Below are 115343 nucleotides of genomic sequence, written 5' to 3'. Positions count from 1 at the left end.
CCACTCGAAATTATTTAATTACTAGAATCGTTCCATCATCTTTGATTTTATAATAGTATTGTTTCTCTTTTTTTCGATCAAGTATTTCAATTTGTTCAACTTCACCTTTTTTTCCAGTATCATCTTTGATCAAATCTCCTTCTTTAACATCATCAAGCACTTTCGATGACGTTTTTTTATTTACATTTTTCATGATAGGAATATTTTTTCTGTTATATAGTATTAAACATTTCTTAACGATTATAAGTTTTTTTAGGTGCCAAAGCTTTGCTCGCTTTAAGTAATCAACTTTTAATCATTTAAAATCTATTATTTGCAATTGCATGTCTACTACATCGCATTCATTAATTCTAATTTAATAGTTTTACACAAACGCTCAATTAACTAAACTATGAACGGTGTAATTACAGCTTACAATAAGCAAAGAGGTTTTGGATTAATTTCCCAGGAATTAGTAATAAAAAGTATCTATTTTGATATCGTAGATTGTAAAGCAAAAGGTCTCTTCATTGGTAGCGCAGTAGAATTCGACCTTGCTATAACTAAAAAAGGAACAGTCGCCAAAAACATTATGGGCGTCTCCAAAGAGGTTGGAGTATAAACGACTTATTGGTCCTTAGAAGATCGCTAAACCTTTCTTTAATCAACGATTGTGTGAAAACCAAAACTATAGGTTGTATTTCGCATAAATCATTTGAATGTCATCGAAAATATTGTAGATTACATGAATGGACGACAAATTGAACTTTATCTTAGGGCTTGTATTTATTTTGAGCGGAATTTCTGTTTTCTGGGTAATTTTTGCAAGTAAGAAAATATAACTAAGCCAGCCATAAGTATCGCAAAATTAAAAGATTGCAATTATCATAAGTCTTCATGATTTTAGTTTTATCCAACTAAATTCTGGTTTAGCAGGTTCCTCTGTTTCAATTTCCTTTCCAATCCATTAAGTTTTTCAAACTTTATCTATTTTGATATGTTTATTAATCTAAAATGTTCAAAATAAATGCAAGGCACAGTTAAATTTTACAATGAATCAAAAGGTTTTGGTTTCATTAAAGCTGAAAACGGAGAAGAAATCTTCGTTCACATTACGGGATTGGTTGATAAAATCAACCAAGATGATCAGGTAGAGTTTGAGGTTACCCAAGGAAAAAAAGGATTAAATGCTGTGAACGTTAAATTGGTTTAAGTGATGCGGTTAGGAACAGTAAAATTTTATGATGATGAAAAGGGATTCGGCTTAATAACGCCTTCAAACGGTGGGAAAGATTTGGTTGTTTCCGCTCAAGGATTGGTAGATAAAATTAAAACAAAAAATATTGTGGTTTTTGATTTGAATTTTTCTAATAGCAACGTGGAGGTGATTAAAGTATCGGTATTAAAATCTTAAGTCATCATCTATTAATAATATGTAAAAAGCGAACTAAGATTAGTTTGCTTTTTTTTTGAGTCAAATTTGGCGTTCGGATGCATTTACATGCTATAATTCTGGTCTCAAAATGAATGACCATTTGGTAAAAAGGCAGCGCTAACTCTTCTATGGATTGTGGTTCAAAAGATATCTTCTTAAAATTTACTGCATTGCGAAGACTATAAAATTATAAAAACTTAATATATTGTAACCTAATATCTAAATCACTGTCTCATATATAATGCGAACGAAATCCTTAAAAAAAGCTTAATACCTCTATGATACAGCTGGAGGTTATCACTGGACATTACAAAAGTGAAATGGCGTTGCCGGCCAATTTCCCAATGAGAATATTGGTTGTAAAAGAGGCTCGCGGATATTTGCGCATGAATTCTGGAGATTACGATCTGTTAAATGGAAGAATATTTTTCATCCCTGAGGAAGGTTTAGTTCGGTTGGATGGAGAAGTAATAATAGGCTATTGGTTAACTTTTAGTAGTGTTTTATATGCCGAATTCCTCCTTCAACACCTCGATCCGTTGGCAAAAAATCTTTTTCTCAAACTCTCATACCAAGATTTAGATGAGAACGGGTCGAAAAAGACTTTTAGTTTGCTCAAACAACTGCAAAAAGAGATTGATGCGCAAAAAGATGCTGCCTACCTCTCACAATATTTGTCGTTATTTTTAGGTTACACCGCAAATTTAGATGGCTATCTGGCTGCACTAAGCCTAGATGAACTTCAACAAGTTTTACGCTTTAGGGCAATCTTAGAGCAGTTTTATAAGCAAGAACGTTCTATTAAATTTTATGCCGAAGGCATGGGGATAAGTCCAAGGAAACTCAATTTATTTTTGGACCATGTTTTAGGCAAAAGTCTATCAGCACTAATTAAGGATAGAATAATGAGAGAGGCAGAAGAACTTCTGTTACATTCTGATTATTCGGTACATGAAATTGCAGCTATTTTGGGTTTTGAAAGAACTTCTAACTTTACAACAAACTTTAGAAGATACAAGGGTATTTCGGTAAATCAATTTACGCTTCAAGAATTAAAAATTAATGCTGCTGTTAAGAAATAGATCTGATTAGATTTAATTTCTTGCAAGAAACAGGTTTTATTACCTCACCACATATCTTGCCTCGGCGCCATACGCGTAAAGTAGTCTGGCTGTTTCTATTCAGCCGCATTAATTTCAAGCTAAATTAAAAATTCTATTTTAAAAACAAGATATTAATCTAAATTAAATGTCAATAATGAGCCAAAGTTGATGATATGTACTAGTCCTCAAACAAATAGCCACTATAGGCTAGTCCTTTCGCCACGCTTTTAAAGTTATCACCAGAATTTAGCGGAATATGGGGAAATTTAGTTCTAAATAAATTTTGTACTGCAGAAACCATCGATGTTCCTCCAGTTAAAAATAAACAATCGATCTCATTGGCGTTTATTTTATAAGTTTCCATAAATTGATTGAGGTAAACTTCTATCTTATTTACATCCTTTTCGATAATGTCATTGTATTGATTTAATGAAATATTCTCGTCGATTTCAATATCCATGTTAGAATACTTAAAGCCGGAAGCAGGAAGGTCAGACAACTCTATTTTTGTTTTTTCTATCGATCTGAATAAAGAGTAGCCGAGGTTATTTTCTATCAGTGTAATTAAATTTTTAAACTTCGGATCATTTCCTGAATAATAATAATACTCCTCAATCTCTTTTTGAATCTTTAAACCATTAAAGAAATTCATTTTATCCCAAGTACAAATGTTGGCAAATAGCGATTTAGGAACATTTAATATTTTGCCTGGTGTAGCTTCATAGGTAGTATTTTTTCCAAAGTATGGTGTTCCTCTATCCCACATAAATGCAGAGTCCAAACTATCGCCACCAATGTAAATGCCTCCCGACGCGATCATATCATTCTTCCTGTCTTTGCTGCCAACTTTTTGAGGATCTAGAATTAAATAGGTGAAATCTGTTGTTCCTCCCCCTAAGTCGGCTACCAACACCCTTTCTTTCTTAGTAATCGTTTTTTCATAGGCAAACGCGGCGCCGATCGGTTCAAATTGGAAACGGACATCTGTAAAGCCCGCATTTTCTGCGGCTTTCTTTAATCGGCTCTGCGCCAGACTATCTTTTTGGGTGTTATCATCATCAAAAAACACCGGACGTCCGATTACTGCCTTTTTGCATTCCCCGCCAGTAATTTTATCGGCTTTTGCTTTTAAATCTTGCAAAATCAACGTTACCAAATCGGCTGCGGTGTATCTTTTGTTGTGGATTCTGGTTTCGGTAAAGGTTGTTCTTGATAGAATTTGCTTAATAGATTTGATAAATCTTCCTTTCATTCCATCATTCAAATAGGCTTCGATTGCCTTTTCGCCAACAATATGACTTTCGCCATTTACAAAGCTTTTCGCTTCTGTAAAATAAATTAAAGATGGTATGGAGATGGTTTCCACAATCACTTTTTTTTCTTCATCATATATAGATAGCGCCGAATTGGTTGTCCCAAAGTCGATACCGTACAGAAACTTACTCATGGTTAACGAATTTTTGTATGTATTTAAGAAATCCTTATTTTAAGCAGGATCTATATTCAGCTACGCTGAAATGATATGATAAAACTAATTAAGCAAAACCTAAGAACTGCTTTCGCGTAATAATTTAAGGCGCAAATGTTGCAAAAAATTGCTAAATAAATAACAATATTGAAATTTATTTTAAAGCGATAAAATAAGCGCCTGAAAACCAAAGTATATCATATTACGTTCATATCTTTACACGTCATCCAATTGAGGATGTCATCTTGATGAACTCGGAGTATCGCCCCTGTACAGCGGGTAGGTAAAACGAGAAAAATGAAAATCATCACCAAATTTCCTTCAGCAGGTTGTAACAGTTTTTATTCAGAAGTTAGGCAAAGGGTAAATCAGGGTTTTATAAATCGCGGTTTAACAATTAATGCTGATGGATTTATGTGGCTGAAAACAATTATATTTCTAAGCATTTTCTGCGTCCTGTATTTTACTATTTTATTTTCGGATGTAAAGTTTATTTATTTGACGCTGCTCACTTTGAGCCTGGGCGTTACCTGTGCATTTATAGGTTTTAATGTTTGCCATGATGCCATTCATGGTTCATTTTCTGCAAATAAAAAAGTAAATAAAGCGTTAGGGATGATCTTCCACTTGCTTGGTGCCAGTCCGTATGTTTGGAATATTACACACAATGTGGTTCACCATACTTACACTAATATTCCTGGTCATGATGAAGATATTGAAATTGCGCCAGGACTCATTCGAATTTGTAAGGAAGATGAACTAAAGCCGCATCAACGTTTTCAGCAGTGGTACGCTTTTCCATTATACGGCTTAGCCTCGATCTCGTGGGCATTGCGAAAAGATTATAAAAAATTCTTTCAGAAGCGGGTTGGTGCTAGGGAAAATGTTCATCCCAAAATCGAATATTTTAATCTGTTTTTTTATAAGTTTCTATATTATTTTTTATTTATTGCGGTTCCAATTTTGGTGATGGATGCTGCCTGGTGGCAGGTGTTAATTGGTTTTGTGATCTTGCATATTGCGCAAGGGGTAACAATGGGGTTAGTTTTTCAATTGGCACACGTAGTTGAGGGAACGGCCTTTCCAGTTCCGGATGCCGTTGGAAATATGGAAGAAGTTTGGGCGGAACATCAAATGCATACCACAGCAAATTTCGCTACAAACAGTCCTGCTGCTGCTTTTTTTCTTGGCGGATTAAACAGGCAAATTGAACATCACCTTTTTCCGAAAATATGCCATGTTCATTATGGCTGGATATCAGGAATAGTAAAAGCAACAGCATCCGAATTCGGGTTGCCTTATCATGAAAACCCTACTTTCTTAAAAGCCTTGGCTTCCCATTATCGCATGCTTAAAAAAATGGGTACTAGCGAAGTTTAATTTCTATAATAGTCGGTCTACCATTTATTGACTTTTAAAAATGATCATTTAGGAAGATCAAACTTGTACTATTTGTTATAAATTGGCATTTCTTAAAATTTATTTATGGCAAAATTAGAAGTTTGGCAGAGAGGACTATTACAGGACCTCGAACCTCTGTTGCAGCCTGTTGGTCATGCGATTTTACAGGCGCAAGAAGAGTTACATGAATATTTGCACGATTTTCCTGCTGCTCTTTTGTGGCAAAAGCCTGCCGGTATGGCATCTGTAGGCTTTCATCTGCAGCATCTTTCAGGCGTGTTGGACCGTGTTTTTACTTACGCCAGAAATGAAAGTTTAACACCATTTCAGTTTAAGCAACTGGAAGAAGAGGGGTTTGACAGTGAAAATGGATACACTGTTCAATCATTGATGGAGAGGTTTGATGGGCAAATTATTATCGCCATGAAGCAACTTAGAGAAACTGACGTAAATACCCTGACTGAATTTAGAGGGATTGGGAGAGCGGGTTTACCTTCTACCGTAATGGGTTTACTTTTTCATGGAGCCGAGCATACCATGAGGCATTTAGGGCAATTAATGGTTACAGCGGCTGTAGTAAAGCAAAACCATACAAATCAATAGTTCATATTTAAAGCAATTACATCTTCGGCTATAATGCCATGCTTGGTTTCTATTTGTCTTTTGGCTTTGTCAAGCTGATTTACCTCATCAGAAATTTGTTTTAAAAACAGATCTGCTTGCTTATAGGCCAAATAATTTCCTATTTTTTGAATGATGGTATCAGCGAAAAATATTTGGATAGCTAGAAAGGAAACTAAAAATATATAATGAGAAAAAATAATTTGTTTTGTCCCATTTAAGCCTAATCGATAAGCCAAATAATCTAAAATAATTGGAATAATTAGTATGGGAAGAAACGAATAAAGCTTGGATTGAAGCTGTATCTTTTTTTCAGTTTCTTCAACCTGTAATAGTTGTCTTTCTAATTTCGCTTTTAAAGGCAAATCTCGATTGGATCTTGATTGGTCGATTTCCGCTAATTGTTTCCCAAACGCAACGTCTATTTGGCTCATGCTTTCCAGCAGTGAAAGCTCATCATCATTAAGTTTTTCCTGATCGGCAACAATCGCTTCCTGCTCGGTGATTAGACGCTCCATTTCATCCAGATCTTCAGGAATCCCTAAATAGAGTTTCTGTTCAACAACTAAAATCCTATCGTCTATTGTTTGTCTGATATCTTTAAGTTTTTGGTGCTGCTTCCTTAATGCTTCTTTTTGTAAATCATAATTGCCTTGAACCTGCAATAAGTTTACTGCAAATTCCAATTTTTCCAATTCGGTTTCATTAACAGATACACGTTTGTAAATTTCTCTGATTAATTCAAATTTATCTTTGGTGGAGGATAATTGTACAAGCTGCTTATCGTAGTTTGAAAGGTCTTTTGGCGAAAGAGAAAGGATTGGCATTAATGATTAATGTTAGGCAGTAAAATTATAAAATTTATTTAACGACACGTGTTTAAATAACGCCATATTTCATGATATGGTTTTTTTAGTTTCAGCTGTTTAGATGAAAAAAAGATTGCTCAAATTTTTTGGAATACCGAACGATGAGTTTTAATAAAACTCCATTTCTGCTCCTTTGATGGATATTTTCCAAAGCAGAAGCTACATTTGTTATAGATTTAGAAACAATTTTTATACCGCTTTATAGCGCAAAGCATTAACATTGCTATTGTTAAATCTCTTTTCGATTTGACAAACTAACCGATATAAACTTATTTCTAAATGATGAAAAAAAGCCGAACATCTTTGCTTAAAATCTGTCGTATAACAGACGGATATCTACGTCTCTCAACAAAACAAAACCAAATGTAAACATTATGAAAAAAAGAAATTTACTCAATTTATTTCATGTTCATCAGGTTGGTAACTTCAAGCGCTTAGTTGCTTTGCCCTTGGTAATGGCAGCGATTATTACGCCGGGTTATGCCTCATCAACAAATAAAAATGCTCTAGAGATTAAAGCTTTTAAAGCCGACATTCAAATTTCAGGAACGGTAAAAGATGCCAGCGGTGAAACGCTGCCTGGAGTTTCTGTTAGCGTTAAAGGCGGTGGCAAAACAGTTGTTACTGATGCAATGGGAAAGTACATCATTACTGTACCGGAAAATGCTACACTAGTTTTTAATTATATCGGCTTCAGCGCAAAAGAAGTTGTTGTCGGTTCAAATCCTGTAATTAATGTAACCTTAGAATCGTCTAATACTGCTTTAGATGATGTTGTGGTCATCGGTTACCAAACCATCAGAAGAAAAGATTTAACCGGCGCAACGGGTTCTGTTAATACAGGAAATACTGAAAAATTAGTCTCCCGTTCACTTCCTGAGGCACTTCAGGGTCAAACTCCTGGTGTTTCTGTTCGGAATGGTGGAGCACCAGGACAAGAGGCTGTAGTTAATATTCGTGGTTTAGCCACGTTTGGTAATGCAAGTCCGCTTTATGTTATTGATGGAATGATTGCAGACCCGAATACTACCGTTAATCCAAATGATGTAGAAGATATTCAAATTTTGAAAGATGCGTCTGCAGCTGCCATTTATGGTTCTAGGGCAGGTAATGGAGTTATCTTAATCACTACGAAAAAAGGTAAAGAAGGACCGGCCAAAATCAGCATTTCAACCAGATATAGTGTTTCTCAGGTTCCTAAAACTTATGATATGATGGATGCTGCAGAATATGCGGCGACAAACACCCGTGCTTATCAGGCATCAGGAATGGCTATTCAACCTGGTGTGGCAAACTACAATGGTAGAATTAATACTGATTGGGTGGATGAAACATTAAGAACAGGTTCTGTTCAGGATTACAATGCCAGTATCTCTGGTGGTGGTAATGGTTCAAAATACCTTATTTCTGGTGGTTATTTCAAAGATAAAGGCGTATTAATTGCCCGTGAATTCGAACGTGCATCCTTCCGTGTCAATACCGAAACAACTAAAGGTCGCTTCAAATTTGGCGAAAACCTTGCTTTCTCTTCTTCTACCTCCAAAGCGCCGTTTCAAGGTGGCGCCTTTGCTGGCAACCCATGGTACGATATGTTTTCAAGTGTTCCATTAATTCCGGTTCAGGACAATGCTTTAATCAGTACTGCAAATCCAGGAGGGTGGGGTTATGGTTCAAATGCGAACATCAACACTTTTTCGCGTAATCAGGTTGCCATTGCCAATATTACTTCTGTTAGATCTAATTTTGCAAAGTTAATCGGTAACGCTTACGTCGATTTCAAAATTATCGAAGGCTTAAATTATAAGTTTAATGCCGGTATAGAAACCAGTTTCGATAAAAGTAAATCGGTTAGGAAAGATGGTTCGTGGTATCAAAATCAGTCGCCTGAACTTAGTCAACTAGGCGAACGTCGCTCTCAGTTTTTAAGTTATTTGTTAGAGCACACGTTAAACTACAATTACAATATCGGTAAACACAGCATTAATGGTGTTGTTGGTTACACGCAGCAAACTACACAAACCGACTTTATTTCGGGTAATGCTAACAATCTTACTCAACTTAATGGCGAATATTTTACTACACTAGTTTCTAGTCCAACGGCCAGCAGAACATCTTCTGGTGACTTGTATAAAAGTTTATTGGATTCTTATTTAGGCAGACTAAACTATACTTATGATGAAAAATACTTAGCCACTTTTACCTTTAGAGCGGATAAGGATTCTCGTTTCTCTCCTCAATTTAGAACAGGTTATTTCCCATCTGGTGCTTTAGGATGGAGAATTTCCAAGGAAGATTTCTTTAAAGTTGATTGGGTTTCTGATTTGAAATTACGTGGCTCTTATGGTGTGCTGGGCGTAAATACATTGAGTCCGTTTCAATTTATCGGTTTCTTAAACCAGGCGCCAGATGTAGTATTAGGGCCAAACCAAGTAACTACCGCAGGTGCGATACAAGCAAAACTTGCTTCTGGAGATTTAAGATGGGAAAAGAAAAAAACAACCAATTTAGGTTTTGATGCTTCTCTTTTCAAAGATCAGTTTACTATCAACTTCGATGTGTTTAGATCAGTTTCTGAAGATGTATTGCTAAGCCAGCCGTTACCAAGATATTTAGGCAATTTACAGGGAGATCCTATTGTTAATATTGGTTCCATTCAAAATAAAGGGGTAGAACTTAATTTAGGTTATCGCCCAAAATCAGATGGTGCATTTAAATGGGATATTGCTGGTAACATTAGTATCGTAAGAAACAAAGTATTATCGTTAGGTAATTTAGGTATCGATACAGAAACAGGTTTACCGAAAGACTACATCCAGTCTGGCAATACCAGAACGCAGGTTGGTCGCTCAATTGGAGAGTACTTCGTTTTAAAAACTGATGGCATTTTCCAGAATCAGGCAGAGATTAATGCCCACCGGGCACAAAGTGCTTATGCAAAACCTGGTGATATTCGCTATCAAAATACTGTGGATGGTGGAACAAATGATGATATAAATGATAAAGACCGCGTTTATGCAGGATCAGCATTTCCGAAATTTACAAGCGGTTTGCAATTTAATTCCAGATATAAAGATTTCACCCTTTCTATCCAGTTATATGGCGCTTTCGGACAGAAATTATATAACGATGTATTGAGAGATTTAGACAGCTACGGTAACTCAAATTACAGAAGAGATATTAATCCATGGACACCGAATAATACTGATACGACTTTCCCTAGATTGGGTTATCAGTTTGCTGCAAACGATAGAGGGATTAATGAAAACGCAAGAGGAAATAGCGATAGATGGGTTGAAAATGGTTCGTTCTTAAGATTACGTAATGTAGAATTGGGTTATAGTTTCCCGCAGAAATTAATCTCTAAAGCAAACATCAGCAGCGCAAGATTGTACGTGAGCGGACAAAATTTGTTCACCATTACAAAATACAGTGGTTTAGATCCTGATGTGGTAGGCGCAAATCCAAACCTTGAGCCAGGAGTAGATAACGGAAATTATCCATCCTCAAGAATCATTTCATTTGGTTTAAGTGTAGGTTTTTAATTTTAATAAATAAAATCATGAAAAAATATATAGTCATATTAACTGTTGCGATTATTGCTTTAGCAGGCTGTAAGAGAGATTTTGATGCAGTTAACCCAAATGCACCAACAATTGCGAGTTTCTGGAAAAACGAAACCGATGCAACAAAAGGAATTAATGCAGTTTATGGTACTTTTTACCGTACCGCAAGTTTATATTCCCGATGGATTTATTACCATGGAATTTTGAAATCTGATGAAGGTTTCGGATCTGGTGGAGATGGTGGATTGAATAATCTAATGCGTTTTAATCAAACCAATTACAATGATGGGCTTACAGCCGATACCTGGCAAACACTCTATGTTGGTGTTTTCAGAGCTAACCAAGTAATTGCAAATGTGCCTAACATTACAATGAATGAAACGACCAAGAAAAGAATAATTGCTGAGGCTAAATTTTTAAGAGCACTATTCTATTTCAATTTGACGCTTTATTATGGTCGGCCGCCGTTAATGTTGGCGCCTTCGCAACCGAAAGATGTTCCGAGAAATGCCACTACAACGGAAGCTTATGCTCAGGTAGCAAAAGATTTAACTGAAGCCATTGTTGATTTACCGGTAAGTTATCCGGCAGTTGATTTAGGCAGGGCTACAAGAGGTGCGGCTTATGCACTTTTAGGTAAAACTTATCTTCAGCAAAGGATGTACCAGCAAGCAGCCGATGCCTTTGCGTACTTGGTTACTGGTGCAGGTGCTTCAACTTATACTTTAACAGCCGATTATCGCGACAATTTTATCATCACGAAAGAAAACAACAGCGAATCTATTTTTGAGATTCAGTTTAACGAAAATGTAAACGAGAATACGGATGATGATGTAAACGAAGGTGCGATTAACAATACCGGAACATCAATTGCACAATTTTTTGCGCCTCCAGGGGTAGGTTTCTCTGATGGTGGTGCCCGCAGATGGGTAGTTGACGAGTTTTTGCAGGAAAGAACCGTAGCCAATGCGCAAGATCCACGTTTAGCAGCATCGTTCATTTTTAATAATGCAAATCCAGCTGGCCCAACTGCAACAATCGTTTATGGCCAAACCTTTCAAAGTCGTTATGGGAATGGACCTGATGCGAACGGCGTTTGGTTTCGTAAATTGTTAAATGATCACTGGAAAAATCAGGAAGGTTTCCGCTCGCCAAATAATTACCGTTTAATTCGATATGCAGATGTTTTGCTGATGTATGCAGAAGCATTAAATGGCTTAAACAGAACTGCCGAGGCTTATCCTTATGTAGATAGAGTCCGCCAGAGAGCTGGATTAGCCACCTTAACAGCAGCAAAACCAGGTTTAAACCAGGCTCAATTTTTAACACAATTGAAACATGAGCGTGTAACGGAATTGGCTGGAGAAGGCTGGCGCTGGGCAGATTTGCAACGTTGGGGCGATTTAAGTCCGGCGTTAGCAAGCAGAGATGCTGATTTTACCGGGTTTATTGTTGGCAAACACGAAGTTTATCCAATACCACAAGGTGATATTGATTTGAATTCTAATTTGACGCAAAATCCTAAATATTAATTATACTAAGGTTAGCGGTATAGCTGCTAACCTTTTTAACATCACCTATATGAATATTTCAATATCAAAAGGATTAAATTTTTACCTGCTTTGGTTGGGGATTGCGGTCTCACTGGGCCTATCCTGCGGAAAAACGAATAATCCAACACCTATCGATCCTGAACCACCGGTAGCGGTTAGTACATTCTCCAATCCTTTAATGAACGGTGCCGATCCCTCGGTATTTCAAAAGGATGGTGTGTATTATTATCTGCAAACTAATGGCGTTTCTATTAATTTATGGAGCACCACAGCCATGTCTAAACTAAGTTCAGCTGTACCAAAAACCGTATTTACGCCAGTTGCTGGTGCTGCAAACTCCAGAAATGTATGGGCACCAGAATTGTTTTTCTTTGATGGCAAATGGTACATTTATTACACTGCAGGAAACGGTGCAGACCTGAGTCAACGGACATGGGTATTGGAAAACAGTAGTCCAGATCCAACAACGGGAACCTGGGTAGATAAAGGCAAAATTTTCAGTCCAAGTGCTGACTTTTGGGCCATTGACGGCTCTGTTCTTGAAGTGAATGGCAACAGGTATTTCGTTTGGTGCGGGCGTCCTGATGTAACGAATGTGAATTTGACACAAAATATTTACATCGCTAGAATGACCAATCCGTTTACCTTAGAGGGTACGGCAACAAAGTTAACCGAGCCAGAATTTGCCTGGGAAAAAAATGGATTTGGGGTTAATGAAGGGCCGCAGGCACTTCTAGGGCCAGATAGCAAAGCCTTTATCATTTATTCTGCCAGCTATTGCGGAACGGACGATTATGCGTTGGGTCAGCTCAGTTTAAAAGCGGGAGGAAATCCTTTGGTAAAAGCCGACTGGACAAAATCTACCACTCCGGTTTTTAGTAAACAACCCGGCAGCAATGCATTTGGCCCAGGGCATAATTCGTTTTTTAAATCTCCGGATGGGAAGGAAAACTGGCTCATTTATCATGCTAACTCTGCAACCAACCAGGGCTGTGCCGATTTAAGAAATGTGAGGATGCAAAAATTTACGTTTAAAGCAGATGGAAGTCCGGATTTTGGTACTCCTGTAGCAACAGGATTACAAATTGCCAGACCATCAGGAGAAAAGTAATATGAATAAAAAATTTAGAATATATAAAGTTGCCCTTACGGTTTGTATCCTTCTCGTTGCAAAACTAGGTTTGGCGCAAACCTTCACTAATCCTTTGCTTCCTTCTGGTGCCGATCCGTGGAGCATTTACAAAGATGGCTATTACTATTATACCCATTCCATGCAGAACAAGCTGGTCATTTGGAAAACCAAAAATCTGGCTGACTTAAAAACGGCTGAAAAGAAAACCATCTTTATTCCACCGCCAAATACGGCATATTCTAAAGAACTTTGGGCACCAGAAATTCATTTTATTGTGGGCAAATGGTACGTGTATTTTGCTGCTGATGATGGGAACAACAATAACCACCGGATGTATGTGCTTGAAAACTCATCAAAAGATCCGCTAAAAGGAGAATGGATTTTTAAAGGAAAAGTGGGCGATGCAACCAATAAGTGGGCTATCGATGGTTCTGTTTTTACCTACAAAAAACAGTTGTATATGGTTTGGGCTGGCTGGGAGGGAGACATCAACCAGAAACAAGAAATATATATTGCAAAAATGAAAAACCCCTGGACAATTGATGGCGCAAGACATAAAATTTCTACACCACAGTTTGAATGGGAAAAACATGGCGATTTAAACGATCCTGGCAATCCGCCACATGTTGATGTAAATGAAGGACCACAAATTTTGTTCAACAAAGACAAGGTTTTCTTAATTTATTCGGCGAGTGGCTGTTGGACTGATTTTTATGCTTTGGGGATGCTCACATTGAAAGGAAAAGATCTTTTGGATGTTTCATCCTGGGAAAAAAGCAAGCAACCAGTGTTCAAGCAATCACCAGAAAATGGCGTTTACGCTCCGGGGCATAATTCGTTTTTTAAATCTCCTGATGGAAAAGAAGACTGGATTTTATATCATGCAAACTCGGCACCCGGACAAGGCTGCGGCGGACAACGATCGCCAAGGGCACAAAAGTTTACCTGGAATGTCGATGGTTCGCCAAATTTCGGGGTTCCTGTAAAAAGCGGCCAGGAATTGCAAATTCCATCACAAACTAAATAATCAATAGGGCTTAAAAGTCCTGCTAAAATTTACATCATGAAAAAATATTTCAGTTACTTATTAATAGCTTTTTTGGGTATCAGCACTTTGGCTAATGCTCAGGAAACTACACCAGTTGTTGGAAAGGTATGGTCGATAGAAAAGGCAAATGCCTGGTACAAACAATATAAATGGATTAACGGAGCAGATTTTTTGCCAAGCACAGCCATCAATCAGTTGGAAATGTGGCAGGCAGATACTTTCGATGCGGCAACCATTGATAAGGAATTGGGATGGGCAGAAAGCATCGGGTTTAATACCATGAGGGTATATTTACACAGCCTGGCCTGGAAACAGGATAAAGAAGGCTTCAAAAAGCGAATGGATCAATATCTCAGCATTGCTGATAAGCACAAGATCAAAACCATTTTTGTGTTTTTTGATGATTGCTGGAACAAGCAGGCGAAAATCGGCAAGCAACCTGCCCCAAAACCGGGTATTCACAATTCGGGATGGGTTCAGGATCCAGGCGACCCAGATTCAAAAAATGAGGCAAACTTTCCGGCTTTAGAGAAATATGTAAAAGATGTTATGACCCGTTTTAAAACTGATAAACGCATTTTGCTGTGGGATTTGTACAACGAGCCAGGAAACTCAGGTAAGCTGACCACCTCATATCCCTTACTAAAGGCGGTGTTTACATGGGCACGAGCAGTAAATCCGGAGCAGCCAATTAGTGCCGGACTTTGGGCCTGGGATTACAGAGAGCTGAACGCCTTCCAGGCCTTAAACTCTGATGTAATTACTTACCACGACTATGAAGAACCACAATGGCATCAACGCGTTATCGACATGTTAAAATCTCATGGCAGGCCGATGATTTGTACCGAATACATGGCTCGTACAAGAGGTAGTCGCTTTGAAACGGTGATGCCAATGTTGAAAAAGGAAAATATCGGCGCCATTAACTGGGGTTTGGTGGATGGTAAATCAAATACCAAATATGCCTGGGATACGCCACTACCAAATGGCGAAGAACCTAAAGAATGGTTTCATGAAGTTTTTAGAAAAGACGGAACACCTTACAAAAAGGAAGAGGTTGAGGTAATCAAAAAACTTAATGATATAAAATAGTGCTTCTGCACAGCAAAGATCGCTATATTGTGTGCTCTATCTAGCCATTATATGAAATTCAAAAAACTAAGCAGGGCGATAGCCCTGCTACTTTTTTTTAGTTTTTTTCTGACCGAAAATGGATTTGCCCAAAAGATTTTTTTTCGGCATTATACCGTTAGTGATGGACTGTGTGCCAATACCATTTGGGATATTGAGCAAGATGATCAGGGTTATATGTGGTTTGGAACCAAATATGGTTTAAGCAGGTTCGATGGCTACGATTTCAAGTCTTTTCAATACCAAAAAGGGATTCCGGGCACGATAGGAAATAACTTCATCAGAAAAATTTTCAAATACGATTCAAAAATATTTTGGATTGGAACAGATGAAGGTATTTATGTTTTCAATTTAGAAACTGAGAAATTTACGCTCTTTAAACCACTCAAAAATTTTTTCATAAACGATATCATGCGCTCCAAAGATGGAAAAATTTGGATTGCGACCAAGGAGAATGGCATCTACTGTTACACGCCGAAAACACGGGGATTACTCAATTTCTCCACTTCCTCAGCTGTTAAAATTTCATCGAACGAAGTGCCAAAAATTTTGCAGGACAATACCGGCGACATCTGGCTGGGGACCTATGGAAAGGGGATCGATGTTTTAAACCCCAAAACACTCCAAGTTCGCCATTACACCACTTCTTCAACATCAAAGTTATCCAGCAACGTAATTCTTGATTTGTATAAAGATGCCAACGGCGATATCTGGATCGGTACGATGGCAGGCGGTCTAAACCTATGGAATCATCAAACCAATCAGTTTACCATTTATCAAAAATCTGCCGGAAACTCGATTAGCGACAATATTGTTCGCACGATTTATGAACCCAAGCCTGGCTACATTTGTCTGGGCACCGAAAAAGGCCTAAACATCTTCGACCGAAAAAATAATCGCTTTACGGTTTATCAAAACAAAAATAACGATCCATTCAGTATCAACGACGACGCCGTTTACAACGTTTTTAAAGATAAAGAAGGTGGTATTTGGGTAGGAACCTATTTCGGCGGATTAAATTATTACCACGAGGGAAGCTCAGGTTTTGAATTCTATTATCCATCGGGAGTTAGAAATTCGCTATCTGGAAATGCGGTAAGTGCATTTTTAGAAACTAAGCCCGGCCAGATGTGGATCGGAACTGAAGATGGTGGCTTGAACTTTTTTAATAGTGCTGATAAAACTTTCAAGAAATTCCCGTTTTCGGCAGGGCAAGACAGTCTATCATACCACAACATTCATGCACTTTACAAAAGCAAATCTGGAAATATCTGGATTGGGATGTACACGGGCGGTTTAAATATCTTAAATCCAGCAACGGGGAAGATAAAAAGATACAAAAGCGATCCGAATAATGCTAACACCTTAAGTGATAACAGTGTTTATTCGATAGAAGAAGATCGGCAAGGTAGAATCTGGGTGTCCACCATTTCAGGTTTGAATCTTTATGATGAAAAAAATGACAGATTCATCAGAATAAAAGGAAAGAACCTGGAAAAGAGCTGTATTTATCAGGTTTATCAGGATACAGACAATATTATATGGATTGCCACTTACGATAATGGATTGATTCGAATGGATCCGAATAATCAACTTACGCAGTATGCTTACTCGAAAAATCCAGGCGCTATAAGTTCTAACAAGGTAATTTGTATCCTGGATGATGGAGAAGGTAATCTTTGGTTGGGAACTGATGGAAGCGGCCTTAATGTACTGAACAAGAAAACGGGTAAGTTTAAATCGTACGATGATGAAAACTGGATAAAAAGTGCTGTAATTTATGGCATCGTAAAGGACAATTTCGGTAAAATGTGGTTTTCTACCAACAATGGGGTGTTTGAATTTGATCCTAAAACGAAGGCAAAAAAGAGCTTTGGTAAATGGGATAATCTTCAAAGTCAGCAATATAATTACAAGGCGTATTACAAAGATTCATCGGGCAAATTATACTTTGGCGGTATAAATGGTTTTAATGCTTTTTATCCCAACCAGGTTCAAAGTAGTACTGCTACGCCGAAAGTTTCATTTACTAACTTTCAATTATTTAACAAAGATTTGGATTTAAATGATGAAAACAGTCCGCTAAAACGTTCCATTAATTATACGGATGAGGTGGTGTTAAACCACAATCAATCGGTTTTGAGTATCGAATATGCCTCTTTGAGTTTCATAGCGCCTAACAAATTGCAATACGCATTTAAAATGGAGGGTTTTGATAAGGGTTGGAATAACGTTGGCAGTCAGCGTAAGGCAACTTATACCAATCTTCCAGCGGGTGAATATAGTTTTCAGGTGAAAGTAATTGATGATTTAGGCGCAGATACGGGAAAGATTTCCAGTATTAAAATTACCATTCTGCCACCATTTTATAAAACCATACCGGCTTACATCTTTTATTTTCTGATCCTTATTTCGGGTGCTTTTTGGCTGCGAAGATATGTTTATGCGAAAGCACGTAAGCGCAATGAAATTAAACTTGAGCGACTTAAAAATAAAAATGAGCAGGATTTTTATAAACAAAAAATCGAGTTTTTCACGGCTATGGCCCATGAAATCCGTACGCCATTATCGTTAATTATCGCTCCGCTAGAAAGGCTTTTATCCCGAAAGGAAAAAGACGCTGAAAGCTTGAGCCAGTTACAGGTGATGGAAGAAAATTCAGACCGGTTGCTCACGTTAGTTAATCAACTATTGGATTTCAGGCGGATTGAAAGTGATATTTTCGAAATCCACCCAGAACCCATTGAAATCATTTATTTGATAAACAGCATTCGCGATCGCTTTGCGCCAATTGCTACCAAACGCGAATTAGCGTTTTCTGTACAAAGCCATTTCAAAACATTAGAAGTAAACGCCGACCCTGAAGCTTTGATGAAGATATTGAGCAATTTATTAATCAATGCGTTTAAATTTGCAAGAGAGAAACTGGAAATAAAAGTTAACGATTTGTACACGAGTGAAAAGGGCGTACAAATGATTTCCATTAGTGTGGAGGATGATGGAATTGGGATTCCGAGAGCCCAATTGGACTCAATTTTCAAGAAATTTTTCAAGGTTTCTACAGCAGAACATCAATATACAAACTTAGGCGGAACAGGGATTGGCCTTGCTTTAGCAAAATCATTAACGGAAAAGCATGGCGGCAGGTTGGAAGTGCAAAGCTCGGAAGGTGTAAAAACAACTTTCACCGTTTTGATCCCGTTTATTCAAAACAAAATAAGCATCACTGATGACTTGGACACTTTAAATGACGACCGGGAGGGCAAACAAACAGTGTTGGTAGTGGAAGATGATCCATCATTGTTAGATTTTCTGGTAAAAAGTTTTATTGCTGAAGGTTATCATACTTTAAAAGCGAAAAATGGCAAAGAGGGGCTAAAACAACTGGATAATCATCAGGTCGATTTAGTTATTTCTGACGTGATGATGCCGGTGATGGACGGGATTGAGCTCTGTAAAATAATAAAAAATGATATTGATTACAGCCATTTGCCCGTAGTGCTGCTAACGGCTAAAACCAATACTGATGCAGAAATACAGGGATTGGAAAGTGGGGCAGATGCTTATATCTCAAAACCATTCAAGTGGAAACAGCTTTCTTTAGTCATCAAGAATCTGTTGGAGCTGCAATCGAATTTGAGACAACGCTTTGCTCAAAGCCCCTTGGAAGGAACTGAAATTTTAATCAGTGGCAATAGGGATAAAAAATTCCTTGAGAAAATTACGCAGATAATAGAAGCCAGGATTTCCGACCCACAATTATCAGTAGAAGATTTAGGTAGGGAAGTGGGTTTAAGCCGATCGAGCTTATACAAGAAAATTAAAGCTAAAACTGGCCACGTACCGAATGAGTTCGTCAGGTTGATAAGGCTAAAAACAGCTGCAAAGTTATTGGTAGAGCAAGAATATACGATCTCAGAAATTGGTTACATGGTAGGGTTCAACTCCCATTCGTATTTTAGTAAATGCTTTTTTACACAATTTGAACTCACGCCAACAGAGTTTGCTGAAAAATATAAACGGGATATACCTGTAGATTAACTATTGGAATATCCCGAAATAAACCTGGTTGTTTTAATTTTGTAGCTGTCTTGTACCTGCTTTGTAGTAAAGCTCGGCTATCGTTTTTTGGTAACTCGAAATCATACTTTCTTGTTTAATTTTCATGTCGATTAACTTTGTTTCTCTACTGTTAATTAAAAACAAGTTACTTTCCCCGAGTGTAAATTTTTGGTTTTCGCCGCTAACCAAAATTTGCTGATTCTCTATACTTTTTTGTTGAAGAGCCAATTGAGCGGAGTAGGCAGCAACGTCATTGTATGATGCTACGATGTTATTTCTAATTTCCCTTCCAAATTGCTGTACTTCAAAATTTAGCTCTTGCTGTTTTATTTTTACTTCTCTAAGCTTACCACGTTCAGATCGTAAAAATAACGGGAAAGCAAATTCGATCCCTAACTTATAATTGCTCCAGTTAAAATCATAGTAACCCGGAATATTACTGTTAAAACTGGTTCTGTTTGAAATTAAATTACCAATAACATTTAGTTTAGGTTTCAGCAATTCCTGGCGGTAACTTCGTTCAATGGCTAATTGAGCACCTTTTGTGCGCAACTTTACCAATTCTGGATGTTGGTTTGCTGATTGACCCAATAGCGAATCCAAAATTAATGGGTTTAGTTTAGCAGGGATTTCGGTTGCATTTTGCGGAATAGCGTCCGCAGGTAATTCCAATGGATTTCCATCTTCATTCCAAAGGTGATTTGATAAAACCAATCGGGCGTTTTGCAGCTCTATTGCTGATTTGGCCCGCTGGATCATCCTTTCCTGCACGGTGATATAAGCTTCTACTGAATCAATAGCAGGTTTATCTCCCAATATGGTTTGCGTACCTAATGCCTTAAACCGTCGGTCGGCTAAATCAAGTCCTTCCTCAATCAACTCATATTGCTTATAAGCATAATACCAGTTCCAATAATCTTTGGCCACGGCATACCAAACACTATTTATTTGTTTCAGTTGATCAGCTTCTGCATATTCCACCATAATTTTCGATTGGCGCAAGGTATTTCGACGGGCATCAATAATTAAACCTTGTCCTAGTGGAATGCTGATGCCAATTGCCGATAAACCCTGTGAATTGGTTTGACTCTCCGGATTAACGTAAGTTCCAACGTTGCGGTCGTAACCAACTTTTAAATCCGCACCGGCCAACCATAAAGGAATTTTAAGCTCGCTATCCCATTTATTATAATACTCAGTGTTTCCAAACAACTTTCTGGCGAAGCCTGCTTTTAGTGTAGGGTCAAAATAGCCCAGCGACTGCAAAACATTAGCCCGTGCAGCCTCACTTAATAATGCCGCTTGTTTAATAATTGGATGGTATTTAAATACCAGCATTTGTAAATCTTCCAAAGAGAAAACACGGGCGGTATCGTAACTTTTTTTAACAACCACATTCGGCTTTAGCTGTGCAACACTAATTTGGCTTATTAACAAAAACCATATTAAGCAGACAGAAAAGCTTTTCAATTTTATGTTCATCTTACTGCTTCTTTATTTTGTATCTGTCAAACTTTTTGGAGGTTCTCTTTCTAAACTTGGAGGGAAACCATTAAGTTGCCGCCAGATTTCATACCATAATGGAACAGATCGAAGAATGATGCGACCGAAAACACCAGATCCCTGTCGTAATTGCGGTGGCCAGGGCTCATCATTTATAGGTACAGGATTGGTTTGGCTAATTAAAACACGATATTTTCCGTCAGGACTGCTCACTTTATCAATGGAGAATATTTGGCCAGCGAAGGTACCCACAGCAACAGATGGCCAGCCCGAAAATTGAACAGATGGCCAACCTTCAAATTGCAAACGCACATTGCTGGTATCTAGAATAAGTGGAACATCCATGGCGCTCACGTATAATTCTGCTGCTACCATAGGCGATTTTGGTTGCAAGGTGGCTACTGATTCTCCTTCTTTTATATTTTCGCCAATACCCGCCTTAAGTGTTTTTACTACATATCCGTTTTGTGGTGCACGAACAACGTATAAACTTCTCCTTACATTAATGTTGGAAATATCGTTTCTCAATTTGGCAATTTCACCCTGCGCACTTGCCCTGCTAGAAATGGCCGAACTCATATCTGACTGTGCTTTTGCTAATGATTCTTGATACTTCGCCCTGATATTATCCAGTTCGATTATCGAATTCAATAGATTTTGGCGGGAGTTACCCAACTTATTTTGCTGGCTGATGACTTTTGCATTGTCTTCTTGTAATTTTAATCTACGGGTTTCGATATCTGTTAAAGAGAACAGCCCATTTTTGTAACCTGCTTCATATCGTTCTAAACGAGCTTTTGCAGTTTCATAAAATTTTTGAACAGCTAAAAGATCTGCACTATCTATGCTTAAGTAGTTCCTGGCCTGAAGAACCTTGTTTTCTGCAGCTTTCATTTGAAAACGCAAGCCATCGCTCAATGCATCAATTTGAGATCTGGTGGCGTCCATTTTTTGTGCCGCTGCTGTTTCGCTTCCGCGTTTTGCATCTAATTGCTCATTTAAGCGGGTGGGTAATTCTGGGTCGAAGTACGACTGGCTCGTTTCCGAGATCACTAAAATGGTATCTCCTTTTTTTACTTCCTGGCCTTCTCTCACTGCCCAATGTTCAATTCTTCCTCCAATCTGATTCTGTACGGTTTGAGGTCTGTCTTCAGGCCGCAAAGCGGTAACTGTACCTCGTCCAGGTATCGTTTGCCGGTATGGAAGAAATAGAAGGATGATGAAGAAAACAAGTACAAACAGTGCAACTTTCCCTAAGCGTTTCGAGCCTTTGGCATCAATAATTCTGCTATTTGCATGCGTTGAAAGCTCTTCCCAATTTTTAATCTGAGCCAAATTGTTGCTAATTTTACCCATGGTTCAAGTCTCCTTCCTCTAATTCTAAATCGGTTACTACGGCTAATTTTTCACTTCCGGTAACCATATCAAATACCGTATTTAAATTGGTCATTAACTTCTCAATTGCATAACTAATTTGTACGATAATCACTTCTGCGGCCACAAACTGGCCAAAAGTGATTTGTCGTTCTACTACAAAATAAGATCCCATTAGTAGTAGTGCTCCCATTAAAACGGTACGCAATGCCACTGCGCTCATAAAAAAGTTTCTTAAAACGGTGAAATGATCGTTACGGGCTTGGATATAATTTGCGGTAATTTCATCAGTGCGATCTATAATTTCCTTTCTTTTCGAACTGCTTTGGCGATAAGTGTCTAAATCTCCGGCAATCTCTTCCAAATAAGCTACCACCTCATATTTATAGCTCGATTCTTCCATGCTGGTTTGTACACCACGACGATAATATAGCACCAACACCAAAACAATTACAAACAATACAAATGTCCCGAAGGCCATAAAAACAGGATGATAGAACGATAACAAAATTACGCTAAAGAATATCTGGACTCCAGCCGCAATAATGTCCACCAGTAATTTTGTTAAGCCTTTTTGAATGGTTAAAATATCGAAGAAACGATTAATTAATTCGGAGGGGTTCTCACCTTCCAGCGCTTTCTTTTTTATCCTAGGTAAACGAAATGCAAATTCTAATGCCGCCTTCGTAAAAATCTTTTGCTCTAAAAATTCTACCAACGTAAGTTGACCAATTAATAAAATTCCACCGATTACAATGCCCACCAGGATTACTGCGATAAGAATATAGGTTGAACTGTAAACAGCTCCATTAGATAGTAAGTTAAAAACTGCACTCGTTCCCAGAGGTAGAGATAATCCAATTAAGCCTATCAGTAACGCATATACATAGATGTAATTGATGGTTTTTCGCTCCAAATGGAGCATGCGTACTAGGCGTTGCCAGGGCGTTGGTGCACCGGCAATATGTTGATTTTTCATTTATATTAACGATTAAAAATAGTTTAAATGCTTTGCAGAAAACTGAGGGAGATAGCAGGATGTAATATGAAACTTAATCAGGTTCATTAGTCATCCTTAAAATAGATCAAATGGATTATATCAAAAAGTCGGGAGGCGGTGTTGGAACATTTCGGGGCGGAAAAATATGCAGCTTCATTTTTTGTATTTGAGCGGGAAGTAAAATTCGATTAATGTAATGCAAATTTTCCTTATGAGTTGCTGAAGATTCGTAAAGCTGAAGTTTCTTTTTTGCTTTCTCAAAAGACTCTTCATCTTTATCTTGATTATCTTCTGTGCCTTTTTCGGTGGAATATGAGTTATTTGATGATGCGAATGTAGAAATAGAATAAGAAAAGAATTTTAACATCAGCATGCTCAGCAGCAAAAAGCTAAAGGTGCTTTTGGTAAAATTATTTCTCAGGTGCTTCATCATCATCGCTTATATACAAAGATAGGGGCGAAAATGTTTGTATCGGATGTTAAGCTTCATGCAAAAGTCAATTTCATAAAGTTTGATGGTTTGATAACTTAAATGTTATACTAGTATTAAAACAGGATTAGAAAAAGGAGTGAGTGGAAATTATAGACTAACTAGAGTCGCTCAATGTTAACGAATTTGCCCTGAAAATCAGCGAATAATAATTGGAGGAGATTTTAATATACGAGGTTGTTATTTTTAACGACAGAAATTGTAACCTTATACATTATATTAAATGATATGGCAGAGCATACAGCAGCACCATCTAAAAAACTAAGCACCGGCGGTATTTTAGTTCTCTTATTCGTTGTTCTGGCTTTCGTTGGCTACGGCTATTACGAGTTAGTTTGGAAAGCGAAAATAAACGGTTCTACTTTAATTGATAATCCTACGAACAAAGCTCTAGTGGTTACCATCGACGATCAGCAATACGAAGTTCCAGCAAATACATTTTTAAAAGTCGATTTAGAAATTGGTCATCATAAAATTGACTGTAAGGATTATAACATAGCTGGCGAGGATTTATATCTAGATCCGACAGAATACGGTGTAATAAATCCAACAAAATCAAAGTATGTAATTTATAATATCATCTACACCAAAAAAGATTTAAAAAGTCAGTTTAAAGCTTATGCAGTAGAAGGCCGGGAAATTTATTCGCTTTTAGGTAAACCTGAAGTGACCACCAATTTATTTATTCCTGACAGAACAATGGGCAAAGGTAATATTGACGATGAAGAGCCGGATTTTGAAAATTATAATCGCATTAATCAAGATTATTCTTACCTCACAAAAATTTTTAGATTGAACGACTTTTTCAAGTTTTATGATAAAAACAATTAATAGAATTCTCTTTATTCTTTAGCTAACTGAAAAACATCTTGAGGCACCCGCTGTTAGCAATATATAAATTACTTGTTATCGATGATGCTTTTTTAATGCCAGTTTACATCCTTACACTCAGAATAGATCAAAAAAGCCAAGTTTTTTTTGATCAGCAACGCAAAGCCTATTTTCCTAAAGAAAGAAATTTACTTAATGCTCACCTAACGCTTTTCCATCATTTGGTTGATTACGATGATATTGTGAATTTTTTGAAAAGCCTGGTTGTCAAACAATTTGATTTGGAAGTAAACTCTCTGCGTTTTTTAGGCAATGGCGTAGCTTATAAAATTGAAAGTGAGGAATTAAACACACTAAGATCAAAAATTGCGCAACATTTTTGGAATAACCTAACGGCACAAGACAGGCAAGGTTATAGGCCTCATATTACTGTTCAAAATAAAGTTAAGGCAGAAGAGGCAAAAGAACTTTACCATACACTCTCCGGAAATTTTGTTCCATTCGCTTGCTATGCATTAGGTTTGGATCTGTGGGAATACCTTGGCGGACCTTGGAAGCATGTTGATTATTTTCCACTTGCTTAAAATTTATTGCTGAAATACAATGTTTTAAATATTTATCCAATAATTTTTTTCAAAAAGATTTGCCAATATTCGAAGCAAATTTGTAACATTGCACTCTCAAAAAAAACGAAAGTTTTTTGGGCCTATAGCTCAGCTGGTTAGAGTAGAAGACTCATAATCTTTTGGTCCCTGGTTCGAGCCCAGGTGGGCCCACATGCAAAAAGTCGCCCTTCAGTTTATTCTGAAGGGCTTTTTTGTGATTTGTTCATACTTGCATTTTAATATGAGATTACTCAATCTCCTCAACTGTAACCGCTCCATCTACACAATAAATTAATGCTTTAGTATCATCACGTTTATCATTTACCAAAACTTTGGTATTGATAATGCACAATTTGGCTGCAAGTTCATCAGATATTTCCGACCATTCTTGGCTTACTCTTTCTAAGTGCGCCATTTTACGCTCCCGTTCTGCGTAATTAGTCACATATTTTTCTGCTTCATCCGCAGAGATATAATCTTCCTCGGAGAGATCTTTCAATGGCGTTTCATCAATATTTTTCTTTGCTAATTCAACCTCCAATATAATATCTTGGTATTGATCGAAAAGTTGTTGTATGCTTAGTCCATTCATGGAGATATAACCAATTAAAGTTTATTAGGTTTTAATTTTTGCAATCAATTGTTCCGCAAAGTGCTAATGGCAACAACAATTACCTCGAAATAGATGTTGAATAGTAGCTTATGAACGACATCAACACTGAAAAATATTATCTCGGAACAAGTGGTTTGCTTTTGCCAGTACCAAATAAATCTTTCTATCCTACAGAATTTCAGGACAAATCGAGGCTATTTTACTACAGCAGTTTAATGAATAGTATAGAAATTAACAGTTCTTTTTATAAAATTCCGCAACCATCAACAGTAAGCAAATGGCGGGAAGAAGTTGGAGAAGACTTTAAGTTTAGTTTTAAACTGTTCAAGGGAATTACCCATCAAAAAAAACTGGCGTTTGATCCTGCAGAAATCTCACAATTTTTCAACGTAATCAACTGTGTTGAGGATAAAAAAGGTTGCCTGTTGGTTCAGCTACCGCCCAGTATTCGCCTTGGCGATTTCTCGCAGCTCCGAAGCTTAATGGAAAATTTACACAGTTACAATATTGGTAATAAATGGAAGATTGCGGTAGAGTTTCGGCACCCATCTCTTTATGTGGAAGAAATTAGCGAATTGTTAACCGAATTTAGTTTCGCTTCTGTTATTCATGATAAGTCCTTCAGTGCTAGTCCGATGGATTTTAATGATGTTTCATTTTTGTACTTGCGGTTTCATGGACCTGGCGGAAATTACAAAGGGAGCTATGATGAGGCGTTTCTTTCTGAATACGCTAGCTATGTAAAAGATTGGATGATGGAAGGAAAGGAAGTTTTCATTTACTTCAACAACACAATGGGTAATGCACATGGGAACATCAGCACACTTCAAACTACGATTAAAGAACTAAGCAATATCGGCGAATACTAAAACCAAATGTAAGTGAAAGATCATTCAGCAAAAGAAAAATTATCCACGCCGTCCTATCTCAACTTTGACGTTTCTAAATATGCCTGGAAGCCAGATGTCGATTATAGGGAAAATCCAGAAAAGTACAAGGTTGGAAAAGGTGAACAAGGCGTTTTAATCTGCGAGCCTTATAAATCAGAAATCGGTCCTTTTTGGCGATTTAAAAATCCAGAAATCGCAAAGGAAAGCGCTGAAAAAATCTATCAATTATTTGAAACTTATTTATCAAATAACGAATTTGTTGGTGCTGATCTAGCCAGAAAATACCTGCAAATGGGTTATACCCGGGCAAGGAGATATGCAAATTATAAAGGCGGCAAAAAGTACAATGCGAACAACGGTTACTCACCTCTTGAGCGTGGCACTGGTGAGGAGGAGAAGGCAAAAGCTGCCGATATATTTTATGGGTTTTGGAAAAGGGCAGAGAATGATCCGGATTATCGAAGTCAGAAACAGCAATGGAAAATTGAATTGGGTTAGCTTAAATATAAGTTTCAATCTGGGGATTAATTTCTTAATATGGAGGGTAGAAAAACTTAATTTGATAAAACAAAGCCTCTAAATAAATGATTGTGTTATTAATTGGATAGTTAAAACTGATAACATTTATCGCAATGGAAAGAGAAATTATCGGAAAAGATCATGTTCCAGTACATCAAAGTGGAGCTGAAACAGATGCTGTAGAAAATGTTGAATTCGAAAGCGAGCAAGAAGCTACCGCATTTTATCAAGTTGTTAAGCATCGGTTATCGGATGTAAATAATTGGGGTTCGTTATCCAGCATTCCATTATCATCTTTCAAACTTTTTGATCATGCTGGCCGTGCCTGCGATCGTGAAGTGGAGGAGGGTGACTACATCCGAATTGATATTCCCGGACCGGGAACGCGATTAGGAAAGGGTTACGATTGGGTACATGTAGAAGCAGTATTTTCTGAAGTAGATTTCGATCAGGACATTTTTACTATTCGGGTTCGTCCATCATCTCATCCACTCGAGCCAGATGGAAAAATCGCTCACTTTTTAACGTCACGAGCCACCTCGACATTTCAAATTAAACGAATAAAAAACTTTGTGTATGCAGAAGAACATGCCCGAAACGAATCGCCAAATTTTGAAACTGGTAATGGATTAGATAACTTTCGAAATGCTATAGTAGGTACAGCCGCCAGAATTGGGTTTTCATATCCGCAATGGAAAAGCCTTGTTAAAGGTTTACTGAAATCGAATTAAGAAATTAATATTACAGAGAGGATAAATAGACAAACTATTTATCCTCTCTGTTTCAATATTTATCCCTCATTAATATGGCGATGTACGTATTCTTCAACGTTAATTAAATCGTGATCAACCTGCTCTTTCGCTGTTGCCGAATCGTAATGGAGTGAGTCCTCGGCAAATTCGCTTAGTAAGGTGATTTTTAAATCTTTCTTATCATCTGATGCATGCGATTCATTACTGCGGCCTACTACCGTGAATATTCCTTCTACACTATCATGTAAAAAACTATATTTCACTTCAAACCGATCGCTATCTTCGGTTGGTACTTCTGCAATTTCGGTGTATTCACGTTCTTCAACAGTTTCTAACCCTTGCTTTAACAATTTTATTGCTTGTTGTTTTTTTTCTTCAGTCATAATATCGAATATTTTTAAAACAAACACTTCTTCCTTCACAAGGTTTTAACAGGCCTTATATTATCTACCTAATTGTTCGCGTGTGCGGGGGCATTTGTTGTAGAATCTGCCATGTTGTTTGCATTGGTACTGTCTTTTGTCGTCGTATCCAAGGATGTTGAATCAGTATATTGATTCATTTTATCGGCATTTTCCTGATCGGCTTGTTTGCCATTACACGCTGCAAAAGATGCACAAATAGCTAAGCCAATAATTAATAATTTGGTTTTCATGATTGATCTGTTTTAGTTAATGTATTTACTCAGCGGCTGAAACGGATTCACTCAAAGCGCCAACATATTCGAATGTGGCAAAAGCATTTCCGTGTTTTGTACGTACAATTCCTCTAAAGCTTGATGGGTAATCTCCAACAGATTCCCAAACCAGTTTTGCCGCATTGGCATAAACAACCAAATCGGTATTATCTTTTACAATAATGGTCATCGTGTTGTCTCCTTCAACTCCGCCCCGAAAACTATCTATAAATTGGGTTCTGTAATAATCGTTGGGAATTAATAATCCCTCGTCACTTATTTTCGTCATAAAATTTTTAAATGTATTAAGCGCAACCGAACTGAATTGGCCTAGTAACTTAACATGATCTTTTTAAATAAGTTTGGAAAATTGAATCATTGAAATGAAAAATCATTATTTAATTCCTCTTGTTGGATCATCATGATATTCGACAAGGCGTTAAGCTATCCTACAACTTTAATGTTTGTAAACAAACTTTAGAGGTCTCATTTTGTTTAGTTGGTAAATCATTCACTTTGGAAAATTCTCGCCCAATTGATCTTGCTTTATTAGTTCAGCACAAACTTCGTCTCACCAGAAGTAAACAATTGCTTCCAGAATTAGCCGTGTTAGAAACTTTGTTCGATTGTCTCTTTTACTCTAGTATGTGTAAAGAGGAAAGTGATTTGACCCGGGTTACAGTTACGTTAATCAATCCCGATAATCCCGATCCTGCTCCGCCAGCAAACTTAGTTCCAGAGCGCTGGAGTTGTATTGCTTTTGATCGAAAAATCCCCATGACGACCAAATCATTGGCCAAACTATCGAAAGCAGCCGACCCTTCGAGCACTTCTTTGGCAGTATATTTTGACGATAAAGGGCGCCTTTATGTTTGGGGAATGATTGATCAGGCCATGCACTATCAAAATTTTCTCAACTACGAATCTGATATGTATTCTGAACAACCAGGGTTATTTCAGGTTGCTGTGAGCGATATTGGAACACTACATGTGTTTTTTGATTATGAACTTTTAGCTACACTTAAACAAAATGTTTTGGTTAAAAGGTACCTGGACGTACTTACCATCGGACCTATATCTAAAATGATTAAGAAAAATGCTGACTTTTTGAAAGTTGCATTAAGAACTTATATCGATCAGGTTCATCCAACGGAACAATATACGGAGTGGGAAGAGTTTTTGGATGGTTTATGGATTCAAACCTTTTCACGACTGTTGTTGAAAATTCAAAACTATCAGCACGGTGGCGCAATTTTAATCGCTCCAGACACAATCGATTTAGATGTTAAATATAAAATCCATTACGATCGGCTCGCACAGGCCTTGATTGCACATGCAAAGGCATCCATAGACCAGTATGTAGTTGAAAATAGAATTTACAGTGATTTTAAAAAAGGACGAAGATCGGTTGCTCGCAATACCTATCAAAAAGAAACAGAGCTCTTCTTCCATAAAAAAGGCACAGCCGATGAAATTAAGGGTGCTATTAGTTTTATAGCATCGCAAAGTTGCGTAGATGGAGTGATATTATTTAATGAAAGCATGGTTGCAAATGGTTTTGGAGCGGTTTTAAGATCGAAGAAAATGCCCCGAAAAATCTTTGTTTCCAATACTTCTACAGCGACTCCGAAATCGCTTGTACCGCATGATCCTAAACATTATGGAACCAGACATAGGTCTATGATTTCCTACTGTTGGAATCATCCTTCGGCGCTTGGTTTTGTAATTTCGCAAGATGGAGAAATTAGAGCCTTTTCTAAAATTGAAGATAAATTAATTATGTGGGAGAATATAAAAACACAGCAGTATAAAACAAGCCGCTCGGGCAGGCGAAACCAACAGTAGATATTTTAAATCGTTCACAATCAATAATAGCATTGTAAAATATAGAGCTGATTACAAGTCTAAATCTTCCTGCATCACTTTTGTAAAATTTAGCGTAATTTTATATTTAATATTGGCAAACAATTTTAGCCTTAAAGTATTTAAAGAAAATGCATTTCTCCCGAACAAATAAATTAGTACAATTAGAATCTATTCATGAGCTATAAACAATTGCAGGAAAACGTAGAAAAGTACGTAAGCGATTATTTTCGCAACCACAGCGATCCGCGATTGGTTTATCATAATTTTGAGCATACTGAAGAGGTTGTAAAGGCCGCTCAGCAAATCGCAAACCACTACCAGCTTAGTGATCAGGATTTTTTTACGGTCACTGTCGCTGCCTACTTCCACGATACAGGTTATTATGATGATGCTTTAAATCATGAAGTTAAAGGAGCCGAGCTTGCAGATAAATTTTTGGTTGAGCAAAATGTGGAAACTGAAATTAGGGGCCAGGTAAAAAGTGCTATTATGGCTACAAAAATACCTCAATCTCCTAAAAATCAAATCGATAAAATTGTTTGTGATGCAGATTTGTTTCACCTTGGATTACCTGATTTTCGAAAGAAAGGAAAGCTAATGCACAAGGAGGCCGAGCTCATCCATAAAAAAGACATTAGTAAGTTGGAATGGCGAAAAAAAGATATTCAGTTTATGGAATCTCACCGCTATCAAACTGATTATGCCATTCTTTTACTTAACGACCAAAAGCAAGCCAATATTAGCAAGCTGAAAAGCAAGTTAACGCCTCAGGAGGTCATTAATACCGAATTGCAAGAGCCGAAAAACTTTGCGCCCGCAATAGATTTGTCAAAGGTTAAAAAGAAAGGTAAAGATGATCGTCCAGACAAAGGTATTGAAACGATGTTTAGGATTACGGCAACGAATAACCAGCGTTTAAGTGATATGGCTGATAATAAAGCCCACATCCTGATTACTGTAAATTCTATTATGCTTTCCTTAATTGTGAGTTTATTGCTAAGAAGGTTAGAAGATCATGGAAACTTAATTATTCCAACGTTTATTCTGCTTATTGTTAGTTTAACCTGTGTTGTGGTTTCTATTTTATCAACCAGGCCGTCCATCCCTAAAGGAGAATTTACGCAGCAAGATATGGATGATAAAAAGGTTAATTTGCTGTTCTTTGGTAATTTTTACAAAATGAGTTTGCCTAGTTATACCGAGGGTATGATAAAAGTAATGAACGACAAAGATTTTCTTTATGGAACTTTGATAACAGATGTTTATTCGCAAGGGGTAGTATTGGGGAGGAAGTATAAACTGATTCGTTTAGCCTATAATATTTTCATGTGGGGGTTAATTGCTGCGGTTTTTGCATTTGTAATTGCTTATGCGGCTTACGGTAAACTTTAATGGCTGCAATGATCGAAACCTCTTTTTTTAACCGCGATTTAAGCTGGCTGAAATTTAATGAACGTGTGCTAATGGAAGCCGAACGCGAATCGGTTCCATTGCTGGAAAGAATTAAATTTTTATCAATTTTTTCATCTAATCTTGATGAGTTTTATCGGGTACGCATGCCGGTACTTTTAGCTTTGGAAAAATTGAGCAGCAGAAAGGATAACGATATCCATATCGATGAAAATCTGCTAAAAAGAGCCAATCAATTAATTTCTGATCAGCAACAGCGCTTCGGGAAAATATTAAAAGGCAGTATCATTCCAGCCCTTAAATCAAATAAAATAAATCTGGTTTATGGGGAGATTTATCCAGAAGAAATTCAAAAACCAATCACCCAATATTTTTTAAGTCAGGTTTTAGCTTTTTTGCAGCCAGTTTTTATCGATGAGAAAACCAAATTCTTTCCAGCTAATAATGAGCTGTACTTCTTAATTACACTAAAAAAAGATTCAGATACTAAGGCTGTTATTTTAAATATTCCCTCAAATGAGTTGCCTCGTTTCTATAAAGTAGAATCGGCGAGTGAAACCTTTGTTGTTTTTTTGGATGATATTATTCGTTTTCATTTAAATCGCATTTTTCCGCACGATGAAATTACGGGATGTTTTAGTTTTAAAATAACGAGAGACGCGGAGATTGACCTCAAGGATGAATACTCCGGAAGTTTGTCGGAGCAGTTAGAGAAGCAATTGCAAAAACGCGATTTAGGTTTAGCTACCCGTTTTCTCCACCAGCCTGGAATTCCAATTAATGTATTGGTTTTAGTTAAGAAAATCTTCAATCTAAAAAAAGCCAACAATATAGAGGGAGGTCAATACCACAACCTGAAAGATCTGATGTCTTTTCCTGTAAAATCGGATAAGCTTTCCAATGGTTCCTGGCCGAAAATATGCAATACCGATCTTATTGATGGTTCTTTAACCGAGGCTATTTACAAAAGCGACATCATTGTACACACCCCTTACCAGAGTTACGATAGTGTTTTACGTTTCTTTAATGAAGCAGCCATTGACGAAACTGTACAGGAGATTTATGTTACGCTCTATCGCGTAGCAAGCGACTCGAAAATTGTAAATGCCTTAATCAGCGCTGCAAAAAACGGAAAAAAAGTAACTGTTTTAGTAGAGCTTAAAGCCCGTTTCGATGAAGCAAACAATATTAAATGGGCAAAAAAAATGAAAGCGGTTGGGGTAGATATCATCTACAGTGTTACCGCTTTAAAAGTACATGCAAAAGTTGCCTTGGTTAAGCGCAAAGTTGAGGGTAGAATGCGGTACGTAGGCTTATTTGCTACTGGCAATTTTAATGAAACTACCGCTGGTTTTTATACAGATCATATTTTGATGACGGCCAATAAGGAGATGTTACGCGAAGTAGAACTGCTTTTTATTTTTCTGGCCAAACGGGTTAAACCAAGCGCAAATAATTTTATCGAATTTGATGAGTTATTGGTAGCGCAGTTTAATTTGCAACAAACATTTATCTCACTTATTGAGCGTGAAATTCAGCATGCGCAACAAGGGAAAGCTGCCGCGATTACCATAAAAATGAATAACCTCGAAGAAAAGGTTTTAATTAACAAATTATATGAGGCGTCTGTCGCAGGTGTGCAAATTGAAATGATTATTCGCGGCATTTGCAGGCTGATTCCTGGCGTAGCGGGCATGAGTGAAAATATTAAAGTTATCCGAATCGTCGACCGTTATCTGGAACATGGTCGGGTTTTTGTTTTTCATAATCTCGGCTCAGAAGATGTTTATATGGGCTCAGCCGATTGGATGAACCGGAACATTTACCGTAGGATAGAGGTTTGCTTTCCTATCAATGATCAAAACATAAAGCAAGAATTATTAGATATTATCAACCTTCAAAAACAGGATAATGTGCAAGCTGTTTTTATAGATGAAAACATGGATAACGTATTAGTCAAAAACGATCAATTTCAGGTTTCATCGCAACATGCTATTTATCAATATTTAAAAAATAAAAATTAATTTTCTTCCAATGAATAAAATAAGATCTAAGACAGCAATGTCTATTGCGTTAATGGCCATCGCTTTTATTGGTGTTTCTTGTGTAAACGAAAAACGCGACGACAATTCGAAAACGACTGAAACTTCTCAAAATAGCGAGGCAAAATCCAACCTGCCTTATGATTTAGAAAACCCCGTTAAATACAATATGCCACAAAATCTTTTTGAAATTTCTGGTATTGTTTTTCACAAAGGCGACCCAAGTAAGGTTTTTGCTATTCAGGATGAAGATGGAGATTTGTTCTATCTGGGCTTGAGTGATAAGGAATCAAAGTTTACCAAATTTGGAGGAAAAGGCGATTATGAAGACGTAGCGATTGTAAAGGATAATGTGATTGTTTTAAAAAGTAATGGCGAACTGCATACTTTTCCCATTTCAGAAATTAATAAGCCTGAAGCAGCAAACGTGGAGAAAACGAAAGACTTGGTTCCAAAAGCAGAATATGAAGGCTTAGCAGCCGATGAAAGTACAGGAATGGTATATGTTTTAACTAAAGAGGTTAAAAAAGAAAAGAAAGACGCAACTGATATTTTTGCTTTTAAATTCGAGGGAGGGAAATTTACCCCTGCCGGAACTTTCTCCTTACCATATAAAGAAATAGCTGATTTGGCAGGTGAATCAAAACTCAAATTCCGTCCTTCGGCTTTGGCTAAAAATACTTCAACAGGCGAATGGTATGTTCTTTCTTCAGTTAACAAGTTATTGGTAATTACCGATGCTGACTTTAAAGTGAAGGCAACCTATCCATTAAAGGGTACTTCATTCAATCAGCCAGAAGGAATCGCTTTTGATCGGGATAATAATCTTTATATCTCAAACGAAGGTGGTGACTTATCTGCCGGAAATATTTTAATGTTTAAGCTGAAAAAGTAAGCAGTTTAAATTATCCTATCTTTATACAAACGCCTGGCTATGATTAAAAGATTTACCCTTTTAGCAATCTTATTTTTAACCAAACTTATTGCCTTTGCGCAAAGCGATGTAAAATATCGTGTTATTCTTTTCGGCGATGCCGGCGAGATGAATGCCGCTCAAATGCAGGATTTAAAAAATGCTGCAAAACAGATCATTCCTAAAAAAACTACGGTGGTTTATTTGGGCGATAATATTTATCCAACGGGTATGGGTTTGCCAGGAAGTTTGGAAGAGGAAGATACCAAGAAAATTTTGCGCTCTCAGTTTGAGCCTATGCGCTCAATGGGTGCTACGGTTTATTTTATTCCCGGTAATCACGATTGGGATAAATCTGGTCCAAAAGGCTTGGCAAAAATTAAAGCACAAGATGATTTTTTAAAGGCTCAGGGCGATCCTCTTTTAAAATTAATTCCTGATAATGGTTGTCCCGATCCGGTAGCTATTAAATTAACAGATAAATTAACCATTATTGCTTATGATAGCGAATGGTGGCTGTTTCCTTACAATAAAGCCAATGCGGCCAGTGAGTGCAATTGCAATACAAAGGATGAGGTTTTAGTGAGAATGGAGGAATTGTTGGAGCAAAATAAAGACAAAGTAATTTTGTTGGCTTCGCACCATCCATTTCAAAGTTATGGCCCTCATGGCGGCTACTTTAATCTAAGAAATCACCTGTTTCCCTTAACTTCTCTTAACAAAAACCTTTACATCCCAATGCCGGTTTTAGGATCGGTTTATCCTTTTCTAAGGTCAACGCTTTTAAGCCCTGAAGATCTAAATCATCCAGCGTATAAAGATATGATCAGATCGGTAAACGGAGTATTTGGCGATTATCCAAATGTAACTTATGTAGCTGGTCATGAACATGGTTTACAGTTAATTAAAGGAAAGCAGCTTCAGATTGTGAGTGGTTCAGGTTCAAAAACCTCTCCAAATAAACAAGGTAAAACCTCTCTTTTTCATGCGATGGAGCAAGGTTATGTCGTTGCCGATCAGTTGATGAATAACGATATGCGTTACGAGTATTATGTTTATTCTGATACCAGTGTTAAAAAAGTATATAGCTATATCAAAAAGTTCGAAACCATTCCTTCAAAGGTTCGTAACCGCGATAAACCGATTACCGCTGATAGTATTTTTGTGAAAATTAAACCTGAATACGATAGTGTTGGGCGTTTTCATCGCTATGTTTTTGGGGAAAATTACAGAAAGGAATATGCTGAGCGAACCAAAGTTCCGGTACTTCATGTTTCAAAAATGATGGGTGGCTTAAAAGCAACTCAGCGTGGAGGTGGTAATCAATCACGGTCTTTACGTTTAGAAGATAAAAACGGAAAGGAATATGTTTTACGCAGTGTAGAAAAATTTCCCGAAGTATTGCTCCCAGAAGGCTTAAGAAATACTTTTGCGAAAGACATTATTAAAGATAACATGTCTGCACAACATCCTTTTTCTGCATTGGTAGTGCCAGAATTGGCTAAAGCTGCAAACATACCGCATTCAAATCCGATAATTGGCTGGGTTTCACCAGATGATGGTTTAGGTGAGTTTGAATCTGCTTTCGCCAATACATTATGCTTGTTCGAAGAGCGTGAACCTGTTGGAGAATCAGACAGTTCGCCAAAAATGGATAAGAAATTAACTGAAGATAATGATAACAAATTAGATGGTCCGGCTTGGGTGAAAGCAAGAGCATTGGATGTTTTACTTGGCGATTGGGACAGGCATGAAGACCAATGGCGTTGGAAGGAAACAAAAACAAAAGAGGGCTCAACCTATTCTCCGGTTCCCCGCGATCGGGATCAGGTTTTCTTTCGTGGCGATGGAAAATTACAACGATTTACGCAATCCTCTTCATTATTACCTATGATGCAGGGCTACGAACGCCCGATTCAAAATATCAATTGGTTTTTATGGGAAGGAAGGGAAATTAGCAGCCGTTGGACGGCCAATATAAACGAGGAAGAATTTAACAAGATTATTAAAGATTTTTGCGCAAATTATAATGATGAAGTTTTCGAAAAAGCATTAAAAAAACTGCCAGAACCTAGTTATTCCCTTCATCACGATGCATTTTTAACTACACTGCGTGAGCGAGTAGCTAACTTGCCAAAAATGATGAATGATTATTACCATTTCTTCAATCGCATTGTCGATATCGAAATGACCGATAAACACGAACTTATTAAAGTTACAGATACCGAGCAGGATGGTTTAAGGGTTAAAATTAATAAGATATCAAAAGAAGGAAATATCAAAGATGAGCTGTTTGATCGCAAGTTCGATCCTAACGTAACAAAGGAGCTCAGGATTTACATGCACAATGGTAACGATAGTTTGCTTTTGGATAATAAAAATTCTAAGATTAAAATTCGCATCATAGGGGGTAAGGGAAATAAGTTTTATGATTTCGCCAATAGCAATAGCACTGTAAGGCTGTACGGAAGAACCGATAAAGCAACTTATCAAGGTGAATCCCAAGATAAAATCAAAAAAATAATTTCTAATGATACGGCCAATTTTAGCTACATCCCAAAAGATATGTACGTTCGGAAATCGTACAATCTTAATGCAGGTTACAACAGAGATGATGGAATTTTATTGGGCTTGGTTTACAAACAAACCAATCCTGGCTTTAGGAAACAACCTTGGGGAAACTCGCAGACTGTTTCGTTTTTGCATTCATTTTCTACCAAAGCATTCCGTTTTAATTACAAAGGGGAGTGGCTAAAGGCTTTGGGTAAAGGCGATTTGCTGGTTAATGCCAATGCTTATGCTCCGAACAATACGCAAAACTTTTTCGGTTTAGGTAATGACACCCGTTTTGATGAACATGGAGATGATATCAGGTATTATCGTGCTCGATTTAATCTTTACCAGGTTGATGCTGCCATTCGCTGGAGAAGACCGAAGTCTACTCTTTCTATTGGTCCATCTTATCAATATTATAAATTTAACAAAGAGGACAACGATGGGCGTTTTATTTTAAATCCCGGTCAGCTCCATTCAGCTGACAGTTTGACGGTTAGAAACGAAAAAATGTTTGCGGGGGCGATTGTAAATTTTGTAAATAATACACGTGATAATGATTTGCTGCCAACATTAGGAAGTTATGTAGATTTCAAATTGCTTGCGTATAAGGGTGTAAACAAGTATTCCAATTCTATTGGTCAGCTTACCGCCAGTGTATCGTTGTACAAAAACTTAGATGGAAGAAAAAATTTCATCTTGGCTGATCGTTTCGGGGGAGGAGTAACGGTAGGACAACCTGCTTTTTACCAGGCCTTATATCTTGGCGGACAAGGCAACCTTCAGGGTTATCGCCAGTTCAGATTCGCTGGAGAGCACATTTTTTATAACAACTTAGAGTTAAGAGCAAGACTTGGTGATTTAGTCAGTTATGTTTTACCGGGACAAGTTGGCTTACTTGGCTTTTATGATGTGGGTAGGGTTTGGAAACGTAATGAAATTTCAACAACATGGCACCATGGCGTTGGGGGAGGCGTTTACTTCGCTCCGGCATCACTCACGGTTGTAAGATTTGTGATGGGACATTCGTCTGATGGCTGGTATCCATACCTATCATTAAATTTTAGGTACTAAATTTGTGTAACATCCTTATAGATACTAAATCCAAGTATTACGTTTCAAAGACGATTTTGCTTTAACCAGTGCTTACCTTTGCAACGGATTAATAATTAATTAGATAACTATAAAATTTACACTATAGAAAAACTTATACAATGAATACCAACGTAATAAAAATACATAAAAATGAATGTATAGGTTGCCAGGTAGAATCTTCTCTGTCTTTCCGCCCCCTTGTGGAGTACTTAAAAGATAGATTAAAAACAGAAAAATCAGTTAAATCTGAATTTTACAGATTTTTACTCGAAAAAATTGAGAAAGATAAAGTGCTCTTAACTAGCATCAGCGCTGAAGAATTATCTAAATACAAAGATACATTAGAGTTAATTTTCACCATCCTTACCCCATTAATGGGTGATGAAGATGATTTGTTCTGGGCTTTAAGTACGCCAATACCCGATCAGATTTTCTTTAGTACTAACGCCTTTTATAAATTTTTCAAAGATCACGATCCTAAAAATAAAGTAACAAAAGATAGTGAGCCGGTTGAAAAGAAACAGCTTAAGTTTATTTATAATATCATTTTAAGCCGTTTTTATAACTTCACTTACGTACTTAAAAATGAAATTATTTACGGACATGTTAATGAAGAGTCGAAGCTTACTCAGTATTATAATATTCAAACCGATACCAAATTTGTAGATATTAAACACAAAGGCGATTTGCCTAAAATTAATTTTGAGGAATTAGGGCGCTATTTTCAGGAAGATAATGAGCTGGAATATTTGATTACGCATTTGCCACTGCAAAACTTCTGCTTCGAAGGTTTTAGTATCATCTCCATTACCGATGTTACTTTGCAAAACTCAATAGATGGTATTCGTGATGCTTTGGTAAATCACAACTATCAAACCGAGGCTTATACCCATGTTATTCAGGCTTTAAAAAGTTTAAGTGGTAATGGAGATTTAGAATTTGGGCTGATGCCTTTTCTAACTGTAAATAATAAACTGGTTTTCGATAATAAAGAGTTTTCTCAAAGTATGCTGATCAATTCGGCAAAGGCGGCAAACCTCGAGGAGGAAGTATTTTATTCATTAGTTGATAAATATAAGGAAAATCCAAAGGCGATATTTGTAAGCGCTATTAATGATGATCAAATTTCGAAAGATCCATTTTTGAGGGTATTAAAAGCAGCCGGAGTTTGTTCTTATTCTGTTTTACCCGTGTACTACAATAACCAGCTAGCTGGTGTATTAGAAGTTTATTCTAACCATGAAGTTTTAGTTGATGATAAATTGCTTTCCAGGTTACGGCCCGCAATGCCATTAATTGGCCAACTTTTTCAATATAGCATTGAAGAGTTTGATGCTAAAATGGATGAGGTATTAATGGATAAGTTTACTGCCTTGCAACCATCAGTTCAATGGAAATTTAATGAAGCGGTATGGCACTTTCTTCAAAGTCAAAATACAAATAGTAAAGTAAAGGAAATAGAAACCGTTACTTTTAAGCATATGTACCCATTATTTGGTGCAATTGATATTAGAAATTCGACAACAGAACGCAACAAGGCACTTAAAGATGATTTAAACGTACTGCTAAATCATTTAATGGATGCACTAAAGGCCATAAAAAAAACAGTTAAACTTGATCTGATTGATAAGCTTTTATTCAATTGTAAGGATTGGATTAAACAAATAGGAAGTTTTGCTTCATCGAATGAAGAAAATCGTTTAAGAGAATTCTTGGAGATGGAAGTCTATCCATTCTTATCTATTATCAAAACAAATCATCCGGAAACTGCAGAAATTGTTGATGAGTACTTTACTGTAATTGTACCCGAAACCGGAGCTGCCTATGCGAATCGCCGGCAGTTGGAAATTTCGATGCAGTTGATCAATACGGAAGTAAGTCAATACTTAGAAAAATCGCAGGCTAATTTGCAGGCATCTTATCCTTGTTATTTCGCCAAGTTTAGAACTGATGGGGTAGAATATGATATTTATATCGGACAGGAAATTGCTCCAGAAAAACCATTCGATATTTTATACCTAAAAAATATCCGATTATGGCAATTGACTTCAATGGTTGATATTGCCCGTTTATCGAAAAGCCTAATTGGCGAAATGCCGCGGCCTTTAGAAACAACACAGTTGATATTTATCCATTCAAACGCCATTGATATCAGTTTCAGAAATGACGAACGACGTTTCGATGTAGAGGGCGCTTATAATATCCGCTATGAAGTTGTTAAAAAGCGAATAGATAAGGTTTTGATTAAGGGTACTAGCGAACGTTTGACGCAACCACATAAAATTTCGATGGTTTATTTTAACCAGGAAGAAGCAAGGGAATATCTTGAATACATTAAATACATGCAGGTTCAAGGCTATTTAACCAATGATGTTGAATTACTCGATTTAGATGAATTACAAGGTGTTTCAGGATTAAAAGCGCTGCGTGTAGGTGTGAAGTATCTAGATGACAAACGCGATGCTGCCAAGAAGCTAAAGCCAAGAGAACTTAAATCAATTGAAAAAGAGATAGCTAAAATGCTCCAGAATTAGCATTATAAAATATTTGATCTCCTAATTAAGGGATCGTGTTGAAGATTGTAAAGAAATATATAGATTTTAGATTATCTTCAACATTATTTTAGCGATAAATTAAAAAGGGCTTTCTGATCACCTCAGAAAGCCCTTCGTTTTATTTGTGTGTGTGAACTATTAGTTTATTGAAGCAATTTCCTTTTCGATAGCAACTGTTTCTACCGAGCTCATGTTCGTGTTCAAAGCTGCAAATTTATCGATAGTTAGTTTTTGAGTCTTGCCCATTACCAATGTGTGGCTATCGGTAGAACCGCTTAATTTCAAATCGGCATTATCTTTAATTACCGTGTATAAACCTTCGGTGCTGGTGTTGATATCTGCATGTGCGTTCCCATTCAAGAAAATTTGTAAAAATTTGGTAGTTAATTTACCTTCAGTTTTAACAATGGCATTTTCCGATGCTTCTATCCTAAAAATATCATTAACATAAACGATTATTTTGGTTAGGCCTTTATCCGATGATGAGATTTTTAAGTTATTTCCGTCTTGAAAAACTTTTGCACTTCCAATATTGTCATCTGCATAGGTTACTCCAGCTTTTGATCTTTGAATCAAAGTAATTTCAACATTTCCTTTTACCGAAATTCTTTTAAAATCACTAACTCTCGAAACTTTTACTGGTACAACTTCGGTAGCCGAAATGCTGGAAGAAAATAGAGTTGTAGATAAAACGATTGCTGCAAATGAAGATTTGATCAGGGTTTTGATTGAGGTTTTCATAATGTTTTTTATTTAATAATTAAATGTTAATTAATTGTTATTGAATTGTTTAAGTAATTTTGTTTCTGTTTTGTAGATAAGACGCTTCCAAATCGAAAACGTTGCAAGCGTTCTGTCTGTATTATACAAGTCTCATATAATTCTCGACCAACGGGCATAAATTCAAGACGAAAACATGAAACTTTCTAGAAGTTTTTGAACCACGTTATCTAGAAACTTCAAGCATACACTGTTGTTGACACGTAAAAAAAATAATAGTATATCTTGCAGCTATTCTTTTTGCTATATTTATGGATTAATATTCCTATTTAGTTTATGAAGAAAAAGGTTGTACTTGTTCAGGATAATAAAGATATTCTTGATATAATGGACCAAGTGTTAGATGAGGAGGGTTTTGATGTTACGCCATCTTTAACCACCGAACCTATTGAGAATATAGAAGAAATTGATCCTGACTTAGTGATAGTAGATGATCATATCAAAGGAAAAGTTAAAGGATCTGAGATCATAAAGGCATTAAAATCCGATCCGGAGACGGAGGATGTTTCTGCAGTACTCACATCAACTTCTGCCGATTTGCCAAAAACCGCGGAAGAGTGTAAAGCTGACGATTACATTGAAAAGCCATTTGATATAGATCATATGGTTGACGTAGTAAAGAAAAACGCTTAACGTTAAGCTGCTATTTAACTTCTCACGCGAATTCTGATGAAAAATATTCCTTACTGTATCTTAATTTCCGTGATGATTTTGCTCCTTATTTCTTGCAAAAAAGATCAGCCAATAGGAAAATGGAAAGATAATATTAAATTATCTCAGAAAGCGGCGACATTAAACGCCAATTTAAATTCGATGACCATTAATACCGAATCAACTAGTTGGTGGCTAAATAACATCATGCTTAACAAAGTTGATGTTGATTTGTCGACAGTAAAAAAGACAGATAAAAATTTCGTTGTCAATCATACTGATTTCAGAGTGGAAAGAATAAATGGCAATACAATAGTTATTACCATGAATCGAAATATAACCGGCTTTGATAGATTGCTAACCATAGGTTTGCAAAACGGAAATTATTTCGATGGAATAGCGATTACGCAGCAAAAATAAAATCTAAATTTGGTAGGAAAGTCTGAAACTACCTATTAAGCGTTGGCTCGTAAGTATCCGTGCTAACCGTAGCCTGTAGCTCATGCAGAATTTGATAAAGCCCAAAATTTGTTCTGTTTACATAGATAAAATGCTTCACGCCTCTAGCTTGTTTAAACTCAGGCATTCGAGATATTTTTTCGCCGTAAGCATATAATTGATCAAAAAACTCAGGTTTACTAAAGTCAAATATCTTGTTGATATAGGGCTTAGCAAAAAGACTGATCATTTCTTTATAAGCTTTATAATAAAATTCGACTTTATTTTCCGTATCATCATTGTGAATCATATCAAGCTTTCTAAAAGCATCAATGGTTTTTTGTTTATCGTTGATTACATCAGTAGAAATTAATGAGAAAAATGGATAGTAGAAATCATTTGGCAATTCTTTAATACAACCAAAATCAATTACACCTAAATCTTCATTTGGCGTAATCATAAAATTTCCGGGATGTGGGTCGGCATGTACAGCTCTTAACTCATGTTGTTGAAAATTATAAAAATCCCACAAAGCCTGGCCAATTTTATTTCTTAGCTCCTGCGATGGATTAGTTCTCAAAAACTCTTTTAAATGCAAACCCTCAAGCCAATCCATTGTGATAATACGCTTACCGGAAAGTTCGGGATAGTACTTTGGAAAAACAACATGATCCAGGTTCTGGCAATCCTCTGAAAACTGAATAGATCTTCTGACTTCCAATTCATAATCGGTTTCTTCCAATAGCCTCTCTTCAACTTCTTTAATATAGATGTTAAGTTCTCTTTCTGACATGCCCAATAACCGAAATGCAAAAGGTTTAACCAGTTTTAAGTCAGATGAGATACTATCTCCAACACCAGGATATTGAATTTTTACAGCGAGTTTTTTGCCATTTAAAGTAGCTTGATGCACTTGTCCGATTGAAGCAGCATTGCTTGAGTTAAGGTTAAAGGTATCGAAAATCTGATCAGGCGTTTTACCGAAATTTTTGGTAAAAGTTCTCACAATGAGTGGCCCGGAAAGGGGAGGAGCATTATATTGCGATTGCGTAAACTTATCTACATAAGATTTAGGCATGATATTCTTATCCATACTCAGCATCTGAGCAATTTTTAATGCACTGCCCTTTAGCTCGCTTAACGATTTGTAAATATCGGTGGCATTGTCTTCATTAAGCTGTTCCCTATCCATGTCGGGATTGAACAATTTTTTCGAATAATGTTTAATGTAATTGCCCCCAATTTGAAAACCGGTTTTAACAAATTTTGCTGAACGTTCTACTTTTGTTGTCGGAATACTGTCTTGTGCCTTCATCAATTCTAAAATCCCATCTTTTCTTTAAACTTTCCGTTACGCGATAAAAACTTTCCGTAATCAATCAAATTATCTATAGGAGAATGTTGAAAGAGATCGAAAGTTACATTAATGCCTTTTTCAATGGCTTCGTCGCTTTTTTCAAAGCCATCGCTGTCATCATTGATCCAAAAATTAACTATAAATGCAAATTGAACCCAGAGCGCATCTTTATATCTTTTAGTTAAAAATTTGCGTTCCGCTAATTCCCCGCTATCGAGCCCTTCATCAATAATTTCTTGAGCAAAGTTTTCAAAAATAGGTTTCACTCCTGCCAAAACATTAGGTGTAGAAAATTTACCCTGATAATTTTTAAGGCTATAAATTACAAAGCTACGTTCGCTTTTTAAATTCTCCAGGTAGCTGTAGAAAAAGGATAGCATTTTCTCTCTGGATGTATACTGGGGCCAAACTTCCTGATCTTTGATTTTACTAATCGTTTCAAAGGTAAGATCGAACCATATAGTCTTCTCTATACTTTCAAATGAAGAGTAGAACTGATAAAATTCTGCCTCAGTAATTTTTAATTTTTTAGCAAAACTATATACCGTTTTTGGTTTCTCATTGTTGGTTAAAACAAAATCAATATATGCAGTTCTAATTTGTTGAGCGGTAGCCATATTATTCCTTTTTACAATGATAACGTTAAATATTAAACCTTGTTTTCTGATGTTAGTAATTGTTAATCATGCAATTGTAATAATAGCTTTCAAAATAATTGAAAGTTAGTTTTTAGCCTAATAAATTTAGCAATTACAATGTTAATGTGGAAATAAAAAATTTCATAAAACTAAAAATATTAGTAATATTGAGCTCGATTTAATCTCTGATAATATGATCCAGCTAAACGACTTTTTATATGGTAAAATGGAATTTCCACAAGTATTTTCTGACCTGCTAAATACTGAAGCTTTAAAACGTTTAGCTGGAATTCATCAAAGCGGCGCTATTTTTTTGGTAAATCCCGACATTTGTCATTCACGACTGGAGCATGCAATAGGGGTAACCATGCTAATCAAAAAGTTAGGAGGATCGGAATTGGAGCAAATAGCTGGTTTATTACATGATGTTTCGCATACCGCTTTTTCTCACGTTGGCGATTATGTGTTTGAGCACCTGGATGAAGATTACCACGAGAAGGTTTTTGCTGAGGTAATTTATAAATCGGAAATTCCTGATGTTCTGCTGAACTATGGTTATGATGTTAATCAAATTCTTTACGGAAAGTTTAACATTTTAGAACAACCGTTGCCATCACTTTGTGCGGATAGATTAGATTACACTTTAAGGGATGGTGTACATGGAGGGATTATATCGCGGCAAAGAGCTCGTGAGTTTCTTGGTACTATTGTAATCAATGAAGGTAAAATTGCTGTGAATGATAGTGCTCAGGTAAATTGGATAAATGACGTTTTTGAAAAATTGAACAATGAGTTTTTTAAGCTTCCGCTACACTTGTATGCTAATGGCAAAATGGCCGAGTTAATAAGAAGTTTCATTAATAAAGGTATTTTAAAAGAGAGCGATATGTTTAAAACGGATACACTGCTGCTAAATAAAATTAGAACTACCTACGCAGGTTACGAAGCAATTAAATCCATTAAGCAGCTTCGTGGGTTTGCAGAATATATTCGACATGGAGATTTGCCTAAAATAAAACCCAGAACCTTAAAAGCTTTGCTTGTTTAATTAAGTTCGAAATAGAAACAATGATATTTCTTTGCTGTATATTAGACAAAATTATATGATATGTCTGTAATAGAAATTATTTTAATAGGTGTAGTTGTAGTATTAATTTTTGGTGGCAAGAAACTGCCAGAGTTAATGCGTGGAATTGGAAAAAGCGTTAAAGAATTTAAAAGTGCAAAGGAGGAAGGTCCAAGTAAATAATTTTTATTTATCATTAATACCTTTCCAATAATTAGATCACTATTCAAACTTTAAGTTAACTTTTGTGTTTTCTTTTAAACGCAGAAAACATGGAAAATCAGAGTCAAGAAAAATCAAAGAAAAATACGAGCGAAATAATTGAGAAAGATTCTACTAAGGGTTTGAATGATTGGAACGATCGTTTAGAGGAAAATCTTGAACCTAAAGATCATAACGATACTGCCGCCGACATTAAGGCAAAGGAATACTCTGAGAAGTTTGAAGGTAAAGCGGATCAATGAATATATATAGTTTAAGTACTTTGAGTCAGTTTTCCGTAGTGGTCATCATTTAATGGAGTGTCCAAATCGTATGAGGAAAATATCATGTTGCTGAAAGACACAATTTCCTCTATTTCTTTAGTATCATATAAAGCGCCATCCAGGTTTTTAATAGTAGCTTCAAGTTGATCTTTGTCCTGTCGTCTAACTGATTTTTGATTAATCCGAAACCATCTTTTATTGCGTTATTAATATTTCTCTTAAAAAAGAAAAACTCATTTATATAGCTCAAAAATAGAGATTCGTCTTTTTTAGAAGCATCTTCTAGTCTGAAATGCGCTTTTTCTACCTCTTTATAGAGTTCCGAATCTGCCCCGTCGTTCGCTCTCGCAGGATAAATTTTTTTTTATTAAGTAATGTAGGAATTAATTAGCTTTTTCCATCTTATACAATCTTAAATTGATAAATGGGATGAATGCTGTTGTATAGGAATAATTATTTCAAACGGCTTAGAACGCGATTTGTTATTTTTAATATGTTTTTTTTACATCAACCCCTTAGATTATTACACGAAATGGTTATTTTGCCCTATTAAAAATTTATAAATCTTTATAACCTATTCTTCTTATATTGTATAAATAGTATATTGCATCTCTATAACTTTCCAAATGAATTACCTTTCTAATTAGCTAATACCAATGAAGCGAGCTGGATTATTAGCTTTACTAATATTTTTATTGGTTTCAATGCGCTCTCGTGCTCAAAACGTTTCCAACGAAGGGACAGATTTTTGGGCAGTTTTCCCCACGCATGTACCTAGCCAAAATAGCTTAGCCAACATTGCAGTTTTTGTAACTTCCAAATTCAATACAGAGGTTACGGTTAGTTGCGGCACATGGTCGTTAAAAAAAACAATTCCAGCCAACCAAGCTATACGATTCGATGTACCTAGAGCATCGGCTTATATCGAAGAATCAGAATCAAATACAGTTTTATTAGATAGGGCAATACGTATCCGCGTAACCGATGGTTTACCCAAAGTTTCTGCATATACCCACATCTGGGGCAGAGCTAGATCAGCTGCTTCGTTGATACTTCCTTTCGAAACACTTGGCCAAACCTATTATTCCATGAACTACACTCAATCTGCAGGTGGAAAAAATTACTTGGCCATAGTAGCTGCAGAAGATAATACAAGTGTTATTATTCATGTGAAAGGTGGCAGTACTCTACCAGTTACTTTGGCCAAAGCAGGCGATGTATACGAATACATCGCCGGTTCGGGTGATTTAACCGGAGTTTATGTGGAAACAGATAAAACAAAATCATCTTGCAAACGATTTGCTGCTTTTTCTGGCTCATCTGTAATTGTAATAGGCCCATGTACTGGTTCTCAAGATCCGCTATATCAACAACTTTATCCTACGGTAAGCTGGGGAAGAAACTATGGCGTTGTTCCATTCAAAGATAGGCGGTACATCTTAAGAATCTTAGCTCAAGAAGACAATACGAAAATCACTCTAGACGGTACGAACATTACTTTGAATAAGGGTGAATTCTATGAAAGTAGCATTTTAAACCAATCTACGTTTATCGCTGCAGATAAATTAATTAGTGTTGCCCAATATTCACTTACTCAAAATTGTTCTTCAGCTTCGGGTGCTGCTATCATTGGAGATCCGGAAATGGTTATTCTTAATCCAGTTGAATTCAGCATTAAAACCGTTACTGTGTTTTCATCCGACTTGGAATCAATAGTGGATAAGTACATCAACGTTCTAATTAGAACAAATAAAGTAAACAGCTTTAAAATTAATGGAATAGCTCCCACAGCATCATGGAGTACACTTATTGGCAATTCTAGTTATTCGTTTGCCCAGATTCCTGTTACAGCAAGCAGTTTAACGTTGACAGCTGATGATGGATTTAATGCGATTGCTTATGGATTTGGCAATGCCGAATCATATTCCTATTCAGCAGGGACTAATTTATCATCAAATAATTATTTAACGGTTATTGATGAAACCCGAAATGAGGAAAGTCCCAATGGTTGTATTGGACAAACTGTTGATTTTAAAGTCAATTTGCCTTATAAACCAGATCGCATCACCTGGACTTTGGAAGGTGGGGTGCCAGAAACAGTTTCAAATCCTTTACCTGAAACAAAGGTTGTAAACGGACAGACTATCTATGTGTACCGTTATCCTGTAAGTAAAACCTACACTCAAACCGGTGAATACCATTTAGAAGTAGTTGCACACATACCAACAAATGCAAATAATTGTATCACAGGCGACATTACAACCAACTATGTTTTTAATATCTACGATTTGCCTATTACTGATTTTGAAGCCAAGTTGACAGGTTGTGCTAATACTGAAGTTCAGTTTACAGATAAAAGTGATTCTAAAACAACGGATTTTGCGATTACAAATTGGCTCTGGGATTTTAGAGATGGCACAACATCAACCGATCAAAACCCAAAACATACTTTTTTAAAAGAAGGTAAATACAAGGTTTTATTAACTGTAAAATCTGGAACAGGCTGTTATTCTGAACCTGTTGAAAAAGAAATAGAAATTTACCCACAGCCAGTTTCAAATTTTAAAGCTCCTGCTGAAACTTGCACCAATACCGAATTTACAATTCAAGACTCATCAACCATCAGCAATGATATATCTGTAAATACCATTAAAAGCTGGGCCTGGAATTTTGATGACGGAACAGCAGTTTCAACTGATCAAAATCCAAGACATAAATATACTAAAACAGGAAAGTATACCATTTCGCTGGTAACCACGTCATCGAATAATTGCGTAAGCGAAGCAAAGAAATGGGAAATCAATGTTACAGAGCTACCAAAAGCAGGTTTTGAAATGCCCGATATCTGTTTGAAAGATGCTGTTGCTAATTTCACCAATACAGCAGTAAATGTAGACGGTACGGCTGATGGATTAACTTATAAATGGGATTTTGGAGACAAATATTTATCGGCAGCTGATTTGGTAAAAAACACATCAAATGCGAAAGACGGTTCACATACTTACACCGTAGCCGATAATTACGATGTTACCCTGACCATTACTAACACAAACGGATGTACAGATATTGTTAAACAACAGTTTACCGTCAACGGATCTGTTCCTAAGGCCAACTTTGAACCCTTGGTTACCAATAATTATTGCAGCAATACGGTAATCTCACTTAAAAATACATCAACGGTAGATTTTGGAAAGGTAACCAAGATTGAGGTTTACAAAGATTTAGATAACCAGCCAGAGCGCATGGAAACTTTTAATTTTCCAATACCAGATCAAATAGATTTGAATTATGTACCTTTTGGTTCCCCGCTAACTAAAGATGTTCAGATTAAAGTAGTTGCCTATTCAGGAGGCCAATGTTCTGATTTTATTATTAAAACTATTACCTTGAACGCATCTCCAATAATAACAGTTGATGAAATTTTGCCTGTGTGTGAGAATGATGGTAATGTTGTTATCAATCAATTTCATGAAACCAACGGAATTTCCGGCATTGGGGTTTATAGCAGCGATGGAAACGGTTTGAAACCTGATGGAACATTTAATCCGAAACTGGCAGGACTTGGGCCTCATAATATCACCTATACTTTCACAGCAGATAATAGTTGTAGTGCTGCGGTTACAAAATCAATTTTTGTAAATAAATCACCAGTGGTTGATGGCGGCTCGATTATTTATATCTTAGCAGGAGGAGAAATACAAATTCCTGCTGTAGCAACAGGCGAAGGATTGAAATATGAGTGGTTACCGGCTGCAGGGTTGAATAATAACAAAATCTTGAATCCAATTGCCTCACCGGAAGAAGATACTGACTATACCTTAACTGTAACTACCAGTCCGGAGCAATGCACTGCAGTATTACGGGTATCGGTTAAGGTTTTACAGGCTGTTAATCCTCCGAGTAGTTTCACTCCAAATGGTGATGGAATTAATGATGTATGGAATATCAAGTATTTGGAAAGTTATCCAAAGGCAACTGTAGAAGTCTTTAACCGGAATGGGAGCCGAATATTTTTTAGTGCTGGATATAGAACCCCATTTGATGGGAATTATCAAAATGAACAACTTCCGGTTGGTGTTTATTACTACATCATAAATCCACGAAATGGAAGGAAAAACGTTACCGGACCGCTCACAATAATCAGATAAATTTTGAAAAAGTATATCCTTATATTTGCCTTACTTGTTTCTACCAAAGCTTTTTCTCAGCAAAAGCCACAATACACTCAGTACATTTTTAATCAATATTTGCTTAACCCGGCACTTTCTGGGATAGAAAATTATATTGATTTTAAAGCAGGTTATCGGAAACAATGGGCTGGAATTAACGATGCGCCACAAACCTCTTTCGTGTCAGCACATTGGGCGTTGGGTGATAATCAGTTGTGGAGTAATGCACTCACTTCATTTCCCGAAGAAACAGGCAATCCAATGGATCGGAATTATATGCAGAATTATACTTCATCACCGCCACATCATGGCATGGGTGTTACCGCAGTTTTGGATAAAACAGGCCCGATAAAAAGATTGGATGCCAATGTAACCTACGCCTATCATTTGCAATTGAGCAATAACTTTAATTTATCTGCAGGTGTTGCAGCAGGTTTATCTAGCATTTCATTAGATATAAATGCATTGACATTCGAAAATCCTTATGAACCATCACTCAATAGAGCAATTACCAACCAACTACGTCCAGATTTAAGCGTTGGCGTTTGGTTATACGGTGCAAGAATGTTTGCAGGAGTCTCAGCTCAACAGATATTGTCTCAAAAATTAAGTTTTTCTGGAGATGAAGCCTATAATCAAGGAAAAGCGGTTCCACATTTCTTTGGTACAGTGGGGTATAAATTTTTTCTTGATGATGAAATTGCTGCAATTCCTTCCGTTATGGTTAAATATGTGCAGCCAGCGCCAGTATCGGTAGATCTAAATATGAAAATAGCTTTTAGAGATAAGTTGTGGCTTGGAGGAAGTTATCGCAAGGATGATTCATTTTCGGCAATGGCCGGTTTCAATATTGGAAAGATGTTGAATCTAACCTACTCTTACGATTTTACCACTTCTGATTTGAATCAGGTAAGCAATGGTAGCCATGAAATTGTTTTGGGATTACTACTTAACAACATTTATAAAGTACCTTCTTATATCCGAATGTGGTAAAGCAGTAAACGCAAGTTATCTTAAGTTCAAACGCACATCCAAATGAACCAAATACTGATTAATATCAACTGAAAACTGAAAATCTCCCGCGGCCTAAAGTTCCTTTCTTAACCTTGCCACCGGGATATTCATTTGCTCTCTGTATTTAGCAACAGTTCTACGGGCAATGTTATAACCCCTTTCTTTTAAAATATCGGTCAATTTCTCGTCGGCAAGAGGCTTGCGTTTATCCTCATTTCCAATACAATCTTCCAGTATTTTTTTTACTTCTTTGTTCGATACCTCTTCTCCATTTTCTGTCTGAATGGCTTCTGAGAAGAAAGATTTTAATAAAAAGGTGCCAAATTCAGTTTGCACATACTTCGAATTGGCTACACGAGATACGGTAGAAATATCCATGTCGATTTTATCAGCAATATCTTTTAATATCATTGGACGCATTTTGCGTTCATCAGCTGTTAAAAAATATTCGTACTGATAATGCATAATTGCATTCATCGTTTTCAACAAAGTTTGTTGCCTTTGTTTAATGGCATCGATAAACCACTTAGCCGAATCTAATTTTTGCTTCACAAACTGAACAGCTTCTTTAAGCTTTTTATCTTTTGATGAAGCCTTATCGTAATGCTCAAACATTTCCTGATAAGAGCGGCTTACTTTTAACTCAGGAGCATTTTTAGAGTTCAGCGTTAAAATTAAAATTCCATCATTATTACTAATATGAAAATCCGGAATGATTTGCATTTGTTTGGTTGTTACCTGATTTGCATCACCTGGTTTTGGATTTAAACGCAAAATCTCGTTGACTACCTCTTTAAGTTCTTCGCTATCTAATCCTAAGCTTTTTTCGAGTTTGTCGTAATGTTTTCTCGTAAATTCGTCCAAATAGTTTTCTACAACATTCATTGCTTTAACTATTATTGGATTATTAGGGTCTTTTCTTTTTAATTGAATCAATAAACACTCTTTCAAGTCTCTTGCGCCAATGCCTGGAGGATCGAAACTCTGTATCAGTTTTAACATTTCCAATACATCTTCTTCCTCAACCATTACATTTTGAGAAAAAGCCAAATCGTCAATCATAGAACCCAATGGACGGCGTAGATAACCATCATCATCCAAACTTCCGATAATTTGTTTACCGATAATAAAATCCTGGTCTGATAGAGGAATAAGATCTAATTGCTCTTGTAAACTTTCAAAGAAGGTGCTTTCAATGGCGATTGGAGTTTCTTTTTTCTCTTCGTCATCATCACCATTGTTGTAATTAGTACTATAATCGTTGGTATTGTCATCTTGCAGATAATCATCTACATTAAACTCATCCATGCTGGTATCTTCAGATGGTCCATCGAAGTCCTCAGGGCTGTCGTTTAAATCATCATATTCGCTTTTAGGCTCATCCTGTGTCATCAAACTAGGGTCTTCTAAAGCAGGATTATCTTCTAATTCTTCTTTTACACGCGTATCTAAAGCAACCGTTGGCACCTGTAACAACTTTATAAACTGAATTTGTTGGGGTGATAACTTTTGTAATAATTTTTGTTGTAGATGTTGCTTTAGCATATTTTGTATTCAGGATTGCAGCAAAAATAAACAAATCATTTCAGATATTCTTTCGAATTAATGTAAATGCTTTTGAATGTTTGGTTTAATTGTTTGCTAAACATTTGGATTCAGTTGAATGTTTGCTATTTTCGTATATAAATCATCTAAGCTTAAAAAATATGGGTTTTGTTAAAGAATTTAAAGACTTCGCGGTTAAAGGGAACGTTCTCGACCTAGCCGTCGGTGTTATCATTGGTGCTGCATTTGGAAAAATTGTAAGCTCACTAGTGGAGGATATTATTACGCCTGCAGTGCTAGGCCCGGCATTGAAAGCAGCCGGATTAGAAGATTTAAGCCAACTCACTATTGCTGGAACAGCAATAAAGTACGGAAATTTCCTATCGCAAGTAATTACATTTATTATTGTGGCTTTGGTGTTATTTGTGATTATTAAAGGTGCCAATAACCTTAAGAAAAAGGAAGTTGCGGCTCCTGCGGCTCCAGCACTACCAACAAAAGAAGAAGTTCTTTTAGCAGAAATAAGGGATTTGCTTAAAGCAAAAGCGTAAAAAAACAAAGATCTGCTTAAGGGCGGATCTTTGTTTTTAAAAACTTCTTTTCACTTTCGGATCCGTTATTATAATATAATCGCCCAGGTTTTTATGTTTTTCCCAATTCGGATTCTCAAAATTTTCATCACTAAATGATGAAATATTAAGAATTTTTAGTGTTGGAGCATATTTTTGAAGTTTGGCCAACGTTCCAAGCTTTTCATCACTGTGAAAGCGGCCATTTAGTTGTAGAATTTTAATTCCTTTATTTGCTTTCGCAAACTTAGCGATTGACCAAGCCATGGTAGCATCCCAAAAATTTTGAGTTTGATAGACTTTCATCGAGCCCATGCTATGCCCTCCCAGTAGTTCGGTAAATTTTTCCAGATATCTTCCAGTAGCGGTATCAATAGGGAGAGGTGGCAAATTGCTTAGTGATGACTTAGGAAAGCCACTTAAAACAGTCAATCCATTTTTAGTCACTGCATTGCTATAGCGAGTGGCGGCGTTGCCGGCAATTACAGCAAGCTTGTTTGTTTTAGCATATTCAATTAAGGGTTTATAGTCTTTGTAATTTGACCACGCCCTTCCTTCTTTGATAAAATTCTTTTCTGATATTAAGTCGGCTAGATATTCATCTACTACGGGTTGAACATCAGTGTGGAACATTTCTAAACTAAGAGCGGTTTTTTCAGGGAATTGTTCAGCTAATTTTTTGAAAATAGTAAATTCCAAAATATGCCCTATAGAATCGTTATGCTCTTCTCCAAAAAACAAAACATCAGCCTGATGCATGTCGGTAATTAATTCATCTAAAGGAATTACTTTTTGCTTTTTAACGTCATAAACTTTGTAGTGTGATGGCAAATCTTGTGCAAATACATCAAAATTGAAAATAATGAAAGAGATAAATAGTAAATATTTCATGTGCTCAAAATAAGAAAATATTTTTCGCCGATGAAATGATACTACTTACCGCCATTTTGCCGATACTGGAGAAAACAACAGTTATTAACTTTTAATTTATAAATACTTTTGGGTATTAAATAAATGAACACATGGAAAATGTAAATGAAAATAATCACATCAAAAACTCTGGTAGAGTTTGGAGTGGTTCCATCATATTAATTATTGGGCTAGCATTTTTATTAGATAATCTGGGTTTAAATATTCCGGGTTGGGTATTTAGCTTTTGGACATTTCTAATTGCACTTGGCGTGTTTATTGGTGTAAGGAAAAATTTTAAAGGGGTTTGGTGGCTTGTTCTTATTTTGTTTGGTGTATATCAAACGGTAGATGATATGGGCTTCGATTTCGACATATCTAAATACGCCCTGGGCATAGGTTTAGTAATTGTTGGTGGCTTTTTAATTTTTAAACCAAAGGATACGCTGAAAAGGAAAAAATCATTTAAAGGTGCACTTAAGAATGAATTTGGTGTAAATGATGAGATAGATCTTGATGACGAAGCAGATAAGAAAGCAAACAGAAATGACATAATTGATGTTGCAGCCGTTTTTGGCGGATCAAATCAAACCGTTTATTCTAAAAACTTTAAAGGTGGAGACGTGACTGCAGTTTTCGGCGGCTCGGATATTATAATGACGCAAGCTGACTTTACGGATTATGTAGTGATTGATGTTACTGCAGTTTTTGGAGGTATCAAATTAATTGTACCACCAAATTGGGCAATACAATCTAATGTTACAGCTATATTTGGTAGTGTAGAAGACAAGAGGGGGCACATGCTGCCGATAGATCAAATGCAGAAAACCTTAGTTTTAGATGGAACCGTACTTTTCGGGGGGATTGAAATCAAAAGTTTTTAAAACTATAATCAAAAGTAAATGATCAGAGATTTTCTGGTCGTTTACTTCGTTTATTATTACCTAAACAAACAACGCTTTGACAACTAGACCTCTATCCATCCCACAAATTCAAAAAAACTCTGCAGCTATAGCTATCGCTTGGTTTATTCTATGTGCCGTTGGCCTACATTATGTGGTGAATTTTTCTTGGTTAATTTCATTTGCAGATAGTTTTTTGAGTAATTTCTTACTGGTGATGGCCTGTATTGCCATAAGTAATATGCTGGGCTACTATCAGCCAAAAAACGAACGAATATTGTATGTGCTCATCATTACATTGGCACTTACGTTTGTAATTATTTATGCTGCAAAATATGCGATGTTATACATATTTTCAGATTTTAAGGAGTATTTAGATTTCTATAATTTCTCTTTTGCCTTCCGTGGCTTAATTTCCTTTATGTGTTTGGCCTGGTGTGCATTGGCCAATATTTTATGGTACAGGCTGGAGGAACAATCGGAAACACACGAAAGGCTTTCGGCGGCAAAAAGTTTGGCAAAAGAAGCGGAGCTAAACAAGCTTCGTCACCAATTGCAACCCCACTTTTTGTTCAATAGTTTAAATTCGGTATTTGCGCTTACAATGGTAAACCCTAAAGAGGCAGGCGTGATGATTACCAAGTTGGCTTCTTTTCTTCGCGGAACCTTAAAACGCGATGACGAATTGTGGGTTTCTGTAGAAGAAGAAATGGAATACATCCAGCTTTACCTTGATATTGAAAAGGTACGTTTTAGCCATCGCTTAAATATTGAGGTAAATGTAGCCGATGATACTTTGAATTTATGTTTGCCGGGAACTTTACTACAGCCGATTGTAGAAAATGCTATTAAGTTTGGTTTGTACAATACATCTGCCGGTATAACTATTAAGGTTGATGTAACAGTTGATCGTAATATTCTGGAGCTGCGGGTGCAAAATCCTTTCGATCCGGAAATGAAAGCCGCAGGAGGAACAGGATTCGGTTTAACAGCTATTAAACGTAGATTATATTTGTTATTTGCAAATCCGCATTTGCTGCAAACTGAAATTGAGGCAAATAATTTATATATTACCACTCTAAAAATCCCACAGAAAAATGATCAGAACGATATTAATTGATGATGAACCTTTAGCGAGAGATATTGTTAAATTTTATCTTACCGATCATCCCGAAATTGAAGTTGTTGCTGAATGTTGCGATGGTTTCGAGGGATTAAAAGCCATCACTTTACATAAGCCAGATTTAATATTTCTTGATATTCAAATGCCAAAAATTAGTGGCTTCGAAATGTTGGAATTAGTTGAAGATAAGCCCGCCGTAATTTTTACAACTGCTTTTGATGAATATGCCATTAAAGCTTTTGAAGTTAATGCAGTAGATTATTTGCTCAAACCAATAGATAAGGCACGTTTTGATGCTGCCATCAAAAAGCTGCCTTCCAGATTAAATCAAACAGAAAATACGGAAGCTGTTTTGGATGCCGCTGCTTTGAGTCCGGCCCAAAATAATAGGGTAGTAGTTAAAAAGGATGGCGTAATTAAAATTATTCCAACCGGAGATATCAATTACCTGGAGGCTGATGATGATTATGTTAAATTAAGTACAGCAGACGGTGTTTTCTATAAAAATAAAACCATGGCTTACTTTGAACAAACTCTTGATTCCGGCCAATTTATCCGTATTCATCGCTCTTATATCATTAACCTTGCTCAGGTTACAAAAATCGAATTAAAAGAGAAAGATAGTTACGTGGTGCTGCTTAAATCAGATATCTGGCTGCCAGTGAGTAAAACAGGATACATAAAATTGAAAGCAGCTTTGGGCTTGTAATCAGTAAGCTCCTTATGTTTTCCTAAATGGCAATAGATTGATTATTGATATAAGTTTTCAGATTTGAGACAATTACATCCCCGTCCCGTAGGGATGTATCCTCGGTAGCAAAAAATTGTTTTGCAATCGTTTCTTCCGTAGGAACGTTTTATGAATTGTTTGCATGTAGGGTATCCTTACATAATTGTAGTGGCCAGTATGAAATAAACCCGACCGAAGCGAGATGCTGGCTTTTTCTGCCAGCAGAAGCGGGGGCGGGACTGAATTTTAAAAAGAATTACTACATTTGCTTTTCAAATAAAAAATAAAACTAAACAGACTTGCATTTATAGAGAAATCGCTTTATATTTGCACCTCTTAATTTTGAAATTATAATAAGATAATATACAGTCATGAAAAGAACATACCAACCTTCGCAAAGAAAGAGAAGAAACAAACACGGCTTCCGCGAAAGAATGGCAACAGCTAACGGCAGACGAGTATTAGCATCACGTCGTGCTAAAGGAAGAAAAAGATTAACAGTTTCTGACGAACGCAAGCATAAAGCATAATTTTTGATTGCTTTTCCGATTAATCGGAATCGGCAGATCAAAATCTGCAATTATCAATCAAAATATATGTACACATTCAGAAAAGAAGAACGGTTATGCAGCAGAAAACATTTAGATCTGCTGTTTAAAAACGGTTCTTCTTTTTTATTATATCCTTTTCGTATTTCTTACCTGTTTATTAATGAAGCTGCTCATGTTCCGGCTCAGGTGGTCATTAATGTTCCTAAAAAGAGATATAAACGAGCTGTAGATCGCAACCTGCTCAAGCGCCGCATTCGCGAAGCTTACCGCCTAAATAAACAAGAAGAGTTTTATAGTCAATTACCTGATGATAGAGGATTATTGCTTTTTTCCATCCAATTTGTGGGGAAAGAGAAGTATGAATTTACTTTTATTCAAAAAAAATTGGTGTCAACTTTTAAGCGCTTTAAAACTTTAATTCAGCCAAATGAAGTTCATTAATAAGATATTTGCTTCGCTTTTTTTAGGGTTGATAAGGATTTACCAATATGCCATTTCGCCTATGCTTGGCGCAAATTGTAGGTTTACCCCAACTTGCTCGCAATATGGAATTGAAGCTATTCGGAAATTTGGCCCATTTAAAGGTGGATGGATGGCCTTGAAGCGTATAGGTCGCTGCCATCCATGGGGCGCACATGGTCACGACCCTGTTCCATAATTTTAGTTATCAGTTGCGAGTTACAAGTATGGATACAAAAATTATTGAGCGTCGTGGATTTTGATGCAGAACAAAACAGTCAACTTATTAAACTTCGGGGCAAAATAATTATAAACGCATAACTCAAGTAAAATGGCTAAAATACTTCAAATAGAAACAGCTACACAGGTTTGTTCGGTAGCTTTATCAATTGACGGGGAAACAGTTTATACCAAAGAAGAGATTGGTCAAAACTTGCACGCCAGTAATCTTACTTTATTTATTGATGAGGTGATTAAGTCTTCTCACGTCACTTACAATGATTTAGACGCCATTGCGGTTAGCAAAGGGCCAGGATCTTATACGGGCTTGAGGATAGGCGTATCTACAGCAAAGGGACTCTGTTATGCATTAGAAAAGCCATTGATTGCTGTTGAAACGCTAGAAATGATGGCCAATGGTTTTATGACTGAAACCCCGATATACGCTGGACTAATTTGCCCTATGATTGACGCCCGAAGAATGGAGGTTTATAGTGCTGTTTTTGATAGCAATTTGAGTGTCTTGGAGTCAACCTCTGCCAAAATAATCGATGAAAATAGTTATTCGGAATTGCTCCAGAAAAATGAAATCACTTTTTTAGGAGATGGAGCTGCAAAATGTAAGGAAACTCTAAATCACCAAAATGCGTTTTTCAACTATAATAATTTTAACTCCGCAAAGTATATTTCAGCTTTAGCATACAAGGCATTTCAAGTGCAAGATTTTGAAGATCTAGCCTATTTCGAACCTTTTTATTTAAAAGATTTCGTAGTTACCCAACCAAAAAAGAAAGTTTAGGTTATTTCCGTTTAAAAATTGAAAATAGATTTTTAAAGAAACTGCCCCCTTCATTGTCATTTATACCAGGCATCACATCACTAAACTGCGGGTGATTGACAACATTTCCAAATTTAATCCCTATACCCATATATACTGAAGCGCCGACTCCGTTAGTAGCAGATCCGGTACTTCCATTGCTGGATATTATGCCCTTAGTGGTATAGGCAGTAGAAACTAAATTGTCTGATCCAAGGAAAATTTCGAAGTTTGGCGTTTGATATTTACCTTGTAAACCAACCATAAAAATATTGTTAAGGTTGTAAAGCGGAGTAATACTTCCGGAGAAATTTTTATAATTAAAGCTGTTAACCAAAGCAATATCCCCACCCTTGTAAAAAAGATTTTTCGACACAATAAACGAAGGTTTGTAGAAGCCATATATTTTTGAAACATATAGATCAATCTTTGCATTTGTTGGTGCAAGGAATTTCTTGCTTTCCTGAGCTTCAGTAAATATATCGGTAATGCTATTATTAATGTTGTTTCGATTTGCGAAAGTATTTATCGTAATATTCGATGAGTTGACGATTGTTTCCTGAGTACTTTTTCTCCACCAAATGAAACCCAAATCTTTAATATTTGCCATCAACAGTAAACCTTTTTTTGTGGTATAATTCGTTCCAAAGCTTAACGATAATCCAGGATTTTTGAATGGAAGCAATGTTTTTTTTCTGAGTTCTCTTCCCTCTGTAAAATTACTTCTATAGTTGGCTGCCAACCCTAAATTGAGGGTATTTGATTCTGGGTCTGAATATAAGTACGAATCAGTGATATCGATTTTATTGTATAAAATACCGCTTAATAAGCTGGCTTTTAAACCAAACGCTAATCGCTTATTGTAATTTTCGCGGTAGCTTATACTAAATTGATGATAGGATTGTTGATATCCGGATGAATTGAAAATTCCACGTAACGGAGTATTGATTGGAAATTTATTGGGAGAATCAAAAATTGCAAGAGTTTCATTGGTGTAGTCAATTTGCGCATCAGAACGAATTTGCCACGCAAGACCAATTTCTTTTTGGTATTTGTATGAATGAAACAACCTAAAAGTGGCAACATAAATATTGCTGTTTTGGTAGAAGTGGTTTACATCCCCATTCAATAGGGGTAAGCCCTCCGTATCGAGATATCCGGTTTGAGCAAGTCTCCTGATTACGTTGTTTGCTTCACCCTTGTTTGCAGCGTTAATGCCAAAATAGGGCAAGAAAAAATTAGAGGAGAATTTGCGAGAGGAATCTAATGTGAACGATTTCTGAGAAGGATTCTCAAAAGCATCGAACATAGTTCTCGTGCCAAAAAGGGCGTATTGCTGAGCTTTTGCAACCTTAAAACTAGCAACTATAAGTAAAGCAAGTAAAAGTTTCTTCATAAATCTATTGGTTTTTAGGCTGTTTTTCTTATTAACGGATACTTAGCGAATCTGGTATTGGTTGTTGTACATATTTGTTTAATAGTACATTAGAGATGAATTTATTCTTATCGGCTATCAGTTGGTAGCAGAAAGTATCAAAGGTTTTCAGGCCACTATCTGCCATAAAATGTTTGTAGTATTTTGATGAAAGATTATCTCTCAAAATATTCTGAGATTTTCGAAGATCAACATAATAGCTGATATTTGAAGTAGTAGCGATTTGATTCATGGCATCCATGTAAATAGGATTTTGGATCATTAACCTATTGTTTTTATAACTGATTAAAAAGGATGCTACTGTACTTGCATTGTTAGCCACAATTAAATAATTATCTATGATGGCATAAAATGGTTTGCTAAAATTTTTAAAAGCCTCTCCAAAGTATACTTGAAGAATGTTTGCAGACTTAAAAACTTTAATTTCATCACTGTAATCTGTACTTACGTCAAATAATAATTGTTTCACTTTCTCTCCATTAGTAAGTTGTATCGCTCCCAGTTTTTCACTGGTGCTTAATTGAAATGTTGCAAATTGATTTTTAGCATACAATGGAAATATTAAATTTAAATCTGTTCTATAATCATTTTTGATTGAACTAATCGTTTGGTCTGCCTGTGTAATTTGATTGGCTTTAATCCGTATAGTCTTCAGGCTTTTAAACCAGGTTTTATAATCATCAAATGCGTAGATCGCATAATTTGCCGTGTTATCAGGTAAGATATTTTGAATATTTGTAACCTGTGCTGCGCTTTGTTCAAATAATTTGAGGTAGCTAGAATCATCTTTTAACGTAGTGCTGCCGTTAAAAAGAATACGCTCTTTGCTAAAATTATAACTTAAAGAGGCAAATGCATTTTGCCTGTTTAAAACTTCAATACTTCCATTTAATTTACCAACCAAAATGTTCTTTAGCACAAGTGGTACATGATTATAGTTGATATAGATTTGTGCCAGGGCACTTCTGCTAACAGCATTATTCTCTTTTATATAATCAGTGAAAGGATTTTCAGCTAATCGAATAGCAGCATCGTTAATAAGTTTTAGCGAGGTTGACAGGGTTATTACTCTATCATTGAGATTTGCGTAAGCAGAAACACTATCTTGAAGCTTCAAGGAATATTGCCCGTTCTGTAATGGGGTAATATAGTTTTTTGATTTGATTACCTGATTAAATTTATTTAGGTCTTCATCTGCCTTAAGTTGAACAGTAATTAAAAAATTTAGGTTTTTATTGGTGTCTGGAAGTACGCTAACATAAATATATTGATCTTGAATAAATTTATTTAGCGCATTATCGTTAATAATTAAATCCTTAAGCTGAATCAGCAATTGAATTTTATCTTCGCCTAATACCTGCTGAATAAGGTTTTGCGCTTGAATAATTTCATAAAATCCCTTATCATTTTGAAATGAAAATACTATTGCAGCATTATTCGTTGCAGATTGCAATGCTAAATCTTTTGCGTTATTTTCATTGCCCAATTTTGAGAAATACAGATATGCCATCCCTGCAATACCAAAAAATAATGCAATAGTTAAAATGATAATTTTTTTCATGTGCGTGCAACAAATTTAATTTATTACATTGATTACAGCGAAGTTCTATGTCATTTTATTAATTTAGCGATTGCTTCAAGCAATAACTATGAATAAACGAATTATACTTACTGCTTCTTTTTTTGGCGTAGTGGCTGTTTTACTTGGCGCTTTCGGTGCTCATGGTTTAAAGGCCGTAATAGATCAACCTTCAATAGAAATTTGGCAGAAAGGGGTAGAATATCAATTTTATCACACTTTTGCGCTTTTGTACCTTTCAACTTTTGCAAGGTATAGAAACAAGTTAATTAATATTGCCTATTTCTGCTTTACATTCGGAATTGTTCTCTTCTCGGGATCTTTGTATTTATTGGCAACCCGAAGTATATTAAAGTTGGATTTTATCAATCTAATTGGTCCAATTACGCCTATTGGTGGTCTCTTGTTTGTTTTAGGTTGGATAATGCTGTTCTTCGCTGCATTTAAGGATAAATAATGGATAGCTTTGGAAACGATATTTTTGCTGAAAGAGAAACACTTTTTGTCGAAGTTATCTTGCCTTTGTCTTTGGCAATAAACTATACCTATAGGGTACCATTTGATTTAAATGATCAGGTTGCGATTGGGAAAAGAGTTGTTGTTCAATTTGGTAAGCATAAAATCTACACTGCTTTAATTAGTGCCATTTCTAAGAATCCTCCTGGAGTTTATGAGGCGAAATATATTATCGATATAATTGACAGTGAGCCGGTGGTAACCCCCACCCAATTAAAGTTCTGGAGTTGGATGACGAATTACTATATGTGTAATGAAGGAGATGTGATGTCTGCGGCGTTACCCGCTAGTTTGAAACTTGCCAGCGAAACCATACTCGTTCTTCGCGATGATTTTACGGATGAGATTGTACTTACCGAAAAAGAGGAGATAATTATTTCAGCGCTAAAAAAGCAAGAAAAACTGACAGTAAATGATGTTTCAAAATTGTTAGGTCAAAAAACAATTTATCCAATCATCAATCATTTATTAGAAAAAGAGCTGATTCTAGTTGCAGAGGAAGTGGTGCAAAAGTACAAACCTCTTTTGAAATCGTTCGTGACTTTAAATGATTTCTATACTGATGAAGAAAATTTAAAGGAACTTTTTAACGTTCTGGAGAAAGCACCAAAACAACTTGATGCGTTGCTTGCCTATCTGAAACTGCAAAAATTAAATCTTCCCATCTCTAAAGAACAGCTTTTAGAAGAGAGCAACTGTGGTGTAAGTGCTTTAAAATCACTAACGGATAAAGAGATTTTTAAGGTGATGAAACGTCCTGTAAGCAGGTTAGCTAATCATGATGAAGAATTTAGTGTTAATTTTCAATTAAATACCGGACAACAGACCGCTTTAAATCTGATCAATCAATCATTCGAAGAAAAGGATGTTGTTTTACTTCACGGAGTAACTGCTTCTGGTAAAACACAGGTTTATATTAAATTAATTGAAGAAATTATTCAAAACACTGATGGGCAAGTTCTTTTTTTATTACCAGAAATAGCTTTAACTACTCAAATTGTTGAACGCATTAAACGTTATTTTGGAAATGCAATTGGAGTTTATCATTCCAAATTTAATAATAGCGAGAGGGTTGAAATTTGGAATAAGGTAAGAACAGGCGCTTATAAGGTAATACTTGGGGCAAGGTCAGCCGTATTTCTACCATTTCAACACTTAAAATTAATTGTGGTAGATGAAGAACATGAGCCATCTTACAAACAATATGATCCCGCTCCTAGATATCAAGCGAGAGATGCCTCCATTTATCTTGCTCATTTGCATCAGGCGAAGGTTATTTTGGGTTCTGCAACTCCATCACTAGAAAGTTACTATAATGCGCTGCAAGGAAAATATGGGTTAGTTGAGATGAAAGAGCGCTTTGGCGGTGTGCAATTACCGAACCAACAAGTGGTCAGTATCGCGGAGGAAACCAAGCGGAAAACCATGGTTTCGTATTTCTCTAGCGTGTTAATTAAAGATATTGATCTTGCCTTGTCAAAAAAGGAGCAAGTTGTTCTTTTTCAAAATCGAAGAGGCTATGCAACCATTTTAATTTGTGCTACTTGTGGCTATACTCCAAAATGTGTGAATTGCGATGTAAGCTTAACCTATCATAAAAGTAGTGGTAAACTGCATTGCCACTATTGCGGTTTTCAACAAAGCAGCGTTAATATTTGTCCAGCATGTGGCTCTGTTCATGTAGAGCAGAAAGGCTTTGGAACGGAGCGTATCGAAGAGGAGCTAAAATTACTATATCCAGATATCACTATTGCCCGTTTGGATATGGACAGCACCCGGACAAAAAATGGTTTGCAACAAATCTTAACTGATTTCCAGGAAAAGAAAACGGATATTCTGATCGGTACGCAGATGGTTGCTAAAGGCTTAGATTTCGATAACTTAAATTTGATTGGCGTTATTAATGCAGATACACTTTTGGGTTATCCCGATTTTAGGGCTTATGAACGAAGTTTTCAACTGTTAGCGCAGGTTGCAGGAAGGGCTGGGAGACGAGCTGACCAAGGAAATGTTTGCATTCAAACTTATGATGCTGATAATAGGATTATTAAACAAGTTGTTAATAACGATTATGAAGGCATGTACAATGATGAAATAGCAGAACGTGAAAAATTTCTGTATCCGCCATTTTCTCGGATGATATTTCTTTACGTCAAAAATAAAGATTCTCATATATTAGATCATGCAGCACTTACATTGGCAAATATTCTTAAAGCTAAATTCGGTAAACGTGTATTGGGGCCGGAGCAGCCATTAATCAGCCGTGTACGTAATCTGTACATCAAACAAATTATCATTAAAGCCGACAAGCATACCGCCATTCAAAAAGTTAAAGATGCACTTCGAGAAACACTAACACAATTCAATGCCACTAAAGATTTTAAAGGCGTTTTTACCCAAATTGATGTAGATCCGTATTAATTTTTGCTATTGAAATTAAATTGAATACCTGCAGAAACGGGGTTTAATAAAAACTCCCATTTGTTATACGTATTTACAGTTCTGGCAGTAAGATTCGGCTGTGTAATATCTTGCTTTTCATACGAATAGTTGAAATCCAGGCTGCTTTCTGCAAATATTGATAAGTTTGGAATGATGTTGATTTTGAAGCCTAATGTTGGAGACATTACCAGACCATTCTTACTCGCATCAGCCGACTGATTTGTTGAGCCAACCAATGCGTTTTGTGGTGCTATAACACCTGTAAATTTATTAGAGCGATATCCAATATCAAAAGCGAAATAGGGTTGAACTCTTGAGTAATTGAAGTTTTTTTCAAAACCAATCTTAAAAGAGTAATCTGTTACTTTTCCGCTAGCCATTTCACAGGTTTCGCAAGTGTTTTGAAATCGCACATCATTATTGCGGAAATAATTTCCACTGATTCGATAACTTATCTGGTTGTCGTTGAACTTCAAAATCACCCCATTACCATACATCTTTGTATAATCCTGGGTATTTGTTTGATTCAATATTTTCGGTAGTTGCATGAGGCTAAAACCTCTTGCTGCAATTGAATAATTATAATCAGCACTAGTTTGTGCAAGTATATTAAATGTGATGCAAGTGCATAATATGAATATGCTTATTAGTCCTTTTTTCATGTAAGAGTAGACAGTTGAGGTAATTTATATAAGTCTTCAAAAGTAGAAATAATTCCTTAATACACACAATTAATGTTTTACACTAACGAAAATCCCATTATTTTGATTTACTGTAAGTTATATTAATGTTGATTTCTTTATCTTGTATCACCGCTTTAAAAAGCTAATTTTGAGACTTCATGGCCTATAAATTTGTTGATAATTACCGAGAGCGTGGTGCGAGAAAGAAGTTGGTTGAACTCCTAAAATCTCGCGGAATTGAAGATGAAAACGTACTAAAAGCAATTGGCAAAGTACCACGTCATTTCTTTTTCGATGAGACTTTTTGGAATCAGGCTTACAAAGATATCGCCTTCCCAATCGGTGATGGACAGACCATTTCGCAACCCTACACTGTTGCCTATCAAAGTGAGTTACTACACATTAAGAAGGGTGATAAAGTTTTAGAGATTGGAACAGGTTCCGGATACCAGACTTGCATTTTAATGGAACTTGGTGCAAATGTTTTTACCATCGAAAGACAAGAGAATATTTACAACAGAACGATTCAGGTATTGCCTGGTATGGGCTACAGACCCACATTTTACTGTGGAGATGGTTCAAAGGGAATTGCAAAACATGCTCCTTACGATAAAATAATTGTTACCGCTGGTGCCCCACTTGTTCCAGAAATTTTATTGAAACAATTAAAAATTGGAGGTATTTTGGTTATTCCCGTTGGAGATGAAAGCACGCAAAAAATGGTTACCGTTATTAGAGTAAGTGACACCGATTACGATAAAATAACATTAGATACGTTTAGATTTGTGCCTTTGGTTGGCGATCAAGCATGGTAAACAAGCTGCGAGTGATGAGTTGAGAGTTCGGAGTACTCAAAACTACAAACCCTAAACTCCTAACTCAGTTATCTCTTCAATGCTCTATCTAACTCACGTTTAGTATCTCTATCCTTAATGCTATCACGTTTATCAAATTCCTTTTTACCTTGCGCCAATGCAATTTCCATTTTAGCGAAACCTCTTTCGTTAATGAAAATCCTTAAAGGCACTATGGTATAACCCTTTTCTTCACCCTTAAGACGAAGTTTTCTGATTTCTTTTTTCTGAAGTAGCAATGCTCGATCCCTTTTTATATCATGATGATAAAAAGAGCTATGGCTATATTCAGAAACATGAAGATTTCGGACATACAAAATTCCGCCTATGAACATACAAAATGCGTCCGTCATATTGGCTTTACCTTGTCTAATAGCTTTTATTTCTGTTCCTAAAAGTGCGATACCTGCCACATATTTATCAAGTAAATTATAGTCAAAGTAAGCTCTTTTGTTTTTTATATTGATATCGTTTTTCAAAGTTAATTTGTATTTCTGGGTAGATGTGCTTCTACATTTAAAAAACAGCAAACTGCTGGGTTGCAAATATCTTAAAATTTGATGTTATAATTTCGTTTTTATTTATTTCGTTGCCAGCTATTAATAACACTCCTTTATCTTCATCTGTTTGTAAAAGCTGAAGGTTATCTCTATTGCTTACAAAAATTATTATTTATGTTTGATTTTTAAAAGCTATTTATGAAATTTCGAATCCTTTTTTTAGCATTATCTTTTCTCTTCTTCTCTCATCTAAAAGCACAGCAACCTACAATTTTACCACAATTCACATTTTTTAAATTGGATGGTAAAGCATTTTCGAACAAAAATCTTATTCCAGGCAAACAGAACCTGTTTATGCTTTTTGATGTTACCTGCGAGCATTGCCAAAGAGAAACTAAGCTACTCGGTGCTAATTATGCCCAATTTAAAAACGTAAATATATACATGATTACCTTGGATGAGGCTTATATCATTCCACAGTTTTTTAATACTTATGCTAAAGGTTTGAATACAAAACCAAACGTTACCATTCTTCAAGATAAAAATAAACTTTTCATTCCGTTGTTTTTGCCAAAGATGTATCCTGCTATGTATTTGTATTCTCCAGCAGGAAAACTTTTACTTCATCACTCGGGTGATGGAGGAATTAAAAACTTAATGAAGGTTATTAAAAATTAGTTATCTAATAATTAATACGGGAATATTCACTTTGTGCCTCACCGAATCTACTGTTGTACCAAAGATTAAATCTTTAAGTCCTTTGTGACCATGAGCACCCATTACTAAAAGTTCCAGTTCGTTTTTATTACTAATATCTGCGATTTCTTTAGCTGTGCTTCCAAAACCTATAAATGGCGTTGAATCATAACCCAAGTCTTCTAAATTAGCTTTGTATTTTTCAAGGTTTTCCCGGTCACTCTGGGTTTCGTGGTCCATAACTTCTTGGCCGTGATATCTGGCGGCTGCTGTTTCTACTACGTGGATTAGGTGATAGTGAGCATCTTTTCCACCTTGAATAAGTGCGTGTCGGATGGTATTCCGGTCATTTTTAGAAAAATCTACCGCAATACCAATTTTGGAATAGCTAATCTTATCAATTTTCCCAATGTCCAAAGCATTACCATGCGGAACCATTTGCCTGTTTCTATTTTTTTCTTCGATCATCGGATGAAAAAACACATAAAGTAGTAGAAACACAATAAATATTAAGGCTGGAACAATAATTACATAAATCCACCAGGTATTGGCTTCTTTGGTCCAGCCGCTTATTTCTTCGACTACTAGTTTGACATTTAAGGCAATGATAGCTAATGCACTCGTCCAAGCCAATACCTTGACCCATGTTTTTATCGCAAAATCTTTCATCAGTTTCTTGTCTGATGTAAAATGGATTAAAGGTATAATCGCAAAACCCAGCTGCAAACTTAACACCACCTGACTCAAAACCAGAAGGCCACCCAGAGCATCATCGCCATAATGAAGAATAGTAAAAAATGCTGGAATGATTGCCAATAATCGGGTAATCAATCTTCGTAACCAGGGCTGAATTCTTAGATTGATATGTCCTTCCATAATAATCTGACCAGCCAAAGTACCCGTAACAGTAGAGCTTTGCCCTGCGGCAATTAAAGCAATTGCGAAAAGAGCTGGCGCAACATCACCAAAAATATTTGATAATAATTTGTGGGCGTCTTGAATTTCTGCAACTTCGTGTAATCCATTCTTATAAAAAGCAGCTGCAGCCAATATCAAAATCGCCGCATTTACGAAAAAAGCGAGGTTCAGTGCAACTGTAGTATCGATTAAATTAAATTTTAAGGCTTCTTTAATGCCTTTATTTGTCCGTTCGATTTTTCTGGTTTGAACCAGTGAAGAGTGTAGATATAGGTTGTGTGGCATTACCGTAGCGCCAATAATGCCAATAGCAATGTATAAAGCATCGCCCCCTAAAATAGAAGGTTCGAAACCTCTAACAACTTCTTTTAATGAGGGTTCAACAATAAACATTTCCACCAAAAACGATATTCCAACGATAAAAACCATTGAAACGATAAAACCTTCCATTGCTCGCATTCCTTTGTTAAGAAGAAATAAAAGCAATATGGTATCAAATATGGTAATTGAGATTCCCCAAATTAATGGTAAACCAAAAAGTAATTGTAAACCAATTGCCATTCCAATAATTTCAGCTAAATCGCAGGCAATGATAGCGGTCTGCGCTAATCCAAATAAAGGTATATTTGCCCAGCGTGGGTAAGCATGTTTAGAGGCCTGTGCCAAATCTAATCCTCTAACAATGCCTAAACGAGCACTTAACGATTGAAGTAAAAGTGCTATAAGATTTGACATGAGCAATACCCATATCAGTTGATAGCCAAATTTACTACCACCTGCTAAATCTGTGGCCCAGTTTCCTGGGTCCATATAGCCAACGCTTATTAAATAAGCTGGGCCAATAAAAGCTAAAATGCGACGCCAACCTTTTCTTTTGTCTGTGCTTACACTTTGGTGTACCTCACTAAGCGATTCAGTTTTTGCCATTACTGCTAATTAAAATATGCTTTGCCACTTCTCTACTAATATTAATTTGTTTGTCTAAAATCAAAATTTCTACAGAACCATCGAAATCGGTAACATCATTAATTTGAATTTGTTTGCCCAAGGTTAATCCCAGTTTTTCAAGATGTTTAAGAAATGCCGAACTGTGTTGACTAACACCAGTAATTGTTCCTGAATCACCGATTTTCAATTCGATCAGTTTTGTAAACTGAGTTTTTGCAAACCTTCCATTTTTATCTGGAATAGGGTCGCCATGAGGATCTGATTTCGGGAAACCAAGAAATTCATCTAACCGTTCGATTAATGCAGTTGATTTAATGTGTTCTAGTTCCTCGGCAACATCGTGCACTTCATCCCATTTGAAATTAAGCTTATCAACTAAGAAAACCTCCCAAAGCCGGTGTTTGCGCACAATATCAATAGCGGCGTTCCTTCCTTTTTCTGTCATGGTAACGCCTTGATATTTAACATAATCTATAAACCCCTTGTCTGCAAGTTTCTTAATCATATCCGTTACGGATGCGGGTTTAGTCTGCATTTGCTCGGCAATGGCATTGGTTTGTACATTATTGGTATTTTCTGCTAAATGATAAATGATTTTAAGATAATTCTCTTCGGTAAAACTTTGCATTTATATTTATCTAATTAAATTTTTAGGTAAATCTAAAAAAAATATTTTAAAATATATTAGATAAATTTTGTTAAAATTTAGAATATAATTTGGTTATGTTTGTGTTCTCAATACCTTTGAACTAATATGGCATCAGAATTAGATAAGATCGATTTTAAAATTTTAAGAATCTTACAAGAAAACGGTAGAATTACCAACTTGCTTTTATCACAAGAAATTGGTTTATCGCCGGCACCAACTTTGGAGCGTGTTCGTAAATTAGAAATGGCTGGTTTTATTAAAAGCTACCATGCTTTAGTAGACGAAGAAAAATTGGGTTTAGGGATTAAGACTTTTATTCAAATTCAACTTGATTTCCATAAAAACAATACCATTCAGATTTTTCTTGATGAAGTAAACCAAATTAAAGAAATTACTGAGTGTCACCACGTAACGGGCCAGGCAGATTTCCTTTTAAAAGTTTATGTTAAAGACATTAAATCTTATGAACGATTGATTATGGAAAAAATCAGCAAAATTTCTGTGGTTAAAACTTTTCAAACCATGATGATTATGTCGACAACAAAGAAAGAGCCTATAGTTCCTTTGGAATATTAATCTCAAAACCCTGGAGGAGTTTTTCTAGCCATTGTCATCTCTATTTTGATTTTTATCTGGACGGGACAATCTTATGCGTTGATGATTAATTTATTGATGATCTCCGAAATTTCGGCTGCATTTTGATAAACCATCAAGTGGGTTCCGTTTTCAATTACAAAATCGGGGTTAGATTTTCTTGAATACAAAATTTTATCTTTCGTGCCGTGAATGTGGTATAATCGTTCAGGTATTAAATCGTTTCTCCAGCTTAAAATACTTCCAATTGCCCATTTTAGGAATCGTCTATCGGTATCGTTAATAATCTTTGTTAATAATTTCGCTTCAGCATTTGATTGCGTACCAAAAAAGAAGTTCTGGGTAAGCCTATTTGACGACTTTATCAACCATGACGGAATTATTTCAACCAACTTTAGCTTACTTGCAAACTTATAAAGAGGAGGTAACGTATTACTTTGAATGGTACTCGAGATTACAATTGTAAGAACCGGATTTAGAATTTTAGCGATCTCAACCGCAATCATTCCGCCAAAGGAAACGCCAACCAATGCAAATTTTTCCGAAGTATCTATTATTTCGCTTAACCTTTTGGCATATTCAGACAGCAATTCTTTCCTTAACGGATTGATCCATTCAACATGGATGATATTAATGCTTCGGTGTAATTTTAAACGAGAAAATATACGTTTGTCGGCGCCTAATCCGCTAATGAAATAGGTATTCATTAAGTAGGCAAATTCCAGTCGATTGGTTTCAGATTATTCTGAATCAGCAGCTGGTTTGTTTTTGAGAATGGCCGGGAACCCAAAAAGCCAGTATGTGCTGAAAAAGGAGAGGGGTGAGCAGAAGTTAAAACATAATGTTTTTTTTGATCAATTAGAGTTGCCTTTTGTTGCGCATATTTCCCCCAGAGTAAGAAAACCACATGTTCTAGTTTCTGAGAAATGGCCTTGATAATTTCATCTGTAAAAACTTCCCATCCACGATTCTGGTGTGATCCTGGTGTAGATGCTCTGACCGTTAATGTCGAATTCAATAGTAAAACACCCTGTTCGGCCCAGTGGGTTAGATGACCATGATTAGGAGCCTTGAACCCTTCGATATCGTTTTCCAGTTCCTTATAAATATTTTTTAAAGATGGAGGAACAGATACGCCTCGCTGAACAGAAAATGATAAACCATGGGCCTGGCCTGCTCCGTGATACGGATCCTGACCCAGGATCACCACCTTTACCTTATCGAATGGAGTGGTGTTCAGCGCATTAAAAATATCTGCGTTTTTAGGATAAATGTTAACACCCGCGTCCTTTTCAGCTTTGAGGAAAGACTTAAGATTTATCATATACTCTTTTTCAAATTCCTGCTCTAAAACAGATAACCAACCAGGTTCGAGTGCTGCAGACATGTATTATTATTAAATTTTTAAGAGTTAGTAATTGCGTTATTGGAGGTAAAACCAAAACCCGCACGCAAAAGTTTTATGATTTCTTTTTATAGATTTCCAGCAAATCTGCTTCAAGTGTTGTTTTAGGATGTTCAACTATTCTACCCAATTCTTTTCCTTTCTTATCAAAAACGATAAACGTAGGTACTCTTTGGATATCTAACCCGTCAATAATACCGTTTTCTGCTTTCTTGTTTCCATCAACAGCAATTATTTCTACATTCTTTTCTTTGAAGTGAAGCGCATCTAAAACTTTGAAAAAATTAGGAACATTTACTTTGCTATCTCCACACCAGGTACCAAAAACAATTTTGATCTTCTCGTTCTTAACCAGCTTTTTTAATTCAATCAGTGTAGCCGCGTCAGGAACATAAGCCGCATAAATTGGATCGTACATTTCCTTAAATTCTGGGAATGTGGTAATACCTTCCCTTGTACACACATTTATTAATACATCTTTATTTTTAGCTTGATCGTGAATTTTTTTGTTAATTTCTTGAGCTGAAACGTTCATGGCAAGTGCGATTAGGGTTATAGATAAGAGAATTTTCATATTAATTTGAAGAATTGTTTAGACTGTGAAATTTTTAATGAAATTATCGTTTTAAAATCTAAATTATGCCATTTAAAAACGATATTTGCAAAAAAAAAATAATTAGAATAAATTTTATGCCAAATATTATCAGATTAATTGCGGGGGTTGCTTTACTGGGTGGCGCAGTAGCTTTATTTATTTTCGGTTTTTGGCCATGGGGAATTGTGGCTATTTTATTAGGGCTAATTATATTGGTAACCTTCTTTTTTAACGAAAACATGCTTTTAGCACAGTGGTTTTTAAGAAAAGACAATATGCCAAAGGCAAAGGCTTACTTAGATAGAATTACAAATTATGAAAAGCAGTTGATTAGGGTGCAACATGGTTATTATAATTTACTTGTTGGTTTAATTGAAAGCAGAACTGCTCCATTAAAATCAGAAAAATATTTTAAAACTGCTTTGAACCTGGGTATGCAGATGGAACATAATGTTGCCTTGGCAAAGTTAAGTTTAGCTGGAATCGCAATGGCTAAACGCAATAAACGTGAAGCGACAATGTATTTAGCAGAGGCTAAGAAAGCCGATAAAAATAAATTATTAGCCGATCAGATAAAACAAATGAAAGATCAGATGGGGATGATGGACAAACAACAGCAAGTTCGTTATAGATAAATTCCCGATATTGAAATAAATCAAAGCCGATGAAAATCGGCTTTTTTTGTGCTTAAAAATACAGCAAGTAAAGTCATAATCTAAAAAGTAATTTAGGTTAGTCGAAATTATTTGATATTTTGGAGAGAGTATTATCAAATGGATGAGGGTCCGCACGAACCGCTATTGGTAGGGATAACGTACTTTGTAGTGGTATTGTAGCTTATTGTACAGCGATTAATAGTAGGTGAACTGGCTAAGAAGGTTCTTTCTGTCGAAGAGGTTTAGCCTCCTTTTGCAAGGCCTGCTTTCAGAATTTGAGTGGCTGAAATCAGGTTTGTGTTCGCTAAACCTGGAAAGAACGGTTATACTTTTGTTGCACAAATTTTAAATAAACGATAGCCGCTCGCAAAAAGATATTAGTGATAGCAGGGCGAACGTTGATAGTAGCAATTACATTGCTTTGCAAAATTTAAAACTAAACTTGCATTCTTATTGTAGTAAAGAGAAAAATCTATACTATGGCAACATCACAAGAAGGAAGTACTAACAATACTCAGGAAGAAGATAATATTAAAGATTTAGGTGGCAAAGAAGCAGTTGAAAAATTACGCAGCCTTGCTGAAAAGGCAGAAAGTTGCTTTTTTTGCACCAATATTAAAACCGGAGTTCCTCTATCAGTAAGGCCAATGGCTATTCAGCAGGTTGATGATGAAGGAAATATTTGGTTTATGAGTATGAAAGACAGCCATAAAAACGACGAAATAGCTACCGATCCGTTTACACACTTACTATTCCAGGCGGGTGCACATTCGGGCTTTGTAAACATTTATGGCATTTCTGAAATCAGCAGAGATCAGGCTAAGATTGATGAGCTGTGGAGTCCATTTATTAAAACCTGGTTTCAGGGTGGGAAAGAAGATCCAAATATCACCTTGATAAAAGTGATCCCATCTGAAGGTTATTATTGGGACACTAAAAACGGAACAGCCGTGGCATTTTTAAAGATGGCAGCCTCTGTTATTACAGGCAAAACCATGGATGATTCGGTGGAAGGTACGTTGGATATTGATTAGTAGGGTTAAAAGTGAAGGTTAAACGTTGAAAGTGTCTGAAGCCATTAATAACGCAGAACCTGTAACTCGTAACAGGTAAATCATCAGCTATTTATCGTCTAAACTATCATATCCTTCTAGTTCTTCTCTTTGAGATCTTTTACTCAAAATATCATCTTCTTCATTTTGAATTTTAGAGAAGAATAGGGCTTCGGCTTGTATTCTTTTGATTAATTGGCGGACAAGGGTTAAATCAAATGCATCTTTACTCAGTTTTATGCAGTACTCTCTTTCGTTGATTTCTAAGCTTGAAGTATTCATAAGGCAATCTTTTTCTATTGATTGCTGTAAATATAGAAAAGGCTTGCTAAACAATTGTTAGCAAGCCTTTTAAGTTTTTGTTATGTTTATGTTAAGGTTTTTATTTATGCGATAAAAACAAACCTTCGTCGGTTTTAGTAACTTTTAAAACTCCTTTACCAGTGAGACCTTTAAGGGTGGTATCCCACTTTTTGTTGCTCCAGTCTGTAAGTTTAGTCTTAACATCTGTCAATAAGACTTGTTCATCTTCTTTTACCAAGGCAAATAATTCAGTTTCTTCCGGAGATAATTCAATCTTCTTTTTCTCAGGGCGCATTTGTGGGAAGAATAATACTTCCTGAATGGTGCTTTGGTTGGTCATTAACATTACAATTCTGTCGATACCGAAACCTAAACCTGATGTTGGCGGCATACCATATTCTAAAGCACGAACAAAATCTTCATCCATGGCCATTGCTTCATCATCACCACGATCTGCTAGCGTTAATTGATCTTCAAAACGTTCTTTTTGATCGATAGGATCATTTAACTCTGAATAAGCATTTCCGATTTCTTTACCATTTACAAAGATTTCAAAACGTTCTACTAAACCAGGAGCAGAGCGGTGCTTTTTTGCTAACGGAGTCATTTCGATAGGATAATCTGTGATGAAAGTAGGCTGAATGAGATTAGCTTCTACTTTTTCACTAAAAATCTCGTCTACTAATTTACCACGACCCATGGTAGAATCTGTTTGAATGCCCAAAGTTGCACAGGTTTGAAGCAGCGCTTCTTCATCCATTGAAGAAACGTCAATTCCTGTATATTTCTGAATTGACTCGTACATGGTTAATTTCTCATACGGTCCTTCGAAATTGATATCGTTGTCGCCCACTTTAACCACCGCTGAGCCGTTGGTTGCAATCGCTACTTTCTCTAAACATTCTTCAACCATAGCCATCATCCAGATATAATCTTTATAGGCAACATATATCTCCATTGAAGTAAATTCGGGGTTATGGGTACGGTCCATTCCTTCATTACGGAACATTTTACCGAATTCATAAACCCCATCGAAACCGGCAACTATTAGTCTTTTTAAGTACAACTCATTTGCAATTCGCAAATAAAGCGGCATGTCTAAAGTATTATGATGGGTAGCAAAAGGACGAGCGGCTGCACCTCCGTGAATTGGTTGAAGAATAGGCGTTTCTACTTCCATCCAGCCTTGCTCATCAAAATAGTTGCGCATGGAGTTAATTACTTTACTCCGTTTGATGAAAATTTGTTTGTAATCTGGATTGACGGTTAAATCAACATAGCGCATTCTATAACGCAATTCCGGATTCGTAAATCCATCGTAAACATTGCCCTCATCATCTCGTTTAACGATAGGAAGGGGACGAAGTGATTTCGCTAATACTTTAAATTCGGTAACGTGGATAGAAATTTCACCAGTTTGAGTAGTGAAAACATAGCCTTTAATTCCAATGAAATCGCCAATATCCAAAAGTTTTTTGAATACCGTATTGTATAATGTTTTGTCTTCGCCTGGGCAAAGTTCGTCTCTTTTTAAATAGACCTGAATACGGGCAGTAGAATCTTGAATTTCGGCAAAAGAAGCAGCGCCCATGATGTTACGCCCCATAATACGACCAGCCAAACTAACCGTCTTATAAGCAGTTTTATCCTTTTCGTAGTTCTTCAATATATCAGCAGCACTTACATTTACATCATAAGATTCTGCAGGATAAGGCTCGATGCCTAACGCTCGTAATTGTTTTAGCGACTCACGTCGTAATATTTCTTGTTCTGATAATCCTATACTCATTTCAGGTATTTTTTGCAAAAGTAACAATTTTGCAAGATGTTTAATAATAGTATTTACCTCTCCTAGAGCAGAAAAGATTTATACCTTTTTATTCTTCCTGTTGGAGTTGCTTTTAATTGAAATGATAAAGAAAAACCACATTTCCGGTATAGGCTGTTTTGGTTTGGCCTTTAATATCAAGATTCGCTTCGATTACCACTTTTGTAATGCCTCTTAAATCAGATATTGCAATCAATTTCGCCCTTAATTGAACTTCATCATTTACTAAAACAGGTTTGTTAAATTTAAATTTTTCAATCCCGTAGTTAACTTCCATCTTAACATTTTGAATGTCAGCGATTTGTTTCCATAAATAAGGAATAAGAGACAAAGTTAAATAGCCATGAGCAATAGTAGAACCGAATGGTCCTTCATCCTTAGCTTTCCGCTCATCACAATGGATCCATTGAAAATCTAAAGTTGCCTCGGCAAATTTTGTGATTTGTTGCTGATCTATTTTGTGCCACTGAGAGCTGCCAATTTCTTTTCCCAAAAATGATTCGTACTCTTTAAAACTATTGATTATAACCATATTCACTTCCGTCGCATTTACAAGAGTGATGTGAATTACATTACTCTGACAGTTGAAAGGTAGCTAATTTTTCAAGATTTTGGAGAAAATTTAACTTTTAACATGTTTTATTTATATCATTGATATAAAATCTAAGTTGATACTCTTTGGGTTATTGATTCTATCGCTCAATATTTACGGACAATCTGGAAGTAGAAAAGAAATTGTTTCCTATATCAATAAAATTCTTACTCAAGGTGTGAATATAAAGTTTAACTCAAGCGAGGATCGATCTCCCATTACAAACGTTAAATTCATCGACAGGAAAAATCTCGTAATTTTAGCTCTTTATGAATTTGATGATTCAGAAAATAGCCGTGGAATATTGTTTCAATTTAATCCTTCTGAAATCTTGTCGGTTGAAAATGTTTTGGGATCGAGTCAAACCCAATGCGTATCATACGCCTGGTTTTCCCAAGTAGTGCTGTTAAGTACAGCTATTCCTGGAGAGTCAAAAAAAAGCAGGATTGGTTCTTTATGTTAACAGAATGTGTTGAAGTTCCTTATCTCTGGGTTGATGAGATGCAGTACAACAATTTAGTGCAGGCTTTCAAAAATCTCCAGATAGATTATAGAAACGCAAAAAATAAAAGTTAATTAAGTTACCACATGCTCAGTCGTCAAGTGTTCCATAAGAATAGTAGAAGAACGAATGCAACCACTCTTCTAGATTTAGAATAATAATCTTTAGATTAAAATGATTTATAAGAACTTTAAAAACGATATCAAGATTCTGCCTCGATCCCTTCTTCATACATTGCATCGATCGTATCACTATATTTCTTTTCTACAATTCTACGTTTAACCTTCATGGTAGGTGTAATCTCACCTTCATCAATACTGAATGGATTGCGTTTAATTTTGAAATTCTTGATGCGTTCGAATTTGGCAAGTTCGTTTGAGATTTTCTTGATGTCTTGCTCCATCCAATCAATTATTTCCTGTTCGCGTATAAATGGATCGGCATCTTCGAAATAAGACGATTTTAGGTTGAATGTTTCTTCTAATGTTTCTTTATTTGGAATTATGATAGCGGTAATAAATTCTCGTTTATCTCCTATTAAAAATAACTGATCGATCTTCGGGCTTTTTAGATAGATATTTTCTACAGGAGTAGGGTAAACGTTTTTGCCATAAGCATTAACGATCATGTTTTTGAGTCGATCTGTAATTTGTAAGTTGCCTTTATAAAATCGACCAATATCACCAGTGTGGAACCACATGTCCTGATCGATTGCTTCAGCCGTTTCTGCTGGTTTATTGAAATATCCTTTCATTACACAATGGCCCCGAACAATTACCTCGCCTTCAGCACACTCAAAATCTTCGTTAAAAGTATGATGCGTTTGGATGTTAATAATTTCTTTGCTTTCTACATCTTGAATTCCCACTTCAATACCTGGAATAACACGACCCACAGTACCATAAACCTGGCGATGGTATTCGGTTACAGACATTACCGGCGAAGTTTCGGTTAAGCCAAAACCTTCCAATATTTTAATCCCTAAATCACCGAAAAACTCACCCACATTTTTCGGTAAGGCAGCCCCACCAGATATCATAAATTTTAAGCGGCCTCCGGTTTTCTCCTTAATTTTACTAAAAACTAATTTCTCGGCAATTGCTTTTTTAGTCGAAAGAATGAATCCAGGATTTTCACCTGCCTCTTTTTTTATACGATATTTCTTGCCAGTTTCCAGCGCCCAAATAAAAATTTTAGCCTTAGTACCTCCGCCAGCTGTACCAGATTTAATTGCTTTATCATGTATCCGTTCCAATAATCTAGGTACGCAACTCATTACCGTCGGCCTAACTTCGCCCATATTTTTCGCCAGTAGTTCTAAGCTTTGAGCGAAAGCAATTTTACAGCCTTGAGTGCAACAGACATGATAGGTGGCTGTGCGCTCGAACACATGCGACAGAGGTAAAAATGAAAGGAAAGTTTCGGTTTGATCGATTACCGGGATTTGTTGCAGACACACCTCCACATTTTTAACAAAATTATGGTGTGTAAGCATAACCCCTTTTGGCGTTCCTGTGGTACCAGAGGTATAAATCAAAGATGATACATCCTCAGGAAGCACTAAACTTCTGCATTGATCTATTTCTGCTTTTTCTGCCGCTGTAATTTGATGCTTCAAGGCTAAGATGTCGGAAAAAGATATAATTTCTACATCAACATCTGATGGCACTTTTACTTTCTCAAAATCTTTAAATGCAGGAATGATATATTTTATGTCTTTACAGTTTGAAGCAACTTTAAGTACTTTTCTAAAAAGAAAACTATTACCAACTAATATTCCTTTAATGCCAGAATCGTTAATGATGTAGGCTACTTCTTGTTCTGATAGCGTTGGGTAAATAGAAACATTTATTACGCCAATTTGCTGAATGCCTTGATCATAATAGACATATTCGGGCGAATTTTCGATCATTAATCCTAACCGATCGCCTTTCTTTATTCCTTTTTCGAGAAAGAAAGCGGAAACTGCGTCAGCTCTTTTTAAAGTATCTTCAAATGATATCTCCAACCATTCAGCACCTTGTTTATGTATTAAAAAAGTTTCTTCGGGTTTGTGAATGTTTTTTACAACATTTCTTAAAAGAGTAGGGATGGTTGAAAATTCGTTAATTAATGGCATCGCTCGTTATTTGGTAGTCAATATAATTAACAATAATAATGCTTTTTGGTTTAAAAAAGCAAATTGATGTACGCTCGCTGCTTTTGATTTGAATATGTTTTTCCGCAGATCAAAAAAATCTTTGAATTAAACATGAGTTATAAATTCAAAATCTAAGCTAAGAAATCATTTTTAATCTGCGAGATCTGCGTTAATCAGCGGAAGAAGATATAAGTGTAATTGCAAGCTTGATTTGAATTATGTTGATAAAAATTTATATCCCGCAGATTAACAGGATTTACGCAGACTATATTATAATCGTCATTGCGAGAAAAAAGTAATCTCCTTTTATTCTTTGAAGTAAGATTGTTCTATTGGCAACGAGTAAGTTCTTTAAACGCAAAAAGGCCTCGAAAAATCGAGACCTTTAAATATTATTTATGATGAATTTTAAACGGAGAAACTCTCGCCACAACCACAACTGCGACTGGCATTTGGATTGATAAAGTTGAAACCTTTTCCATTCAATCCATCAGTAAAATCTAACTCCGTACCCGCCAGGTAAAGGAAAGATTTCATATCTAATGCGATTTTAATTCCTCTGTCTTCAAAAAACTGATCGCCTTTTTGTTCTTCGTTATCAAAATCCAGGTTATACGATAAGCCAGAACAACCGCCACCTTTTACGGAAACACGTAAGAAATAATCAGAACCCATTTCTGAATCCTGCATTAAATGTGTGATTTTTTCTTTTGCTTTATCTGTTATAGTAATCATATTGATTTACGATTTTAGATTTACGATTTTAGATTAAATACGAAAAATCGTAAATCTAAAATCTAAATTTTTACTAGTGATGTGATTTTTCCAATACAATTGCCTCTAAGCCATTTTTAACGCGGTAATCGTTAATGGCAGATTTAATTGCATCTTCTGCCAACACCGAGCAGTGAATTTTTACTGGAGGTAAAGCCAATTCTTCAACAATATCCATGTTATCGATAGATAAAGCTTCATCGATTGTTTTTCCTTTTAACCATTCTGTAGCTAAAGACGAAGATGCGATAGCCGAACCACAACCGAATGTTTTAAATTTAGCATCGGTGATTACGTTATCTTCTCCAACCTCAATTTGTAAACGCATTACGTCACCACACTCAGGTGCGCCAACTAAACCAGTTCCTACAAATTTGCTGTCTTTATTTAATGTACCCACGTTACGTGGGTTATTGTAATGGTCAATTACTTTTTCTGAATATGCCATGATTTCTATTTCTTTAAATCCCTTGTGGGATGGTTTAATTTTTGTTATATGTTTCGAGTTGCATGTTGCAGGTCAGGTGTTATAAATTAGTTGCTTATGCTCCAGACTTAAAACTAATAACTTACAACTCTTAACTCATTAATTTGCTTCGCCAATTAATGTTCTGCCCACTCAATTTTACTCAAGTCAATTCCTTCTTTAAACATTTCCCAAAGTGGAGAAAGTTCTCTTAAGTGATTCACGGCTTTTTGAGTAACTGCAATCGCCTGGTCAATTTCTTCTTCGGTAGTAAATCTTCCTAAGCCATAACGGATAGAAGAGTGTGCCAAATCATCAGATAAACCTAAGCTCTTTAATACATAAGATGGCTCTAAAGATGCCGAAGTACAAGCTGAACCCGAAGATACCGCTAAATCGCTCATGGCCATCATTAAACCTTCACCCTCAACGTATTTAAAAGAGATGTTTGCTACATGTGGTAAACGGTGTTGTGTATTACCATTAACATAACTTTCTTCCATTTGGTTTAAAGTCGATTCTAATTTATCGCGTAAACCAGATAAACGAATTGCTTCGCTTTCCATCTCTAAACGACAAAGTTCGCATGCTTTACCCAAACCAACAATACCAGGAACGTTCAATGTACCAGAACGCATGCCGCGTTCGTGGCCTCCGCCATCCATTTGTGAAGTAACTTTAACTCTCGGGTTTTTTCTACGAACGTAAAGTGCACCAACGCCTTTCGGCCCGTACATTTTATGTGCTGAAAACGCCATTAAGTCGATTCCGTCTGCATTAACATCAACTGGAATTTTACCAACTGCCTGCGTAGCATCAGTCATAAATAAAGCACCATGTTTGTGTGCAATTGCCGAAATTTCTTTAACCGGTTGGATCACGCCAATTTCGTTGTTACCGTACATAATCGAAACTAAGATCGTTTCAGGAGTCATTGCAGCTTCTAATTCAGCCAAATCAATTAAACCATCTTCTTTAACTCCTAAGTATGTCACTCTAGCACCGTTTTTCTCCAGGTGTTTACAAGTATCTAAAACGGCTTTGTGCTCTGTAACCGCAGTAATAATGTGATTACCCTTATCTTTATACATTTCGAACACACCTTTAATAGCCAAGTTATCAGCTTCGGTTGCGCCCGATGTAAAAATTACTTCTTTTTCAGTACAGCCGATTAATTTGGCTACCTGCTCACGAGCATAATCTACTCCCTCTTCAGCCACCCATCCAAAAGCGTGATTTCGGCTTGCGGCATTTCCAAATTTTTCAGTAAAGTAAGGTAGCATCGCTTCCAACACTCTAGGGTCTAAAGGTGTTGTTGCGTTATTATCTAAATATATCGGCTGTTTCATCTCTATTCTGTTAATTATGATCACAAAGATACAAAAAAACTTTTCGAACAATTATAATTAATAGCTATGACCTTATAGATAAAACACGCATTTTTACATTCAACCAACCTTTTTAAACGATGAACAAGATAGAACATATCGGTATTGCCGTAAACAACCTCAATAAATCAGTTCCACTTTACGAACTCTTATTAAATACCTCCTGTTATAAAACGGAAATTGTTGCATCAGAACACGTTAACACTGCATTTCTAAAAGCAGGCGAAAATAAAGTTGAACTTTTAGAAGCAACTGCCGACGATAGTGCAATAGCGAAATTTTTGCAGAAAAAAGGAGAGGGGATTCACCATATTGCCTTTGCGGTTGATGACATTATTGAGGAAATGGAGCGACTAAAAGCCAATGGTTTTACACTGCTTAACGACGTTCCAAAAAAAGGTGCCGATAATAAAATGGTATGCTTTGTACATCCAAAAGATACAAACGGAGTTTTAATAGAGCTTTGCCAGGAAATTAAGTGGGTGTAAAAGGTAGAGACTGGAAAATGGGAAATGAGAAATTGAAGGTGATTGCAGAACGTGTTTTCTTAATTTAATATTTGAAAACGAACGATTTTGATTTTATCGCTTACAGCAGCCCTGCTAACCGCTGTAGTCCCGATGAAGAATCGGGAGCTGTCGCTATTATCAGGTTTATTTAACTCCATGCAGTAATTCAAATTCAACAAATAAATCAACTTGATCTTAAAACCTTTCAATCCAAAAAAACTCGTTCCATGTCACTAATTAAAATTATCAATAAAGATTTTGATCTTCCTGATGAACTTTCCGAAAGTCAACTTCGGGAAACATTGGTTGAAGCATTTGCTTACTTAGTGGATAATGACTTTCCTAAACTCGTTCAAATTTTATATAAAGCAGATGTTGATCAGTACAAGTTGAAAGAATTGTTAGAAAATATTGAGGGAAAAAGTTCGGCGGAAGTAATTGCAGATGCCTATCTCGCCAGACAAATGGCAAAAATTGAAACCTGGAAAAAATATAGTAAGTAGTTGCCGACAAATTTATTACAGTCTAATCATTTGTGTTTTAATACCTTTAAGTAATGAGTTGCCGTTTCCTGATCACCTTACTTTTTCCTGTTTTCGTTTTTGCTCAAAGAAATTCGAATTCCGAACTTGAAGAAAACGATCAGGATTTGGCAATGGAAACAATTTTACAGTTTACGGAAAGGTTAAATCTGTTCGTGGTAGCGATTTTGCTATGTTTGGAATAATTATCTCTGGTGAGAAAGATGGAACACAACTCAGAAATATTCGCTATGGCTTAATTAATATTGATAACTCAAAAGGGGAACATCGTTTATTAAACAAGGTGAGGCAAGGGTAGTTTTTGATACAGATCAAGTTTCGCCAACTATTTCGGTGTTTTAAAATATTTCTTGAAGGCTCTTGTAAATCAAAAATAAAATTTGGATATTTGCATCCTCTAAAATAGAGGTTAGAAAAGACTAATAGAGATTATCATAAGCGTTGTTGCCAGCAAATTGCAAGAATGTTCTTGATGCTTTCACACAAATAACTTTAAATAATATCCAAATGAAACCATCGAAGCGTTAGCGAGATAGCTTCATCACAATTAAAAGAAAATAAAAATACGATGAAAAAAGATTTGCACCCTACAAGCTACAGACCAGTTGTTTTCAAAGATATGTCTAACGAATATGCTTTCTTAACAAAATCTTGTGTAGATACTAAAGAAACTATTAAATGGGAAGATGGTAATGAGTATCCTCTTTATAAATTAGAGATCTCTCATACCTCACACCCTTTTTATACTGGTAAAATGAAATTGGTTGATACTGCAGGACGTATCGATAAATTCAAAAACCGTTACGCTAAAAAATAATTTTAGCTGTAAAAAGCATTTTTTGAAGTCCCTTTGCCAAAAGCATCGGGACTTTTTTTATTTTTGTTGCTTATGACAATCAATTTATTTGATGATGCTTGCTGGGCGTCTCTCCGTCCGCTTACGTTTACCAGGCCCGTTGCTGATTTGCGAATTGGTATTTTAACCATTGCAGAAAAATGGGCGAAATACTTAAATGCCGACTTCGGTTTCCAAACTCAAGAATATCTTTCTATAAAATATGCAGTCAAGAAGAACGCTAGTCTTTTTATAAATGGCTCAATTTGTCCTGATCAAAATTTGCTCGATGCAATTTCAGGAACTAAAGAAGGAGAATTTCTCGTAGCAAAAGGTGTTGTTATCGCCTTCAACTGTAATGAAGAATTGACTTATAAGCAAGCTGAACAGCAATTAAAACCCATCAATTATGAGTTTGAGTTCGTTAAAATAACTTATCCGGAAAATATTTTCGCAAATAACCCAGCTGAAATTAGGAAAGATTTTGAGTTGTTAACCAAAGGCCGGACTTCTGCAAAAATTAGTAGTACCAATCAATTGATGGGCGATGATATTTTTTTTGAAGAAGGTGCAAAAGCCGAATGCAGCGTTTTAAATACCGGTTATGGACCAATTTATGTTGGGAAAAATGCTGAGATTTGGGAAGGAAGTTTAATACGGGGATCTTTTGCCCTTTGCGAAAATTCATCAATTAAAATGGGTGCGAAGATTTATTCAGGTACTACCATCGGACCGAATAGCCGTGCAGGTGGCGAAATTAATAATTCGGTAATTTGGGGCAATTCTGCGAAAGGACATGATGGATATTTGGGCAACTCGGTACTTGGTGAATGGGTTAACATTGGTGCCGATACCAATAACTCGAACTTGAAGAACAATTATGCTGAAGTAAAGCTTTACAATTACGAAACTAAAAAAATGCGTAATACTAATTTGCAGTTTTGCGGTTTGATTATGGCCGATCATGCTAAATCGGGCATTAACACGATGTTTAATACGGGCAGTATTGTAGGCGTGAGTGCAAATATTTTTGGTGGTGGCTTGCCTCCAAATCATATCCCAGATTTTAGCTGGGGTGGAGCAGATGGCTTTTTGGATTACAAACTGAATAAAATGTTCGAAACAACAGAGAAAGTATTCGCGAGAAAAAATGTTATTTTCGACGATACAGAAAAAGATATTCTAACAAAGGTTTTTGAATTAACGGCGCCTCACAGATACTTTTAATATTTAACCATGATTTCGATAGAAATCACCAATTAACAAAATAAAACACAATGAGAAAACAAATAGTAGCCGGAAACTGGAAAATGAATTTAGATTATAACGAAGGTATTTCGTTATTCAGTGAGATTGTAAATATGGTGAAGGATGAATGTAAGGGTAATCAATTAGCTGTTATTTGTGCTCCTTTTATTCATTTAAATAGTTTGGCAAAGTTGGGTGGAAGTGATGTTAAAATAGGGGCTCAAAATATTCACGACAAAGAAAGCGGCGCTTACACAGGCGAAATTTCTGCAAAGATGATCAAATCTGTTGGCGTGGAGTACGTAATTTTAGGTCACTCTGAGCGCAGACAATATCAGGCTGAAAGTGATGAGCTTTTGGCTGCAAAAACCAAAACTGCTTTGGCCCACGGGTTAACACCAATTTTTTGCATCGGCGAAACTTTAGATGAACGTGAAAACGGGAGCTATTATGAAGTATTAAAGAAACAATTAGTTGAAGGTATTTTCAGTTTAAGCGATACCGATTTTTCAAAGATTGTAATTGCTTACGAACCAGTTTGGGCGATTGGTACAGGTTTAACAGCATCACCAGAACAAGCACAAGATATTCACGCATTCATCCGTTCTGAAATAGAGGCTAACTATGGTTTCAATATCGCAGACGATACCACAATTCTTTATGGCGGAAGTTGTAATCCAGGAAATGCAGCTAGTTTATTCGCTCAAAAAGATATTGATGGTGGTTTAATTGGTGGTGCATCATTAAAATCTCGTGATTTCACAGATATTATTAAAGCATTAAATAGCTAAATGCAGTACGTAAAAGCAATATTTAAATTCGAAAATATCGAAGACTATCAACAGGATCTACTCATCAGCGATCTTGCTGATTTAGGGTTTGATACATTTGAGGATAGTGAGAATGGGTTCACTGCTTTTGTAATGAAAGATAATTTCAGTGAGCATGCATTGAAAGAACTGCTTGCTCATTATACCGATGATTTTGTAACAAATTATACTTTAGAAGATGTTGCCGACGAAAACTGGAATGCAGAGTGGGAAAAGAATTTCAATCCGTTGATTATTGATGATGTATGTTACGTGAGAGCAACTTTCCATGAGCCACAACCATCTTATCCTTATGAGATTGTGATAGATCCGAAAATGTCCTTCGGAACAGGTCACCATCAAACTACATCAATGATGATGCAGTATATTCTAGCTGCAGATTTAAAAGATAAAACTGTATTGGATATGGGTTGCGGAACCGCAATCCTCGCAATTCTTGCCGCTAAACTTGGTGCAAAGAATTTGGTAGCGATAGATTATGATAACGTATGTTACGAAAGTACCATCGAAAATGCTGTGTTAAATAACATCTCTAATCTGAAAGCGCTTTGTGGCAGTAAAGAAGTTATTCCAAACGAAGAATATGATGTGATTTTTGCCAACATCAACAGAAATATTTTGCTTGATCAAATTCATCGTTATGCGGACGTGCTTCAATCAGGTGGAAAAATCTTTTTTAGTGGTTTTTATTTGGATCCCGATTTAGGCATGATCACTGCTGAGTGTGCTAAATATGGTATTCAATACCTTGATCACAAACAAAATGGTGATTGGGTTGCTGCCCAGTTTGAGAAAAAATAAATGGAGCAAAGAGCAGGGATAAAAGAGCAAAGAATAAAATAACAAAGCTAAAATGGTTAGCATTAGGCCACTAAATCTTTAATCATTGCTCTTTTATCTTTAATCGAAAAAAAAATATGCGTATACATTTTATTGCAATTGGCGGAAGTGCGATGCACAACCTGGCCATTGCACTTCATAAAAAAGGTTATCAAATTTCCGGTTCTGATGATGTGATATTTGAACCAGCAAAATCTCGTTTGGAAAAATATGGTTTATTGTCGTCAGAAATGGGATGGGATGAAAATCGAATCTCTAATAACCTTGAAGCTGTTATTTTGGGTATGCATGCTCGTATTGACAATCCTGAGCTAATTAAAGCGCAAGAGCTGGGTATTAAAATTTATTCTTATCCAGAATACGTCTATGAGCAAAGTAAAAACAAACTGCGTGTAGTAATTGGCGGCAGTCATGGTAAAACGACCATCACAAGTATGATTTTACATGTGCTCAATCATTACAATCGTGATTTTGATTATTTGGTTGGAGCACAACTCGCTGGTTTCGAAACGATGGTAAAAATTACAGATGAGGCACCGGTTATGATTATCGAAGGCGATGAGTATTTATCGTCACCAATTGATAGACGGCCAAAATTTCATCTTTACAAAGCAAATGTAGCAGTGATCAGTGGCATCGCCTGGGATCATATCAATGTTTTTCCTACTTACGCAGATTATACTTTGCAGTTCGATAAGTTTATCGATACCATTGAGGAAAACGGAACATTAATATATTGTGAAGCAGACCAAGATTTAAATGAAATTGCTTTAAAATCAAAAGCAAAGATTCACAAGATAGGTTATGCCATTCCTGAACACGACATCAAAAATGGAATAACCTACTTATTGCCAGAGAAAACTGCTCTAAAAATATTTGGCGACCATAACCTAATGAATTTAAATGCAGCTAAATTAGTTTGTGAACAGTTAGATATAAACCAAAACGATTTTGATACCGCAATTGCCTCATTCACTGGAGCTGCAAAGCGTTTAGAAGTAATCTCAGCTGATGACTCTACCAATGTTTATAAGGATTTTGCCCATTCTCCATCGAAACTAAAAGCTACTATTGAAGCTGTCAAAGCACAGTTCACAGATCGCAGATTGGTTGCTTGTATCGAATTACACACCTTTAGTAGCTTAAATAAGGACTTTTTAAAAGAATATGCTGGCGCAATGGACAAAGCTGATGAAGCAATCGTCTTTATTGATCTTAAAAGTTTTGAGCAAAAAAGAATGGAGCCATTTTCAGAAGAAGATGTTCAACAGGCTTTTGCCAACCCGAAGCTAAAATTCTTTAACGATGCAGCTCAACTGAAAGCCTATTTGTTAAGCTTGAACTATAAGAATGCAAATCTTTTAATGATGAGTTCTGGAAACTATGCAGGCTTTGATTTGCCTGAACTAGCTGCAGCTTTACCAAAATAATAATTAGTCTGTAAATGAAGGTTTTAGGAGATCGTATTAAGCAGAGTAGGGTAGCGCTGGGTTTAAATCAAGCGGAAGCTGCTAGAATGCTTAATATTTCTACTCCCGCATTTTGTAAAATAGAAACCGGGCAAACAGATTTAAACATCTCACGCTTATTGCAAATTTCCAAAGTATTTGAGGTATCGATCAGTAAATTAATCACCGGAGAAGAGGAGTCATCAAATTCATCAGAAGAACTAGTTGACCTTAAAGAACAACTTCTGGAAAAAGATGAAGAGATCAATAAACTTCGCAAGAAGGTTATTGATCTTTATGATAAATTGGGGATGTAGGTAACAGGTATAAAGATGAAAGAGCAAAGAATAGTAAGGCCAATTAATCTAGGCTACTTAATCTTTATTCCTTATTCTTTGATCACTGACGCTTGCCCTGCTTAAAACACTTTTCGCATCGTTAAATGCTTCTTACCAAACGTAGCGCCGGTAGCTTTATGTATGGCAATCATCTGCTCGTTAAAATCGCCAACCCAACTCAATTCCAGTTCTTTGTATTGATTTTTTGGCAACACATATTCACCTAGCCTGATAAAGAGAACTGATTCTAAGCCATGTTTCTGGAATTTTGGTTTTGTGCCCATCACGATAGCTCTCATACGTTTAACACCCACCCATCGGCGATAAGCAAATTTAAGCTTCTCTAATAAACCAAGTTTTCCATTAAAACCTTTAATCATCTGGTTGGCATCAGGAATTAAAACCACAAATGAAGCAGGCTCACCATTAAAATAAGCAAATTGAATCAAGTGCTCATCCATAATGGGTTCCATACTTTTGAAGCTTTCTTCGAGAGTTTCCTTTTTTATCGGAACGAAGTTTTCAAAATCCTGCCAGCCATCATTATAAATTTCCATCAAATCCGCAATGTACTTTTCGGCGTTTGCTTTGCTAAAATATTCGAAAGTGTACCCAGGCTTGTTCCTTACCCAATTGGCTATCTTAGTAAATCGCTCTGGAAAAGGAATGGTTAAATTAATATGGTTGGTTAATTGTTCATATTCGGTTACGAATCCGTAAGCATCAAAAAATTTCTGGTAGTATGGAAAATTATAATTCATTCCAAATGATGGAGGAGTGAAACCTTCAACTAACAAACCCCAAAATGAATCATTTTCGCCAAAGTTTATGGGTCCATCCATTGCTTTCATTCCATTTTCGATAAGCCATTCCTTTGCGGTATCAAAGAGTAAAAAGGCAGCTTTTTCATCTTCAATGCATTCAAAAAAGCCCATCCCGCCGGTTGGCTGATCATAATTGAATGCTTTTTTTTCGTTAATGAAAGCAGCAACCCGACCGATTAAATTTCCAGCATCATCTTTCAAAACCCAACGGGTACATTTTCCGTGACTGAAAAAACTATTCTTCTCAGGGTTGAAAACATTTTCAACTTCACTATCTAGAGGACAAATGAAATTTTTGTCGTTTTTATAGAGGATTTTTGGAACCGTTAAGAAGTCTTTTTTTAGTGATGAATTGCTTACTGATACAACTTGCATGGGTAGATTTTAAAATTAAAAAGCACCCAGCCTAATGGCAGGATGCTTTTTCAAATATATAGTTTTTTAATGATTAGTAATCGTCATCGTCATCATCGAAGTTGTCGAAATTATCAAGGTCATCTAATGGCAAATCAAAATCGTCTTCATCTTCATCTTGAGGCTTTTTTTTCGTGGTTTGAATATCGTCATCTTCAAGATCATCGTCTTCATCTACCTGTTTTTTGGTAGTCGGCTTAGTAGGGAGTTTCTTCGGCGCTTTCATATCACAAAAATAAAAATTGCTTTTCTACTTTAAAAATACAAAAAAACTTTTTCTAATAACAACCTGAAAACAAATAAATTAATTTCTGCTATTCCGCATTTTCACCTACCGTATTTTCCTCCTTCGTAATATCTTTTAGCTGTGGAAGCTGGTTTAAATTGTTTAAACCAAAATAGTCCATGAAAATATTACTAGTGCTGTAAAGAATTGGTCTGCCCGGAGTTTCAGCTTTGCCATCAATACTTATAAGTTCTTTTTCCAGCAATCGCTGAACAGAATAATCAGAATTTACACCTCTAATTTGTTCAATTTCTAATTTTGTAATCGGCTGGCGGTATGCGATAATGGCTAAGGTTTCCATAGCAGCCTGACTCAGCTTTTTCTTTGAGCGATGCAATTGAAGTTGATTTACCGTTTCATGATAATCCTTTTTTGTTAGAAACTGATATCCTTTATTTAGGTTTACCAATTCGATTGCGAAATCATGATGTTTATACTTTTCTTGAATAAGATCTAAGCTTTCAAAAATCTGTGTTTCAATAAACTCTGCTTCGAAAACCGCATTTAAAGCTAAGATGATTTCTTGAACGGTAATACTTTGAACAGAAGAGAATATGAGCGCTTCTATGTGCCTGGTAATATCGGTTTGGGACATATACAAAAATATAATTTTTGGACATAAAAAAAGCGGTCTCGCTTTTTAAAAAACAAGACCGCTTTCAACACACAAATGAAACCTGAATTAAGATATAGTTTTAGGTTAGGTTATTAAATATCTATATCAATTCTATAAGAACGTTTTGATAAACACTATCGTTTATTTCTAACACAAGTTTAAGGCTAAACGAGATTCGGTGTAAGTTCTATTTAGTGAATGGTATTAATAATTGAGTAAACGGTAAAAAATCTATTTTAACGGTATAGATATAGAAACGATTGTACCATTTGTGGCCTTTTGTTTAACACTGAGGTGTATAGGTTTTGCTGCAATCTGTCCTAACAAATGCAATCTTTCTTTGGTAAGTTGCATACCTTTGCTAATGTGTGTTTCTTTTTTCTCCCTCAAAGAATTGTCAATACCAACACCATCATCAATTATCTCGATGTTTAAATACTCTGGAACATCAATTTTAATATTAATTTGTATTTCGCCACCCGTTTCTTTTGGCATAATGCCATGCCAAATTGCATTCTCTACGTAAGGCTGTAATAGCATCGATGGGATTAAAGTTTCTTCCTTATCTATTTGATCATCAATTGCAAAGGAGTATTGTAACTTATCTCCGAATCTATTTTTCTCGAGCTTTAAATACAAATTCAAATATTCAAGTTCTTCTTCCAGAGAGATATAGCTTTTGGTACAAATTTCCAGGTTTTTTCTTATTAACCGAGCAAACCCGGTTAATACCCGATTAGCTGATGCCGTGTTCTGCGTATTAATATAATGCTGTATAGAATTCATCACATTGAATACAAAATGTGGATTCATCATTGCCTGTAAAGCCTGCTGCTCTAACATCAACACCTTGTTTTTTAGCAAAAGCTGCTCTTGTTCCTTATCCTTTTGTTTTCTGGTGATGTAAACCGCAACTTTGTAAAAAATGTAGGCCACCAAAAGGATTAAGATGGATAAAAACCATAAGCTTTGCCAAAAATGCTTGGTAATGGTAAATGAAATTTTTGCGGATGGCCCCCAGTTTCCGTTTTGGCTTTTGGCCGAAACTTCGAAATTATATTCTCCGGATTGAAGCGATGAAAAATCTAAACGGCGGGTTCTGGTTTCTACCCAGGCAGAATTTTCACTTAACCGATAACGATAAGTAATGTCGCTTGTGGTAAAATCTACTGCACTAAAAGTGAATAAAATGGTATTATTTCCTGTTTCGAAGGTGAAATTTTTTTGATTTACGGGCAATCTATCCTTGTCTTTGATGATAGAGGTTACATAAACCTTCGGTAAATTTCTGCTGATGTTTTTATTGTTGTACTTGAAAAGAATCAGCCCTTTATTGGTAGCGAAATACGCCGTGCTGTCATCAATAAATAAACTGTTGATATCATCACTCAATAAATCTTTCCCGTAATCGAAATTGGCAACGCTAAGCTTTTGCGGATAATTGGCAATTTTATTAACGCCCTTGTTGGTGAGTACCCATATCTCGTTATTTTTTACGAATATTTTAGTACAAATATTATTGGTTAAGCCATCTTTTTGAGTGATCTGTTTTACAATTTGGTCATTTTTGTAAAAAAGCAATCCATATCCGTCTGTAGCCAAAATCAATGTGCCATCAGCCAATTGTTGAATATCATTAATTCTTTTAGTGAGTAGGGGATGTTTTTCAAAATGCTTAATGAGTTTTCCGTTTACAAACTGAGATAAACCATTGATATTTGAAAACCACAAATTACCTGTCCGATCGTAAAACACATGGTAAGAGCGATCTTTGAAGAAATCTTCCTTCTCCCGATATTTCAAGGAATTGAATTCAAAATTGTTTATTCTATCAGATAAAAAAACAACCCCAGAAGAAAGTGCCAGGGCTAAACGATTGCTTTTTTCATCAACGCTAAAATGTTTAATTACAAACATGGAATTATTAGCTTCCTTTAAGTAGTTTACTGCATTTGTGGTGCTGTAGATATTTTTAAAAACACCCATCCCATAATCTGAAGAAAAATATATCGATTGATTTTTTTGGTCGAAGTTTAGTTGTTTTATGGTTTTGTATTTCTTAAAATCATCTAACCCAATTTCATTTACCTGATAGTTATCGATGGTTAAAACATCAATAACGGCATCGTCTGTGCCGAGCCAAAGCCTGTTTTTACCATCTTTGGTAATGCTTTTGATGACATTACTGCTCAAGCCAGATTCTGCATCAATAATGGATAAACGATTGCTTGCATTTGGTAACATATAGATTCCAACATTGGTGGCAAACCACATGTTCTTGTTGCTATCTTTTATTACCTGGTTTACGGGAATATCCTGAAGATACTGAACTGTTTTTCCATTTTTATCCAAAGCAAACGAACCATTTGCATTGGCAATCCAAACCTCTTTAGCTGCGCTATCATAGTAGAAATAACCAGACATGTTTTTAATCAGGTTTTGGGGAATGGAAATTAAGCTATTGATATTCCCTTTGCTCAATTCTTTTAGTCCACTTTTATCCAGATAAATTAACGACTTTGATTTAGTGTTGCTCGCTGTCATGTAAGAAAGCGGCTGAACATTAGATTTTAAGATCGAAAAAGTAGCGCCGTTAAATTTCTGAACACTTAGATCGCTATACGAATAGATGTTGCCATTTTCGTCTTCGTGAATAAACGCATTGATGAATTTATCTTTCGGATTTGGAGAAACGTACTTTCTAATTCGTTTTCCATCCCAACAAACAATTAAATTTGAGTTTGTACCTAACCAAATTCTGCCTTGCTTATCCATCAAAAAAGAAACAATAACAGTGTTTAGGCTAAGTTGCTTTAATAATTGACTGTTATCCTGGTTATAAAATTTTCCATCTTGCAGATAACTTAATTGCCCGTTTAATGCAAAAAACCAAATTCTTCCAAATTGGTCTTCTTTCATTTGAAGGATTTGCGTGTCGGGCAAACCATCTTCAATGGTGAAATTTTGGAAGTTTGTACCATCGAAACGGCTGATTCCATTATCGGTTGCTATCCAGATAAAGCCCTTCTGATCTTGCAAAATGTAATAGCAATTGTTGCTGGCTAAACCATTTTTAGAGGTGTAATGTGGCAGATAGGTCATTTGTGCCACAGCATTTGATCCGTTAACCAAGAAGAAAATCAGAAGTAAAAAAGCAATTGAAAAACCTTTCTTAAAAATAAGAAGTAAAGCCTTTGAGACTAAATTAGATTCTATTTTCGATGAATTAATAATCACTTCCAGCTTTTGTAAATGATTTTATTTTGTCGAAAAAATCGCTTGCCCTTCTTCTGGAGATGTTAATGCTTTCGCCATTTTTTAAAAAAACCTGCAAACCATTTTTCGAATTGTATTCTTTTAAGTGATTTAAATTGATAATGTTCGATTTATGTACCCTAACAAATTGTTCGGTAGGTAACAATTCTTCGAATTCTCTCAATACCTTCGAAACAGTAATTTTTTCTTGGTTGCTTAAATGAACTATAGAATAGTTGCTATCGGCCTCAATGTAAATAATATCATCTACATCTATCATTTTAAAGCCCTGGCCATAAGGGAGGGTAAGTTTTCTAATATCCGATCTGGAAGTTAATGTAGAAGCCAGATTAGTAATCCGTTCATCATTCTCATTTCGATTTTTAAAAAGCTTAACATGTTGCGATACCTTATCAACGGCAGTCTTAAGTTCGTCGATATCTATAGGCTTCAACAAATAATCAAGGGCATTCGCCTTGATGGCTTTTAGAGCATACTGATCGTATGCAGTAGTAAAAATAACAGCAGCATTCTGCTTTTGTGCAGCGGGGATTAGATCGAAACCATTGCCACCTGGCATGGCGATATCTAGAAAAATTAGATCGATATTATGATTTGCCAAAATATCGTGTGCTTCGGCTACAGATCTAGCAATCCCGGTAATTTCTACCTCGGCACAATTTTGCTGAAGCAAAAAAAACAGTGAAGAACGTGCAAACTCCTCATCATCAACAATAATGGCTTTTAGTACTGTCATAATTATAGGTTTGTGAATGTATCAAAATCGATCAATAAAAAAAAATGTAAAAAGAAAAAACCGAGGATAGAATTGTCACGTATGTATCATCAACGAATTTAAAAAACCCTAAACATAGTCACTATGAAAAACAATGAACTAGAAACAAAAAGTGAACTTCAAGAGGAAAGTTTATTAAAAAGCACTGTTGGTAGGAGAGGTTTCCTTCAATATGCTGGTGCAAGTGCAGCAGCCTTAGCTTTAGTAGCTGCTGGCTGTAGAAAAGACCGTAACTACACGAATCCTGTAGCAGGTGTAACCCTTGATTTTAAAGATGATTTTGGTGTATTAAATTATGCTTACGCTTTAGAGCAATTAGAGGCTGCGTTTTACATCCAGGTAGCGAACTCAAATCCATCAGGTTTTACTGCAGCACAGAAAGCATATTTTCAAGATGTACAATTCCATGAAATTGCACACAGAGAATTCTTTAAAAAAGCACTTAGTACAGCGGCAATTGGTAGTTTAGAAGTAAACTTCTCGGCTGTTGACTTTACAAGTGGTGCTAGTGTTTTAGCTACAGCAAAAACATTTGAAGATTTAGGCGTAGCAGCATATAACGGTGCTGGAGTAAGATTAAAAGATACTGGTTTCTTAGTAATTGCTGGTCAGATTGTTTCAGTCGAAGCTCGCCACGCGGCATACGTAAGAGATCAGATTTCTAACGGTACTTTTGCTGATTTAGGTACATTAACCGCATTCGGCGCTGTAGATGCAAACGGATTAGATGGAGCATTAACTCCAGATAAAGTATTGCCATTAGCTGCTCCATTCATTAAAACAAAAATTAACGTTATCAACCTATAATCTTAAACTCAGAAATCATGAATATCATAAATATATTAGACGAAATTGAAAAAGTTGATGGAGAGATCTATGAAAGATTAAATCCACGTAGAGCAGCAATGAAGAGTTTCTTCAACGTTGGAAAGAAAATTTCTTTGGCAGCTTTACCATTGGCTTTAGGTTCTATGTTTCAAAAAGCTTACGGTCAATCAAACCCAGCAAATGTTACAGAAGTATTAAACTTTGCTTTGGCTTTAGAGCATTTAGAATATAATTTTTACAACAGAGCATTGTTAAGTACTGGTTTAATTCCGGCGGGTGCCGCAACAGGTGCAATTACAACCATTCGTGCTCATGAGTTAGCTCACGTTAACTTGTTAAAAAGCGCAATTACTGGTGCTGGTGGTACGCCTATCGCCTTAACAGAAGCTAACTTCGATTTTACAGCTGGAAATACTTTCGGTGATGTTTTCACAAATTATGGAACATTCTTAAAAGTTGCAACAGCTTTCGAAGATACAGGTGTTAGAGCTTATAAAGGTCAGGCGCCGGTGTTGAAAGGCATGCCGGTATTAACAACAGCACTACAAATCCACTCAGTAGAGGCTCGTCACGCTTCTCACTTACGTCAAATGACAGCAGCATTTTTAAATGTTCCGTTGAAACCATGGGTAGGTTTAGGTGCTAACGGTGTTTCAAACGATACAGGTGTTTCTCAGGTAGATCCGGTTTATGCTCGTGAAAACAACACTATTCAGGCAAACATCGAAATTACAGGTATTAATGGTACCGCTGTAACAAGAGCTGCAGCAGCAGAATCGTTCGATGAGTTTTTAACAGGTGCTGAAGTTAAACAAATTGCAAACTTGTTCCTAAGAACAGGTTCGAAATTAACGTAAGCCAAATAGAATTTACATTATTGATTAGGTAATGTTTAGTTTAAGGTAGGGAGGCAGAACTGAGTTCTGTTTCCCTTTGTTTTTGATCAGGTTTTTTGATGATTTAAGGATGATAAGATCAATTCTGCTCAAGACCGGTCAGCTAAAATTCCGAGTCATAGGTGCTTGTCAGGCTATAGATTTCTATCGCCGTAAGATGACAATTACTCAGCTAGTGTTTAAAGATGGGATAATTTATCAATTTACCGATTAGCTCGTTTACTAATCCTCACATCCGCCAATTCATCCTAGTAAGTGATTACCTGTTCTTCCAAGTGTTCTGGTAAATCCCGGTAATTATATTTTTGTCCTCGTAATTGCGGTTCAAAACCTGCAGCCTTTATTGATTGCTGAATGCCATTTGCCGTAAAACGGTGCGGTGCACCAGCAGCAGAAACTACATTTTCTTCAATCATAATTGAACCAAAGTCGTTTGCGCCGGCATGTAAACAAAGTTGTGCAGTTGCTTTACCCACCGTTAACCAGCTTGCCTGAATATTTTTAACGTTTGGCAACATGATTCTGCTTAAAGCAATCATCCGGATATATTCATCGGCAGTTACATTATTGCTTATGCCACGTAAACGTTTCAATAAAGTTCCATCATCCTGGAATGGCCATGGAATGAATGCCAGAAAACCATTGGCATCAGCAGGTTTTTCACTCTGTACCTGGCGAATCCAAACCAAATGCTCAAAGCGCTCTTCAATGGTTTCGACATGTCCGAACATCATCGTTGCCGATGTGGTTATATCCAACTGATGGCAAGCCCTCATCACATCAAGCCATTCCTGGCCACCGCATTTTCCTTTAGAAATTAACCTGCGTACACGGTCATTTAAAATTTCAGCGCCCGCACCTGGGAGTGAATCCATCCCAGCATCTTTTAAAGTTTGCAAAACCTCGGTGTGCGAAATGCCTTCCAGTTTTGCAACGTGTGCAATCTCCGGCGGGCCCAATGCATGAAGTTTTAAATCAGGGTATAATTCTTTTAACTTTCTGAAAAGATCAGCATAGAACGCTAATCCTAAATCAGGGTGATGCCCACCTTGCAGCAGCAGTTGATCGCCACCTAAGCGGAAAGTTTCCTCAATCTTAACTTTATACGTTTCGATGTCGGTAATGTAGCTCTCCTCATGACCAGGCCTGCGAAAGAAATTACAAAATTTACAGTTAGCAATACAAACATTAGTGGTGTTTACATTACGATCTATTTGCCAGGTAACTTTACCACTCGGAACTTGAATTTTTCTTAGCTCATTTGCTACAAACATCAACGATGCAGTATCGGCATTATGGTATAAAAAAACACCTTCCTCTTGGCTTAAAAAATCAAAATGCAAGGCCCTTTGCAGTAAATCGGCTGTATTCATAGCACAAAGATAGTCAAAAGTCCTAAGTCGAAAGTCGAAAGTCGTCAGTCTTTAGTCAAAGATTTTAAGGTCGAAATAAACTATGGTTAATCCCTTTAACATTATGTCTTCCATCTTACATTTTCCATCTTACATTTTACCCTAAAAGTATATCTTTACGATTCTAAAAAATTATATGGTAGATTTTAATCGTTTTACACTTGCTAATGGGTTAAAGGTTTTGGTTCATGAAGATCCAACAACTCCAATGGCAGTCCTAAATATTTTATATGATGTTGGGGCTCGTGATGAAAGTCCTGAAAAAACTGGTTTTGCACACTTATTTGAGCATTTGATGTTCGGCGGTTCCATCAATATTCCGAATTATGATGAGCCTTTGCAGAGGGTAGGAGGTGAGAATAATGCTTTCACCAGTAACGACATTACCAATTATTACATCACTTTGCCGGCTGAAAATATTGAAACTGCTTTTTGGCTGGAGAGCGACCGTATGTTAAGCCTGGCTTTTTCAGAAAAGAGCTTAGATACGCAGCGTAACGTAGTGAGTGAAGAATTTAAACAGCGTTATTTAAACCAGCCTTATGGCGATGTTTGGCTAAAACTTCGTCCACTGGCTTATAAAAAACATTCGTATCGTTGGGCAACTATAGGAAAGGATCTTTCGCACATCGAAAATGCTACGATGGAAGATGTTAAGGCATTTTTTAAGAAACATTATACGCCACAGAATGCCATTTTAGTTGTTGGTGGAAATGTGAAAACCGAAGATGTTAAAAAACTAGCCGAAAAATGGTTTGAGCCCATCCCGGCAGGAGAAAAATATGAGCGTGATTTAGTTCAAGAAGATCCGCAAAGGGAAGAAAGAACTGAAACCGTTAAGGCAAATGTGCCTTTGAATGCTATCTACATGGCGTTTAAAATGCCCGGTCGTTTAGATCCCGATTACTATGCCTTCGATTTGTTATCAGATATTATGTCTAGGGGGCAATCTTCACGATTGTACAATAGCTTATTAAAAGAGCAAAAGTTATTCAGCGATATCAATGCTTATATATCAAGCAGTCTTGATCCTGGTTTATTTGTTGTGGAAGGGAAATTGGTTGAAGGCATCACAACTGAACAGGCAGAACAGGCAATTTGGGAAGAGCTCAATCAGTTAAAGGCAGGAATGGTAACTGATAACGAACTTACTAAAGTGAAAAATAAGGTAGAGTCTGTCCTTGTATTTTCGGAGATGAGTTTATTGGATAAAGCGATGAATCTTGCTTACTATGAACTGCTTGGAGATGCAGCTTTATTGAATAAAGAAGCTGGGGAATTCTTGAAAGTTACCGCTGAGGATATCCAACGTATTTCGAATAATACCTTCAAAAAAGAATCATCATCTACTTTATACTATTTAACAGAAAATAATGCTTAACAGACAACAGGCGCCTGATTTTAAGCAGGTATCTACCATAAATATTATCCAGCCACAACAGAAAAAGCTGCAGAATGATGTTCCGGTTTACATCGTATATTCGGGCGAACAAGATTTAGTACGTATTGAATTTATATTTAACAATGTAAATTGGAATGTGGAAAAACCATTGCAGGCCATTGCTGTAAGTGCGATGCTTAATAACGGAACCAGCAAGCTTTCATCAAAAGAAATAGCCGAACAAATTGATTTTTATGGTGCATTTTTTCAAACCGAATATGCTCAGGATCAATCTACGGTAACACTTTATACCTTAAACAAGCACTTGGCTTCGGTTCTTCCAATTGTTAAAGATGTATTGAGTGATAGTCAATTTCCGCAAAAAGAACTTGATATTTATATTCAAAACCAAAAGCAAAAAATGCAGGTAAACTTGCAGAAGAACGATATTTTATCGCGGAAGGAATTTGCTCACGCCCTATTTGGAGACACTGCTTATGGTGTCGATATCCAGGCAAAACATTATGACGAGCTGAAAAGAGATAGTCTAGTCGAGTACTTCAAAGCTTCATATACGCCAAATAATTGCACCATAGTGGTATCAGGAAAGTTTGATGAGGCGAGTTTCGATTTGCTGAATCAGCAATTTGGAAATAACTGGGATAAAAGTGATTCGCTTCCAAATAATTTTAAATTTACGGCTTCAAATACTCAACCGGTTTACCGGGAAAGACCTGAAGCTATCCAATCGGCTATTCGGATTGGTAAAATAGCAGTTAACCGTACGCATGAAGATTTCCCTGGTTTACAGATTTTAAACACAGTTTTGGGAGGATACTTCGGTTCTCGTTTAATGAACAACATTAGGGAGGATAAGGGTTATACGTATGGCATCGGATCAGGAATATCATCTTTACAGGATGCCGGATACTTTTTCATCGCGACAGAAGTTGGTGCTGAGGTTTGTGCAGATGCATTGGTAGAAATTTATAAAGAGATAGATTTGCTAAAAAATGAGTTGATTGGAGATGAGGAACTTAATCTGGTTAAGAACTACATGCTGGGCTCTATGCTGGGCAGTTTAGAGAATATTTTTTCTCATGCGGATAAGTTTAAGAATATTTACTTCTTTGGTTTAGATTACGATTATTATGATCGCTACATTGCAAAAGTGAAAAGTATAACTGCCGAAGAAATAAAAGATTTAGCTAACAAATACCTCAATACCAGCGAATTTACCGAGGTCGTAATTGGAAAGAAATAATTATCAAAAAAGGAAGTCAGGTTTTGTTAGCTGACTTCTTTTTTTTATCGATACTGACAAAGGTAGGCGGTTTGAACAAGTGTTTTAACAGAAAATGAAGAGTTGGCCGGAACAGTGAAACGCGAACCTTTCTCAAAAGTTTTCCATTCGGTGTTGTGAGGTAATAGTACAGTTAATGTTCCCTCAATAACATGCATTATTTCTAACTGTGCGGTACCAAATGTATATTCACCGGCGTCGATTACTCCAACGGTTGATTTTCCTTCTCCGGTTTCATAACCTAAAGATTTTACATTTCCTTCAAAATAGGTATTTTCTATTATCATATTTGGGGCTTTAGAATATTATACAAGTATAATAAAGCGATTGAACAAACTGTAAATCTCCAGAAAAATTTCATTTGTCACCCCAGCTCAATATTTACCGATTTCTATTTTTACCCTTTGATTTACCTGGCATTTTTGTATCTTTGCCTGGCAAATAATAAATCGTAATTTATTTGCTATGCAACTCGACTCCACAAAATTTATTGCTACAGGTTTGACTTATGACGACGTACTTTTGGTACCCGCATATTCCGAAATTCTGCCTCGTGATGTTAATACAGCCACTTTCTTAACTAAAAAAATTAAACTTAATGTTCCATTGATTTCTGCAGCCATGGATACGGTGACAGAAGCTGAACTTGCCATTGCCATTGCGCAAAATGGGGGTATTGGTATGTTGCATAAAAACATGACGATCGACAGACAAGCGGAAGAAGTGAGAAAAGTTAAAAGATCGGAAAGCGGAATGATTCAAGATCCGGTTACGTTATTGGAAACTGCGGTAGTTGCTGATGCTTTCAAAATCATGAAAGAACACAAAATTGGTGGCATACCGGTAGTAAGTAGCGATAATAAATTGGTAGGCATTATTACTAATCGCGATTTACGCTTTCAGAAAGACATGGCAAGACCAATTGCCGAGGTGATGACCAAAGAAAATCTAATTACTGCTCCGGAAGGAACAAATTTGGTTCAGGCTGAGGAAATTCTTCAAAATTATAAAATCGAGAAACTACCCGTTGTTTCAAAAGATGGTTACTTGAGTGGATTAATTACTTTCAAGGATATTTCAAAAGTTAAAAACTATCCTGCTGCTTGTAAAGATGATCGCGGCCGCTTACGTGTTGGTGCTGCGGTTGGCGTAACAGCCGATACCTTACAACGCGTTGATGCATTAGTTCACGCTGGTGTTGATGTGATTACAATTGATACGGCTCATGGCCACTCTAAAGGTGTAGTTGATAAACTAAAAGAAGTTAAAGCAAAATATCCTGATTTACAGGTTATTGTTGGTAATATTGCAACGGGTGCTGCTGCTAAATTCTTAGCTGATGCTGGTGCGGATGCTGTTAAAGTTGGTATTGGTCCGGGTTCTATTTGTACCACCAGAATCATTGCCGGTGTTGGTGTTCCGCAGTTATACGCAGTTTACGAATGTGCAAAAGCATTAAAAGGTACAGGAGTTCCGGTTATCGCCGATGGTGGTATTAAACACACAGGTGATATCGCCAAAGCAATTGCATCAGGCGCAAGTACGGTAATGGCAGGTTCGTTATTCGCAGGAGTAGAAGAAAGCCCCGGCGAAACCATTATTTATGAAGGACGTAAGTTTAAATCTTACCGTGGAATGGGTTCTATCGAAGCAATGGAACAGGGTTCGAAAGATCGTTATTTTCAGGATGTGGAAGATGATATTAAAAAACTCGTTCCTGAAGGAATTGTTGGTCGCGTACCATTTAAGGGAACTTTAGCTGAAGTGATGTATCAATACATCGGCGGTTTACGTGCGAGTATGGGTTACTGTGGTGCAGCAAGTATCGAAGCTTTACAAGAAGCACAATTTGTTCAAATTACAGCAGCAGGTATGCGTGAAAGTCACCCACATGATATCACCATTACTAAGGAAGCACCGAATTATACTAGGTAGTTTTTTAGTCCGGAGTCTTTAGTCCGGAGTCGAAAGTTAAGAACCTATAAACAAAATACAAAGCAGGGCGTCGTTTACGATAGCCCTGTTTTTTTTTGATGCTTATATGGAAATTGCTAGTCATTGTTAGGGTTAATTTTTCAAAAAAACATATCTACGTAAACGGGGTGGTTTGTTGGCTGCTTAGTTTTTTCGCACATTGCGTCATTTCGAAATGAGCCCTTCGCGATTGAGAAATCTTTCTTCGGGATGAATTTGTTGGATGAGATTGCCACAGCCATGAAAAACGGCTTCGCTTCTCGGTTAAAAATCTTTCTTATTAAAATGCCTTTTACAATAGCTGTACATATTTTACAAGAAGAGTCGTTATTGCGAAGCTGAACTTGTGCGAAGTGAAGCATCTTTCTAGCTAAATAGATTGCTTGTCCCGATTTTTCGGGACAAGCAATCTTAAAGCACTAAATATTAAGATTAGATTTAAATTTCTGTTAACATCGGCTTCTCTGAATTTATTTTTCTAGCCGAAATAATTGAAATTAATACTCCAAAACCAAGGAAGAAAAAGCTTTGATCTAATGGGCATTCGATCGAGTCAACTAAGAATCCAGGTAAGTCAGATGAACTTTTACCGTGCAGTTATTACTCCCTGGAGTATATGTAAAATAACATACTGAAGCTAATGTTTGACTTGGTGTATCGTCAAAATTTCTACTCATACCGCTTCGTGAGGTATGTAATGTTCCTCCAACTACTCACCCAATTTGTGCCGTAGAATTATCGAAAACACAACAAAAAAGCAATAATAAAAGGACGTATTTTCCCACAATTTAAATGATTTGCGGGATGCGAAAACAATAGGATTTGACTTTAAATGTACAAGATTTTAAGCAGTTCGCCTAAACTTCCCCTACTTAAATAAATAAACGAAATAAAATTTGGCAAATACATTTTTTTAATATATTTGTCTACTAAATCTATAGGATTTATATATTTTAATATGAAGCAAGCGAAAAGCACTAAATGTAACCGTTGTTGTAGCCACAAAAAAATCACATTCAACTATTTCCGAAAGGATAATTAAACAATAAAATCTAACCCAAAACACATTAATACAATCATGAAACGAAGTTTACTACTCATTTTTTCTTTAATACTTTCAGCTTCCGCTGTACTCGCTCAAAATACAGTAAAAGGAATTGTAAAAGGAGGCAACGGTACTACAATACCTGGAGCTACTATTACAGTACGTGGTACTAAAATTGCCACGGTTACAGATACAAATGGTGCTTTTACAATCGATGCCAAACAACAACCTCCGTTTTATATCCGAGTAAGTTATGTGGGTTACAAACCTCAGGATTTTCAAATTTTGCAGCTGCAGGAAACGCCAATTGAGCTGATTTTGGTTGAAGATACCCAGCTTGACGAAATTGTGGTAACCTCCAGACGGCGCTCGGAAGTTTTACAGGATGTGCCGATTCCAATTACGGTTATTGGCGGTCAGGCAGCAGAAAATGCTGGTGCTTTCAACGTCAACCGCTTAAAAGAGTTGGTTCCATCAGTTCAATTGTATGCTTCAAATGCCCGTAATACCACATTAAATATTCGTGGTTTAGGTTCAACTTTTGGCTTAACCAACGATGGTATCGACCCAGGTGTAGGCTTTTATGTTGATGGTGTTTACCATGCCCGTCCGGCTGCAACCTCAACAGATTTCCTTGATATTGAACAAATTGAAGTAATCCGCGGTACACAGGGTACTTTGTTTGGTAAGAACACCACTGCAGGTGCTTTTAATATTACAACAACTAAACCCACACAAACCCCAACAGCTAAAGTGGAAATGAGTGTAGGTAATTATAATTTTATTCAGGCAAAGACATCTGTTTCTGGTGGCGTGGCGAAAAATCTTGCTGCAAAAATCTCCATTTCTGGAACACAACGCGATGGTACGATTTGGAATTCCAGAGAAGAACGGCGTTACAGCGGACAAAATAACCTCGGTTTTAAAGGGCAGCTTTATTTTACACCATCAGATCGGTTGAAAATTCTTTTAAGTGGCGATGTGAGTGTTCAGCATCCGGCAGGCTATCCATTGGTAATTGCTGGTGTTACGCCAACCGAAAGAAGCGCTTACCGTCAGTACGCCCGAATAGTTTCTGATTTAGGCTACCAACAACCCAAAATAGATCCCTTTTCAAGAGAAATAAATACCAATACACCATGGAGACATAATCAATCGATAGGTGGAATCTCCTTAAACGTAGATTACAAAATTGGCGGCGGAACTTTAACTTCCACCACAGCATGGAGATTCTGGAACTGGGATCCAACAAATGATAGAGATTTTTCTGAATTATCAGCCTTGACAAAATCACAAGGAAATTCGCGTCACGATCAGTATTCGCAAGAAATTAGATATGCCGGTAACATTACAGAAAAATTAAGTGGAGTAGTTGGCGTATTTTTATTGGGCCAAAACTTACAAGGGTTGGGCCAAACAGAAGAAGTTGGTAAAGACCAATGGAGATTTGTACAAACTGCCAGTACAGGCGCACAGGCACTCTATTCTACACCTGGATTGTTAGATGGTTTTGGAATCAGAACAAACTCGACCATCAAATCTTTAAGTGCAGCGGTCTTCGGTCAGGTGGATTGGGAAGTGCTTAAAAATCTGCATGTTTTACCGGGGTTGAGATTCACCTACGATAAAAAAGATGTTGACTATGATAGAAATACTTATGGTGGTTTGCAGACAAATGATGCCGCTTTGTTAGCACTGAAATCAGCAGTTTACAGCAATCAGCAATTTAATACCAGTACCAATAACAACAATTTGTCTGGAAATATTACAGTTTCCTATCGCCCTACACCAAAATTAAATGTTTACGGAACTTTTTCTACCGCTTACAAACCAGTAGGGGTAAATGTGGGTGGCTTGCCAACAGCTTCCAACGGTCAGGCCGATTTGAGTTTAGCGGTAGTTAAACCTGAATATGTGGAACACTACGAACTGGGCCTGAAAACAAAGCCATTTAAAGGTGCAATTTTAAATGTAACAGCTTTCAACACCGACATAAAAGATTATCAAACCAATGTCCAATCACCGCAGTTGGGGGTAAACAGAGGATATTTAGCTAATGCTGAAAAAGTAAATGTTAAAGGTTTGGAGATTGATGGAACCTATCAGTTAGAAAGATTTTTAACTTTAAACGCTGCATTGGCATACCTAGATGGTAAATATGTAAGTTTCACCAATGCGCCACTACCTTTAGAAGAAACCGGCCACACCGAAACGATAAATGGTGTTGCTACACAGGTTGCATTTAAAGATGCATCTGGTGGCAGGTTGCCAGGAATCTCCAAATGGAATGTTTCTGGTGGTGCAGAGTTGAGTACGCCGGGTAATTTGGCTACTAAAGCTGGTCGCTATTTTATTGCTGGCGATGCAAGTTACCGCTCCACCTATTCCTCAAATCCAACACCTTCAAGTGTGTTAAACGTTCAGGGATATTCATTACTTAACGCCAGGTTAGGATTTAGATCAGAAAAATTTTCAATGTTTGTGTGGAGTAGAAACATTGCTAATAAAAATTACTTCGAGCAATTGCAGGCTGCGGCAGGTAACTCTGGTTTATACGCTGGGGTGCTAGGCGACCCAAGAACTTACGGCGCAACTTTCCGGTATAGCTTCTAATTATTCACGCTTATATTTGGTTGAAGGCGTCGGCATTGTCCGGCGCTTTTTCTGTTTGGAGAGCAGGCTTCGGTACTTTTCGGTTACGGCTATCCTGCTGTACGTTCAATCTTTTTGTGATGCCGTCGTGCTGATGCATGAAGTATCTGTTTCATCGGTTGCAGATGCTTCGTGCCTCAGCATGACAGAAAATTCAAGGTTGCTGCTAACAAAAAGTATTTCACTTCCATCAGGTCTATTTTGCACCAGTCATTATTCCTTTTGCCAGCCAAAGTGACTAAACTTATAAAGCGGAAAGCGCACAGCCCCGATTTTTTTTCGGGGCGAGGACTCGAAGCGATAGAAGGGCGAGCTTTAAAATAAACTTCTGCAACTGCTTTCCAAATCTTTTAAAAAATGAATGTTAACCATCTTGTGCAGAATTAAAATTTACAGAAAGCCGATAAAATCTTAACTTCGAAAAATTTTAAACCAAATGAATAAGCTTAAAGCAGTTTGCGTGTATTGTGGCTCAAACTTTAATGGCGATCTGGAATTACGGAACGCGATAAAACAACTGGCGGATGTTTTGGTGAAACAAGATATTAAGTTGGTTTACGGTGGTGGGAGCGTAGGTGTAATGGGTGTAATAGCAGATGATGTATTACAATCAGGTGGGTCAGTTACGGGAGTTATTCCTCAATTTTTGATGGATAAAGAAGTTGGACATAAGGGCGTAACGGAAATGATTATTACAGAAAATATGCATCAGCGCAAACAAAAAATGGCTGATTTAAGTGATGGATTTATCATCTTACCAGGTGGATTTGGTACGCTTGAAGAATTTTTTGAAGTTTTAACCTGGTTACAGTTAGGCCTACACAATAAACCCATTGGCGTTTTAAATGTAGGTGGTTTTTACGATCCATTATTTGCGCAAATGGAAATGATGGTGAAAAGCAAATTTTTAAAACCAGCAAACCGCGATTTGGTTTTTAACGAAGCAGACGCAGAAACTCTGGTTAATAAAATGGACGAATTTTCTGCTGTTCCGGATGAAGTTTGGTTTAAAGACAGAAACTTAACTTAAGGAAATTATAACATACATTAAACAATTTTGAACCGCTCTCGCTAAAACGCAGGGCTAAAATATTTTCCAATGCAAATCATTACTTCACACGCAGAGTTTGAACAACACTTAGGTCAAGAGCTCGGTGTATCATCCTGGCATGTCATTACCCAAGACCATATTAACAAGTTCGCCGATGCTACTTTAGATTATCAATGGATTCACACCGATGAAGAGAAAGCAAAAAATGAAGGTCCGTTTGGAGGTACCATTGCACATGGATATTTAACACTTTCATTAATCCCATTTCTATGGAAAGAGATTGTTGATATCCAAAATTTAAAAATGGAAATTAATTATGGCATCGAAAGTTTAAAATTTGCACAACCGGTATTGGTGAATAGTAAAATCCGGTTAAAAGCTAAATTAGCTTCAATTGTTAATTTACGAGGAGTTACAAAAGTGCATATGGGAATAGAGATGGAAATAGAAGGGCAAAAAAAACCTGCTTTTACAGGCGAAGTTGTTTTCTTATATCATTTTATTACTGTGTAGGCAGTAATAAAATGATATCTAATGGCCGCTTTCTTATTTCTCCCTCATTCAATCTTTCTTAAATTTCTTTTTGATCAATCCACCTAGAGATTCGCCTTCTAGATTTTCCAACGTGCTAAGTTCGAGTTCGAGCGCTTTTGTGCTGATTTGGATTTCGATTAAAGAAATAATCAACGATATCATGAAGAATATCAAGCTTAAAGCAAAAAGAATTTCTGCAACAATATTCCATTCGAGATAAATAAAGAACATGCAAAAAAGGCAAAGACAAAAACTTAAAACACCAAAAGCCTGCATGTTTTTAATAAGCTTTAATCGGTAGCGCAAATTTTTGATTTGGTTTTGCAAACCGATATTTTTCTCACTTTCTTCGTATTTTGCTTTTAAACTTCTAACCAGGGCAGCCAGCGCTAAAAAGCGATTGGTGTACGCTAACATAATTAAGCTAATGGCAGGAAATAATAATGCCGGGATATTTACGGTGAGTTCCATTTATTGAGATTTATCCAAAAATATTATTTTAATTGGATATCTGTTTGTTTAACCGCAAAGGGCACAAAGTTTTTCGCAAAGAACACAAGTCCAATTGCCAAAGGCCATTGTTTCCCTTTCTTAAAGGAGAGGGATTGGTATACCAGAACAATTATTACTGACTTTGATAGGGTGAGGTTTTATATTTCGAGGTCAATATTTTCTCGGTGGGATATATATTTATTTAACCACAAAGGGCGCAAAGTTTTCGCGAAGAACACAAGAGTATTTATTTGGTTAAGAATGAACCACCAAACACACAGAGTTCTTACGAGAAAACAGCTTTAGATAAATATTTTCTCTGTTCTCTCTGTTATTTTTCTCTGTGTACTCTGTGGTTAAAACTGTCTTTGTTTCCCTCTCTTCAAGGAGAGGAACGGTAATAAAAGAACAATACTACCAACTTTAATAGGGTGAGGTTTTATATTTAAAGGTCAATATTTTCTTCGTACCACTCTATGCTTTCTTTGTGAATTCCGTATTTAATGTTCCCCCCGATAGACTAGAAACCATTTCAGTCTTCTCTATATTTCTGAAAATAAATTTAAATTGCCAACATGGATATCGAATTCAACAAAAACGAGGATGTTAATAAACAGCTGGTTTACGAGCTTAAAACCAAACTCAAAAAGATTTATCAGGGTGGTGGCGAAAAAAATGCGGCTAAACAAAAAGAGAAAGGGAAGTTATTGGCCCGGGAGCGCATTACTTATCTTATTGATAAAGATTCTAATTTCCTGGAAGTTGGCGCTTTCACTGCTGATGGAATGTATCAGGAGCAAGGCGGTTGTCCATCTGCCGGGGTTGTTTGCGGTATTGGTTATGTAAGCGGTCGCCAATGTATGATTGTTGCTAACGATGCGACGGTTAAAGCAGGCGCCTGGTTCCCGATGACAGCTAAAAAGAATCTTCGGGCTCAGGAAATTGCCATGGAAAATCGTTTGCCGGTTATCTACTTGGTAGATAGTGCGGGTGTGTATTTGCCCATGCAAGATGAAATTTTTCCTGATAAAGAACACTTCGGAAGAATGTTCCGAAATAATGCGATGATGTCGGCCGAAGGTATTGTCCAAATCTCCGCCATTATGGGTGCTTGTGTGGCGGGTGGGGCATACCTACCCATTATGAGCGATGAAGCCATGATTGTCGATAAAACCGGATCGGTATTTTTGGCTGGATCTTATTTGGTTAAATCTGCTATAGGAGAAGAGGTTGATAATGAAACCTTAGGCGGTGCGACCACACACTGCGAAATTTCTGGGGTTACCGATTATAAACACCCTAACGATCAGGCCTGTTTGGATAGTATCCGAAACATTGTGAGCATGTTAGGTGCGCCCCAGAATGCTGGTTTCGATAGGATTAAGCCTGCTAAACCGAAAGCCAAAGAAGAAGAGTTGTATGGGATTATTCCTGAAAATAGAGATAAGCAGTATGAGATCATGGATATTATCAACCGTTTGGTTGATGATTCTAAATTTGAAGAATATAAGCAGGGCTACGGACAAAGCATTGTTTGCGGTTTGGGCCGTATTGATGGTTGGGCAGTTGGAATAGTAGCCAATCAGCGCAAGGTTGTCAAATCTAAAAAAGGAGAGATGCAGTTTGGGGGCGTAATTTATTCTGACAGTGCAGATAAGGCAAGCCGCTTTATCATGAATTGTAACCAAAAGAAAATTCCACTGGTTTTTCTACAGGATGTAACCGGCTTCATGGTTGGAAGTCGATCAGAGCATGGAGGTATTATTAAAGACGGTGCTAAAATGGTAAATGCAGTGGCAAATTCGATTGTGCCAAAATTTACTATCGTAATGGGCAATTCTTATGGAGCTGGCAATTACGCCATGTGTGGAAAAGCCTACGATCCAAGATTAATTTATGCCTGGCCGACGGCCAAGATAGCAGTAATGGGCGGTGCACAGGCAGCCAAAACTTTGTTGCAAATTCAGGAGGCCTCTTTAAAAGCAAAAGGCGAAGTAATTACACCTGAACGAGAGGCGGAGATGTTAAAAGAAATTACTGATAAATATGATAGTCAAACTACACCCTACTACGCCGCATCCCGACTTTGGGTAGATGGGATTATCGATCCTTTAGAAACCAGGAAAGTGATATCAATGGGTATTGAAGCTGCAAATCAGTCGCCGATAACAAAACGTTTCAACGTTGGTGTGATCCAAACATAATATTCGTATGGTATGATATTTGGTGAGGATAAAGGAAATTAATCCAACCAAATATGAAAAATCTAAGGAAGATTGCCTGGCTATTTGTGCTTACGTTTTTATGTACAATACCTCTAATTTCGCAAGCACAGACGACCAATAAGGAAACATCGGAAACGATAAATGTTGTCGGTAGCGGTATCACCAAAACAGTTGAAGCTACAGGAAATGAAAATATCAATATTTCTGGTAGTGACATCAATGTAACCATCATTGGGGCATGTAATACCATTACGGTTACTGGTGCAGCCATCAAAGTAAGGGCGCAAAGTGTAAGAACCATTAGGGTTCAAGGTGCAGATTCGGGAGTGGCGTATAAATCAAGTCCAAATAAAAATGGAAAGGCAATTTCAAGTGTAACCGGGGCTGATGCTTACGTCACTAAAATTAAATAGCAAAATTAAGATTAGGCATTTGAATGATTAAAAGTTCAAATGCTTAATTTTAATTTATGAAAACCGTTTATTTCATTCTCTTTTTTGTGTTGCTTCAAAGCAAAATCCTAGCACAAGTTTCAAATCAAATCCACCAGGAAGCCATCGTAATTGATACCCATGGTGATATTCTTTTCAATCAAATTAAATCAGGAATTGATATTGGTAAACTCCAGTCGAAAGGGAATTTTGATCTTATCCGTGCAAAAGACGGAGGTTTGGATGTTCAGTTTTTTTCTATTTGGTGTGATGAAACCGGGGGTTATGCACTCGCTAATCAGGAAATAGATTCGCTTTACAGTTTAATTAAAAGATATCCGGAGAAAATTCAATTGGTTAACACTGCCACAGATTTGGAAGCATCGGTGAAGCAACAAAAAATGGCTGCAATGATCGGCGTGGAAGGCGGACACATGATTGAAAACAATTTAGATTATATCGATAACTTGGCCAAACGTGGAATGACTTATTTAACCCTAACATGGAACAATAGTACACCATGGGCAAGCTCAGCAGCAGAAGAAACATCTGGAAAAGTGAAACAAAAAAATGCTAGATTGAATGCTTTTGGTAAGCAGGTAGTGAAAAGGTTAAACAAACTTGGTGTAATGGTTGACTTATCACATGTAGGCGAGAGAACTTTCTATGATGCCATCGCCGCCAGTTCAAAGCCCGTAATTGTTTCACATAGTTGTGCCTATAGTTTAAATCCCGTTCCACGAAATTTGAAAGATGCACAAATTAAGGCTGTTGGAAAAAACGGAGGCGTGATCTGCATTAATTTCTACAGCGGATTTTTAGACTCTACATTTAGTAAAAAACAAAAGCTATTTTTAGCAAAATACGATCAGGAATTAAGAATCCTTTCCGATAAATATGGAAGGAGCAGTGCTATCGATACACTAATTTCAAACCATCGGGCTGATGCCGAAGCTATCCGGCCGCCGATTGCTTTAGTGGTGAAACACATCAACCATATTGTGAAATTAATAGGAGTAGATCATGTAGGTTTAGGTGCTGATTTTGATGGGGCAGAATCTTTTCCGTTAGGGATGAATAGTGTTGCCGACTATCCTAAAATTACTTCAGAGCTCATTAAAAATGGTTATTCGGAAAGTGAAATTAAGAAAATCCTTGGTGGAAATGTGATTCGATTAATTAGGGAGAACAAGGGAAGTTAGGGAGCGATTTACTCATAAGAGCACTAATATTGCTTCTTGCCTCGCAACAAGGACAGATCTTATGTTAATAAGTAAACTATGTTGACAATGCGCATTTGCTAACGATTATTTAATGCGTTAAATTTGCAATACAATTAATGAATTTCAAACACACCATATAATGTCACAAGAAAACGAACACGTTCAGTGTTTAATTATAGGTTCTGGTCCGGCAGGATATACAGCAGCGATTTACGCAGCTAGAGCAGATTTAAAACCAATTATGTATACCGGTATGCAAGCCGGCGGTCAGTTAACGCAAACCACTGATGTAGAAAATTTCCCTGGCTATCCGCAAGGAATTATGGGTCCGGAAATGATGGAAGATTTTCGCAAGCAGGCGGAGCGGTTTGGTACTGATATCCGTTTCGGTTATGTAAGTTCTGTTGATTTTTCTTCTGCTCCACACAAGGTCGTAATTGATGAAATTAAAACCATCACTGCCGATACCGTAATTATTGCTACAGGGGCAACTGCAAAATGGCTGGGTTTACCTAGTGAGCAACAATATAATGGATTTGGGGTTTCAGCTTGTGCCGTTTGCGATGGTTTCTTTTTCAAAGGCCAGGATGTTGCAATTGTAGGCGCCGGAGATACGGCTGCTGAAGAAGCTACATACTTAGCTAAACTTTGTAAAACCGTCCATCTATTGGTGCGTCGCGATGAGTTCAGAGCTTCAAAAACAATGGTGAGCCGCGTGTTGGCAACTCCAAATATCGTAGTACATTATAATGCCGAAACTCAAGAAATTTTGGGCAATGGTAAAAATGTAACCGCTGTAAAAGTGCTTAATAATCAAACCAGCGTAACTACAGAAATTCCTGTTGAAGGTTTCTTCGTGGCCATTGGGCACAAACCAAATACCGATATTTTTAAAGGTCAGTTGGAAATGGACGAAACGGGTTACTTATTAACTAAACCAGGTTCTACATTAACTAATATTGAAGGTGTTTTCGCTTGTGGTGATGTTCAGGATATGTATTATCGCCAGGCAGTAACCGCTGCGGGTTCGGGCTGTATGGCTGCCCTGGATGCCGAGCGCTATCTTGCTTCTAAAGAACATCCGGTTGAGGCATAAAAACTCATTTGACAATATTTTAAATCTCCTTAACATTTTGAGGAGATTTTTTTTGTCTTAAATTTCGCAAAACAAACGTTTGATTAAGATTGTAACAAAAAAGTGAGCTATACATTGTTTTCGTAATCTATATCTTAGGTAAGATTTAAAAACTATTTTTCTAAACCAAAACCAATCATGAACAAAGCATTATCGATTTTTATTGGAGTATTAATCAGTACAAGTGCATTTGCGCAGGGCGATCCAAACCTCGGGATAATTCCTGCACCAGTATCCATTACCCGAGCGAGTGGTAACTTCATTCTCGACAAAACAACTTTATTAATTAATCAAAGTGTCGATGGCGCAAAATCGGCCGATTTATTAAATGCCTTCATTGTAAACAAAGCTGGTTTCGCATTGCGAGAAAGTAAATTACCTCAACCAAACCAAAAGAGTATTTTACTAACATCAGCTGGAGCAGATAAATTACCAGCAGAAGGATATACAATTAAGGTTAGTCCAACTCAGATTGTAATTACTGGAAAAGGTGCGGGTTTATTTTACGGGGTAGAGTCTGCCATGCAAATGATACCAGAAAAAATCGGAGAGAAAATAACTATTCCGGCGGTGATGATCAATGATTATCCTCGTTTCGGTTATCGTGGCGCAATGTTGGATGTTTGCCGCCACTATTTTCCAGTTTCATTTATCAAAAAATATATCGATCAGTTGGCTTACTATAAAATAAACACTTTTCACTGGCATTTAACTGATGATCAGGGATGGCGGTTGGAAATTAAAAAATATCCAAAGCTTACTCAGATCGGTTCTACCAGACCTGGTACAATCATTGGCAATTATCCTGGCAATGGCAATTATTTAACCGAAGTAAAGGGTTTTTACACACAAGATGAAGCTAAAGATATTGTAAAATATGCCGCAGAGCGATACATCACCGTGATACCCGAAATTGAATTGCCTGGCCATGCATCAGCAGCAATTGCGGCTTATCCAGAATTAAGCACATTCCCAAACCGTGATACATTTA

At 36.6% G+C, this 115343-nt stretch carries 106 protein-coding genes and 1 tRNA gene (1 of these 107 running past the window's edge); 68 read left to right on the top strand and 39 right to left on the bottom strand.

All coding sequences use genetic code 11. The features are described from left to right. Positions 1–10 precede the first annotated feature (10 nt). On the bottom strand, positions 11–193 hold the full coding sequence (locus ASE92_RS12175) for a hypothetical protein (RefSeq protein ID WP_056850367.1): 183 nt from the start codon (positions 191–193) through the stop codon (positions 11–13). A gap of 198 nt (positions 194–391) precedes the next feature. Between ASE92_RS12175 and ASE92_RS12170 the strand changes: the two genes are divergently transcribed. From ASE92_RS12170 to ASE92_RS12155, 4 genes are all read left to right on the top strand, one after another. Next, complete coding sequence (locus ASE92_RS12170; RefSeq protein ID WP_056850366.1) at positions 392–601, top strand: cold shock domain-containing protein; 210 nt, start codon at positions 392–394, stop codon at positions 599–601. A 405-nt stretch (positions 602–1006) separates the two neighbouring features. Continuing rightward, positions 1007–1192 (top strand): cold-shock protein, encoded by a 186-nt coding sequence (locus tag ASE92_RS12165; protein WP_056850365.1) that lies wholly within the window; start codon positions 1007–1009, stop codon positions 1190–1192. A gap of 3 nt (positions 1193–1195) precedes the next feature. After that, complete coding sequence (locus tag ASE92_RS12160; protein ID WP_056850364.1) at positions 1196–1393, top strand: cold-shock protein; 198 nt, start codon at positions 1196–1198, stop codon at positions 1391–1393. Positions 1394–1692: 299 nt separating this feature from the next. After that, positions 1693–2496: an AraC family transcriptional regulator gene (locus tag ASE92_RS12155; RefSeq protein ID WP_056850363.1), complete on the top strand. Its 804-nt coding sequence runs from the start codon at positions 1693–1695 to the stop codon at positions 2494–2496. 199 nt (positions 2497–2695) lie between these two features. Here the strand turns inward: ASE92_RS12155 and ASE92_RS12150 are convergent, their stop codons facing one another. Next, the gene (locus ASE92_RS12150) at positions 2696–3964 is read right to left on the bottom strand and encodes an Hsp70 family protein (protein WP_056850362.1); all 1269 of its coding nucleotides are present in this window, start codon (positions 3962–3964) and stop codon (positions 2696–2698) included. A 318-nt stretch (positions 3965–4282) separates the two neighbouring features. Between ASE92_RS12150 and ASE92_RS12145 the strand changes: the two genes are divergently transcribed. Continuing rightward, positions 4283–5365, top strand: coding sequence for an acyl-CoA desaturase (locus ASE92_RS12145; RefSeq protein ID WP_056850361.1), 1083 nt, complete (start codon positions 4283–4285; stop codon positions 5363–5365). Positions 5366–5470: 105 nt separating this feature from the next. Then, the gene (locus tag ASE92_RS12140) at positions 5471–5989 is read left to right on the top strand and encodes a DinB family protein (protein WP_056850360.1); all 519 of its coding nucleotides are present in this window, start codon (positions 5471–5473) and stop codon (positions 5987–5989) included. On the opposite strand, the gene ASE92_RS12135 is transcribed toward ASE92_RS12140, so the two are convergent. Continuing rightward, positions 5983–6693: a hypothetical protein gene (locus ASE92_RS12135; protein ID WP_235527355.1), complete on the bottom strand. Its 711-nt coding sequence runs from the start codon at positions 6691–6693 to the stop codon at positions 5983–5985. The genes ASE92_RS12140 and ASE92_RS12135 overlap by 7 nt on opposite strands. A 557-nt stretch (positions 6694–7250) precedes the next feature. Here ASE92_RS12135 and ASE92_RS12130 point away from each other — a divergent pair. From ASE92_RS12130 to ASE92_RS12105, 6 genes are read left to right on the top strand one after another with little or no spacing between them, the layout of a single operon-like run. Further along, positions 7251–10418, top strand: coding sequence for a TonB-dependent receptor (locus ASE92_RS12130; protein WP_056850358.1), 3168 nt, complete (start codon positions 7251–7253; stop codon positions 10416–10418). Between the two features lie 17 nt (positions 10419–10435). Continuing rightward, on the top strand, positions 10436–11971 hold the full coding sequence (locus ASE92_RS12125) for a RagB/SusD family nutrient uptake outer membrane protein (protein WP_056850357.1): 1536 nt from the start codon (positions 10436–10438) through the stop codon (positions 11969–11971). A gap of 49 nt (positions 11972–12020) precedes the next feature. Next, on the top strand, positions 12021–13103 hold the full coding sequence (locus ASE92_RS12120) for a family 43 glycosylhydrolase (RefSeq protein ID WP_056850356.1): 1083 nt from the start codon (positions 12021–12023) through the stop codon (positions 13101–13103). A 1-nt stretch (position 13104) separates the two neighbouring features. Next, entirely contained in the window at positions 13105–14151 is a 1047-nt protein-coding gene (locus ASE92_RS12115) for a family 43 glycosylhydrolase (RefSeq protein ID WP_082455047.1), read from the top strand. 36 nt (positions 14152–14187) lie between these two features. Continuing rightward, on the top strand, positions 14188–15264 hold the full coding sequence (locus ASE92_RS12110; protein ID WP_056850355.1) for a cellulase family glycosylhydrolase: 1077 nt from the start codon (positions 14188–14190) through the stop codon (positions 15262–15264). A 51-nt stretch (positions 15265–15315) separates the two neighbouring features. Next, entirely contained in the window at positions 15316–19344 is a 4029-nt protein-coding gene (locus ASE92_RS12105) for a hybrid sensor histidine kinase/response regulator transcription factor (protein ID WP_056850354.1), read from the top strand. Positions 19345–19377: 33 nt separating this feature from the next. On the opposite strand, the gene ASE92_RS12100 is transcribed toward ASE92_RS12105, so the two are convergent. The 3 genes from ASE92_RS12100 to ASE92_RS12090 are packed head-to-tail and all read right to left on the bottom strand — an operon-like array spanning position 19378 to position 23221. Beyond that, entirely contained in the window at positions 19378–20802 is a 1425-nt protein-coding gene (locus tag ASE92_RS12100; RefSeq protein WP_235527354.1) for a TolC family protein, read from the bottom strand. A gap of 57 nt (positions 20803–20859) precedes the next feature. Next, entirely contained in the window at positions 20860–22224 is a 1365-nt protein-coding gene (locus ASE92_RS12095) for an HlyD family secretion protein (protein ID WP_056850352.1), read from the bottom strand. Further along, positions 22217–23221 (bottom strand): ABC transporter transmembrane domain-containing protein, encoded by a 1005-nt coding sequence (locus ASE92_RS12090; RefSeq protein ID WP_056850351.1) that lies wholly within the window; start codon positions 23219–23221, stop codon positions 22217–22219. The genes ASE92_RS12095 and ASE92_RS12090 overlap by 8 nt, the downstream gene beginning before the upstream one ends. A 739-nt stretch (positions 23222–23960) precedes the next feature. Between ASE92_RS12090 and ASE92_RS12080 the strand changes: the two genes are divergently transcribed. From ASE92_RS12080 to ASE92_RS12070, 3 genes are all read left to right on the top strand, one after another. Continuing rightward, positions 23961–24563: a hypothetical protein gene (locus ASE92_RS12080; RefSeq protein WP_157255726.1), complete on the top strand. Its 603-nt coding sequence runs from the start codon at positions 23961–23963 to the stop codon at positions 24561–24563. Between the two features lie 38 nt (positions 24564–24601). Beyond that, positions 24602–25147, top strand: coding sequence for a 2'-5' RNA ligase family protein (locus ASE92_RS12075; protein WP_200926406.1), 546 nt, complete (start codon positions 24602–24604; stop codon positions 25145–25147). Between the two features lie 118 nt (positions 25148–25265). Further along, positions 25266–25339 (top strand) — tRNA-Ile (locus tag ASE92_RS12070). A 76-nt stretch (positions 25340–25415) separates the two neighbouring features. On the opposite strand, the gene ASE92_RS12065 is transcribed toward ASE92_RS12070, so the two are convergent. Further along, entirely contained in the window at positions 25416–25760 is a 345-nt protein-coding gene (locus tag ASE92_RS12065) for a hypothetical protein (protein WP_056850348.1), read from the bottom strand. Positions 25761–25870: 110 nt separating this feature from the next. Here ASE92_RS12065 and ASE92_RS12060 point away from each other — a divergent pair, with 110 nt between their 5' ends. From ASE92_RS12060 to ASE92_RS12050, 3 genes are all read left to right on the top strand, one after another. Continuing rightward, positions 25871–26650, top strand: a complete 780-nt coding sequence (locus ASE92_RS12060) for a DUF72 domain-containing protein (RefSeq protein ID WP_056850347.1) — start codon at positions 25871–25873, stop codon at positions 26648–26650. Between the two features lie 12 nt (positions 26651–26662). After that, entirely contained in the window at positions 26663–27169 is a 507-nt protein-coding gene (locus ASE92_RS12055; protein WP_056850346.1) for a DUF4385 domain-containing protein, read from the top strand. A 134-nt stretch (positions 27170–27303) separates the two neighbouring features. Beyond that, complete coding sequence (locus ASE92_RS12050) at positions 27304–27921, top strand: hypothetical protein (RefSeq protein WP_056850345.1); 618 nt, start codon at positions 27304–27306, stop codon at positions 27919–27921. A gap of 59 nt (positions 27922–27980) precedes the next feature. Here the strand turns inward: ASE92_RS12050 and ASE92_RS12045 are convergent, their stop codons facing one another. The 3 genes from ASE92_RS12045 to ASE92_RS12035 all read right to left on the bottom strand — a co-directional run bounded on the left by ASE92_RS12045 (position 27981) and on the right by ASE92_RS12035 (position 28907). Further along, entirely contained in the window at positions 27981–28325 is a 345-nt protein-coding gene (locus ASE92_RS12045; RefSeq protein WP_056850344.1) for a hypothetical protein, read from the bottom strand. Positions 28326–28393: 68 nt separating this feature from the next. Further along, complete coding sequence (locus ASE92_RS12040; protein WP_056850343.1) at positions 28394–28597, bottom strand: hypothetical protein; 204 nt, start codon at positions 28595–28597, stop codon at positions 28394–28396. A 25-nt stretch (positions 28598–28622) separates the two neighbouring features. After that, positions 28623–28907: a hypothetical protein gene (locus ASE92_RS12035; protein ID WP_056850342.1), complete on the bottom strand. Its 285-nt coding sequence runs from the start codon at positions 28905–28907 to the stop codon at positions 28623–28625. A gap of 227 nt (positions 28908–29134) precedes the next feature. Between ASE92_RS12035 and ASE92_RS12030 the strand changes: the two genes are divergently transcribed. The 6 genes from ASE92_RS12030 (at position 29135) to ASE92_RS12005 (ending at position 41031) form a co-directional block, all read left to right on the top strand. Next, on the top strand, positions 29135–30463 hold the full coding sequence (locus ASE92_RS12030; RefSeq protein ID WP_056850341.1) for a putative sensor domain DACNV-containing protein: 1329 nt from the start codon (positions 29135–29137) through the stop codon (positions 30461–30463). Positions 30464–30658: 195 nt separating this feature from the next. After that, positions 30659–31876 carry a Pycsar system effector family protein gene (locus ASE92_RS12025; protein ID WP_056850340.1) on the top strand — a complete coding sequence of 406 codons (1218 nt, stop codon included), beginning with the start codon at positions 30659–30661 and terminating at the stop codon, positions 31874–31876. Continuing rightward, complete coding sequence (gene ppk1, locus ASE92_RS12020) at positions 31876–33918, top strand: polyphosphate kinase 1 (protein ID WP_235527353.1); 2043 nt, start codon at positions 31876–31878, stop codon at positions 33916–33918. Before ASE92_RS12025 ends, ppk1 begins: the two co-directional genes overlap by 1 nt. 10 nt (positions 33919–33928) lie before the next feature. Further along, positions 33929–34831 carry an SdiA-regulated domain-containing protein gene (locus ASE92_RS12015; protein WP_082455046.1) on the top strand — a complete coding sequence of 301 codons (903 nt, stop codon included), beginning with the start codon at positions 33929–33931 and terminating at the stop codon, positions 34829–34831. Positions 34832–34870: 39 nt separating this feature from the next. Further along, on the top strand, positions 34871–38476 hold the full coding sequence (locus ASE92_RS12010) for a BamA/TamA family outer membrane protein (RefSeq protein WP_082455045.1): 3606 nt from the start codon (positions 34871–34873) through the stop codon (positions 38474–38476). Positions 38477–38616: 140 nt separating this feature from the next. Further along, positions 38617–41031: a GAF domain-containing protein gene (locus ASE92_RS12005; RefSeq protein ID WP_056850338.1), complete on the top strand. Its 2415-nt coding sequence runs from the start codon at positions 38617–38619 to the stop codon at positions 41029–41031. Between the two features lie 159 nt (positions 41032–41190). On the opposite strand, the gene ASE92_RS12000 is transcribed toward ASE92_RS12005, so the two are convergent. Continuing rightward, the gene (locus ASE92_RS12000) at positions 41191–41793 is read right to left on the bottom strand and encodes a GIN domain-containing protein (protein WP_056850337.1); all 603 of its coding nucleotides are present in this window, start codon (positions 41791–41793) and stop codon (positions 41191–41193) included. 315 nt (positions 41794–42108) lie between these two features. Here ASE92_RS12000 and ASE92_RS11995 point away from each other — a divergent pair, with 315 nt between their 5' ends. Beyond that, positions 42109–42465, top strand: a complete 357-nt coding sequence (locus ASE92_RS11995; protein ID WP_056850336.1) for a two-component system response regulator — start codon at positions 42109–42111, stop codon at positions 42463–42465. A gap of 72 nt (positions 42466–42537) precedes the next feature. After that, positions 42538–42903, top strand: coding sequence for a hypothetical protein (locus ASE92_RS11990; protein WP_157255725.1), 366 nt, complete (start codon positions 42538–42540; stop codon positions 42901–42903). A gap of 28 nt (positions 42904–42931) precedes the next feature. On the opposite strand, the gene ASE92_RS11985 is transcribed toward ASE92_RS11990, so the two are convergent. Together ASE92_RS11985 and ASE92_RS11980 are read right to left on the bottom strand one after the other, a co-directional pair. Continuing rightward, entirely contained in the window at positions 42932–44236 is a 1305-nt protein-coding gene (locus tag ASE92_RS11985; protein ID WP_056850334.1) for an AarF/ABC1/UbiB kinase family protein, read from the bottom strand. A gap of 5 nt (positions 44237–44241) precedes the next feature. Continuing rightward, positions 44242–44895 carry a TetR/AcrR family transcriptional regulator gene (locus ASE92_RS11980; protein ID WP_056850333.1) on the bottom strand — a complete coding sequence of 218 codons (654 nt, stop codon included), beginning with the start codon at positions 44893–44895 and terminating at the stop codon, positions 44242–44244. Positions 44896–45109: 214 nt separating this feature from the next. Here ASE92_RS11980 and ASE92_RS11975 point away from each other — a divergent pair, with 214 nt between their 5' ends. From ASE92_RS11975 to ASE92_RS11960, 5 genes are all read left to right on the top strand, one after another. Continuing rightward, positions 45110–45964: an HD domain-containing protein gene (locus tag ASE92_RS11975; RefSeq protein WP_056850332.1), complete on the top strand. Its 855-nt coding sequence runs from the start codon at positions 45110–45112 to the stop codon at positions 45962–45964. 60 nt (positions 45965–46024) lie between these two features. Then, a complete protein-coding gene (tatA, locus tag ASE92_RS20945) occupies positions 46025–46165 on the top strand; it encodes a twin-arginine translocase TatA/TatE family subunit (protein WP_082455044.1) in 141 nt (46 codons plus the stop codon). 89 nt (positions 46166–46254) lie between these two features. Beyond that, positions 46255–46446: a hypothetical protein gene (locus tag ASE92_RS11970; RefSeq protein WP_056850331.1), complete on the top strand. Its 192-nt coding sequence runs from the start codon at positions 46255–46257 to the stop codon at positions 46444–46446. A gap of 677 nt (positions 46447–47123) precedes the next feature. Continuing rightward, positions 47124–50615: a PKD domain-containing protein gene (locus ASE92_RS11965; protein ID WP_082455043.1), complete on the top strand. Its 3492-nt coding sequence runs from the start codon at positions 47124–47126 to the stop codon at positions 50613–50615. Between the two features lie 3 nt (positions 50616–50618). Next, positions 50619–51629: a type IX secretion system membrane protein PorP/SprF gene (locus tag ASE92_RS11960; protein WP_056850329.1), complete on the top strand. Its 1011-nt coding sequence runs from the start codon at positions 50619–50621 to the stop codon at positions 51627–51629. Positions 51630–51722: 93 nt separating this feature from the next. Here ASE92_RS11960 and rpoN read toward each other — a convergent pair whose 3' ends face one another. Beyond that, a complete protein-coding gene (gene rpoN / locus ASE92_RS11955; RefSeq protein WP_056850328.1) occupies positions 51723–53195 on the bottom strand; it encodes an RNA polymerase factor sigma-54 in 1473 nt (490 codons plus the stop codon). 161 nt (positions 53196–53356) lie between these two features. On the opposite strand from rpoN, the gene mscL reads away from it, so the two are divergent. After that, a complete protein-coding gene (gene mscL, locus ASE92_RS11950; protein ID WP_056850327.1) occupies positions 53357–53746 on the top strand; it encodes a large-conductance mechanosensitive channel protein MscL in 390 nt (129 codons plus the stop codon). 36 nt (positions 53747–53782) lie between these two features. On the opposite strand, the gene ASE92_RS11945 is transcribed toward mscL, so the two are convergent. Continuing rightward, entirely contained in the window at positions 53783–54655 is an 873-nt protein-coding gene (locus ASE92_RS11945) for a ChaN family lipoprotein (protein ID WP_056850326.1), read from the bottom strand. Positions 54656–54786: 131 nt separating this feature from the next. Between ASE92_RS11945 and ASE92_RS11940 the strand changes: the two genes are divergently transcribed. The 7 genes from ASE92_RS11940 (at position 54787) to tsaB (ending at position 59456) form a co-directional block, all read left to right on the top strand. Further along, positions 54787–55557 carry a LiaF domain-containing protein gene (locus ASE92_RS11940; protein WP_056850325.1) on the top strand — a complete coding sequence of 257 codons (771 nt, stop codon included), beginning with the start codon at positions 54787–54789 and terminating at the stop codon, positions 55555–55557. A 76-nt stretch (positions 55558–55633) separates the two neighbouring features. Further along, positions 55634–56695: a sensor histidine kinase gene (locus ASE92_RS11935; protein ID WP_235527352.1), complete on the top strand. Its 1062-nt coding sequence runs from the start codon at positions 55634–55636 to the stop codon at positions 56693–56695. Beyond that, complete coding sequence (locus ASE92_RS11930) at positions 56673–57407, top strand: LytTR family DNA-binding domain-containing protein (RefSeq protein ID WP_056850323.1); 735 nt, start codon at positions 56673–56675, stop codon at positions 57405–57407. The genes ASE92_RS11935 and ASE92_RS11930 overlap by 23 nt, the downstream gene beginning before the upstream one ends. A gap of 392 nt (positions 57408–57799) precedes the next feature. Continuing rightward, positions 57800–57958 (top strand): 50S ribosomal protein L34, encoded by a 159-nt coding sequence (gene rpmH / locus ASE92_RS11925; protein ID WP_010601723.1) that lies wholly within the window; start codon positions 57800–57802, stop codon positions 57956–57958. Between the two features lie 66 nt (positions 57959–58024). Further along, positions 58025–58420, top strand: a complete 396-nt coding sequence (locus ASE92_RS11920) for a ribonuclease P protein component (RefSeq protein WP_056850322.1) — start codon at positions 58025–58027, stop codon at positions 58418–58420. Then, positions 58407–58637, top strand: a complete 231-nt coding sequence (gene yidD, locus ASE92_RS11915; protein WP_056850321.1) for a membrane protein insertion efficiency factor YidD — start codon at positions 58407–58409, stop codon at positions 58635–58637. Before ASE92_RS11920 ends, yidD begins: the two co-directional genes overlap by 14 nt. A 132-nt stretch (positions 58638–58769) precedes the next feature. After that, entirely contained in the window at positions 58770–59456 is a 687-nt protein-coding gene (gene tsaB / locus ASE92_RS11910; RefSeq protein WP_056850320.1) for a tRNA (adenosine(37)-N6)-threonylcarbamoyltransferase complex dimerization subunit type 1 TsaB, read from the top strand. A gap of 1 nt (position 59457) precedes the next feature. Here the strand turns inward: tsaB and ASE92_RS11905 are convergent, their stop codons facing one another. Next, positions 59458–60870 (bottom strand): DUF5723 family protein, encoded by a 1413-nt coding sequence (locus ASE92_RS11905; RefSeq protein ID WP_056850319.1) that lies wholly within the window; start codon positions 60868–60870, stop codon positions 59458–59460. A 31-nt stretch (positions 60871–60901) separates the two neighbouring features. Beyond that, positions 60902–62470: a hypothetical protein gene (locus ASE92_RS11900; protein ID WP_056850318.1), complete on the bottom strand. Its 1569-nt coding sequence runs from the start codon at positions 62468–62470 to the stop codon at positions 60902–60904. A gap of 88 nt (positions 62471–62558) precedes the next feature. Here ASE92_RS11900 and ASE92_RS11895 point away from each other — a divergent pair, with 88 nt between their 5' ends. Both ASE92_RS11895 and priA read left to right on the top strand, forming a co-directional pair. Beyond that, positions 62559–62945, top strand: coding sequence for a DUF423 domain-containing protein (locus ASE92_RS11895; protein ID WP_056850317.1), 387 nt, complete (start codon positions 62559–62561; stop codon positions 62943–62945). Beyond that, positions 62945–65425, top strand: coding sequence for a primosomal protein N' (gene priA / locus ASE92_RS11890; RefSeq protein ID WP_056850316.1), 2481 nt, complete (start codon positions 62945–62947; stop codon positions 65423–65425). Before ASE92_RS11895 ends, priA begins: the two co-directional genes overlap by 1 nt. Here the strand turns inward: priA and ASE92_RS11885 are convergent. Continuing rightward, positions 65422–66108 (bottom strand): hypothetical protein, encoded by a 687-nt coding sequence (locus ASE92_RS11885; RefSeq protein WP_082455042.1) that lies wholly within the window; start codon positions 66106–66108, stop codon positions 65422–65424. The genes priA and ASE92_RS11885 overlap by 4 nt on opposite strands. A gap of 179 nt (positions 66109–66287) precedes the next feature. Between ASE92_RS11885 and ASE92_RS11880 the strand changes: the two genes are divergently transcribed. Continuing rightward, a complete protein-coding gene (locus ASE92_RS11880) occupies positions 66288–66944 on the top strand; it encodes a protein-L-isoaspartate(D-aspartate) O-methyltransferase (protein WP_056850314.1) in 657 nt (218 codons plus the stop codon). Between the two features lie 68 nt (positions 66945–67012). Here the strand turns inward: ASE92_RS11880 and smpB are convergent, their stop codons facing one another. Further along, positions 67013–67462 (bottom strand): SsrA-binding protein, encoded by a 450-nt coding sequence (smpB, locus tag ASE92_RS11875; protein ID WP_056850421.1) that lies wholly within the window; start codon positions 67460–67462, stop codon positions 67013–67015. A gap of 219 nt (positions 67463–67681) precedes the next feature. Between smpB and ASE92_RS11870 the strand changes: the two genes are divergently transcribed. Then, entirely contained in the window at positions 67682–68161 is a 480-nt protein-coding gene (locus tag ASE92_RS11870) for a redoxin domain-containing protein (RefSeq protein WP_056850313.1), read from the top strand. Here ASE92_RS11870 and ASE92_RS11865 read toward each other — a convergent pair whose 3' ends face one another. Next, the gene (locus ASE92_RS11865; protein ID WP_056850312.1) at positions 68162–70024 is read right to left on the bottom strand and encodes an Nramp family divalent metal transporter; all 1863 of its coding nucleotides are present in this window, start codon (positions 70022–70024) and stop codon (positions 68162–68164) included. Next, on the bottom strand, positions 70011–70673 hold the full coding sequence (locus ASE92_RS11860) for a metal-dependent transcriptional regulator (RefSeq protein WP_056850311.1): 663 nt from the start codon (positions 70671–70673) through the stop codon (positions 70011–70013). Before ASE92_RS11860 ends, ASE92_RS11865 begins: the two co-directional genes overlap by 14 nt. A 126-nt stretch (positions 70674–70799) precedes the next feature. Between ASE92_RS11860 and ASE92_RS11855 the strand changes: the two genes are divergently transcribed. Beyond that, a complete protein-coding gene (locus ASE92_RS11855) occupies positions 70800–71270 on the top strand; it encodes an Lrp/AsnC family transcriptional regulator (RefSeq protein ID WP_056850310.1) in 471 nt (156 codons plus the stop codon). 71 nt (positions 71271–71341) lie between these two features. Here the strand turns inward: ASE92_RS11855 and ASE92_RS11850 are convergent, their stop codons facing one another. The 3 genes from ASE92_RS11850 to ASE92_RS11840 form a co-directional block, all read right to left on the bottom strand. Beyond that, complete coding sequence (locus ASE92_RS11850; RefSeq protein ID WP_056850309.1) at positions 71342–71995, bottom strand: alpha/beta hydrolase; 654 nt, start codon at positions 71993–71995, stop codon at positions 71342–71344. Continuing rightward, a complete protein-coding gene (gene ung / locus ASE92_RS11845; RefSeq protein WP_056850308.1) occupies positions 71995–72675 on the bottom strand; it encodes a uracil-DNA glycosylase in 681 nt (226 codons plus the stop codon). Before ung ends, ASE92_RS11850 begins: the two co-directional genes overlap by 1 nt. A gap of 73 nt (positions 72676–72748) precedes the next feature. Next, on the bottom strand, positions 72749–73267 hold the full coding sequence (locus ASE92_RS11840; RefSeq protein WP_056850307.1) for a thioredoxin family protein: 519 nt from the start codon (positions 73265–73267) through the stop codon (positions 72749–72751). A gap of 116 nt (positions 73268–73383) precedes the next feature. On the opposite strand from ASE92_RS11840, the gene ASE92_RS11835 reads away from it, so the two are divergent. Beyond that, positions 73384–73923 carry a DUF2892 domain-containing protein gene (locus ASE92_RS11835; protein ID WP_056850420.1) on the top strand — a complete coding sequence of 180 codons (540 nt, stop codon included), beginning with the start codon at positions 73384–73386 and terminating at the stop codon, positions 73921–73923. Positions 73924–74423: 500 nt separating this feature from the next. Further along, positions 74424–74978, top strand: a complete 555-nt coding sequence (locus tag ASE92_RS11830) for a pyridoxamine 5'-phosphate oxidase family protein (RefSeq protein ID WP_056850306.1) — start codon at positions 74424–74426, stop codon at positions 74976–74978. An 87-nt stretch (positions 74979–75065) separates the two neighbouring features. Here the strand turns inward: ASE92_RS11830 and ASE92_RS11825 are convergent, their stop codons facing one another. The 3 genes from ASE92_RS11825 to ASE92_RS11815 form a co-directional block, all read right to left on the bottom strand. Beyond that, a complete protein-coding gene (locus tag ASE92_RS11825) occupies positions 75066–75278 on the bottom strand; it encodes a hypothetical protein (RefSeq protein WP_056850305.1) in 213 nt (70 codons plus the stop codon). Positions 75279–75378: 100 nt separating this feature from the next. Beyond that, a complete protein-coding gene (lysS, locus tag ASE92_RS11820; RefSeq protein ID WP_056850304.1) occupies positions 75379–77088 on the bottom strand; it encodes a lysine--tRNA ligase in 1710 nt (569 codons plus the stop codon). Positions 77089–77200: 112 nt separating this feature from the next. After that, positions 77201–77659 (bottom strand): MaoC family dehydratase, encoded by a 459-nt coding sequence (locus tag ASE92_RS11815; protein WP_056850303.1) that lies wholly within the window; start codon positions 77657–77659, stop codon positions 77201–77203. Between the two features lie 429 nt (positions 77660–78088). On the opposite strand from ASE92_RS11815, the gene ASE92_RS21180 reads away from it, so the two are divergent. Further along, positions 78089–78295: a hypothetical protein gene (locus tag ASE92_RS21180; protein WP_157255724.1), complete on the top strand. Its 207-nt coding sequence runs from the start codon at positions 78089–78091 to the stop codon at positions 78293–78295. Positions 78296–78423: 128 nt separating this feature from the next. Here ASE92_RS21180 and ASE92_RS11805 read toward each other — a convergent pair whose 3' ends face one another. The 4 genes from ASE92_RS11805 to ASE92_RS11790 form a co-directional block, all read right to left on the bottom strand. After that, a complete protein-coding gene (locus ASE92_RS11805; RefSeq protein ID WP_056850301.1) occupies positions 78424–80340 on the bottom strand; it encodes a long-chain fatty acid--CoA ligase in 1917 nt (638 codons plus the stop codon). A gap of 429 nt (positions 80341–80769) precedes the next feature. Continuing rightward, a complete protein-coding gene (locus ASE92_RS11800) occupies positions 80770–81096 on the bottom strand; it encodes an iron-sulfur cluster assembly accessory protein (RefSeq protein WP_025142623.1) in 327 nt (108 codons plus the stop codon). 73 nt (positions 81097–81169) lie between these two features. Then, a complete protein-coding gene (gene iscU / locus ASE92_RS11795) occupies positions 81170–81583 on the bottom strand; it encodes a Fe-S cluster assembly scaffold IscU (protein ID WP_025142622.1) in 414 nt (137 codons plus the stop codon). Positions 81584–81738: 155 nt separating this feature from the next. Further along, complete coding sequence (locus ASE92_RS11790) at positions 81739–82950, bottom strand: IscS subfamily cysteine desulfurase (RefSeq protein WP_056850300.1); 1212 nt, start codon at positions 82948–82950, stop codon at positions 81739–81741. A gap of 119 nt (positions 82951–83069) precedes the next feature. On the opposite strand from ASE92_RS11790, the gene mce reads away from it, so the two are divergent. The 8 genes from mce (at position 83070) to ASE92_RS11750 (ending at position 89558) form a co-directional block, all read left to right on the top strand. Further along, positions 83070–83477: a methylmalonyl-CoA epimerase gene (gene mce, locus ASE92_RS11785; RefSeq protein WP_056850299.1), complete on the top strand. Its 408-nt coding sequence runs from the start codon at positions 83070–83072 to the stop codon at positions 83475–83477. 248 nt (positions 83478–83725) lie between these two features. Continuing rightward, complete coding sequence (locus tag ASE92_RS11780) at positions 83726–84001, top strand: hypothetical protein (protein ID WP_056850298.1); 276 nt, start codon at positions 83726–83728, stop codon at positions 83999–84001. A 607-nt stretch (positions 84002–84608) separates the two neighbouring features. Next, positions 84609–84857: a type B 50S ribosomal protein L31 gene (locus ASE92_RS11775; protein WP_025142617.1), complete on the top strand. Its 249-nt coding sequence runs from the start codon at positions 84609–84611 to the stop codon at positions 84855–84857. Between the two features lie 72 nt (positions 84858–84929). After that, a complete protein-coding gene (locus tag ASE92_RS11770) occupies positions 84930–86102 on the top strand; it encodes a putative sugar nucleotidyl transferase (RefSeq protein WP_056850297.1) in 1173 nt (390 codons plus the stop codon). 50 nt (positions 86103–86152) lie between these two features. Beyond that, complete coding sequence (gene tpiA, locus ASE92_RS11765) at positions 86153–86914, top strand: triose-phosphate isomerase (protein WP_056850296.1); 762 nt, start codon at positions 86153–86155, stop codon at positions 86912–86914. Further along, on the top strand, positions 86915–87754 hold the full coding sequence (gene prmA / locus ASE92_RS11760) for a 50S ribosomal protein L11 methyltransferase (protein WP_056850295.1): 840 nt from the start codon (positions 86915–86917) through the stop codon (positions 87752–87754). Between the two features lie 116 nt (positions 87755–87870). Then, positions 87871–89223 carry a UDP-N-acetylmuramate--L-alanine ligase gene (gene murC, locus ASE92_RS11755; protein WP_056850294.1) on the top strand — a complete coding sequence of 451 codons (1353 nt, stop codon included), beginning with the start codon at positions 87871–87873 and terminating at the stop codon, positions 89221–89223. A gap of 14 nt (positions 89224–89237) precedes the next feature. Continuing rightward, a complete protein-coding gene (locus ASE92_RS11750; protein WP_056850293.1) occupies positions 89238–89558 on the top strand; it encodes a helix-turn-helix domain-containing protein in 321 nt (106 codons plus the stop codon). A 101-nt stretch (positions 89559–89659) separates the two neighbouring features. Here ASE92_RS11750 and ASE92_RS11745 read toward each other — a convergent pair whose 3' ends face one another. From ASE92_RS11745 to ASE92_RS11725, 5 genes are all read right to left on the bottom strand, one after another. Next, positions 89660–90778, bottom strand: coding sequence for a hypothetical protein (locus ASE92_RS11745; protein ID WP_056850292.1), 1119 nt, complete (start codon positions 90776–90778; stop codon positions 89660–89662). Positions 90779–90851: 73 nt separating this feature from the next. Beyond that, the gene (locus ASE92_RS11740) at positions 90852–91043 is read right to left on the bottom strand and encodes a hypothetical protein (protein WP_056850291.1); all 192 of its coding nucleotides are present in this window, start codon (positions 91041–91043) and stop codon (positions 90852–90854) included. 88 nt (positions 91044–91131) lie between these two features. Further along, on the bottom strand, positions 91132–91698 hold the full coding sequence (gene scpB / locus ASE92_RS11735; protein ID WP_056850290.1) for an SMC-Scp complex subunit ScpB: 567 nt from the start codon (positions 91696–91698) through the stop codon (positions 91132–91134). A 252-nt stretch (positions 91699–91950) separates the two neighbouring features. Further along, entirely contained in the window at positions 91951–94821 is a 2871-nt protein-coding gene (locus ASE92_RS11730) for a two-component regulator propeller domain-containing protein (protein WP_235527351.1), read from the bottom strand. 124 nt (positions 94822–94945) lie between these two features. Beyond that, a complete protein-coding gene (locus tag ASE92_RS11725; protein ID WP_056850288.1) occupies positions 94946–95731 on the bottom strand; it encodes a LytTR family DNA-binding domain-containing protein in 786 nt (261 codons plus the stop codon). Between the two features lie 123 nt (positions 95732–95854). Between ASE92_RS11725 and ASE92_RS11720 the strand changes: the two genes are divergently transcribed. Together ASE92_RS11720 and ASE92_RS11715 are read left to right on the top strand one after the other, a co-directional pair. Then, positions 95855–96577, top strand: a complete 723-nt coding sequence (locus tag ASE92_RS11720; protein ID WP_056850287.1) for a ferritin-like domain-containing protein — start codon at positions 95855–95857, stop codon at positions 96575–96577. A 17-nt stretch (positions 96578–96594) separates the two neighbouring features. Then, positions 96595–97455, top strand: coding sequence for a ferritin-like domain-containing protein (locus ASE92_RS11715; protein WP_056850286.1), 861 nt, complete (start codon positions 96595–96597; stop codon positions 97453–97455). A gap of 287 nt (positions 97456–97742) precedes the next feature. On the opposite strand, the gene mqnC is transcribed toward ASE92_RS11715, so the two are convergent. Next, positions 97743–98867 carry a cyclic dehypoxanthinyl futalosine synthase gene (mqnC, locus tag ASE92_RS11710; RefSeq protein WP_056850285.1) on the bottom strand — a complete coding sequence of 375 codons (1125 nt, stop codon included), beginning with the start codon at positions 98865–98867 and terminating at the stop codon, positions 97743–97745. Between the two features lie 175 nt (positions 98868–99042). On the opposite strand from mqnC, the gene ASE92_RS11705 reads away from it, so the two are divergent. Both ASE92_RS11705 and ASE92_RS11700 read left to right on the top strand, forming a co-directional pair. Continuing rightward, complete coding sequence (locus ASE92_RS11705; protein WP_056850284.1) at positions 99043–100287, top strand: pitrilysin family protein; 1245 nt, start codon at positions 99043–99045, stop codon at positions 100285–100287. Then, positions 100280–101551 (top strand): pitrilysin family protein, encoded by a 1272-nt coding sequence (locus tag ASE92_RS11700; RefSeq protein WP_056850283.1) that lies wholly within the window; start codon positions 100280–100282, stop codon positions 101549–101551. The genes ASE92_RS11705 and ASE92_RS11700 overlap by 8 nt, the downstream gene beginning before the upstream one ends. A 44-nt stretch (positions 101552–101595) precedes the next feature. On the opposite strand, the gene ASE92_RS11695 is transcribed toward ASE92_RS11700, so the two are convergent. Beyond that, entirely contained in the window at positions 101596–101877 is a 282-nt protein-coding gene (locus ASE92_RS11695) for a pyrimidine/purine nucleoside phosphorylase (protein WP_056850282.1), read from the bottom strand. 178 nt (positions 101878–102055) lie between these two features. Between ASE92_RS11695 and guaB the strand changes: the two genes are divergently transcribed. From guaB to ASE92_RS11670, 4 genes are all read left to right on the top strand, one after another. Further along, a complete protein-coding gene (guaB, locus tag ASE92_RS11690; RefSeq protein WP_056850281.1) occupies positions 102056–103525 on the top strand; it encodes an IMP dehydrogenase in 1470 nt (489 codons plus the stop codon). A 1117-nt stretch (positions 103526–104642) separates the two neighbouring features. Continuing rightward, positions 104643–107222, top strand: coding sequence for a TonB-dependent receptor (locus ASE92_RS11680; RefSeq protein ID WP_056850279.1), 2580 nt, complete (start codon positions 104643–104645; stop codon positions 107220–107222). 475 nt (positions 107223–107697) lie between these two features. Continuing rightward, positions 107698–108291 (top strand): TIGR00730 family Rossman fold protein, encoded by a 594-nt coding sequence (locus ASE92_RS11675; RefSeq protein WP_056850278.1) that lies wholly within the window; start codon positions 107698–107700, stop codon positions 108289–108291. A gap of 69 nt (positions 108292–108360) precedes the next feature. Next, positions 108361–108825: a MaoC family dehydratase gene (locus ASE92_RS11670; protein WP_056850277.1), complete on the top strand. Its 465-nt coding sequence runs from the start codon at positions 108361–108363 to the stop codon at positions 108823–108825. A 48-nt stretch (positions 108826–108873) separates the two neighbouring features. On the opposite strand, the gene ASE92_RS11665 is transcribed toward ASE92_RS11670, so the two are convergent. Beyond that, positions 108874–109317 carry a DUF2721 domain-containing protein gene (locus ASE92_RS11665; RefSeq protein ID WP_056850276.1) on the bottom strand — a complete coding sequence of 148 codons (444 nt, stop codon included), beginning with the start codon at positions 109315–109317 and terminating at the stop codon, positions 108874–108876. 596 nt (positions 109318–109913) lie between these two features. On the opposite strand from ASE92_RS11665, the gene ASE92_RS11660 reads away from it, so the two are divergent. The 5 genes from ASE92_RS11660 to ASE92_RS11640 all read left to right on the top strand — a co-directional run. Continuing rightward, positions 109914–111542: an acyl-CoA carboxylase subunit beta gene (locus ASE92_RS11660; RefSeq protein WP_056850275.1), complete on the top strand. Its 1629-nt coding sequence runs from the start codon at positions 109914–109916 to the stop codon at positions 111540–111542. A 53-nt stretch (positions 111543–111595) separates the two neighbouring features. After that, on the top strand, positions 111596–111976 hold the full coding sequence (locus ASE92_RS11655; RefSeq protein ID WP_056850274.1) for a DUF3060 domain-containing protein: 381 nt from the start codon (positions 111596–111598) through the stop codon (positions 111974–111976). 56 nt (positions 111977–112032) lie between these two features. After that, positions 112033–113196 (top strand): dipeptidase, encoded by a 1164-nt coding sequence (locus ASE92_RS11650; protein ID WP_056850273.1) that lies wholly within the window; start codon positions 112033–112035, stop codon positions 113194–113196. 160 nt (positions 113197–113356) lie between these two features. Beyond that, positions 113357–114313 carry a thioredoxin-disulfide reductase gene (trxB, locus tag ASE92_RS11645; RefSeq protein WP_056850272.1) on the top strand — a complete coding sequence of 319 codons (957 nt, stop codon included), beginning with the start codon at positions 113357–113359 and terminating at the stop codon, positions 114311–114313. A gap of 177 nt (positions 114314–114490) precedes the next feature. After that, positions 114491–115343, top strand: partial view of a beta-N-acetylhexosaminidase gene (locus tag ASE92_RS11640; RefSeq protein ID WP_056850271.1) — the 5' end (the start) only. 1058 nt of this gene lie beyond the right edge of the window; 853 of the gene's 1911 nt are visible here — the first part of the coding sequence; the start codon lies at positions 114491–114493; its stop codon lies beyond the right edge, outside the window.

Source organism: Pedobacter sp. Leaf41, assembly GCF_001422545.1.
Classification (GTDB): Bacteria; Bacteroidota; Bacteroidia; order Sphingobacteriales; family Sphingobacteriaceae; genus Pedobacter.
The sequence above is the reverse complement of the archived record's forward strand: the minus strand, read 5'-3'. Positions and strand labels throughout refer to the sequence as shown.

Coding starts and splice junctions, on each gene's coding strand:
- ASE92_RS12175 (WP_056850367.1), bottom strand. CDS start 193: ATGAAAAATGTAAATAAAAAAACGTCATCGAAAGTGCTTGATGATGTT.
- ASE92_RS12170 (WP_056850366.1), top strand. CDS start 392: ATGAACGGTGTAATTACAGCTTACAATAAGCAAAGAGGTTTTGGATTA.
- ASE92_RS12165 (WP_056850365.1), top strand. CDS start 1,007: ATGCAAGGCACAGTTAAATTTTACAATGAATCAAAAGGTTTTGGTTTC.
- ASE92_RS12160 (WP_056850364.1), top strand. CDS start 1,196: ATGCGGTTAGGAACAGTAAAATTTTATGATGATGAAAAGGGATTCGGC.
- ASE92_RS12155 (WP_056850363.1), top strand. CDS start 1,693: ATGATACAGCTGGAGGTTATCACTGGACATTACAAAAGTGAAATGGCG.
- ASE92_RS12150 (WP_056850362.1), bottom strand. CDS start 3,964: ATGAGTAAGTTTCTGTACGGTATCGACTTTGGGACAACCAATTCGGCG.
- ASE92_RS12145 (WP_056850361.1), top strand. CDS start 4,283: ATGAAAATCATCACCAAATTTCCTTCAGCAGGTTGTAACAGTTTTTAT.
- ASE92_RS12140 (WP_056850360.1), top strand. CDS start 5,471: ATGGCAAAATTAGAAGTTTGGCAGAGAGGACTATTACAGGACCTCGAA.
- ASE92_RS12130 (WP_056850358.1), top strand. CDS start 7,251: ATGAAAAAAAGAAATTTACTCAATTTATTTCATGTTCATCAGGTTGGT.
- ASE92_RS12125 (WP_056850357.1), top strand. CDS start 10,436: ATGAAAAAATATATAGTCATATTAACTGTTGCGATTATTGCTTTAGCA.
- ASE92_RS12120 (WP_056850356.1), top strand. CDS start 12,021: ATGAATATTTCAATATCAAAAGGATTAAATTTTTACCTGCTTTGGTTG.
- ASE92_RS12115 (WP_082455047.1), top strand. CDS start 13,105: ATGAATAAAAAATTTAGAATATATAAAGTTGCCCTTACGGTTTGTATC.
- ASE92_RS12110 (WP_056850355.1), top strand. CDS start 14,188: ATGAAAAAATATTTCAGTTACTTATTAATAGCTTTTTTGGGTATCAGC.
- ASE92_RS12105 (WP_056850354.1), top strand. CDS start 15,316: ATGAAATTCAAAAAACTAAGCAGGGCGATAGCCCTGCTACTTTTTTTT.
- ASE92_RS12095 (WP_056850352.1), bottom strand. CDS start 22,224: ATGGGTAAAATTAGCAACAATTTGGCTCAGATTAAAAATTGGGAAGAG.
- ASE92_RS12090 (WP_056850351.1), bottom strand. CDS start 23,221: ATGAAAAATCAACATATTGCCGGTGCACCAACGCCCTGGCAACGCCTA.
- ASE92_RS12080 (WP_157255726.1), top strand. CDS start 23,961: ATGGCAGAGCATACAGCAGCACCATCTAAAAAACTAAGCACCGGCGGT.
- ASE92_RS12065 (WP_056850348.1), bottom strand. CDS start 25,760: ATGAATGGACTAAGCATACAACAACTTTTCGATCAATACCAAGATATT.
- ASE92_RS12060 (WP_056850347.1), top strand. CDS start 25,871: ATGAACGACATCAACACTGAAAAATATTATCTCGGAACAAGTGGTTTG.
- ASE92_RS12050 (WP_056850345.1), top strand. CDS start 27,304: ATGGAAAGAGAAATTATCGGAAAAGATCATGTTCCAGTACATCAAAGT.
- ASE92_RS12045 (WP_056850344.1), bottom strand. CDS start 28,325: ATGACTGAAGAAAAAAAACAACAAGCAATAAAATTGTTAAAGCAAGGG.
- ASE92_RS12040 (WP_056850343.1), bottom strand. CDS start 28,597: ATGAAAACCAAATTATTAATTATTGGCTTAGCTATTTGTGCATCTTTT.
- ASE92_RS12035 (WP_056850342.1), bottom strand. CDS start 28,907: ATGACGAAAATAAGTGACGAGGGATTATTAATTCCCAACGATTATTAC.
- ASE92_RS12025 (WP_056850340.1), top strand. CDS start 30,659: ATGAGCTATAAACAATTGCAGGAAAACGTAGAAAAGTACGTAAGCGAT.
- ppk1 (WP_235527353.1), top strand. CDS start 31,876: ATGGCTGCAATGATCGAAACCTCTTTTTTTAACCGCGATTTAAGCTGG.
- ASE92_RS12015 (WP_082455046.1), top strand. CDS start 33,929: ATGAATAAAATAAGATCTAAGACAGCAATGTCTATTGCGTTAATGGCC.
- ASE92_RS12010 (WP_082455045.1), top strand. CDS start 34,871: ATGATTAAAAGATTTACCCTTTTAGCAATCTTATTTTTAACCAAACTT.
- ASE92_RS12005 (WP_056850338.1), top strand. CDS start 38,617: ATGAATACCAACGTAATAAAAATACATAAAAATGAATGTATAGGTTGC.
- ASE92_RS12000 (WP_056850337.1), bottom strand. CDS start 41,793: ATGAAAACCTCAATCAAAACCCTGATCAAATCTTCATTTGCAGCAATC.
- ASE92_RS11995 (WP_056850336.1), top strand. CDS start 42,109: ATGAAGAAAAAGGTTGTACTTGTTCAGGATAATAAAGATATTCTTGAT.
- ASE92_RS11990 (WP_157255725.1), top strand. CDS start 42,538: ATGATTTTGCTCCTTATTTCTTGCAAAAAAGATCAGCCAATAGGAAAA.
- ASE92_RS11985 (WP_056850334.1), bottom strand. CDS start 44,236: ATGAAGGCACAAGACAGTATTCCGACAACAAAAGTAGAACGTTCAGCA.
- ASE92_RS11980 (WP_056850333.1), bottom strand. CDS start 44,895: ATGGCTACCGCTCAACAAATTAGAACTGCATATATTGATTTTGTTTTA.
- ASE92_RS11975 (WP_056850332.1), top strand. CDS start 45,110: ATGATCCAGCTAAACGACTTTTTATATGGTAAAATGGAATTTCCACAA.
- tatA (WP_082455044.1), top strand. CDS start 46,025: ATGTCTGTAATAGAAATTATTTTAATAGGTGTAGTTGTAGTATTAATT.
- ASE92_RS11970 (WP_056850331.1), top strand. CDS start 46,255: ATGGAAAATCAGAGTCAAGAAAAATCAAAGAAAAATACGAGCGAAATA.
- ASE92_RS11965 (WP_082455043.1), top strand. CDS start 47,124: ATGAAGCGAGCTGGATTATTAGCTTTACTAATATTTTTATTGGTTTCA.
- rpoN (WP_056850328.1), bottom strand. CDS start 53,195: ATGCTAAAGCAACATCTACAACAAAAATTATTACAAAAGTTATCACCC.
- mscL (WP_056850327.1), top strand. CDS start 53,357: ATGGGTTTTGTTAAAGAATTTAAAGACTTCGCGGTTAAAGGGAACGTT.
- ASE92_RS11945 (WP_056850326.1), bottom strand. CDS start 54,655: ATGAAATATTTACTATTTATCTCTTTCATTATTTTCAATTTTGATGTA.
- ASE92_RS11940 (WP_056850325.1), top strand. CDS start 54,787: ATGGAAAATGTAAATGAAAATAATCACATCAAAAACTCTGGTAGAGTT.
- ASE92_RS11930 (WP_056850323.1), top strand. CDS start 56,673: ATGATCAGAACGATATTAATTGATGATGAACCTTTAGCGAGAGATATT.
- rpmH (WP_010601723.1), top strand. CDS start 57,800: ATGAAAAGAACATACCAACCTTCGCAAAGAAAGAGAAGAAACAAACAC.
- ASE92_RS11920 (WP_056850322.1), top strand. CDS start 58,025: ATGTACACATTCAGAAAAGAAGAACGGTTATGCAGCAGAAAACATTTA.
- yidD (WP_056850321.1), top strand. CDS start 58,407: ATGAAGTTCATTAATAAGATATTTGCTTCGCTTTTTTTAGGGTTGATA.
- tsaB (WP_056850320.1), top strand. CDS start 58,770: ATGGCTAAAATACTTCAAATAGAAACAGCTACACAGGTTTGTTCGGTA.
- ASE92_RS11905 (WP_056850319.1), bottom strand. CDS start 60,870: ATGAAGAAACTTTTACTTGCTTTACTTATAGTTGCTAGTTTTAAGGTT.
- ASE92_RS11900 (WP_056850318.1), bottom strand. CDS start 62,470: ATGAAAAAAATTATCATTTTAACTATTGCATTATTTTTTGGTATTGCA.
- ASE92_RS11895 (WP_056850317.1), top strand. CDS start 62,559: ATGAATAAACGAATTATACTTACTGCTTCTTTTTTTGGCGTAGTGGCT.
- priA (WP_056850316.1), top strand. CDS start 62,945: ATGGATAGCTTTGGAAACGATATTTTTGCTGAAAGAGAAACACTTTTT.
- ASE92_RS11885 (WP_082455042.1), bottom strand. CDS start 66,108: ATGAAAAAAGGACTAATAAGCATATTCATATTATGCACTTGCATCACA.
- ASE92_RS11880 (WP_056850314.1), top strand. CDS start 66,288: ATGGCCTATAAATTTGTTGATAATTACCGAGAGCGTGGTGCGAGAAAG.
- ASE92_RS11870 (WP_056850313.1), top strand. CDS start 67,682: ATGAAATTTCGAATCCTTTTTTTAGCATTATCTTTTCTCTTCTTCTCT.
- ASE92_RS11865 (WP_056850312.1), bottom strand. CDS start 70,024: ATGGCAAAAACTGAATCGCTTAGTGAGGTACACCAAAGTGTAAGCACA.
- ASE92_RS11860 (WP_056850311.1), bottom strand. CDS start 70,673: ATGCAAAGTTTTACCGAAGAGAATTATCTTAAAATCATTTATCATTTA.
- ASE92_RS11855 (WP_056850310.1), top strand. CDS start 70,800: ATGGCATCAGAATTAGATAAGATCGATTTTAAAATTTTAAGAATCTTA.
- ASE92_RS11850 (WP_056850309.1), bottom strand. CDS start 71,995: ATGAATACCTATTTCATTAGCGGATTAGGCGCCGACAAACGTATATTT.
- ung (WP_056850308.1), bottom strand. CDS start 72,675: ATGTCTGCAGCACTCGAACCTGGTTGGTTATCTGTTTTAGAGCAGGAA.
- ASE92_RS11840 (WP_056850307.1), bottom strand. CDS start 73,267: ATGAAAATTCTCTTATCTATAACCCTAATCGCACTTGCCATGAACGTT.
- ASE92_RS11835 (WP_056850420.1), top strand. CDS start 73,384: ATGCCAAATATTATCAGATTAATTGCGGGGGTTGCTTTACTGGGTGGC.
- ASE92_RS11830 (WP_056850306.1), top strand. CDS start 74,424: ATGGCAACATCACAAGAAGGAAGTACTAACAATACTCAGGAAGAAGAT.
- ASE92_RS11825 (WP_056850305.1), bottom strand. CDS start 75,278: ATGAATACTTCAAGCTTAGAAATCAACGAAAGAGAGTACTGCATAAAA.
- lysS (WP_056850304.1), bottom strand. CDS start 77,088: ATGAGTATAGGATTATCAGAACAAGAAATATTACGACGTGAGTCGCTA.
- ASE92_RS11815 (WP_056850303.1), bottom strand. CDS start 77,659: ATGGTTATAATCAATAGTTTTAAAGAGTACGAATCATTTTTGGGAAAA.
- ASE92_RS21180 (WP_157255724.1), top strand. CDS start 78,089: ATGCGTATCATACGCCTGGTTTTCCCAAGTAGTGCTGTTAAGTACAGC.
- ASE92_RS11805 (WP_056850301.1), bottom strand. CDS start 80,340: ATGCCATTAATTAACGAATTTTCAACCATCCCTACTCTTTTAAGAAAT.
- ASE92_RS11800 (WP_025142623.1), bottom strand. CDS start 81,096: ATGATTACTATAACAGATAAAGCAAAAGAAAAAATCACACATTTAATG.
- iscU (WP_025142622.1), bottom strand. CDS start 81,583: ATGGCATATTCAGAAAAAGTAATTGACCATTACAATAACCCACGTAAC.
- ASE92_RS11790 (WP_056850300.1), bottom strand. CDS start 82,950: ATGAAACAGCCGATATATTTAGATAATAACGCAACAACACCTTTAGAC.
- mce (WP_056850299.1), top strand. CDS start 83,070: ATGAACAAGATAGAACATATCGGTATTGCCGTAAACAACCTCAATAAA.
- ASE92_RS11780 (WP_056850298.1), top strand. CDS start 83,726: ATGTCACTAATTAAAATTATCAATAAAGATTTTGATCTTCCTGATGAA.
- ASE92_RS11775 (WP_025142617.1), top strand. CDS start 84,609: ATGAAAAAAGATTTGCACCCTACAAGCTACAGACCAGTTGTTTTCAAA.
- ASE92_RS11770 (WP_056850297.1), top strand. CDS start 84,930: ATGACAATCAATTTATTTGATGATGCTTGCTGGGCGTCTCTCCGTCCG.
- tpiA (WP_056850296.1), top strand. CDS start 86,153: ATGAGAAAACAAATAGTAGCCGGAAACTGGAAAATGAATTTAGATTAT.
- prmA (WP_056850295.1), top strand. CDS start 86,915: ATGCAGTACGTAAAAGCAATATTTAAATTCGAAAATATCGAAGACTAT.
- murC (WP_056850294.1), top strand. CDS start 87,871: ATGCGTATACATTTTATTGCAATTGGCGGAAGTGCGATGCACAACCTG.
- ASE92_RS11750 (WP_056850293.1), top strand. CDS start 89,238: ATGAAGGTTTTAGGAGATCGTATTAAGCAGAGTAGGGTAGCGCTGGGT.
- ASE92_RS11745 (WP_056850292.1), bottom strand. CDS start 90,778: ATGCAAGTTGTATCAGTAAGCAATTCATCACTAAAAAAAGACTTCTTA.
- ASE92_RS11740 (WP_056850291.1), bottom strand. CDS start 91,043: ATGAAAGCGCCGAAGAAACTCCCTACTAAGCCGACTACCAAAAAACAG.
- scpB (WP_056850290.1), bottom strand. CDS start 91,698: ATGTCCCAAACCGATATTACCAGGCACATAGAAGCGCTCATATTCTCT.
- ASE92_RS11730 (WP_235527351.1), bottom strand. CDS start 94,821: ATGACCTATCTGCCACATTACACCTCTAAAAATGGTTTAGCCAGCAAC.
- ASE92_RS11725 (WP_056850288.1), bottom strand. CDS start 95,731: ATGACAGTACTAAAAGCCATTATTGTTGATGATGAGGAGTTTGCACGT.
- ASE92_RS11720 (WP_056850287.1), top strand. CDS start 95,855: ATGAAAAACAATGAACTAGAAACAAAAAGTGAACTTCAAGAGGAAAGT.
- ASE92_RS11715 (WP_056850286.1), top strand. CDS start 96,595: ATGAATATCATAAATATATTAGACGAAATTGAAAAAGTTGATGGAGAG.
- mqnC (WP_056850285.1), bottom strand. CDS start 98,867: ATGAATACAGCCGATTTACTGCAAAGGGCCTTGCATTTTGATTTTTTA.
- ASE92_RS11705 (WP_056850284.1), top strand. CDS start 99,043: ATGGTAGATTTTAATCGTTTTACACTTGCTAATGGGTTAAAGGTTTTG.
- ASE92_RS11700 (WP_056850283.1), top strand. CDS start 100,280: ATGCTTAACAGACAACAGGCGCCTGATTTTAAGCAGGTATCTACCATA.
- ASE92_RS11695 (WP_056850282.1), bottom strand. CDS start 101,877: ATGATAATAGAAAATACCTATTTTGAAGGAAATGTAAAATCTTTAGGT.
- guaB (WP_056850281.1), top strand. CDS start 102,056: ATGCAACTCGACTCCACAAAATTTATTGCTACAGGTTTGACTTATGAC.
- ASE92_RS11680 (WP_056850279.1), top strand. CDS start 104,643: ATGAAACGAAGTTTACTACTCATTTTTTCTTTAATACTTTCAGCTTCC.
- ASE92_RS11675 (WP_056850278.1), top strand. CDS start 107,698: ATGAATAAGCTTAAAGCAGTTTGCGTGTATTGTGGCTCAAACTTTAAT.
- ASE92_RS11670 (WP_056850277.1), top strand. CDS start 108,361: ATGCAAATCATTACTTCACACGCAGAGTTTGAACAACACTTAGGTCAA.
- ASE92_RS11665 (WP_056850276.1), bottom strand. CDS start 109,317: ATGGAACTCACCGTAAATATCCCGGCATTATTATTTCCTGCCATTAGC.
- ASE92_RS11660 (WP_056850275.1), top strand. CDS start 109,914: ATGGATATCGAATTCAACAAAAACGAGGATGTTAATAAACAGCTGGTT.
- ASE92_RS11655 (WP_056850274.1), top strand. CDS start 111,596: ATGAAAAATCTAAGGAAGATTGCCTGGCTATTTGTGCTTACGTTTTTA.
- ASE92_RS11650 (WP_056850273.1), top strand. CDS start 112,033: ATGAAAACCGTTTATTTCATTCTCTTTTTTGTGTTGCTTCAAAGCAAA.
- trxB (WP_056850272.1), top strand. CDS start 113,357: ATGTCACAAGAAAACGAACACGTTCAGTGTTTAATTATAGGTTCTGGT.